Origin of the sequence: Streptomyces sp. NPDC050564, assembly GCF_044457265.1 — a bacterium.
Lineage (GTDB): Bacteria > Actinomycetota > Actinomycetes > Streptomycetales > Streptomycetaceae > Streptomyces.
On the sequence record NZ_JBITGS010000014.1, the window covers coordinates 115,344 to 205,563 of the forward strand.

Below are 90,220 nucleotides of genomic sequence, written 5' to 3' on the forward strand. Positions count from 1 at the left end.
TTACATGACTGCCGCCGCCATGTGAAATCCGTTTGCCGCACCCCTTGTGAGCTGGGAAAACGCGCTCCGGCGCCCCTAAACACCGAAGCCCCGGTCCTGGTGGACCGGGGCTTCGGATCTTGACGCGGAGGCGGAGGGATTTGAACCCTCGATGGGCTTTGAGGCCCAAACCGCATTAGCAGTGCGGCGCCATAGACCGGACTAGGCGACGCCTCCCGCACAGCCGCTCGCGCGAGCGCGAGTGGTGCGTGCAGATGATGACACAGCAGAGCGTGGTGTCACCAATCGCCCCCCACGGTACTAGGCAGACGGGCCGCAGAGCAAAGTCCATTGCCGCATCGCAACCAGGCGGGGCGTGTGGCGTTAGTCAGGTCATGCTGCACCGTCTCGTTCTCACCGCCGCCGCGTCCGCAACGGCCGCGCTGTCCGCCGTACCGACCGCGTCCGCCGCGCCCGCCGACCCCGCATCCGCCGTACCCGCCTCCGCGTCGGCCACCGGGCTCGCCACCACCGCGTACGGCGAATCGGTTCTCCGGAGCCTGACCCGGATGCCCCCGCCGGCCTCCGTCGAGGACTCCGGGGACCGGCTGACCGTGACCATCCACGACGCGGGAGGCGATGCGGACGGGACGTACGAACTGCGGTGTCATCCCGGCGGCGGCAGTCACCCCGATGTGAGCGGGGCCTGCCAGAAGCTGGACCGAAGCACCACCTGGGGCAAGGACCCCTTCGCTCCGGTGCCGCCGGGCACCATGTGCACGATGCTGTACGGCGGTCCGGCCACCGCGCATGTCACGGGGACCTGGGCGGGGCGGCCCGTCGACGCGAAGTTCGACCGCGCGGACGGGTGCGAGATCGCGCGCTGGGACGCGCTGGTGCCGCTGCTGCCGGAAACCCACGTATAGAGGACACCGCGGAGTCACGGCGACCTCATGGTTCCAGGATGGATTCGAGGGGTGAAATGCGCGGTCACAGGTTCTACGTCTCTTCTGCGTCACTTCCGCGTGCGACCTCCCTCTCATCCGGCGTCGCGAGCGCAACCACTGCCCGTAGACTCCCTCGCGTGACACGCTGCGGACCGATTGGCAAGATGGCATCCGCGGTCGGCAAGGTGCGGTAACAGGGAGGAAGCGTCTCGTGAGCAGCAGGCCATCCCGAGGCGCTGCTCGCCTCGCAGCCATACTGGACGCGCTGCCCGATGCGTTGGTGCTGGTCAACGCCAATGGGACCGTCGTCAACGCCAACACCATCGCCCTGGAGGCCTTCGAGGCTCCGGGCACGGCTCTGGTGGGCCGGGGCCTGCTCGATCTGCTGCCGCAGTTCGACTCCCGGCTGATCCCCGGATCCATGCGGCGGCCCGACACCATCGACCAGCGCGGGCGGACCAAGCCGACCAGGATGATCGCACGGCGGACCGACGGCACCGAGTTCCCGGTCGAGGTCACCAGTGCGAATCTGGAGGACGGCCAGCAGGCCTACGACAGCTACGGCCCCACCCCTGACGAGCTGCTCATGCTCGTCGTACGCGATCTCTCGGGCACCGTCGACACCGAGGCCGAACTCGCGCGTTCGCAACGGCAGACCGAGATGATCCTGCGCGCCGCGGCCGAGGGCGTGGTCGGGACGGACACGGACGGGCGGGTCGTCCTCGTCAATCCGGCGGCCGCTCAGATACTCGGTTACCGGGCCAGCGATCTCGGCGGCCAGGATCTGCACGCCCTCATCCTTCACTCGCGCGCGGACGGCGAGCCCTTCGCGTACGAGGAGTCGCCGCTCGCCGACACCCTGCGCTCCGGGCGCAAGCACCGGGTGCGCGGACAGGTGCTGTGGTCGAAGACCGGGGCCAAGGTGCCGGTCGACCTCACGACCGCGCCGGTGCGCGACGGGGACCAGCTCGTCGGCGCCGTCATGACCTTCACCGACCGGCGGCCGTACGACACCCTGGCCGAGGAGAAGGACGCCGAGGCCACCCGGCACGCCGAGGAGCTCGAACGCGTCGCCGACGAGCACGCCGAGGAGCTCAAGACGCTGCGCGAGCGGCACGCGGCCGAGCTGGCCGAGCTGAGCGAGCAGCACGAGGAGGAACTCGCTGCCGGAGACGAGCGGTACGCGGCGCTCGGCGAGCGCGAGAAGGACCGTTACGAGGCACTGACCGCCCGGCACGATCAGCTGCTCGCCGTGCTCGACCAGTCCCTGCGCGGGCCCCTCGACCAGCTGCGCGGCGAACTCTCCAAGCTCGCCGCCGACGACGCCGGACAGCTGTGGCCCGAGGCCAACCAGGTGCTCCACCACCTCGCGGCCGGCTACTCACGGATCACGACGCTCGTCGACAACGTCCTCGGCTATCAGCGGCTCGACTCCGGGGCCGAGGAGATCTCCCGTACGAAGGTGATGCTCGACGCGGTCGTGGCGGCCGGTGTCGACGGGGCCGTCGAGCTGATCGGGCCCGGACGCGTCCAGTTCGCCGTGCACGCGCCGCCGATCGAGGCCGAGGTCGACCCGACGCGGCTCGCGAACGCCCTCGCGCATCTCATCGCGGACGTCGCCGGAGTCGACGCGACCGGCAACGCGCCGGTGTCGGCGGGCGGTTACATGGACAACACCGTCGTGGTGGCGGCGGCTCAGCGCGGTGAGGGCGTCCGCATCGAGGTGCGCGGGCCGTACGCAGGGGGAGACCCGGTGCACGAGCCGATCGTGCGCGGGATCGTGCGCGCGCACGGCGGTGTGCTGCAGACGCACGAGGTGCCGGGGATGAGCGGCAGCGCGTTCGTGCTCGAGGTGCCGATCGGAGGGGGGGCCGGGACGGTTCCCGTTCCCGAGAACACCCCCGGTGCCGAGGTCGCCCTGCCCGAGCAGGCCTCGCATCAGGGCGGTGGCAGGCGGCGGGCCCGGCGGTCCTCCGTGGACGCCTTCCTGGAGAGCGAGGTGGCCGGGGAGTCCGACACCACGGCTGTCGAGACGGGCGGAGGCGCTCCCACGGGGCGACGCCGCCGGCGTGCGGGAGACGGCGAGGTGTCCGTTCCCGCCCAGGCGTCGGGAGTCGAGCGTCCCGGTGACGGCGGGACCTCCGGTTCCGGTGGTACCGCAGGTTCCGGTGGTACCGGGCGGCGGCGGGGACGGCCGAGTCCGGCCGAGGACACGCCCTCCGACGTGAACGGCGGCGTCTCCGAGGGTGCGGTCGTCATGGCGGGCGAGCACGCGGCCGGGACCGCGGCCGCGGGTACGGGGCTCGGCGGGACGGTGCCTCCGCAGGGCGTGCCGGTGCCCTCCGGTCGGCGCGCGCGACGGGACGGCGAACAGCACGCGCTGCCGCCCGCGTTGCCCGCGGCGCCCAGTACGCCCGTCGCATCGGATGCGCCGGATGCCAGCGGCTCCGCCGACGCGGGGCAGCCGACCGGGCGACGCCGGCGTGCGCTGGCCGCCGCGGCCGAGCGTGCCGCCGCGCAGGAGGCGGGCGCCCGCACGGTGTTCGCGCTGCCGCCCGCGGACGCGGACCGCTCACCCGAGTACGCCCAGGCGCAGGGCCAGGGCCAGCAGGCCGACAGCGGTCTCGTCGGGCACGAGCAGGGCGACGACGGCCGTCATGACGCGATGCTGCACGACCCCGCCGACGATCACACTCCGCCGCAGCCGCACCCCGTCTCCACTCCGACGGGACGGCGGCGCGCTCGCCGTGCCCCGGGTACTCCGGGTCAGCCGGACGCGGTGGGGACGCCCGCACAGGGAGTTCCGGCGCAGGCGGTTCCGGCGCCGGGGGTTCCCGGTCAGACCGTGCCCGCACAGGGCGTTCCCGCGCCAGGCGTTCCGGGTGCGGCTGTCGCCGGCCGACCGGTTCTCGCGCAGACGGCTCAGACAGCGCAGGCACCACAGACGACGCAGACCGCGCCGACACCGCAGACCGCTGCCGCCCAGGCCACCCCGGCCGCCGGTACCCCGGCCCAGCCCCAGCCGCCCACCGGTGCCTCGGTACCCGCACCGGTCCCGGCCACGGCTCCGACGCCGCAGCCGTGGCCGAACGCGAACACTGCCGCCAACGCCAACGACACGTCGGGCGCGGGAACTCCGGCTGCCGTGCCCCCCGCGGCCGCGTCCGCACAGCCCGGAGCCCCGGCACAGAGCGCGGCCCCCGCCCCCGCTCAGCCGACCCCCGCCCCGGGCACTCCGCTCCCTCCCGAGCTCCCGGCGCAGCCGCGGGCCGCACAGCCCCTGCCCGCCGAGGCCGCAGCCCCCGTCGACCCCAACTCGACGCAGGGACGCGCGATCAGCGTGCGGACGCTCGGCCAGGGCGTCGCGTTCGCCCACCAGCCCGTACCGAACCAGCCCTCCCCCCAGCGTCAGGCCCCCACGCCTCCGCCGCACCAGACGAATGGCGGCGGCCGTCGCCGCAAGCTCGGTACGCCCCCCGAGCCCACCCCCGCCGAGCGCCCGGAGACGGGCGCCCGTCCGCACCCGCAGGCCGGACAGGCCCCGGCGGCCTCCGGGCCCCGGCTGCCCGGAGCTACTGAGGGCGCCGGACGGTCGTACGCCATAGGAGCACCGGACGAGAACGCCGACGAGGGCCCCGAGCCGCTCGACGGTCCCGGCGGTGCCGTCGAGGTCGCCGACCAACCGCAGCCGCGTCCCCTGGACGACGAGCTGCCCCCGGAGCCGCTGGACAACCCACGGCGGCTGCTCGTCTGGCCCGCGCCGGACGTGACGACCCAGCAGGCGCTGAGCGACCGCGGCTACCGGCCCGTCATCGTGCACTCGCGCGAGGAGGTCGACGCACAGATCGCCGCCTTCCCTGCCGCGCTCTTCGTCGACCCGCTGACCGGGCCCATCACCCGCACGGCGCTCCAGTCGCTGCGTCAGGCCGCCGTCGCCGCCGAGGTGCCCGTCCTCGTGACGGCGGGACTCGGCCAGGCGACGCGCGAGGCGGCGTACGGCGCCGACCCGGCCGTACTCCTCAAGGCCCTGGCGCCGCGGGACTCCGAGCAGCACCCGCCGCGCGTACTGCTCATCGAGGAGCACGCGGAGATCGCGCTGGCGCTGACGGCGACGCTGGAGCGGCGCGGAATGCAGGTCGCGCGGGCGTCGACCGACGAGGACGCCGTCACGCTGGCCTCGCAGATGCGGCCCAACCTGGTCGTGATGGACCTGATGCAGGTACGGCGCCGCCGCGCCGGCATCGTGGACTGGCTGCGCGCGCACGGCCAGTTGAACCGCACGCCGCTGGTCGTCTACACGGCCGCCGTCGACCACGCCGAACTGCCGCGGCTGGCCGCGGGGGAGACGGTGCTGTTCCTCGCCGAGCGCTCGACCAGCGCCGAGGTGCAGGACCGGATCGTCGACCTGTTGGCGCGTATCGGTACCAACTAGTTGGCGCGTAACGGTACGAGCCAGTGAGCATGCATCCGTACGAACCAATGGGCGCGTATCGGTACGAGCCAGCGAGCGCGTATCGGTACGAATCAGTGAGCGTGCATCCGTACGAACCAGTGGGCGCGTATCGGTACGAGCCAGCGAGCGCGTATCGGTACGCGTAAGGCGGCGCGTATCGGTACGCGTAAGGCGGCGCGCATCGGGACCAATCAGCCGTGCGTCACTACCGACCAGCCCTGCGTCACTTGGCGGTGAGCCGCCGTGCCGCCGTCTTGACCGACGCCCGTACCCGCTCCCTGTCCGCGTCCTCGCTGCCGGTCACGATGCGGCGCATCTGCGGTACGACCGTGGACCAGCCCGCGAGCGCGAGCAGCATGAACAGCAGGTCGTTGGCCGGAATCTCGTCGCTGATGACGCCGCGGGCCTGCGCGTCGGCGATGGCGGCGGTCTTGCGGGCGTAGTGCTCCTGGCGCTCGGTCTCGTCGGGGAGTTCGGCCGTGCCGTATTCGATGCCCTCCCAGAAGAAGAGGCGCAGCAGTTCGGGGTGGGCGGCGTGGTAGTCCATCACCCGGTCCATCCAGCCCTCGATGTCGTCGCCGTCGACGGGAAGCGCTATGGCGAGGTCGAGCATCCGCTTCTCGAGGACGCACGCGAACAGCTCCGCCTTGTTGCCGAAGTAGGCGTAGATCAGCTGCTTGTTCGCCTTGGCCTCGGTCGCGATGCGGTCGATACGGGCCCCGGCGATGCCGTACCGGGCGAACTCGGCGACCGCCGCCTCGAAGATCCGGGCCTTGGTGGCCTCGGGGTCCCTGACTCTCACTGCCATGGAGACAGGGTAGCGGAATAAGTAACCAACTATTTGGTTGACAGCACCGAGGGTGCGGGGCAGACTCGCACCTCGCCAACCAACCAGTTGGTTGATCTGGGGTCGGCTGCCGGCCGCCACCCGATCGACGCCGCCGGATCGATGCCATCAGCTCTCGACGCCACCAGCTCTCGACAAGGAGTCCTGCCGCTCATGCCGTCAGCCACGTCAACAGCCGCTCACGAGGTCAAGACACCCCTGCGGCCCCGCGGTGGCGACCGCGGGACGCTCGGCCTCTCGCCCTCCCTCTTCCTCGTCCTCATCGCTCTCTGCACGGCCGTCACGGCCGCCAACATCTACCTCGCGGCCCCGCTGCTCCCCCTCATCGCGCACGACTTCGGCTCGACGCCCTCAGCCGTGGCCTGGATCGCTTCGGTCGCACAGTTCGGATACGCGGCCGGGCTGCTCTTCTTCGCCCCGCTCGGCGACAGCGTCAACCGGCGCCGTCTGGTCGCCGCCCTCTCGCTGGTCACGACGGCGGCACTGACCCTGGGCGCCTTCTCGGGCGGAACCGCGATGCTGGCCGTCGCCGTGTTCGTCGCGGCCGCCGCCACCGTCGTACCGCAACTGCTGGTGCCGCTGGTCGCCGCGCGCGCCCCCGTGGACCGGCGGGCTCGGCACGTCGCCGCCGTCATCGCCGGGCTCTTCACCGGGATCGTCGCGGCCCGTGTCCTCGGCGGGCTGGTCGGCCAGGCCTTCGGCTGGCGGGTCGTCTTCGTGGGTGCGGCGGCGCTGACCGCCGCACTCGGGCTCGCCACCGCCTGGGCTCTCCCCGTGGAATCCCGCCCCCGCACGGGCCCGCTGTTCGCGGGACTGCGGGCCCTGCCGTCCGTCGTACGCACCTCTCCGGACCTGTGGCGCGCCTGCCTGCGGCAGGCCGGGATGTACGGGGCCTGGAGTGCGCTGTGGACCTCGCTGGCGCTGCTGCTCACGGGCGATGGAGGGTACGGGCTGTCCACCGCGGCGGCCGGGCTCTTCGGCCTCTTCGGCCTGGCCGCGAGCGCGGTGGCGCCGCTCGCGGGCGGTTTCGTCGACCGGTTCGGCGCCGCCAAGGTCGTACGGTCCGCGTATCTGCTCGCGGCCGTGTCCGTACCGCTGTTCTGGCTCGGCGGGAGCACGCTGTGGGCGCTGTGCGCCGCCGCGGTCGTGATCCACGCGGCCCTGGTGACCAGCCATGTCGCCAACCAGACCCTGGCATTGACGACGACCTCGACCCCGGCGACCGCCAACACCGCCTACGTGGTGGCGGGTTTCGCGGGCGGCGCTCTCGCCTCGGCAGTGGCGGGGAGTGCCTTCGCACAGTGGGGATGGAGTGGCGTGTGCGCGGTGGCGGGGGTGTGGCTGCTGCTGGGGTGGACCACGACGTCCGTACGGCGGCCATCGGCGTCCGCTCGGCGATGACTTGCGGTGCGCCGATGGACGTCGGTGAACGTCAATGGACGTCGATGGACTCGGTGGACGTCGGGCGCGGAGCCGTGGGGCTCCGCACCCGACGTACCTCTGTGCCGCTGTTGGGTCGGTGACGGCGTCGGCGTCGGCGTCGGCGTCGGCGTCGGTCAGAGCTTCGTCACGTCGAGCTCACCCTCCGCGTACTGCCTGCGGAGCACCTTCTTGTCGAACTTGCCGACGCTCGTCTTCGGAACCGACTCGATGATCGTCCAGCGCTCGGGGAGCTGCCACTTGGCGATCTTGCCCTCGTCGGCGAGGAAGGCGCGCAACGACTCGAAGTCGGCGGTGGAGCCCGCCTTCAGGACGACGGTGGCCAGCGGCCGCTCGCCCCACTTGTCGTCGGGGACGGCGACGACGGCGGCCTCGGTGACGTCCGGGTGGGACATGAGGGCGTTCTCCAGGTCGACGGACGAGATCCACTCGCCGCCCGACTTGATGACGTCCTTGGCCCGGTCGGTGAGGGTCAGGAAGCCGTCGGTGCTGATCGTGCCGACGTCACCGGTCTTGAGCCAGCCGTCCTCGCTGAACTTGTCGGCGGGACGCAGCGGTTCGCCGCCCTGGCCGCCGTAGTAGGCGCCCGCGATCCAGGGGCCGCGGACTTCCAGCTCGCCCGCGGACTCGCCGTCCCAGGGGAGCCGCTCGCCGCCGGGTCCGGTGAGCCGGGCCTCGACGCCGGCCGGGAAGCGGCCCTGCGTCAGCCGGTACCCGAACTCCTCGTCCGTGCCCTCGGCATGGGCCGGCGGCCGGGCGATCGTGCCGAGCGGCGAGGTCTCGGTCATGCCCCAGGCGTGACAGACCCGCATGCCCAGCTCGTCGAAGGCCGCCATCAGCGAGGGCGGGCAGGCCGAGCCGCCGATGGTGACCTGAGTGAGGGAGGAGACGTCACGGGGCTTCGCGTGCAGCTCGGTGAGCAGGCCCTGCCAGATGGTGGGGACGGCGGCGGCGTGCGTCGGGCGCTCGCTCTCGATCATCTCGGCGAGCGGCGCGGGCTGGAGGAAACGGTCCGGCATCAGCATGTTGATGCCCGACATGAAAGTCGCGTGCGGCAGGCCCCAGGCGTTGACGTGGAACTGCGGGACCACCACGAGGGAGGTGTCGCGGTCGGTGAGCCCCATCGACTGGGCCATGTTGACCTGCATGGAGTGCAGGTAGATCGAACGGTGGGAGTACACCACGCCCTTGGGGTCGCCGGTGGTGCCGGAGGTGTAACACATGGCCGCGGCCTGACGCTCGTCGATCTCCGGCCAGTCGTACGTCGTCGGCTTCCCGGCGAGCAGCTCCTCGTACTCGTGCACCCGCACGCCCGCGCCGTCGAGCAGCGAACGGTCACCGGGACCCGAGACCACCACGTGCTCCACCGTGGGCAGATGGGGGAGGAGCGGCGCGAGCAGCGGCAACAACGAGCCGTTGACGATGACCACGCGGTCGGCGGCGTGGTTGACGATGAAGACGAGCTGCTCCGCGGGCAGGCGGAGGTTGAGCGTGTGCAGGACAGCGCCCATGGAGGGGATCGCGAAGTACGCCTCCACATGCTCGGCGTTGTTCCACATCAGCGTCGCGACCCGCTCGTCGCCCGTCACACCGAGGTCGTCGCGCAGGGCATGGACGAGCTGAACGGCGCGCACCCCGGCCTCCCGGAAACTGCGCCGGTGCGGCTCGCCCTCCCCGGTCCAGGTCGTGATCTGCGACGAACCGTGCACGAGCGCCCCGTGCACGAGAATGCGGGTCACAGTCAGCGGTACGTCCTGCATCGTGCTCAGCACGGCGTCCTCCCGGGGCGACATTGCCTGCGCGGTAGTAATGGGCTGCGCTGATTCTGCGCACATACCGCTTGGTATGTCACTAGGGGCCGAGATGATCGATCAGGTCAGAACGCCCTAGGGGCTCCGGCCGGCAGGGGATCCGGGCGGGCGTTCGGCGAGAGCCTGGCGTGAGTTTGCGGTGCGTGGGGCGGGAGGGGTCGTTGTTCACACGTGCGTGGGGCGGGAGGTGGGCGGGAGGCGGTGCGACCTACCTCACAGGGCTCAGCTCAGGGTCCTCACGCAGTTTGCCCAGCGCACGCGAGACGGCCGACTTGACCGTCCCGATCGAGACCCCGAGCACCTCCGCCGTCTGAGCCTCACTCAGGTCCTCGTAATACCGCAGGACGACCATCGCACGCTGCCGGGCCGGCAACTTCATGATCGCCCGCCACATCGCGTCGTGCAGCGCCTGCTGCTCGGCCGGGTCCGAGGAAGGCAGCCCCTCCGGCTCCGGGAGCTCCTCGCACGCGAACTCGTCGACCTTGCGCTTGCGCCACTGCGACGTCCGCGTGTTCAGCAGCGCCCGGCGTACATAGCCGTCCAGCGCCCGGTGGTCCTCGATCCGGTCCCATGCGACATACGTCTTCGTCAGCGCGGTCTGCAGCAGGTCCTCGGCGTCGCTCGGGTTGGCGGTGAGCGACCGGGCGGTACGCAGCAGCACCGGCTGGCGGGCCTTCACATACGACGCGAACGATGAGTACGGCGCGTACGGATGGGTCCGCGTCGCGACGTTCGAAGCGCTGGTGCAGACGGGTGTGGTCATGGCTCCACGCTAGGTTCGCCCCCTACTCTCGCGGATCGGCCGCAGGTCCCGAAGCGATGTCCCCCTCAGGTTGTAGGACGGGGGTTGCCCCCACCTCCTGAGGGTGGATGAGCAGCGCCTGCACCCTGAGGGTTCATCCCTGAGGGACGACTACCGTGGCAGTACCCAGAGGCAGTGGGCAGTACCGAGGCGCAGTGGACGGGACCTGGGGACAGTGGGCGAGACCTCGGGGGCGGTGCAGGGGCCTCGCGGCAGTGCAGGCGCCTTGGGGCACGTGGGCGGGAACCCGGGGGCAGTACACCGAACCTCGGAGCGGTGGGCTGAACCCCTCGCACACTCGGAGTCCCTCACCCATCCGTCCCGAGAATCAACCCCGAGGTAGGAACCCCGGTGCCCGCGGTCACGAGGACGCGGCCGGCCCCCGGTATCTGGTTCACGGACGTGCCCCGGAGCTGTCGTACCGCTTCCGCGATCCCGTTCATCCCGTGCAGGTACGCCTCCCCGAGCTGGCCTCCATGGGTGTTGAGCGGAAGCCGCTCCTCGGCGACGAAGTCCGCGGCCTCCCCGGGTTTGCAGAACCCGAACTCCTCCAGCTGCATCAACACGAACGGTGTGAAGTGGTCGTACAGAATCCCCACGTCGATCTCCGCCGGGGTCAGCCCGGCCGTGCGCCACAGCTGCCGGGCCACCACGCCCATCTCCGGAAGCCCGGTCAGATCGTCCCGGTAGAAGCTGGTCATCTGCTCCTGCGCCCGGCCCGCACCCTGGGCGGCGGCCGTGATCACCGCAGGAGGATGCGGGAGATCGCGGGCCCGCTCCACCGAGGTGACCACCAGTGCCTGGCCGCCGTCCGTCTCCTGACAGCAGTCCAGCAACCGCAGTGGCTCGACGATCCACCGCGAGGCCGCGTGCTCGGCGAGGGTGATCGGTCTGCCGTGGAAGTAGGCCGCAGGGTTCGTCGCCGCGTACTTCCGGTCCGCGACGGCGACATGGCCGAACGCCTCGGGCGTCAGTCCGTACGTGTGCAGATACCGCTGGGCCGCCATGGCCACCCAGGACGCGGGCGTGAGCAGCCCGAACGGCAGTGACCAGCCCAGCGCCGCGCCCTCCGCCGACGGCTCCCGCTGCTGCACGCCCGAACCGAATCTCTTGCCCGACCGCTCGTTGAACGCCCGGTAGCAGACCACCACCTCGGCCACCCCGGTCGCCACCGCGAGTGCCGCCTGCTGGACGGTCGCACAGGCCGCCCCGCCTCCGTAGTGGATCCGTGAGAAGAAGGAGAGCTCCCCCATTCCGGCCGCTTGGGCAACAGTGATCTCCGGGCTGGTGTCCATCGTGAACGTGACCATCCCGTCCACGTCTCCCGGCGACAGCCCGGCGTCGTCCAGCGCGGCCCGCACCGCCTCCACGGCCAGCCGCAGCTCACTGCGCCCCGAGTCCTTGGAGAACTCGGTGGCCCCGATCCCGACGACCGCCGCCCTTCCGCCGAGGCGGTCCCTCGTCCGTACGCTCATCGGGCACCCCCGGGCGGAAGGGTGACCGTGACTGTCCCGGTCACATGCCTGCCGATGCCGTTCGCCCCGACCACTCGCACCGTCGCCGTGTCGCCCGCGACCTCCTCCACCGAGCCGGTCAACACCATGGTGTCGCCCGGGTAGTTGGGCGCGCCGAGGCGTATGGCCATCTTGCGGAGCACCGCGTCCGGACCGAGGCAGTCGGTGATGTACCGCCCGACCAGGCCGTTGGTGGTCAGGATGTTCATGAAGATGTCGGGTGAACCCTTCTGTCGCGCCAGCTCCGCGTCGTGGTGCACGTCCTGATAGTCCCGTGACGCGATCGCCCCGGCCACGATCAGTGTGCGCGTGACCTCGATCTCCAGCGGCGGCAGTGCGTCGCCGACCCTCATGTCTGCACCTCCCCGCTCACGATCAACTCCCCCAATTCCTGGAGCACTTCGCCCCCGCATCCCAGATAGGCGTCCAGCTGTCGCCCCCACAGGAAGTGCCGGTGCACGGGGTGCTCCAGGTCGGCTCCCGTCCCGCCGTGCAGATGCTGGCCCGTGTGCACCACTCGCTGTCCCGCCTCGGACGCCCACCACGCGGAGGTCAGGGCGTGCGTCGCATACGCCAGCCCCTCGTCGCGCCGCCACGCCGCCTCGTATGTCGTCACGCGTATCGCCTCGGTGTCCATGTACGCCTCGGCTGCCCGGAGTTGAACCCCCTGCTTGGCGGCGAGCGGACGTCCGAACTGCTCCCGCGCGTTGGTGTGCTCCACGGCCCGCGCCAGCGACCCCGCACACACCCCGGCCTGCAGCCCCGCGAAGGCGGTACGCGCGAGAGCGAGCACGTCGTCGTACGCATCCACGGAGAGCTCTTCGCGCCCGACTGACGCACCCGCGGAACCCCTCTCCCGACCGGCTGACGTGCTCACGGAAGGCTCCGACGGAGCGGCTGACGTGCCCGCGGGCGCCTGCTCCCGCCCAGCCGACTCGCCCACGGGCGGCTCCTCCCGCCCAGCCGACGCACCCAGCCGCTCGCCCGGCGTCCCGTCGAGCGTCAGCCGTCCCGCCGACCAGGGCGCCGTCAGCTCCACCGGCTCGCACCCCGCCTCGGCGGTCCGCACCAGCCAGAGCCGGCGCTCGTCGTCCGCGACGAGCACATGGGTGGCGTCCCGCAGCCAGGGCACCACGGGGACCACACCGCTCAGCCGCCCCGTCGCTTCCTCCCGCACGGCCCCCGGATCGGAGAGGGCACCGCTCACCACCGCCGTACCGTCCTCGATCGCGGGCAACAGCAACTCCCGCTGCTCCCGCGAGCCATGCGCCGCCACCGTCAGCAGCCCGTACACACAACTCGCCGCGAACGGCACCTGGGCCGTGGTGCGCCCCTGCTCCTCCAGGAGGAGCACCAGGCCGAGGAGTCCTATGTCCGCCACGGCCGCCACGAGCCCGGCCGCGCACAACGCCTTCCACAGCTCGGCATCGCTGCCGGTTCCGGCCGCCGCGAGCCGCTCGTGCGTGGCGAGGTCGCCGAAGATCCGCACGGCCAGGTCACGGGCGGCCTGCTGCTCTTCAGTCGGCGTGAAGTCCATCTCAGCTCCCCCCGCCATCGGTCTCGCCGGCCCGGAAGACCGGCAGCACCAACTCATCGTCGTAGCACTCGAATTGAAGCCGTACGGCCATCCCGATGCGCACCTTGTCGTATGGCACCCCGACCACGTTGCTCACGATCCGCACGCCCTCCGCCAGCTCGATCAGCCCGACCGCGTAGGGAGGGTCGAAGGCCGGGAAGGGAGGGTGGTGCATAACGACGTACGAATAGAGCGACCCCTGGCCGCTCGACTCCACCGTGTCCCACTCCAGGCAGCCGCACGCGCCGCACCCCGGCAGCCAGGGAAACCGCAGGCTCCCGCACCCCTCGCACCGCTGGATGAGCAGCTTGTGCTGCTCGACGCCTTCCCAGAACCCGGCGTTGTCCCGGTTGACGACCGGCCTCGGCCGCGTGGCCCTCGGCTTGCGGCGGGCCGGCGCGTACTTGAGGATCCGGAAGCGGTGCGTCCCGGCCAGTTCACCTCCCGCGCGCACATTCATCCGCGTCGTGACGAAGTGCCCCGTCCCCAGCTTGGTCGTCTTGCGCTCGGAAACCGACTCGATCACCGCGTCGAAGGTGATCTCGTCCCCGGGGCGCAGGGGGCGGACGTACTCCTGCTCGCAGTCGGTGGCGACCACCGAGGTGCACCCGGCGTCGTCGAGCAGCCCCAGCAACTCGTCGTACGCGTCGGAGCGGCCCGCGTGACCGGAGAGACCGCCCATGGTCCATGCCTGGAGCATGGTGGGCGGCGCTATGGCGTTGGGCCCTGCGTACGCCGGATTCGTGTCGCCCATCGCCTCGCACCAGTGCCGGATCATCGGCTCGTTGACCGGGTCCTTGCCCACGCCCCCGACGGCCGCGATCTGCCCCTCGTACCCCTTCAACCGCACCGCCAGTTCGTCCAATTCGTCGCTCACCGCCGCCCCCTCGTCATCCCGAGCCGCATCGTCGCCACGATCTCCCGCTGCACCTCGCTCACCCCGCCCCCGAACGTGTTGATCTGTGCCGCCCTGTTCATCCGCTCCAGCTCGCCGTCCCCGAACACCCCCGGCGAACCGGAACGCACCAGCGCGTCCGCTCCCACAATTTCCTGACACATTCGGTACACCGCGACCGCGGATTCGGTTCCCATGACTTTCACGCCGCTCGCGTCGCCCGGCGCCAGTCGACCGGCGCCCACATCGCCCACCAAACGCCAGTTGAGCAGGCGTGATGCCGCCAACCGGGCGTGCACTTCAGCCAGCCGGAATCGCACCCACGGCTCGTCAATCCGGCGCCGACCCGTCGCCGGATCGGGTGTACGCGCCGCGTCCAGCGCGGCCGCGTAGAAGTCCTCGGCCTGCATCCCGATCGCGGCGAGCGCGACCCGCTCGTGGTTGAGCTGGCTGGTGATGAGCCCCCAGCCGCCGTTCTCCTCGCCGACCAGGTTCGCGGCCGGGACGCGGATCCCGTCGTAATAAGTGGCCGTGGTCGTCAGCCCACCCACCGTCTCGATCGGCGTCCACGAGAAACCGGGCGCGTCCGTGGGCACGAGAAGGATCGAGATGCCCTGGTGCTTGGGCGCGTCCGGGTCTGTGCGGCAGGCGAGCCAGATCCAGTCGGCGTTCTGGGCGTTGGAGGTGAAGATCTTCTGCCCGTCGACGAGCCAGTCGCCGTCACCCCCGCGATCGCCGTCCCGCACGGCGCGTGTCCGCAGGGAGGCGAGGTCCGTCCCCGCGGAGGGCTCCGAGTATCCGATGGCGAAGACGAGTTCCCCGCTCAGGATGCGCGGCAGGAAAAGGTCCTTCTGTTGCCGGCTTCCGTACTTCATGAGTGTCGGCCCGACGGTGTTCAGCGTGACCATGGACACCGGCGCGCCGGCCCGGTACGCCTCGTCGAAGAACACGAACTGCTCGTCCGCGCCGCGCCCCTGGCCTCCGTACGCGACCGGCCAGCCGAGCCCGAGCAGCCCGTCGGCGCCGATGCGGCGCAGCAGGGCACGCTGCCGTCCGTGGTCGTCGGCGGGCGGCGGGCCCTCGGGCATCAGGTCCCGGAAGTACGTACGGAGCTCGGCGCGCAGCCGCTGCTGGCGCTCGGTGGGGGCGAGGTGCACAGCGGCGGCCCTCCCGGACCTCGTACGAACAATGGTTTCTGACTGTCCGTCAGATACCGCCGCCTGTCAAGGTCGTCGGAGGCGCCCCACGTCGCCCGCCCGCAAGCGCGTCCGCCGTCTCGCGTACACGTCTGCGCGGCGGCACCGAAGTGCCGCCGCGCAGACGCGTTACCACCCCACAGAGCACAACCCCGCACAGGGGTTTCCGGGCCGATGTGAGCGCACCGGCCCCCGGCTCACCAGAGCTTGGTGAAGTTGACGACGGTGTTCGACTGGTCGATGGCCGTGAACCAGGAGCCGTTCACCTGAGCCGTGTTGCTCTGGTTCGAGGCACGGGAGCCGACCGCCTGCTGCTGAGTGGTGGAGGAGTTGCCGTAGTTGTCGTTGCCGACCCCGCTGCCGCTGATGGTCGCCACTCCCGCGTTCGATCCGTCGTCCGCGAAGGCGCCGTTGTCCGCCGCCGCGACACCCGTGAAGAGGGCGGCCGCGAGGGGCAGGGCCGCGACGGCGGCGAGAACGCGGGCGGTACGGATGCTTGCCATGTGAATTCCTCCATAACCGGTTGTACGCACCGGCGGTGAACCGGGATGTACGTGAAATACGGCTTGTTCCCAGGCAGTTGGCCGACCGCCTCGGAGTTGTTCACGACGTCGCGAGTCCAGAGTTGCCCACCGAATCCCCGGCGAACCACCCCGGAAGGCATGATTCGCCCTCAAGCGTGATGACATGTCGATAAACCCCCTTCACACCCACTCCGCCCCCACAAATCCCCTGCTCAGCCCCCGGCGGGCGACACAACCCAGGCGCCGCAAGTGCCGAAGCGTTCCGGCACATTTTCGGCCAATCTCACCTACCGCCCACCCCGCGCTCTCGCGTGTCCGGCGAGCCCTTTCTTTTTTCGAACACTTGTACGAACATGGAGCCATGGCCACCATCGACCGGCAGGCCACGACCCTGGCCCTGGCCCACGCCCTGTCCGCAGCCGAGCGCGGACTGGCGGTGATCCCGCTGTCCCGAACGAAGCTCCCGGCCCTGCGCTCCCCCCACCGCGACGACCCCGATCCCTCCCCCTGCCACGGCGAATGCGGCCGCTTCGGGCACGGTGTGTACGACGCCTCGACCGACCCGCGGCGCATCCGCGAACTCTTCGCCGCCGCCCCTTGGGCCACCGGCTACGGCATCGCCTGCGGACTCCATCCGCACCACCTCATCGGCATCGACCTCGACACCAAATCCGGTACGGACTCCTCGGCGGCCCTGCGCGAACTCGCGCTCCGCCACCTCTTCACGATCCCGGCCACGGTCGTGGTCATGACCCCCAGTGGCGGCCGCCACCTCTGGCTGAGCGGACCGCCTGACGTGATCGTCCCCAACTCAGCGAGCCGCCTGGCCCCCGGCATCGACATCCGCGGCGCCGGCGGCTACCTCGTCGGCCCCGGCTCACGCACCGAACACGGCGTGTACGCCACCGCTCCCGGCACCGCGCATCTGGCACCGGCGCCCTGCCCGCGCGAACTGCTGCGCCTGCTCATGCCCCCGCCTCGTGCGCACCACTCCACGCCCGCCACGACCGGCCAACACGGCCAGGGGCTGGTCCAGTTCGTGCTCGCCGCCCACGAGGGCCAGCGCAACACGCGCCTCTTCTGGGCCGCGTGCCGCGCCTACGAGAACGGCATCGGCCCCCAACTGACCGTCCCCCTTGTCGAAGCCGCCGTCCAGACGGGCCTCACCGAACGCGAGGCTCGCTCGACGATCGCGTCGGCGGCGCGGATGACGGCCCCGTCGCCCCGCCACCGCGGCTGACCACCCAACGGCCGAGGCCGGCGCGGCTCAGTGCCACGCCGGCCTCGGCCGGAGCCATGGGTCGGTCGACGAGCCGGCCGACGGGTCGGCCGACGAAGCGGTAGCCGAAGTTGCCTCTACCGACCGGGCCGCCGAGGGTGCCCGGGTGAAAGCTGGTGGCACCGGTGCCGGTGACACCCGACGAGCCGGTCGCCGGCTTCCAGACGCGGCCCTTGCAGTGGTCTTCGCCATTGCCGCCCACGTAGACCTCGGGGCTGCCGTTCCCATCGGCGTCGAGTACGGCGGCCGCGACACCGAAGTGGTCCTCGTTCTCCGACGTGCTGGGTATGCCCATGGGGGGGGGGACAAGAGTTGCACCCCTCCCTAGATGCTCGAACAGGCGCATCATTCTTAGCCGTGGCCGAATACACCTTCTCAATACGGGACTTGGGCACAGCAGCCGGTCCAGATACGGCAGCTCCGCCGCCCTGTCGTGCAGCTTCAGCCACCGGTTACCGACACGGCGTTTCCCACGCGTGCCGCGTCGGGAGTCGTGTCCGGTGGATCACCAGCAGGGAGAAGTGGTCTCGATCGCCTCGGGTGATCAGGACGGTGTCGTCACGACCGGAAAGGAGTCGATGTGCACGACCCGGTCGTCGATGACCAGTCGTGGCGGTAGTTCTTCCCAGGCACTGGAGTCCAGGCCGACACGGTCGACGCGTCCGAGATGCTCGGTCAGCGCGGTGGCCAGGCTGGGCAGCTCGGCGCCGATGTCGCGGGAACGCGGCCACCATGCACCGTCGATAACTCCCTGACAGGCATGTGTGGTCTCCAGCCGCAGGAGGGCTCCAGGTTTCACGGCATGGTGAATTGCGTCCGGCAGAAGCTTCGCTTCGCGGGGTGTCGGCGTCGGACATGGCGTGCTCACACGTCTGCAGGGTTCGGTATGCGCTCGCTGATCGCCTGGGATGACGTCTGGCGGCTGCCGGTTTCACCGTACTCCGTGTGCCCACGTCCAGGCTCACGCGCGCCGCCGATCCAGACCCGGGTTCCCGATGAAATGGCAGGTCACGCACGGGTTCACCGGACCGTGCCCGGAGTACAGTAGAGGTGCCGGGAGTACTTCGCGCACCGGCTCTCACGCCGGTGTCGTTCTCGGCGAGCAACAACGCCGGGACGTCGAAGACAAGCCCCGGGGACAGGTTCGCGCCATGACCGCGACCATCGACCGTATGACTACCAGTGAGCGCGTGACCTCACCACCGGTCCGCCTGTCTCTGACTCCGGCGGGGTCCGCCCCGGGTCTCCTGGACGGCGCCTGGTGGCCTCGCTCTCGCGATCTTTCCCGTGAACTGCCCGCCCTCATCGACGTGCTGGACGCGCGCTGGGGCCGGATTACGCGTGTCACGGTGAACCCGGCCCACTGGCCCGTGATCCCTCACAAGGTGCCCGTGGCGGGGCACACGGTGCACGTGGGCTGGTTCGCCGACGAGCAGGACCCGCACAAGCTGATCCTGCTCTCCTACACCGCGGGCCGCTGGGACCTGCTGGTGATCCCGCCGGAGACCGGTGCGGCTGCCGCCGCCCGACTGATGGCCGCCGCAGCCACCCCCAACGGGCTCGCCACCGCCAGCGCTCTGATGGCGAACGAGGACACCTCCCGCGAGGCGAAGGAGTCGCTGGACCGAGAAGAGGAGTGGGAGACCGAAGGCGGGCATGCCGCAGCGGCGGCCGAGAACCCGAACCCGCCCGGATCTATGAGCTCCGCCCGAGGGAGGTGAGGACGTGGAGATCGCCATCACCTCGCCGTGGACACCACGCACACGGCAGAGCCGACGCGGTCCTGGCTGGCAGCCAGTCAGTCCTCCGTGCAGGACCTCACACAGACGGACGAAATCTGAGGCGAGGACCCTCGTCGGCGCCTGGCACGATTGGGCGGCAGTCATGGCAACACTCCACGAGCGGAAGCACTACCGCGAAGCGATCATGAAGGCCCTGTACGAGGCCACGGAAGGCAATCGTCTCCTCGGCGTCACCGGGGCGAAGCTGCACGACGACCTCCAGGTCCCCGAGCAGGATCTGGCCGCCGCCTGCGCATATCTGGTCGGCGAGGGACTCATCACCGTCGACTGGGCCCAAGGAAACACACCCGCGATGGTCACACTGACACATCAGGGAATCCGGCTCATGGAGGTCGAAGAGGAGGAACGCGGCTGACACGGCGCGGGCCCCATCCGGTCAGGGACCGCATGGCAAAAGGGTCTCCTGGGATTGGTGACGGCTCTGGTTCCAATCCCCCGTCGTTTGAACAACCGGTCTGCGAGCGCAGGATTGAGTCCGTCCTTGTCATGTCTAGTACTGAGATTTATATAGTCAAATAGGCGATGTTGCCATGTTGCATCCCGCCTCGGGAAAGGGAGTGACTGATGATGCTTATGCGAACCGACCCCTTCCGTGAGTTCGACCGACTGACCCAGCAGCTGCTGGGCGCCGCCGCGAGGCCGGCGGCAATGCCTATGGACGCCTTCCGGGAGGGTGACATCTTCGTGGTCGAACTGGACCTGCCCGGTGTGGATCCCGAGACGATCGACCTGGACGTCGAGCGGAACGTGCTGACGGTCAAGGCCGAACGCCGCCCCAGCGCGGGTGAGAACGCCGAAGTACTGATCGCGGAGCGGCCGACCGGCTCCTTCAGCCGCCAGTTCTTCCTCGGGGAGACCCTGGACACCGAACGCATCGACGCCGCCTACGACGCCGGGGTGCTTCGGCTGCGCATCCCGATCGCCGAACAGGCCAAGCCCCGCAAGATCGCCATCACCGGCGGAAACACTCCCAAGCAGATCCGCGGCTGAGCCCCACTCTTCGATACCGAGTTGATAGATCGTCAGAACCTCGTCAGCGTGTTCGGGACCCATGGCCACGATGCGAACGCCGTTTGGGGCAGTCACGCCTGCTCCGCCGGGGCGATCTCGTCGATCAGGCCGCGAATGCGCTTCTCGATCTCGTCACGGATGGGGCGGACGGCGTCGACTCCCTGTCCGGCCGGGTCGGGGAGCTCCCAGTCGAGGTACCGCTTGCCGGGGAAGACGGGGCAGGTGTCGCCGCACCCCATGGTGATGACCACGTCGGACGCCTGGACGGCCTCGACGGTGAGCACCTTGGGTACCTCGGCGGAGATGTCGATGCCCGCCTCCGACAGTGCTTCGACGACAGCGGGGTTGACCGTGTCGGCGGGTGCGGACCCGGCGGAGCGGACCTGTACGCGGTCGCCCGCAAGGTGCGTGAGGAACGCAGCAGCCATCTGTGAGCGTCCGGCGTTGTGGACGCAGACGAACAGGACGGACGGCAGCGCGGCGGGAGTGTTCATGGCTGGTGTCTTTCTCGGCAGGATGGGTCAGGGGAGGGAGGGAGCCGCGAGTTCAGGTTCGCCCTGAAGAGGGACAGCGTCGGTCTGCACGGCTGCCGAGCGCCCGAACACTACGGTCACCAGCCCCAGTCCAAGCGCGGCACCGACTACCTGCGCGGCGATGAACGGGGCGAGCGAGCCCGGCGCGATGCCGGCGAACGTGTCCGTGAAGGCTCGGCCGACGGTAACCGCCGGGTTCGCGAACGAGGTGGAGGACGTGAACCAGTACGCCGCGCCGATGTAGGACGCCACGGCGACTGGGCCGAACTGGGCGCGTCCGGTCCGGGCCAGTCCGGAGATCAGCAGGACAAGCCCGGCGGTCGCGACCACCTCGCCCAACAACAAGTGACCGGCGGAACGGTCATGGGTGGACCACTGCACCAGCGGCTTGCCGAACATGGCATCGGCCACGATCGCCCCGACGACAGCCCCCGCGGTCTGGGCCGGGACATAGGCGGCTACGTCCCGTCCGGTCAGCCCGTCTCTGCTGCGGCGGCCGGTGAGCCAGGCGGCGAGCGTCACGACAGGGTTGAAGTGGGCCCCGGAAACCGGCCCCAGCAGGGCGATGAGCACGCCCAGGCCGAAGACGGTGGCCAGTGAGTTGGCCAGCAGCTGGACACCGACGTCCCTGGTCAACTCGGTTGCCTGAATCCCGGAGCCGACCACCACGGTGACCAGGGCGGCCGACCCCACAGCTTCGGCGACGGCCCGGCGTCCCAGTGAGGTGCTCACGCGGTCACCTCGGCCGTCTGCGACGTCTTCAGGAACGCGGCGAGCCGGTCGAGGGTGGCGGGCAGGACCCAGTAGTAGACCCACGTGCCCCGGCGCTCGCAGTCGATCAGACCGGCCTGCCGCAGCAGCTTGAGGTGATGCGAGATCGTCGGCTGGGACAGGTCGAAGGCCGGGGTCAGGTCGCACACGCAGACCTCCCCCCCTGCCTGCGAGGCGATCATCGACAGCAGGCGCAGTCGTACCGGGTCGCCCAGCGCCTTGAAAAGCCTCGCCAGCTCTACGGCCTGATCCTCATCCAGAGGCGCGGTCACCAGCCCCGGGCAGCATGCAACGGCCTCGTCGCCCTGCCCGAGCACTACAAGTTCTTGCTTCGACATGCGTCTATGTTGACATCCTTCGATCCAAGTCACAAGCTTGCATCGACAGACATCAATGCAAGCCGATGGGAGCCCTGCCATGTCCCGTGCTCAGCTCGCCCTGCGCGTCAGCGACCTGGAAGCGTCGATCACCTTCTACTCGAAGCTCTTCGGCGCCGAACCGGCCAAGCGGCGCGAGGGCTACGCCAACTTCGCCATCACCGAGCCCCCGCTCAAGCTCGTTCTGATCGAGGGCGAGCCCGGACAGGACACCCGCCTGGACCACCTCGGCGTCGAGGTCGAATCCACCGACCAGGTCAGCGAGGCCACCAGCCGTCTCAAGGACGCCGGTCTGGCCACCTTCGAAGAGAACGACACATCCTGCTGCTACGCCCTCCAGGACAAGGTGTGGGTCCATGGGCCGGGCCAGGAGCCGTGGGAGGTCTACGTCGTCAAGGCCGACGCCGACACCCTCGGCAAGAGCGCCGACCCCAGCGCGACGGGTGACGGGTGCTGCACCAGCCAGGCCGCGGAAGAAGCTCCGACAGCAGCGGGCTGCGCCTGCGGCAAGTGATCGAACGATCTTTCAGGCAGCCTGCTGTCTCAACTCGCCATAAGGGCCGTGCCCCAGTCGTGCCCGATCTGACGGGAACCCACGGGGAACAGCGGGAACCATCGGGCAACAGAACGGCCCCCGACCATTTCACCGGTCGGGGGCCGTTCAACTGCGCGGTGGGTGTGGGATTTGAACCCACGGTGACTCGCGCCACGACGGTTTTCAAGACCGTTCCCTTAGGCCGCTCGGGCAACCCACCCCGCGCCGTCCACGATCGTCGACGGCGCGGGGACAAGACTAGCCGGTCAGCTGTCGCCCTCGCGCTGTCCCAGGGTGACGTCCACGGTCTGGGTCTTGCCGTCGCGCGTGTAGGTGAGCTTGACGGTGTCGCCGGGCTGGTGGGTCCAGATCTCGCCGATCAGGGTCGGGCCGCTGTCGATCACGTGGTCGTCGAGCTTGGTGATGACGTCGCCGGGCTTGAGGCCGGCCTTGTCGGCGGGGCCGTTCGGGGTGACCGCGTCCGAACCGCTCGCGCCCTGCTCGGTGATCTTCGCACCGCCGGTGCCCTCTTCGAGGGAGACCGAGGCGCCGATCACCGGGTAGACCGGCTTGCCCGTCTTGATCAGCTGCTGGGCCACGTGCTTGGCCTGGTTGATCGGGATCGCGAAGCCGAGGCCGATGGAGCCGGACTGGCTGGCGCCGCCGAGGCCGCCGCCGCTCGACGACTGAATCGCCGAGTTAATGCCGATGACCGCACCCTGCGCGTCAAGAAGAGGGCCACCCGAGTTGCCCGGGTTGATCGAGGCGTCCGTCTGCAGGGCGCTCATGTACGAGGCCTTGCTGCTGGCGTTGCCGTCGCTGGAGGCCACCGGACGGTTCTTGGCGCTGATGATGCCCGTGGTCACCGTGTTCGAGAGACCGAAGGGCGCGCCGATCGCGATGGTGGAGTCGCCGACGGCCACCTTGTCGGAATCACCGAGGGCGAGCGGCTTCAGGTCCGACGGGGCGTTCTTGAGCTTGATGACCGCGACGTCGTAGCCCTGCGCGTGGCCGACCACCTCGGCGTTGTACTTCTTGCCGTCGGGGAAGGTAGCGGTGAGCTTGCCACCGTCGACCGCGTCCGCCACGACGTGGTTGTTGGTGAGGATGTGGCCCTGAGTGTCGAACACGAAGCCGGTGCCGGTGCCGCCCTCGCCGCTGGTGCTCTCGGCCTCGATGGTGACCGTGCTCGGCAGCGCCTTGGCGGCCACGTTCGCGACCGTCCCCGAGGCGCGCTTCACATCGCCGCTGCTGCTCGGGGCGGAGACCGTCGTCGAGTCGGTGGCGTTGTCGTTGTTCTTGGCCAGTGAGTAGCCGATGCCGCCGCCGACACCGCCCGCGACCAACGCGGCCACCAGGATGGCGGCGACCAGGCCGCCGCGCCCGTTCTTCGGCTTCGGCGCGGGCTGCTGGTAGGAGGAACCCCAGCCGCCGGCCCCCGAGCCGCCGCCGTCCGCGTAAGACGGAACGGCGGGCGGCGGAGGCGGCCAGCCCGCCTCGGCCGCGGAGCCGGGGGCTCCGGTGCCCTGTGCGTGCGGGTCGGCGCCCTGTCCGGCCCCGACGGACGCGTACGCCGGCTGCTCCGCGAGCGCCGGTGCCTGCTCCGGCGCGCCGGGGGCGCTCGGAGGCACCGCCGGGATCGGGGTGGTCGGCGCGCCCCCGTCGGGCGCAACGTTCTGCGCGGAAGCAGCGGGAGTTTCCACCGGCACAGGAGGTGCGGACGGGGCCGGGGGTACTGCAGTGCCCTCGTTCTCGGTGCTCACAGCTCTTCTCCTCGATCCACGGCTGTTGTTCTCGGTCGCACTCGGTCACGCTCACTCACGCTTGTCGACGGCCCGGCGCGATTCAGCTGTGCATGTGCTTTTGTACGCCGTCAGCTTTTCCCACCGGACGTCAGAGCACCATAAGCGGTGCCTGTGGGTCCGGGGCCATCCTTTATAACGGACACGTCTGGCGAAATCGATGCATTCCTGATGTCTCGGACCTCACATCAGCCCCCTGACGGTGGCACCATGACGCGGTGACCCTCGCACGACAGCACCCGATTCAGGTCGTCGCCCACCGAGGTGCCTCCGAAGAGGCCCCCGAGCACACCCTGGCCGCGTACAAGAAGGCGATCGAGGACGGTGCGGACGCCCTCGAGTGCGATGTACGGCTGACCGCGGACGGCCATCTCGTCTGTGTCCACGACCGCCGCGTCAACCGTACGTCCAACGGCCGCGGAGCGGTCTCGGCCCTGGAGCTCGCCGAGCTCGCCGCGCTGGACTTCGGCTCGTGGAAGAACCGCGACGAGTCCCCCGACTGGGAGTACGGCCCCGGGGACCCGCAGGACACCTCCGTCCTCACCCTGGAGCGGCTGCTCGAACTCGTCGCCGACGCGGGGCGCCGCGTCGAGCTGGCCATCGAGACGAAGCACCCGACCCGCTGGGCGGGCCAGGTCGAGGAGCGGCTGCTGATTCTGCTGAAGCGTTTCGGCCTGGACGCCCCCGAGTCCGCCGCCGAGTCGCCCGTACGCGTCATGAGCTTCTCGGCGCGCTCGCTGTCCCGCGTCCGCGCCGCTTCCCCGACCTTGCCCACGGTCTATCTGCTGCAGTTCATCTCGCCCCGACTGCGTGACGGACGGCTGCCGGCGGGTGTCCGGATCGCGGGCCCCTCGATGCGGATCGTGCGCAGTCACCCCGCGTACGTCGAACGGCTGAAACGAGCCGGACACCAGGTACACGTCTGGACCGTGAACGAGCCCGAGGACGTCGATCTCTGCGTTGAGCTGGGCATCGACGCCATCATCACCAACCGCCCGCGCGCGGTGCTGCGCCAGCTGGGCAGCTGACTCCGGCGCACCGCTTCCAGGAAGCCGCCTTCGGAATCCCCGAATCCGTCGTCGAATTCGGGCCACGCCATTACAGGGAGTGCACCGGCGCGTTCGTTCCGTGTTCGATCGTTACGAGTGCGTCAGCAGACGTGGATTGGCCGGTTTCCGGTCCAGTCCAAAGGGGCATTCACACCGTGGCGTGGGGCAAAGGAGGTCTCGGGGGTGGCGTTGGTGGTGGCACAGGAGGTGCCCACGTCGTCGAGCATGGCCGTACCCCATGGCCCTGCGGGCGTGGGGAAAGCAAGACACCGGATGCGTGATCAGCTGCGCTCCGGTGGCGTGGCGGAATCGGTCGTCGACGACGCCGTACTGATCCTTTCCGAACTGCTCAGCAATGCGTGCAGACACGGCAGGCCGCTGGGTGACGCCCTTGCCGGCGACGGCGACGTGCGGGCCGCGTGGCGCATCGACCCGTCCGGAAGACTCACCGTCGAAGTGACGGACGGCGGTGGTCCGACCCGCCCGGTTCCGGCCACGCCCTCGGTCACCGCACACGGCGGCCGCGGGCTGAACATCATCAGGGCGCTCGCCAAGGACTGGGGCGTACGGGACGACGCCCGCGGCGAGGTCACGGTGTGGGTCGTCGTGCAGGAAGACGTGAGTGACACGGCAGCCGCGCGTCGGCGTGACGATTTCGCTACGCGCGTCGCGTCACCGACCGTGTCGGCGATACCCGAGCTGGACTTCGCGGACGCCTTCGACGACCTCGACTGAACCCGACCGCGCCACGCCGAGCGGGCTCGATTCGTCACGACAACAACCTCGGCCGAAGCGTCCGTTCCGGGACGACCCGGTGCGTTGTCCACAGGGTCCCGTCGGCTCTCGCACGAACGGCTAGGCTCGCGCCCGTACGAGACGAGCCGTGATCGGGAGACACCCACGATGGGCAAGAAGCGACCCCAGACGAAGGCCAAGCAGCCGCAGCTGAAGGACGGCGGCGAGATCCCGGTTGTCGGCGCTCGCGAGCCCTGCCCCTGCGGCAGTGGCCGCCGCTACAAGGCCTGTCACGGCCGAGCGGCCGCGCACGCCGTGACCGAGCTGGTGCACCGCCCCTTCGAGGGCCTGTCGGGCGAGGGCGACTGGGTCGCGCTGCGCGAGCTGGTGCCCGCCGCGACCGTCGAGCTGAAGCTCAAGGAGAAGCTCCCCGAGGGCGTCCCCTCGGTCACACTCGCCACCGTCCTGCCGATGGCATGGCCCGCGCTGCGCCGCGACGACGGCTCGGTCCTGCTCGGTCTGCAGAACGACACGGCGTCCGGCGACATCAGCCGCGACCTGGCCGACACCCTCCAGCGCGCACTCACCGCGCAGCCCGGCACTCCGGTGGAGGGCCGCCGCGCCCCGGCCGACGGTCCGCGGCTGCAGGACCTGCTCGACCCCGAAGGCGCGTTCGAGCCAGTTGTGCACGCGGGCTTCGAATTCTGGGTCCCGGACGCGGAGAACGCGACGCCGGAAGTGACCGCCTCTCTGGAGCGGGCCAACGCCGCCGCCATCCCGACCGTGAAGCTCTCCGGGGTCGACGCCGCCTACTGGTGCGAGACCCCCGACAAGAACCACCTCCGCTGGGTCATGCCCCACCCGGAGGAGCAGCTTCTGGACGCGCTGGCCCGGCTGCACGCGGCCGGTCGGTCGAGCCTCGGAGAGGGCACCCGGCTGGTCGGCTCCTTCCGTGCGCACGGGCTCACGGTGCCGGTCTGGGACCTGCCGACGGGCGTCACGGCGGACGACACCGAGAAGCCGGCGGCCGAGTTCGCCGAGCGCCTCGCCACTGCTCTGGCCACGGACGCACCGCTCACCCCGGAGGAGCGGCGCGCGCGCGGCGGTCTCACCAACCGACAGGTGACTCTCAGCTGACACACAGACGGGGGAACTGACCGGCCGGTCAGCCGGTCAGGACCTCACAAACGGGTGACTCCTGTCACAACTCCCCGTTGCGACAGGTAAATCCGTGTCCGAATAGCCGAGATCGAATTTGCGAACCGCCGATCTCTTGTTACCGTTCGAGTAGCCCGGTTGCTGGTGCATCCCCCGTCGCCAGCAACCGGGTCTTTCCATGTGCGCCATCCCTTGCGCCGTCAACGGCCTTGCTACAGGCCCGAGTTGCTCCCCGAGCGCAGCAACAGCGGCCCACGGGCCCCGGCGCCTTTCGCGAACTCCGCGACCGCCGTGTAGGCCCCCGCATCGCCCGTCGTCCGCTCCCTGGGCGTCTCGCACACCCCCGGATCGTCGTCAGCCCCCACCGCGCAGTTGATCTGCACCGTGCGGCCACCGGGTCCCATGACGCTCAGCACGGAGCTCAGCTCGTCGCCGGTCGCGTTGCGGTAGTAGGTGCGTGCCCAGGTGTCCTCACCCTGCGTGAGGACACAGGTCTGCGCCTCGATACCGTCGGGCGAGGACAGTTCGGGTCCGCACCGGACCGCGGTGGCGAGGCCGAGACCGACCAGCAGGGGGGAGCGCGTGGGCTCCGGAGTCTGCGGTCGGTCATCGGCACGCGCGGACCCGCGTACGTCTCCGGGGTCCGCGTCGCCCACGGGGCCGGCGAACGCCACAGCCAGCGGCAGCGCGACGATGAACGCCACGACGCCTGCCAGCGCCACCAGGCGGACTCTTCGGGGGTCTGGGGGCCACCCCACGGAATGACGCAGCATAGGGCGGACGATAACGAGCGGGAGCGGGCGTTCGGTTCGCCGCGCGCCCGACACCCCTACAACTCGGGTGCGCTCACACCCGTACGAGTGAGGGCCTCCACCACGGCGTCCACCACGGCCTCGACATCGGGCACCCAGGGGGCGGCCGAGCCGGGCATCGGGGCGCGCTCCCAGCGAATCTGGCCCTGGCCGGTCTCGGACGGCGGCAGCGCGATGTAGCCGCCCTCGCCGTGGAACCGGAGGGAGCCGGGAACGAAGTCCTTGGCGTAGAGCAGCTCGCCGAGCTGCTCCATGGAGTAGGGCGCGACGAGGATCGACCAGCGCGTGGGGGACGCGACGACGGGGCCGAGGCGCATGCCCTTGCGGTCGAGGGCGTCGAGGGCGCGGGCCGCCGCGAGGGCGGGCAGGCTCACCGCGCAGGGGGCCGTGCCGCCGGTGGCCAGCACGATGGATGCCGACGGTCGGTTGGTCCACCACCAGCGCACCATGCGCTCGTCGGTGGTGGCCGCGAGGAGACCGGGGTCGAAGGGATGGGCGCCGGGCACCGTGCACTCCGGGTCGGGGCATCCGCAGCGGGCGCGCCCCTGCGGGTCCGCCGCCACACCCGGGAGTACGGGCCACCGCCATTCGGTCGCGAAGGTCAGGGCCGCGCCGAGCACCTCAGGCCTCCCATTGTTTCGCCTGGACAGGAGCCTGCGTCGCCTTCCGAGGATCTCGCGCATGAGCGCTCGTTCCTTTCCGTTGCACGCCTGGCAACACCGAGGACCACATCACACCATGTGTCGATCACTTCACTGTGCGTACCTGCTGGCGCATCACACCCCTGCTGGAGGCAAGGGGAACCCCTCTGGGCCGAGCGTTTGGCTGCGTCCGCGTCCATACTGCGTCTATCTAAAGCATGGGCATGGCGTGGGGTGGCGGCGCCTGGCGTTTTACTGTCCCGCGTATTTCTTGCCGCCTCCGCCACGGGAGGATGGGGCACGGTCGTCGGTGGTTAAGACGCCCGGGTCCAGTGCCAGGTTCCGGGCTGATCTCAACCACCCCTGGCCTTCTCCGAGTACGTACCCATCACGACCGCTGTGACGCTCCGTCGAACTAGGCCAGTCGACCTCAATAAGCCGTTGCCCGAGTCAGTTTTAAGCCAACTTTGCTTTCCCGCAAGGGTTACCGACAGTCTCATGGACACCAGGAATCCCAGCAGGACAATGCTGGACATCCCCTCACGAGTGCGTGTACATGTGGAGACACTGCCAGCGGCGCAGAACGACATGGGGGTTTGCGATGCTATTGAGCAATACGCACCGGTCGGAAAGCCGGACGCCATGAACGCCCCTCACCTTCCGAAAGTGGCTGGAATCGATTCAACGGTTCCCTCGCCCGCACACACTGTCACGCCGACGCCTGCCGCCACGGGTGCCTCCTCGGCCACCTCTTCCACCGGCGCCGGAGCCGTTCTCCAAGATCGCCTCGCCGGCTGGGTCTCGGATCTCACCACGCTCCACGAACTCACCGAGCGCCTGGCGCGCACCGCGACACTGAGCGAGGCGCTGCAGGAACTCTTGCGCGCCGGAGCCGCCCTCGTCGGCGCCCGGCGCGGCCTCGTCGTCCTGGAACCGGGCGACGCACTCGGCCCCGACACCACGATCGGCCTCGGCCTCGCCCGGGCGGATCTCGGCCACATCGAGACCGTGCCGCGCAGCTCCATGTCGTACGGAAAGATCCTGGACGGACTGCCGGGCGGCGAGGGCGAGATCGCCCAGCCCGATCTCTTCTCCGAGGACGGCCTCGACCCTCGCCACCGCGAGGTGGCCGCCCGGCTCGGCTACGCCGCGAGCTACGCACTCCCTCTGGCCACCGAGGCGGCGGGCCGACTGGGCGCCGCCGTATGGCTCTACGACGAGCCCGCCGAACCGGTCGAGCGCCAGCGCCATCTCGTCGGCCTCTACGCCCGCTACGCGACCGAGCACTTGGCACGGCTGGTGGAACTGGAGCGCACGCGCGCGTGCATGACGACGATCTCCGAGGAGCTGCTCCCCCCACGGCTTCCCCGGGTTTCCGGCGTCCAGCTCGCCGCACGGCACCGCACGGGGCCGCGCGGCGGCGGCGACTGGTACGACGCGCTGCCGCTGCCCGACGCCGCGCTCGGCCTCGCCGTCGGCTCGGTCACCGGGTGCGGGCCCAGCGCGGTCGCCGCGATGGGCCGGCTGAGGGCGTCCTTGAGGGCGTACGCCGTGATGGAGGGCGAGGACCCCGTCGCCGTCCTGTCCGATCTCGAACTGCTGCTGCGGCTGACCGAGCCCGCCCGCTCCGCGACCGCTCTCTTCGCGTACTGCGAGCCCGCGCTGCGCAAGCTCACGCTGGCCGGGGCCGGACACAGCCCGCCGCTGGTGATCGGCGCGCGGCGCACGGAATTCGTGGAGACCTCGCTGTCGGCCCCGCTGGGGATGCTCGCCTGCTGGGAGGCGCCGAGCGTCGAACTGACCACCGGGCCCGGCGAGACCGTGCTGCTCTACACCGACGGCCTGCTGCACCGCACCGGTGACCCCATGGACCGCGCCTTCGCCCGGCTGCACGCGGCGGCGGCGAGCGTCCCCCGGGCGCTGCGCGAGGACCCCGGCGCGATCGTCGACCACGTTCTTCGCAGTGTGCTGCCGGACGGGCTCGACGAGGCCGACAGCCAGGAGGACGTCGTACTCCTGGCGGCACGATTCGAGTGAGCCGTACGTAACAGGTCTTCCGGCCCTGGGCCCCCTTCAGCACGACCGTACGATGGTGGGGGTCCAGAGTCGTATCTAGGAGGCAGACCGTGTCGGAGGCGCTCACCCCGGAGACCCCGGAAGCCGTACTCGACGACGCCGCTGACGAAGCGGGCGAAGAGGAGCCGATCAAGCAGCGCAAGAACGGCCTGTACCCGGGCGTGTCCGATGAGCTGGCCGAGAACATGAAGTCCGGCTGGGCCGACACGGAGCTGCGCGGCCTGGAGCCGATCGCACAGGCCGAGTACACCGCCGCCCGCCGCGCCGCGCTCTCCGCGCGCTTCCCGGGCGACCGCCTGGTGATCCCCGCGGGCAACCTGAAGACCCGCTCGAACGACACGGAGTACCCCTTCCGCGCCTCGGTCGAGTACGCGTACCTCACCGGCAACCTGACCGAGGACGGCGTCCTGGTCCTGGAGCCGACCACTTCCCCGGATGGGAGGGGCGGCCACAAGGCGACGATCTACCTGCTGCCGCGCTCCGACCGCGAGAACGGCGAGTTCTGGCTGTCCGGCCAGGGCGAGCTGTGGGTCGGCCGCCGCCACTCCCTCGCCGAGGCCGGGCAGCTGTACGGCATCCCCGCCTCGGACGTGCGCGAGCTGGCCGACAAGCTGAAGGAAGCCACCGGTCCGGTTCGTGTCGTGCGCGGCTACGACGCCGGTATCGAGGCGGCCCTCACCGACAAGGTGACCGCCGAGCGCGACGAGGAGCTGCGGGTCTTCCTCTCCGAGGCGCGGCTGGTCAAGGACGAGTTCGAGGCCGGCGAACTGCAGAAGGCCGTCGACTCGACCGTGCACGGCTTCGAGGACGTCGTACGGGTCCTGGACAAGGCCGAGGCCACCAGCGAGCGCTACATCGAGGGCACCTTCTTCCTGCGCGCGCGGGTCGAGGGCAACGACATCGGATACGGCTCGATCTGTGCCGCCGGGCCGCACGCCTGCACCCTGCACTGGGTGCGCAACGACGGCCCGGTCCGCTCCGGCGACCTGCTGCTGCTCGACGCGGGCGTCGAGACGCACACGCTCTACACCGCCGACGTCACGCGCACGCTGCCGATCAACGGCACGTACACGGAGATCCAGAAGAAGATCTACGACGCCGTGTACGAGGCCCAGGAGGCCGGTATCGCGGCCGTGCAGCCGGGCGCCAAGTACCGCGACTTCCACGACGCGGCGCAGCGCGTCCTGGCCGAGAAGCTCGTCGAGTGGGGTCTGGTCGAGGGCCCGGTCGAGCGCGTCCTGGACCTTGGGCTGCAGCGCCGCTGGACCCTGCACGGCACCGGCCACATGCTCGGCATGGACGTCCACGACTGCGCCGCCGCGCGGACCGAGACGTATGTCGAGGGCACGCTGGAGCCGGGCATGTGCCTGACCGTCGAGCCGGGCCTGTACTTCCAGGCGGACGACCTGACGGTTCCGCAGGAGTACCGGGGCATCGGCGTCCGCATCGAGGACGACATCCTGGTCACCGAGAACGGCAACCGGAACCTGTCGGCGGGGCTCCCGCGCCGCTCCGACGAGGTCGAGGCCTGGATGGCATCCCTGAAGGGCTGACATAGTGCCCCGCGAGGGCTGATACAAGACTGCTGGCCGGGTGCCCTTCTGGGTACCCGGCCATTGGTGTGTCCAGGGGGTCCGGTGACCCCAGGGGTTTTGGTGTGCCTAGGGGGCGGCTTTTCGTGGACGACTTCTGGTCCGGCGTCGGCGTGGACCTGCATCTGGAACCGGACGCCACGGCGGGGCGCAGGGCCGGGCTCGAGCGCGCCCTGCGGGACGCCGTGCGCGACGGACGGCTCGCTCCCGGCACCCGACTGCCCGCGACCCGGCGGCTCGCGGCCGAGCTGGGTCTCTCGCGCGGGACGGCGAAGGGGGCGTACGACCAGCTGATCGCCGAGGGGTATTTGACCGCGCGGCAGGGGTCGGGCACCGAGGTCGCCCGATTGCCGACCACCTCCTTGGAGGCGCCGGACGGGCGTGCACGCGCGCGTGCACCGCGTTTCGATCTGCGCCCCGGCAGCCCGGACGTCGGTACGTTCCCGGCGGCGGCCTGGCTGCGATCCCTGCGCCGCGCGATCGCGACGGCACCCTCCCTGGCGTACGACTACGGGGATCCGCGCGGCCGGATCGAACTGCGGACGGCGCTGTCGGGCTACCTGGGGCGGGCACGCGGGGTGATCGCGCCGCCCGAGCGGATCGTCATCACTTCGGGGTACGTACAGGGGCTCGCGCTCCTCACGCGGGTGCTGGACGGCGGGACGGTCGCCATGGAGGACCCGGGGCTGCCGTTCCACCGGGATGTGGTGCGCAAGAGCGGCGGAACCGTGGTGCCGCTGCCGGTCGACGAACGCGGCGCCTGTGCGGGCGAGTTGGCTGCTGTTGGCGCGAACGCGGTCGTCGTCACGCCGGCGCACCAGTACCCGACCGGCGTGACCCTGCACCCCGAGCGGCGGCGGGCACTCACCGACTGGGCACGCGCGCGTGCCGGACTGATCGTCGAGGACGACTACGACGGGGAGTTCCGCTACGACCGGCAGCCGGTCGGCGCTCTGCAGGGGATGGCGCCGGGCCATGTCGTGTACCTGGGGACGGCCTCCAAGACGCTCGGACCGGCGCTGCGCCTCGGCTGGATGGTGCTGCCGCCGCACCTGGTCGACGCGGTCGCCGACATCAAACTGCACAGCGACCATCACACCGAGTCCATCGGCCAGTTGGCGCTCGCCGAGATGATCGACAGCCACGCTTACGACCGCCATGTGCGCGCGTGCCGACTGCGGTACCGGCGGCGCAGGGACCAGCTCCTGGACCGGCTGGGGGCGCGCAGGAGCGTACGGGGGATCGCCGCCGGGCTGCACGCGTTGGTGGAGGTGGCGGACGAGGCGGAGGTACTGGCGCGGGCGCAGGAGGAGGGGCTGACGGTCGGCCGTCTCGGGGACCACTGGCACGCACCCGGTCAGGAGCGGCCGCAGGGGCTGGTCGTGGGGTACGGGACGCCTCGGGAGCGGCTGTATCCCGAGGCATTGGAGGTGTTGGGGCGGGTGCTCGACGGGGTGTGAGCCCAGTCCGAGCCGGAGCTGACGGATGTCATGGGACGACCATGGATTGGGTCATGAAAAGGCGTGAGGAATGGGCCTGTTGAGCGGTCCACCCAGTCCGTAGCGTCGAAGGCATGACGAATCCGGCAGCACGTCCCACGTCGAGCCGCCTCCTTCCGCCGGCCGGCCCGCAGCGCGTCCTCGCCGTCGCTCAACTGGGCAACTCCGTGGGGGACGGCGCCTACTACGTGACGTCCGCTCTGTACTTCACGCATGTCGTGGGACTCGCCCCCGCACGTGTGGGGCTCGGGCTGACCGTCGCATGGGCGGTCGGCTCGCTGGTGGGAGTGCCGCTGGGCCGGCTCGCCGACCGGCGCGGGCCGCGTGGCACGGCGATGCTGCTGGCGCTGGCGACCGCGGCGGCGGTGGCGTCCTTCCTGGTCGTCCGCGGCTTCGTCCCCTTCGTCCTCGCGGCATGCGCGTACGCGTCGGCGCAGTCGGGACTCGCTGCGGCCCGGCAGGCGCTGCTCGCGGGACTGGTGCCGGCCGGGGAGCGGACCGGGCTGCTCGCCCATCTCCAGTCGACGCTCAACGCCGGTCTGGCGGTGGGGGCGGGCCTCGGCGGACTCGCGCTGCACGCCGGCACGCGGGCCGCGTATCTCGGGGTGTTCGCACTGGACGCGGTGAGCTTCCTGTTGTGCGCGGCACTGCTGTTGCGGCTGCCGTCGGTGCCGGCCGCGGCACCCGTGGCGGTGCGCCGGGGACAAGGACTCGGCGTCCTACGCGACCGCCCGTACGTGCTGGTCACATTCCTCAACACCGTGCTGCTGCTACGGATGCCGCTGCTGAGCCTCGGCATCCCGCTGTGGATCACCGAGCGCACCGAGGCGCCCGCCTGGCTGGTCTCCGCGCTGTTCGTACTCAACACGGGTGCGGTGATGGGCTTCCAGGTACGGATGGCCCGCGGTGTCACGGGCCTCGCGACCGCCACACGCGCAATACGCCGCTCCGGGTGGGTCATGCTGGCGTCCTGCGCGGTCTTCGCCCTGTCGTCCGGCGCCTCCCCGCTTCTCGCCGCTGGGATCCTCGTGGTGGGCGCGGTCCTCCAAGTCGTTGCCGAGATGCAGCAGTCCGCGGGCTCCTGGCAACTGGCCTTCGACCTCGCCCCGTCGGACCGCATGGGTGAATACCAGGGCTTCTTCGGCACCGGCATCACCGTGGCCCGCACCGTGGGCCCACTCGTCCTGACGACCCTGCTGGTGAGCTGGGGGACTCCTGGGTGGCTGCTGCTGGGGGGCTTGATGGTGGGGGCTTCGTATGGGACGGGGCCGGCAACGAGGTGGGCTGCCACGAGGCGGGTCGGCGAACGCCCGTACATAGCCGCGGGCGATCGCGCCGCCGCGACACCAACCCACCCGTCCCAGCCGCGGACAATCGTGCCGCTGGGGCGGCACGGGTGGGCGCAGCGGCACCCTGTCGCGCCGGTAAGCGCATCCGCCCCGAGCTCAGCACCGGCGTTGGGTGCCCCTCTCAGGCAGCCCGCACCGCTGAGTTGACCACCACCGGAAACGAGTCCACGAACAGCGCCCCGGCAAGAAGCGCCCCGCTCCCACGCGGACTCCACGCGCGCGCGTGGAGGTCGTCGTCGAAGGCGGACAGCGCCTCGCGACCCGCCTCCGTGAAGGTCCCGCCCGCTTCCAGCACCCCACGGGCACCCGCCTGGACATGGCGGAGCCCAAGGGGCCCGGCGGTGTACAGCAACTCCGTGTCCTGGAGGGTGGACACGACGGTGAGCAGGGCGTCGAGCCGGGCGTACGGTTCGGGCGCACCGGCCGTGCGGGCCGTGGCAAGCGCGTCCAACGCCCGCCGTACGTGGGGGAATCCCGCTCGCGCCTCTCCCCGCGCCCCGGCGGCACCGTACTTCGCCGACACGGACGACCCCCGGGACGGCCGCCGCGGCGCCCGCCGGTCGGCGTGCGCCGCTATCCGCTTGGCGGTCGCGGCGACGTCGTTCCCCCTGGCACGGGGGTTCAGGGCCGCGCCCGCGACCAGGAGCCCGAGAGCCCACAGGGCGCCGCGGTGGCCACCACCCGCCAGGGCCACCGAGTGCTCGGTGGACCGGCCGATCGCCCCCAGCTCCGCACGGAGCTCGGGCGTGGGGTGACCGGTGCGGCGAGCGGCGGCCGCCATGGCCGCGAGGCCGGGCTCCAGCGCCTTGGCCGACCAGCGCAGGGAACAGTGGAGAACACCGTAGACCATGTCGTCGGCGAGCTGGGTGTAGTTGCCGGTGTGCTGGGCGTAGGGCTCCAGCACGAAGATCTCCTCGGCGATGTCGTCGTCGAAGAAGAGCTGGCCGGTGTAGTTGACCGTGCCGCCCTCGTAGGTGCCGTCCTCCTTCTCGCCGCCGGTGTGCACCTTGACGTGGATGTGGCAGGTGCGCGGGGTGTACCAGCCCGGGAAGATCGTCTCGAACTTGACGACCCCGTTGGCGTTGGCGATCTGGTAGCCACGCAGATAGGTCTGGTCGTTGGCGGTGGAGCCGTCCTCGCTCTCGGCGGGCGTGGAGCCCCCGGGATTGGCGGTGGTGTAGTCGGAGTAGTAGCCCCAGGCGTCGCAGTGCCAGATCTCCACGGCGGCGCCGGGGACCGGGTTGCAGGAGTCGGTGGTGTCCTGAACGGTGATGCGCAGCGTCAGGGGAACACCGCTCTTGCCCTCGGTGATGTCCTTCCGCACCAGGGCGCCGTCCAGGTAGTACGGCCCCTCGGTGACGCTGGACATCAGCACGCAGGTGCCGCTGCTCGAGCTCGCCGAGGCGGTGGCCTGTGCGTCGGTCGTGGTCGTTTCGTCGGCGAACGCCGCCTGGTATCCGGCGACCGCGAGGCCTCCGGCGGCGACCGTGCCTCCGGTCACCGCGATGGCGCGGCGCCGGGTGATCGACCTGTCTTTGTGGCTTCCCGTCCTGCTGGGAAAATTAGGAACGTCAGCCCTCAAAGGCATGGGGGTGCACTGTGATCGACCTGTGGACTCTGAGAAAGCTGAAGTAGGCGGGAGACCGCGCGAGTGCCTGCCCTAGAACTCCAAGCCGTTCGACAGCAGTGGCAGATGACCTTCGTACAGCTGCGCGAGGTCCTCCGTGCCTCCGCCCTCGACCCAGTGCCGTGGGGCTCCACCGCTGCTCAGAGCTCTAGGCCGTCAGCAAAGAAGGGTCCTTCTTCCACTTGAGGATCTTGTCGAAGCTGACCACCGCACCGCCCCGCCCCGGCTCGTTGCCGATGTGGACGTGGTCGGCGAGCTCCTGGATCAGACACAGGCCGCGCCCGTGCTCCGCATCGCCGCGCGCCGGACGCAGGGGGGTGCGGGCACGGCCGACCGGGAAACCGGGGCCGGAATCGACGACTTCGATGCGGCACTTCTCGCCGTCGAGGTAGGCGGTCACCCGGTAGGCCTCGGCCGATGCGCCGTGCGCCACGTCCCCGCCGTGCTCGACGGCGTTCGCGCAGGCCTCGGTGAGCGCGACGGAGAGGTCGTAGGAGACGTCCGGGTCGACGCCCGCGCTCTCCATCGTGCCGAGCAGCAGGCGTCTGGCGAGCGGAACGCTCGCAGCTTCGCGCCGCAAATGGAGTGACCACCAGATGCTCATGCTCCAGCCTCCCGGCCGCGGCTCGACATACCGTTACGTATTGCCGCAAGCACCCGTGCGCAATCGCCCACTTGACGTGATACCGCCCATACGGCGGATGCGCGCGCGACAGAAACCGGTGTATGTGCGTTCGGCTCGCCGCATATGGTGATCTTGCGGGTCGAACGTCACCTTGCGGACCTGCCGTCAGGAGTGGGTGGGGCCAGTGCGATGATGAGCCCGCCATGACTGCCCCCCACCAGCGCGCGGCGCGCTCCGGACACGGTCTCCGGACAGTGCGCTCCGGACGCGGTCTCCGGATTCTGCGGGCCGCGGTGTTCGCCGCGGTCTGCGTCGTGCTGGCCGCGGCCGGTCATGGGCTCGCCTCCTGCGCCACGGTCCCGCTGTGGACGCTGGGCGCCGGATTCCTCGCGGTCTTCGCCGTCGCCGCCGCGCTCGCGGGGCGTGAGCGTGCGCTGCCGGGCATCGTGGCCCTCCTGGCGGTCGGACAGACCGTGCTGCACACGCTCTTCGGACTCGGCCGGCTCGGCGGTACGTCGTCCATGGGGTCCATGGCTTCGGGCATGTCGATGTCCGACGCCTCGCTCGTCGAGCGGGCCGCACGCCTGGTGTGCGGCACGACCGCGGCGGCGATCAGCCCCGCGCAGGCCCAGAAGATCCTCGCCGACGCGCGGATCGACACGGCCATGACGCAGTCCATGCACCATCCCGCGGACGCCATGTCGGCCACCGCGGGCGCCTCGATGTCGGTGCTGCCCTCGCTGCCGATGCTGCTCGCACACGTCGTCGCGGCCGTCGCCGCCGGATGGGTGCTGCGCCGCGGGGACATGGCGCTGCTGGGTCTCATGCGGCTGTCCGCGCACGGGGTTGCGGAAGGAGCGCTCGTACGGTCCTTGCGCGCCGCGTTCGCTCTCGTACGCGCCCTGCGCACGGGCCTTCCGGGTGCGCCCGACGTGGCGCGCACCCCGTGCCCAGCGCTCCTCGCGCCCCCGAAGCCGCGTACGACCGCGCTTCAGCACACCGTCATCCGGCGCGGGCCACCCTCCTCCACCGCACTCGTCCTCGCCGCCTGACACGACGAGCCACTCCACCGAGGGGCTGCCGTCGTGCGGCACGCGCGCGTGCCTGCCTTTTTCGGTGCCCCGCTCAGGGAGACGTTCTCGTACGCCCCAGAGGCACCGTTTCGCACGCGCACCCCTCTTTCTCGCTGGACTCATCGCTCAAAGTGGAGTGTTCCCTGCCATGAAGGCTTCTCGTATCGCCGCCGCCGGTGTCGCCGCCGCCTCGACCGTGCTCGTCCTGACCGCCCCCGCCTTCGCGCACGTCAGCGTGCAGCCAGAAGGCACGGCCGCCAAGGGCGACTACGCGGTCATCGACTTCAAGGTCCCGAACGAGCGCGACAACGCCTCGACCACCCAGCTCGAGGTGAACTTCCCGACCGACCACCCGCTGGCCTCGGTGATGCCGCAGCCGATCAACGGCTGGACCGTCAAGGTCACCAAGTCCAAGCTGGACAAGCCGCTGGAGATGCACGGCGAGAAGATCTCCGAGGCCGTCACCAAGGTCACCTGGACCGCCGACGACAAGGGCATCGAGCCCGGCTACTTCCAGAAGTTCCCGCTCTCTGTCGGCGCGCTGCCCGAGGACGCGGACGAACTTGTCTTCAAGGCGATCCAGACCTACTCCAACAAGGAGGTCGTGCGCTGGATCGAGCCGCAGAAGGAGGGCGCCGAGGAGCCCGAGAACCCGGCTCCGGTGCTGACGCTGTCCGACGCCTCCGAGGGCGGCCACTCCCACGGATCGTCGACCGCCGAGGACACCGCCGACGACTCCGAGGCGGCCGCCAAGGACACCACCGAGGCAGCGTCCTCCTCCGACAGCAGTGACACCACCGCACGCGTGCTCGGCGTCGTGGGCATCGTCGTCGGCGTGGCGGGCGTGGCGTTCGGCGTCGTGGCCGGCCGTCGGCGTACCAACGCCTGAGGCCCTACCGCTTTCGGTGCGCACCGGGACGTCGTACGACATCTCCGCGACGAGCGGCGTACGACCTCGCCGTCGGGCGTCGTACGACCCCGGTGCGCACCGGAGTTCTCACATCTGGGACATTTTTCTATGCGCAAGAAGACGTATGCCGCGGCCGCCCTGTTCGCCGCCGCCGCTCTGACCCTCTCCGCCTGCGGCAGCGGCGACGACGGCAACAAGCCGATCGCCGACGTGTCCGCCGAGGCCGACTCCGGCAAGGCCGCGACGATCCTCGACAAGCCGTTCGAGAAGCCGGACCTCGTGCTCACCGACACGAGCGGCAAGAAGTACGACCTGCGCGCGCAGACCAAGGGCCGGCCGACGCTGATCTACTTCGGCTACACCCACTGCCCCGACGTCTGCCCGCTGACGATGAACAACCTCGCCGTGGCCAAGAAGCAGCTGCCCAAGGCCCAGCAGGACAAGCTCCGCGTCGTGTTCGTCACCACCGACCCGAACCGTGACACGCCCTCCGCGCTCGGCAAGTGGCTCAAGGGCATCGACTCCGACTTCGTCGGCCTGACCGGCGACTTCGCGACGATCCAGGCCGGTGCCCGCACCCTGGGCATCTCGATCGAGCCGACGTCGAAGGACAAGAACGGCAAGCTCGTCTCCGTACACGGCACCCAGGTCATCGCGTTCTCGCCGAAGACCGACGGGGGCTACGTGCTGTACGGCGAGGACGCCACCGTCGACGACTACACCAAGGACCTCCCCAAGATCATCAAGGGGGAGAACCCGTGAGGCGTCCCGGCCGTCCTTCGCGGTCTCTCGCCGGATGCGCGGTGGTCATAGCCGCGGCGGTGACGCTGGCGGGCTGCGGCTCGGACGACAAGGGCGCCTCGGCCGAGCCCGAACTGAAGGTCACCGGCGCCTATATGCCCGCCCCGAGCATGGACTCCATGGCGGCCGGCTTCTTCACCGTCACCAACTCCGGTGGCGCCGACACCCTGACCTCGGTCACCAGCGACCTCTCGGACGACGTCACGCTGCACTCCACCAAGGGCGGCGCGATGGAGGAGGAGAAGTCCTTCGCGATACCCGCGGAGGGCAGGCTCGACTTCGCGAGCGGCGGCAACCATCTCATGTTCGAAAAGCTCACCCACAAGCCGAAGCAGGGCGAGAAGGTGTCCGTGGAGCTGCACTTCGCCAAGTCCGGCACGGTGAAGATCTCCATGCCGGTGGAGTCCGCGACGTACACCCCGAAGACCGGGCACTGAGGGAGGGATCACCTTGACGCAGACCATCGCCTCCCGCTTCCGGAACCTCCAGAGTCTCAGGAACTTCCGGACACTCTTGCTGCTGTTCCTCGCCGTCTCCGGCGCGCTCCTGGCCGGCGCGGCGCCCGCCTCCGCGCACGCCGCGCTGACCGGCAGCGACCCGAAGCAGGGGTCGGTGGTCGACAAGGCACCCACCCAGGTCTCGCTCACCTTCTCGGAGAAGGTCGCGATGAACGACGGCTCGCTGCGCGTGCTCGACCCCAAGGGCAAGCGGGTCGACACCGGCGGGGCGACCAACCTGAGCGGCACCACGTACGGCGTGAAGCTGCACTCGGGGCTGCCCGACGGCACGTTCACCGTCACTTACCAGGTGGTGTCGGCGGACAGCCACCCCGTCTCGGGCGCCTTCACCTTCTCCATCGGCGCGCCCTCGCAGACTTCCGTCTCGCTGTCCGGCCAAGCGGCGGGCGGCGGAGTCGTCGGCGTGCTCTACGGGACCGCCCGCTATGTCTCGTATGCGGGATTCATCCTCCTAGTCGGCGGTGCGGCCTTCGTGCTGGCCTGCTGGCAGCGCGGCGCCGGGGTCCGGCCGGTGCAGCGCCTCGTGGTCGCCGGATGGCTCGCTCTGACCGGCGCCACGCTCGCGCTGCTGCTCCTGCGCGGTGCGTACGTCGGTTCGGGCAAGGTCGGCGACATCTTCGACCTGACCCTGCTCGGGCAGGTGCTGCAGACCAAGGCGGGCGCGGCGCTGGTGTCGCGGCTGCTGCTGCTCGCCGCGGCGGCGCTGTTCATCGCGGTGCTCTTCGGGGCGTATGTGAAGCGGGACGAGGCCGATGCGTCCGGCGGGCCCGGCGGGTCTCAGGAGTCCGACGAGGACGCCGCCGAGGCCGCTGCCGCCGAGAAGGAGGCCGCCGCCGAGAAGAAGGACCTCACGTTCGGGCTCGCGATCGGCGGTGCCGTCGTCGCGGCGGGCCTTGCCGCGACCTGGGCGATGGCCGAGCACGCCTCGACCGGCCTGCAGCCGGGCATCGCGATGCCCGTCGACGTCCTGCACCTGCTGGCCGTCGCGATCTGGCTGGGCGGTCTTTCGGCGTTGCTGACGGCCCTGTTCAGGGCGCCGGCGCAAGCGCAGATCGACGCGGCGGCCGTACGCCGCTTCTCGCGCCTGGCCTTCGGCAGCGTCCTCGCGCTGGTAGCGACCGGGATCTACCAGTCCTGGCGCCAGCTCGGCTCCTGGTCGGCGTTCACCGACACGGCGTACGGGCAGCTGCTGCTCGTCAAGATTTGCCTGGTGGCGGTCCTGGTCGGCATCGCGTCGATCTCGCGCCGCTGGACCGCGCAGTTGTCGGAGGTCGCCGCTCCGGAGTCCGTGGTGGCGACCGTGGTCGCGCGGCGCGAGAAGGCGCGGGCGACCGTTCCCGCGGACTCCCGGCGCGCCGCCCAACTCGCCCGGCAGCGGGCCGCCGTGGCCACCACCCGCGAGAAGCGCATCCGCGACGCCGACCCGCACCGCGCGGGGCTGCGCCGCTCGGTGCTGGCCGAGGCGGGCGTCGCCATCGTCCTGCTGGCGGTCACGACGATGCTGACGACGACCGAGCCGGGGCGTACGGAGGAGTCCGCCCAGCAGGCCACCGCGACCGCCTCCCAGCGGTCCGGACCGTTGTCCCTGAAGATGCCGTTCGACACCGGCGGTGAGGACGGCAAGGGCACCGTCGAGCTCACCCTCGACCCGGCCCGGGTCGGCGGCAACGAGATGCACGTCTTCGTGGAGCGGCCGAACGGCAAGGCCTTCGACGTCCCCGAGGTGAAGGTCGCCTTCACTCTCGCCGCGAAGCAGATCGGCCCGCTGCCCATCACCCCCGACCGCATCGCCACCGGTCACTGGTCGGCGAGCGGGGTGCAGATCCCCATGGCGGGCGACTGGAAGATCGCGGTGACCGTGCGCACTTCCGACATCGACCAGACGACCGTGAACAAGAACGCGCAGATCGGCTGAACCTCGCAATGGCTGACCACACCACTCCGGAGGCGTCCTCTTCGGAAGCGTCTTCTCCGAAGGCGTCTTCCCCCAAGGTGTCCTCTCGGGAGACCCTTTCTTCGGGGACGTCCCCTCGCAAGGCGTCCCCTCGGGAGACCTCTCGCAAGGTGACCTCTCCCGGGGAGGTCGTTTCGGAAAACACCTCCCCCAGGGACGACGTTTCCCAAGGCACCTCCCCCAAGGGCGTGTTTTCGCGTCGCCGGCTGCTCGGCACCGCGGGTGCCACCGGTCTCGCCCTGGGCGCGGCCGGAGGCGCCGCGGGATACTCGGCGGCGCCCTCCGCCGAGAAGGCCACACCGCTGACCTCGCTCGGCGCGGACGCGGTGATGTTTCACGGGAAACATCAGCCCGGCATCACCACCGCCCTCCAGGCCCGCGGCCATCTCGTTGCCTTCGATCTGGCGGCGGGCGCGGGCCGCAGGGAGGCCGCCGCGCTGCTGCGCCGCTGGTCGGCAACGGCCCAGCGGCTGATGGCGGGCGAGGCCGCCACGCACGACGACACGGACGTCGCCCGCGACGCGGGCCCGTCGTCCCTGACGCTGACCTTCGGCTTCGGGCACAGCTTCTTCGCGCGTACGGGTCTGGAGAAGCAGCGCCCGGTCGCCCTGGACCCGCTGCCCGACTTCTCCTCCGACCACCTCGACAAGGCGCGAAGCAATGGCGACCTGTGGGTGCAGATCGGCGCGAACGACGCCCTGGTCGCCTTCCACGCCCTGCGCGCGATCCAGAAGGACACGGGCAGCGCGGCCCACGTGCGCTGGCAGATGAACGGCTTCAATCGCTCGCCCGGCGCCACGGCACAACCGATGACGGCCCGCAACCTGATGGGCCAGATCGACGGCACCCGCAATCCGAAGCCGACCGACTCCGACTTCGACAAGCGGATCTTCGTACCCACATCGGGTTCGGCCGACCCGGCATGGATGGCAAACGGCTCGTACGCCGTCGTACGCCGCATCCGCATGCTCCTCGACGACTGGGAGAAGCTCTCGGTCAAGGCCCAGGAGGAGGTCATCGGACGGAAGAAGTCCACCGGGGCACCGCTGTCCGGCGGCACCGAGACGACTGCGATGAACCTGGACAAGACCGACGCCGACGGCAACCTGGTCGTCCCCATCAACGCGCACGCCCGAATCACCCGGCCCGACCAGAACGGCGGCGCCGCGATGCTGCGCCGCCCGTTCTCCTTCCACGACGGCATCGACACGGCCGGGGTGCCCGACGCGGGCCTGCTCTTCGTCTGCTGGCAGGCCGATCCCGTGCGCGGCTTCGTCCCCGTCCAGCGCAAGCTCGACCGCGGCGACGCGCTCTCCACGTTCATCCGCCACGAGTCGAGCGGACTGTTCGCGGTGCCGGGCGGGGCGGCGGAGGGGGAGTACGTGGGGCAGCGGCTGCTGGAGGGCTGACGGTCGCCCCGGGGCCGGGGCTGCCGAGGGGCACCCTGTGGTGCGCGGTTCCGGGTCGGCCGGGGGCACCCTCTGGTGCCGCGGTTCCCGGTCGGCCGAGGGTCGCCTTTCGGGGCCGCGGTCTCCACAGGCGTGAGCCGGGTTGTGCGAGGCCCATTAGGGTGAGGTCATGCCAGCCAGCTATGCGTATCTCGGTCCCGAAGGCACCTTCACCGAAGTCGCCCTGCGCACGCTTCCGGAGGCCGCGACCCGGGAGCTCGTCCCGATGGTGTCGGTTCCCGCAGCGCTGGACGCCGTCCGCAACGGCGAGGTCGAGGCCGCGTTCGTACCGATCGAGAACTCGGTGGAGGGCGGCATCACCACGACCCTCGACGAGCTGGTCGCGGGCTCGCCGCTGATGATCTACCGCGAGGTGCTGCTGTCGATCACCTTCGCACTACTGGTCAGGCCCGGCACGAAGCTGTCGGAGATCAAGACGGTGACCGCGCACCCCGCCGCACAGCCGCAGGTGCGCAACTGGCTGAAGAACAATCTGCCGGACGCGCTCTGGGAGTCCGCCGCCTCCAACGCGGACGGCGCACGACTGGTCCAGGAGGGCCGGTACGACGCCGCCTTCGCGGGCGAGTTCGCAGCGGCCAAGTACGGTCTGCAGCCGCTGGAGACAGGGATCCACGACGCGGAGAACGCGCAGACGCGCTTCGTACTGGTGGGCCGGCCTGCCCGGCCCGCGGCGCCGACCGGCGCGGACAAGACGTCCGTGGTCATCTGGCAGCGCGACGACCACCCCGGTGCCCTTCTGGAACTGCTCCAGGAGTTCGCGGTGCGCGGCGTCAACCTGATGCTGCTGCAGTCCCGGCCGACCGGCGAGGGCATCGGCAACTACTGCTTCGCCATTGACGCCGAAGGCCACATCTCGGACCGCCGCGTGGGCGAGGCGCTCATGGGGCTCAAGCGGGTCTGCCCGCAGGTGCGCTTCCTCGGCTCGTACCCCCGTGCCGAGGTCGACCCCAAGGACGTACGCGCGCCCCGGGCCGGCACCTCGGACAGCGAGTTCTCGGCCGCGTCCGACTGGCTGGCGCGCTGCCAGGACGGGCGGTTCTGAGCAGTCGGCTTCGCTGAGTGGCTCGGTCGGATCCGAGCGGGCGGCTCGTCCAAGTGGCTCAGTCGGCGCTGGGCACGTGGGCTGGTCCGAGTGGCTCAGTCGGCGCTGAGCACGTCGCTGATCCGAGTGGCTCGATGGGCTCCGTGCAGGACGGCCTGTCCGAGTGGCACGGCCGGCTCCCAGCAGGTCTCACGTCAGTGACGCGGCCGATTTCCACCAGTCCTACCTGCTGATTTTTCGTCATCCACAGGTGTTATCCACAGGCATGCTTCTCGACCTGGGGACAAGTCGACAACGAAGCACTACATCGTCGACAAATCGCCCTACAGGCCCCAACTTCGTCCACAGAGCCGCACGTCACCCCTCGTCCACTCTTTTCCCTTGATCAATCCTTTGGAGCGAAGCATTTCCACTCGAACGTGGGTGTAGGGATGGTTTGAACCGGGAATTCCCCGCCCCACATGCGGCTTTCGGAACGATCACTTCCGCAATCCACAGATCTTCCACACAGCCTGTGGATAACTTCGCCGGTGCGGGAATCCCTGTGGACAACCCCCTGCCAAGTCCCGCTCCCCACAAGGAGATCCAGTCAACCGGTAGACTCCCCTCTGCCCCGTTTCAGGGAGTAGCACCCTTTTTATTGACACCTCTCGACCGTCCGTCGAGACCTCATTGGTGATCAAGGGGTTCAATCCGGCATTCCACTCATAACGCAACAGAAGCGACGGACCGGAATATCGAGTCGTTGGCCGGAACCGCGCACCGGTAGCCTTGAGGGGTGATTGACCTTCGCCTGCTCCGTGAGGACCCCGACCGTGTTCGCGCCTCCCAGCGCGCCCGTGGAGAGGACGTCGCCCTCGTCGACTCCCTCCTCTCCGCCGACGAGCGGCGCAGGTCGTCCGGCGTCCGCTTCGACGAGCTGCGTTCCGAGCAGAAGGCGCTCGGCAAGCTGATCCCCAAGGCTTCCCCGGACGAGCGCGCCGAGCTGCTGAAGAAGGCAGAGCAGCTCAAGGCCGACGTCAAGGCGGCCGACGCCGAACAGCACGAGGCGGACGAGGAGGCGAAGCGGCTCCTCCTCCAGCTCGGCAATCTGGTGCACCCCGACGTCCCGGTCGGCGGTGAGGAGGACTTCGTCGTCCTCGAGACGCACGGCACGATCCGCGACTTCGGTGCCGAGGGCTTCGAGCCCAAGGACCACCTGGAGCTCGGTGAGGCGCTCGGCGCCATCGACGTCGAGCGCGGCGCCAAGGTGTCCGGCTCCCGCTTCTACTACCTGACAGGTGTCGGTGCGCTCCTGGAGCTCGCCCTCGTCAACGCCGCGATCGCGCAGGCCACAGAGGCCGGCTTCATCCCGATGCTGACGCCGGCGCTGGTCCGCCCGCGCGCCATGGAGGGCACCGGTTTCCTCGGCCAGGCCGCGGAGAACGTGTACCACCTGGAGAAGGACGACTACTACCTGGTCGGCACCTCCGAGGTTCCCCTCGCGGCGTACCACATGGACGAGATCCTCGACGCCGAGCAGCTCCCGCTGCGTTACGCCGGCTTCTCCCCGTGCTTCCGCCGCGAGGCCGGCACGTACGGCAAGGACACCCGCGGCATTTTCCGCGTGCACCAGTTCGACAAGGTCGAGATGTTCTCGTACGTCGCTCCCGAGGACGCGGAGAACGAGCACAAGCGGCTTCTGGAGTGGGAGAAGCAGTGGCTGACCGGCCTCGAGCTGCCCTTCCAGGTCATCGACGTGGCCTCGGGCGACCTCGGCTCCTCCGCGACCCGCAAGTACGACTGCGAGGCGTGGATCCCGACCCAGGGCAAGTACCGCGAGCTGACCTCGGCCTCGAACTGCGACGGTTTCCAGGCCCGCCGGCTGTCCGTGCGCATGCGCGACGGCAAGAAGGTCCAGCCGCTCGCGACGCTGAACGGCACGCTGTGCGCCGTACCGCGCACGATCGTGGCGATCCTGGAGAATCACCAGCTGGCGGACGGCTCCGTGCGGGTGCCGGAGGTGCTGCGTCCGTACCTGGGCGGTCGTGAGGTCCTGGAGCCGATCTCCAAGTGACCGGCACCACCGGGTCGATCGGGGCAACCGCCTCGTTCCCCTACAAGCTCGTCGCGACCGATCTCGACGGAACGCTGCTGCGCTCCGACGAGACGGTCTCGGAACGTACCCGTGAGGCGCTCGCCGCGGTCACCGCGGCGGGCGCGGCACACATCGTCGTGACCGGGCGCGCGGTGCCCTGGGCCCGGCACATCCTCGACGACCTCGGCTATCAGGGCCTCGCGGTGTGCGGTCAGGGCGCGCAGGTGTACGACGCGGGGGAGCACCGGCTGCTCACCTCGGTGACCCTGGACCGGCAGCTGGCCGGTCTGGCGCTCGCCAAGATCGAGGCGGAGGTCGGCCCGCTGCTGCTGGCGGCGAGCCGCGACGGGCTCGACGGCGAGGTGCTGGTGGGACCCGGCTACCGGGTGCAGGAGGGCCCGTTGCCGGTCGTCCCGATCAGGGACGCCTCGGACCTCTGGTCGGCGCCTCTGAACAAGGTGTACGTCCAGCATCCGACGCTCTCCGACGACGAGCTGGCCTCAGTGGCCACGGAGGTCGCGGGCGGACTCGTCGGCGTCACAATGGCCGGCGCGGGGATAGTGGAACTCCTCCCCCTCGGCCTCTCCAAGGCGACGGGACTGTCCCTGGCGGCCCGCCGGCTCGGTGTGAAGGCCGCGGACACCATCGCCTTCGGCGACATGCCGAACGACATCCCGATGTTCGCCTGGGCCGCCCACGCCGTGGCCATGTCCAACGCCCACGACGAGCTCAAGGCGGTCGCGGACGAGGTGACTTCCTCGAACGAGGAGGACGGCATCGCGGTGGTGCTGGAGCGCTTGCTGGGCGGGCGTTGAATTACTGACCTCCGGGGTCAGCACGCCGGTCGTGCGTTCTTGAGGAGGATGCGCGGATCGAACGCGCGCGGGGTTTCACCCCCGACCACGACTTGCCTCTGATCGAACACAGCGCAAGCCGGTGCCTTACCTCTCGGCCAATCCTCCGGGTGGGCGGCCCGCGCGAGATGCGCGCTCGAAGCGGCCGCCCCGGGCAGCCCCCCGTGCGGGCGGGTTCGACGGAGGGGTAACTACTCCGGAACCCGCTGCGGGCTGCCCTGTCGGGAGCTCGACGTACTGCTACTGATGGGCATCGTCGCGCTCCTCTCCCGGAATGTGGCGCCGGCTCGATGCGGCGGCGTGGACAGAACTACTGTGCCCGTACGCCGACTTGGGCGCCACTGATTAAAGGCCGCCCCCGCAGGGGTTCACCGGCGGCGCCACCTGCGCCGACGTCCCTTGCTGAAGAACCACCCCGCGGGCGGGTCGTCGGACCGCCACGGCTGCGGATCGGGTCCGCCCTCGCGCCAGCGGGCGGCGAGCATACGTGCACGGGCCGACGGCTCGGTCGTCTCCGCGGAGCGTATGAAGCTCTCGTCCAGTACGAGGTCGTCCCAGACGTCACCGACGTCCCCGGACTGCTCGCGACCGTCACCTCGTGGTTCCTCGGATGCCATCCCCGTTCCTCCTGGCCGTGCGTCCCCGTTTGCCCAGTGTGCCCCGACACACGTGAAGCCGCTGTCAAGAAAGAGGGGCTCCACGCGCGCGTGCGCGGCGACCACCGGCACGCACGCGTGGAGCCCCCGCTCACTCCTCGCCCGCCAGTGTCAGCGACCGCAGCCGCTGCCCGGCGTACCAGGTGGCGAGCACGGTGACCGCGGCCAGCAGCACCGTCGCGGTAGGCAGGCTCACGTCCGAGGTGACGAGGTCGCCACCGGTGACCTTGTGGCCCACCGCGAGCGCCCACTGCTGGACGCTGAGGGTGCGCGCACCGGACACCAGCGACCCGAAGAGGGCCTCCCAGACCAGCGCGTAGACGAGCCCGAAGACCACGGCGTGCCGGGTCACGGTCCCCAGGAGCAGGAACAGCGCGGCGTACGCGATCGAGGCGACCAGGGAGGCCACGGTGTAGGCGACGGCGATCTGCTGGCCGTTGCCGTTCAGGATCATGCCCGCGATGAACGTCGGCACCGCCGAGAACGCCATGGTGACGGCGACCGCGACGATCAGCTTGGTGAAGATGATCGTCGGCCGCTTCAGGGGCTTGGCCAGCAGATACACCACCGAGCCGTCGTCGATCTCGGGCCCGATCGCGCCTGTGCCGGCGATGACGCCGATGATCGGGACCATCGTGGCGAGCGCGAACCCGCCGAGCACGTCCGAGGCCACCTGGTCGTCGGCTCCGGAGAAGCTGCGTACGGCCGCGGCGATGACGATGAGCAGGACGGGCAGGGCGCCGAGGATGAGGGCCCGGCGGCGGCCGAGCAGGCCCCGATAGGTGAGCCGGGCGACTGTGGGGTCGTACATCTTGGGCCTCCTACGCCGCGACGAGATACGAGAAGACGGACTCGAGGGACTCGTCGGACGGCGAGACCGTGAGCAGCCGGATGCCGTGCTCGCGCGCGACGCGCGGCAGCAGGGCGGTGAAGCGTCCGAAGTCGACCGCCTGGATGCGCAACGCGCCCTCCGCCAGGTCCACTTCGATGCCGGACGTCGACGGGTCGGCGATCAGCGCGGCGGCCAGCGCCCGGTCGTCGCTGGAGCGGACGAGGTAGCGGTGCGGGCGGTCCGTCATCAGGCGGCGGATGCGCCGGAAGTCGCCGCTCGCCGCGTGCCGTCCGGCGACGATCACCTCGATGTGTGCGGCGAGTTGCTCGACCTCTTCGAGGATGTGGGACGAGAACAGCACCGTGCGCCCCTCGTCGCCCATCCGCCGCAGCAGATCCATGAGCTGCATGCGCTGGCGCGGGTCCATGCCGTTGAAGGGCTCGTCGAGCAGCAGCAGGGAGGGGTCGTGGACGAGCGCGGACGCCATCTTCACGCGTTGCCGCATGCCCTTGGAGTACGTCGAGATCTTGCGGTCCTGCGCGTACTCCATCTCGACCGTGGCGAGCGCCTTCTGGGCCGCCTTCTTGCCGAGGCCGTGCAACTCTGCGTTGGCGACGACGAATTCGCGGCCCGTGAGGAAGTCGTACATCGCTTCCCGCTCGGGGACGATGCCGATGTGCCGGTAGATCTGTTCGTTGCGCCAGACCTGCCGGCCGTCGAGGGTGACGGTGCCCGTGGAGGGGGCGAGGAAGCCGCCCATCATGTTGATCAGGGTGGACTTTCCGGCGCCGTTCGGGCCCAGCAGGCCGGTGACTCCGGGGCCGATCGTCATCGTGATGTCGTTGACCGCCACCACGTTGCCGAACCAGCGCGAGACGTGGTCGATGTTGAGCGTGGTCACAGCCCGACCTTTCGGTAGCGGCGCATCAGCAGGCCGTAGCAGCCCGCGATGAGACCCAGGACGACGATGAGGTAGACGACACCCTGCCCGGACGAGGGGCCTTCCCCTCCGGGGAAGGCGGAGGTGGCGCCGAGGAAGGCCGTCTGCACTCCGTCGATGAGCGTGATCGGCGAGAAGAGGCCGAGCCACGGGACGGCTCCCGTGCTGGACTGCTCGAACGCGATGGCCTGGACGGTGGAGACCGCCCCGTAGGAGATGGTCAGGGCGGCGATGACGGCCGCGATGCCGAAGCCGCGGCGCGGCGTGACCGCCGAGATGACCAGGCCGATGCCCGCGAAGAGAAGCGACAGCAGCGCCACGGAGACGAGCCCCTGTCCGAATCCCTTCGTCTGGTCGGCGAAGTCGAGCTTGGCCAGTAGCGCCCCTACGTAGAGCACGATCAGCGGCGCGGCGGTGAGGATGAACAGCGCCGAGGCCAGCGCCGCGTACTTGGCGCGTACGTAGTCGACGGTCTCGATGGGGCGCGAGAAGTACAGCGGGACGGTCTTGAAGCGCAGGTCGCGCGAGACGGACTGGGGTCCCTGGGAGGCGACGTACAGGCCGATGACGGCCTGCATGATGATCGCGTAGCGCGTGTAGTCGACAGGCAGGTCCTTCGCCTTGGTGGCGACCGCGACGGCCACCATGATCAACGCGGGGACGCACATCACTACGAAGAGCAGCATCGGCAGCACCTTGGACTTGACCGAGCGGCCGAGTCCGTAGGCGCCGCGCAGGGACTGCGAGTACAGCGAGCGGCGTGCGTAGGCGCGGCCCAGGCGCGGGCCGTCGTAGTTGCGGTAGCCGATGTTGTGGATACGGGTCTGCTCACCGGGCTGGGTGAGGGAGTGCTCAACCGCCATGACCGACCGCCTCCTTCCGCTGGTCGTCGCCCGTCATCTGTTCGTCTCGCGCCCGCTGTTCGTCGCTGTCCTTGAAGACCTCCGCGATGTGGTGCCTGCGCTGTTCCATCCGGACCAGGCCGAGGCCGAGGTCGGCGACGACGTCGCGGACGAGGTCGTACGTCTCCTCACCCTCGGCGGTGAGCAGCAGGATGTGTCCGGCACCGGGCAGGCCGCTGCCGTCGTGGGTCTCGATCCCGCGCGCGTGGAGCACGTCGCGCACCGCGCCGGTGCCGTCGGGGTGCTCGTCGGTGTCGGTGACCTCGATGGCGAGGGTCGTCGTGGTCTGGGTGAAGTCCGTGGTGGAGCTGGAGCGCAGCAGCTTGCCGCCGTCGATGACGACGACGTGGTCGCAGGTGCGCTCGAGTTCGCCCAGGAGGTGCGAGGTGACCAGGACCGAGATGCCGAAGTCGGTGTGGATGCGGCGGATCAGGCCGAGCATCTCGTCGCGGCCGACCGGGTCGAGGCCGTTGGTCGGCTCGTCCAGGAAGACGAGCTGGGGGTCGTGGACGAGGGCCTGCGCGAGCTTCACGCGTTGCTTCATGCCCGTCGAGTAGCCGCCGATGGGGCGGTAGCGCTCCTCGTACAGGCCGACATGGCGCAGCGTGTCGGCGGTGCGCTCGCGGGCCGCGGCCGGTGGGAGCCCGGACATGCGCGCCATGTGGACGACGAACTCGGTGGCCGAGACGTCGGGCGGCAGGCAGTCGTGCTCCGGCATGTACCCGACGCGCTCGCGGATGGCGCCGCCTTCGGTGGCGACGTCGAGGCCGAGCACTTGTGCGCGGCCCTCGGTGGCGGGGGACAGACCCAGCAGGATCTTGATCAGTGTGGACTTGCCGGCTCCGTTGGCTCCGACGAGTCCGGTTACACCGGGCCCGACGTCCACGGAGAGCCGGTCAAGAGCGGTCACCCTGGGGAACCGCTTGCTCAGGCTTTCGGTCGCGATCACAGTCACGCTTCGACGGTAGTGGCGCACGCCACAGCGGTCGTCAGCCCACGGAGCTGGATCGGCATCAGACTCCAGTCGTACGGGCCCGTAGGGGTCCCCCTGAGGTCGAACAACCGGCGGTCTGTTATCCACACCGGCTCGGTCGTCCACAGGCGTCATGCGGGTCTATTGACGCAGCCTCTAACAACTGTCACATTCACCAGTGTCAAGTTACGGGCACGTACCGCAGTCAGCGTGGACACAGGGTGGGGCGGTGGCATGACGACGGCAGTGACAGGTGAACTCTCCGCCGAACTGCGGGGGTTCAGGGAGGTGCAGCGCCTCGCGTACGAGTGCGCGGAGGCCGTGGCCGCGCAGCTGAAGCCCGGTGTGACCGAGCGCGACGCGGCACGCATGCAGCGCGAGTGGCTGCGCGAGCGCGGGGTGCGGGACTGGTTCCATCTGCCCTTCGCCTGGTTCGGGGACCGCACGGCGTTCGTGAATTTCCGGATTCCGCTGCAGTTCTTCCCCACCAACCGCCGCCTGGAGCCGGGGATGCCGTTCATCCTCGACATGGCCCCGGTCCACAAGGGCTTTACGGCGGACATCGGTTACTCGGGCTCGCTCGGGCTCAACCCTGTGCAGGACAAGCTGCTCGCCGACCTGGAGGCGCACCGCGAGCTGATCCTGCGCGAGGTGCGCGAGCGGCGGCCGTTGCGCGAGATTTACCGGGACGTGGACCGCCTCATGGTCCGCCAGGGCTATGCGAACCGGCACCGGGCGTACCCCTTCGGTGTGATCGCCCACAAGGTGGACCGCGTGAAGGAACGCCCCTGGTCGCCGCATCTGTTCGGGTTCGGCACCCAGTCCCTGAAGGGGCTGGCGAGCGACGCGATCCACGGGCACCGCGACGGATGGTCGCCGCTGTGGTCGCCCTACAGGTTCTCCGACCATCCGCCCCAGCCAGGGCTGTGGGCCGTAGAACCGCACCTCGGCTTCCGGGGTACGGGCGCGAAGTTCGAGGAGATCCTGGTCGTCACCGACTCCAAGGACCCTGAAGCGAGCGCGTTCTGGCTGGACGACGATCTGCCGCACGTGCGGCGCTGGGCGGAGGACAAGTGAGTCTCGAGGGCGCGCGCGAGCGCTGGGTGCGGACGGGCGGAGTCGAGCTGTGCGTCGCCGAGTTGGGCGACGAAACGCAGCCCACGGTGGTTCTCGTGCACGGCTATCCGGACTCCAAGGAGGTGTGGTCCGAGGTCGCGACGCGTCTCGCCGACCGCTGCGGATTCCACGTGGTGCTGTACGACGTACGGGGACACGGCAGGTCGACGGCGCCACAGCCGCTGCGCGGCGGCTTCACGCTGGAGAAGCTGACCGACGACTTCCTGGCGGTCGTGGACGCGGTGAGCCCCGACAAGCCGGTGCACCTGGTGGGGCACGACTGGGGTTCGGTGCAGTCGTGGGAGTTCGTCACCGTCCAGCGCACCGAGGGCCGGATCGCGTCCTTCACGTCGATGTCCGGACCGTCCCTGGACCACTTCGGGCACTGGATCAAGCACCGCATGAAGCGGCCGACGCCGCGCAAGGTCGGCCAGCTCCTCGGCCAGGGCGCCAAGTCCTGGTACGTGTACCTGCTGCACACGCCCGTCCTGCCCGAGCTGGCCTGGCGCGGCCCCCTCGGCAAGCAGTGGCCGAAGATCCTCCAACGGGTCGAGAAAGTGCCCTCGGGCGACTACCCGACCCCGTCCCTGCCGACCGACGCGGCGCACGGCGCCTGGCTCTACCGCGACAACGTACGGGCCCGGCTGAACCGACCGCGCGAGGACGCGTACGCGCACGCGCCCGTGCAACTCATCACGCCCATGGGGGACGCGTTTCTCTCCGAGCGGCTCTACGACGAGCTGGAGCAGTGGGCCCCGCAGCTGGTGCGCCGTACGCTCCCTGCCAAGCACTGGATTCCACGTACGCGCCCGGATCAACTGGCTGCCTGGATCACGGATTTCGTCCATGCCAACGAGGACGGAGTGCCCGTGCAGGACACCGTGGCCACCGGCAGGTACGCGGATCGCTTCGGCGGCCAGCTCGTGCTGGTCACCGGCGCGGGCAGTGGCATCGGACGGGCCACCGCCTTCGCGTTCGCCGAGGCGGGCGCGCGCGTGATCGCCGTCGACCGGGACACCGAGAGCGCGGCCCGCACGGCGGAGATGTCCCGGCTGATCGGCTCCCCCGAAGCCTGGGCCGAGACGGTCGACGTCTCCGACGAGCAGGCCATGGAGAAGTTCGCCGAGAAGGTCGCCACCGAGTACGGCGTGGTGGACGTGCTGGTGAACAACGCCGGGATCGGCCTGTCGGGATCCTTCTTCGACACGACCACCGAGGACTGGAAGAAGGTCCTCGACGTCAATCTGTGGGGCGTGATCCACGGCTGCCGGCTCTTCGGGAAGCAGATGGCCGAGCGCGGCCAGGGCGGCCACATCGTCAACACCGCGTCGGCAGCGGCGTACCAGCCCTCGAAGGCGCTGCCCGCCTACAGCACCTCCAAAGCGGCCGTCCTGATGCTCAGCGAGTGCCTGCGCGCGGAGCTGGCGGGGCAGGGCATCGGCGTTTCGGCGATCTGCCCCGGCTTCGTCAACACGAACATCACCTCGACCGCGCGCTTCGCCGGGGTCGACGCCCTTGAGGAGAAGCGGCGCCAGAAGAAGTCTGCGCGGCTGTACGGGCTGCGCAACTACCCGCCGGAGAAGGTGGCCGACGCGATCCTGCGCGCGGTGGTCCGCAACCAGGCGGTCGTGCCGGTCACCCCGGAGGCACGCGGCGCCCACCTCATGTCGCGCTTCACGCCGAAGGCGCTGCGCGCGATCGCGCGATGGGAGCCACCGCTGTGAGCGAGATGCCAAGCAACTCGATGGGCGACTCCGCCGGCGACGGCCACCACGCGATCACCCCGAGGCGGGTGTCCTTCGACTGGGAGGAGACCCCTCTCCACTGGATACCGGACGAGCCCACCGCCACCCACGTCATCAACGTGCTCCATCTGCTGCTGCCCGCGGGGGAGCGGTGGTTCGTGAAGGTCTTCAAGGAGGCGCTGCCACTCGTCGGCGACCCCGAACTCCTCAAGGACGTCAAGGGTTTCATGGGCCAGGAGGCGACGCACAGCGTGCAGCACGCGTACGTCCTCGACCACCTCGCGGCGCAGCACCTCGACACCGCGGACTTCACGAAGTACGTCGACTTCCTCTTCGAGAGGCTGCTGGGCGCGGAGCCGCCTTGGGGGGCGCCGATACCGGCCCCGGAGTGGCTGCGCTTCCGGCTGTCGGTGATCGCGGCGATCGAGCAGTTCACGGCGGTGCTCGGCGACTGGGTGCTGGCGGCGGAGGGGCTGGACCTCGCCGACGCCGACGAGGTCATGCTCGACCTGCTGCGCTGGCACGGCGCTGAGGAGGTCGAGCACCGCGCGGTCGCCTTCGACATGTACCAGCACTGCGGCGGTGAGGGCCTGCCCCGCTACGCGCGCCGGATCGCGGGCATGGCGGTCACCGCGCCCATGATGCTGTACCTGTGGGCGTGGGGCGCCGCCTATCTCCTGCGTCACGATCCGCGGCTCGCCGGCCGCGTGCGCTATTCGCTCGCCGCCCACAACAGGGCTGTACGCGAGGGGCTGTTGCCCACCTGGAAAGAACTCGGCGCGGCCATACCCCGCTATCTGCGGCGGTCGTACCATCCGTCGCAGGAGGGCTCACTGCGCAGGGCCGTGGAGTATCTGGCGCAGTCGCCGGCGGCGCGGTCGGCAGCGGGGGCGATCGGTCGGGCGGCGATCGCGTAGCGATGTCGCCCGACGCTGTGGGAGGGCAGGAAGCGTGAGCGACGAGTCGGTCGGGGTCACCTACCGGATCGAGGACCTGGCACACCACAGCGGTGCCACGGTCCGGACGATCCGCGCCTATCAGGACCGCGGGCTGCTCCCCCGCCCAGAGCGGCGCGGCCGCGCCAATGTGTACGCGGACGCCCATCTGGCCCGGCTGCGGCAGATCGCCGATCTCCTCGACCGCGGCTACACGCTGGCCTCCATCAAGGAGCTCCTGGAGGCCTGGGACGCGGGTCGGGGCCTCGGCGGGATCCTGGGCCTGGTCGCGGAGGTCGACGGGCCGTGGACCGACGAGGAGGCGGTCCGGATCTCGCGGGCCGAGCTCGACGAGCGGTTCGGCGGCAGCCCGGACGCCGCCGCGGTGGCCGACGCCGTGGAGCTCGGCGTGCTGGAGACGATTCCCGGGGACGAGGACTCCTTCCTCGTCCCGAGCCCTCAAGAGCTGGCCGTGGCAGTCGAGTTGCACGCGGCGGGAGTTCCGTTGTCCGCGATCTCCGGCCATCTGCGGGAGTTGAGGGGTCAGGTGGAGCACATCGCCTCCCGTTTCCTGGAGTTCACGAACGAGCACGTCTTCGCGCGTTATCTGGGGGAGCGCCCGCCGACCGACGCGGACGCGACCGAGGCGGCCTCGCTCGTACGACGTCTGCGACCGCTCGCACAGCAGACGGTGGACGCCGAACTGGCCCGCGCCATGCGACTGTTCGCCACCCGGTACCTGCATCAACACCTTGGCGCGGGGCAGGCGGTGGAACGCCGCAACGAGACGCACTCGGTGGAGATTCCAGTGGACACAATGCGGGCTGTAGAGGGGCTGGTTGGCGTGGAACACGTGGCCGCCTTCGTCGCGGCCGCCGCTGAACGGGAGGTGCAGGCCCGCACCTTGGACCGTCTCGCATCAAACCAAAGCAATAGAAGTAAAGTTGATGAAACGGCTTAAAACGCCCGCTAGTTGTCCACAGAATCGTCAATTCCCCTGTGGATAACAGGACTTGGCTGTGGATCAAACCTCCGAATCAAAATCAAATGCGTGATCCGTCTCTCGCCAGGCACGCTGGAGAGATGAACGAACGGATGGATGAAAGACGCACCGTGAAGGTGTCGAAGTACCTCTCGAAGCATCTGCGGCACCAGCCCGAGCGGATCGGGCTCACGCTGGGCGAGGGCGGGTGGGTCGAGATCGAGACGCTGATGGCCGCGGCGGCCGCGCACGGCTTCCGGTTCACGCGCGAGGAGCTCGACCACGTGGTGGCCCACAACGACAAGCGGCGCTTCGCGATCGAGGGGACCCGGATCCGCGCCAGCCAGGGCCACTCCGTCGAGGTCGACCTCGGACTGCCCCCGGCGACCCCGCCCGCGTACCTCTATCACGGGACCGTGGCCCGCAATCTGGACGCGATCCGCGCCGAGGGCCTGCGCCCCATGAACCGGCACGACGTGCACCTCTCGCCGGACCGGGAGACCGCGACCCGCGTCGGCGGCCGCCGCGGCCGGCCGGTCGTGCTGTCCGTGGACGCCGCCGCCATGCACCGCGACGGCCATGTCTTCCGGGTCAGCGCGAACGGCGTCTGGCTCACCCAGGCCGTACCCCCGCAGTACCTGCGGTTTCCCTCGGGACACTGACCAGGCAAGCAAATACAGGTGATCACCGGCAGGCAGTGCGGGTGATCACAGGCAGGCAGTGCGGGTGATCACAGGCAGGCAGTGCGGGTGATCATGAGGTGGCCGCGACCACTCCGCGATTCCCCTTACGCTCGATGCATGAGTCTGCGTCTGAGCACCGTGATCCTGCCGTACGCCCGCTGGCACGAGGGCGGGCGTTCCGCCTGGCAGCGCGCGGAGCAGCTCGGCTTCCACACCGCGTTCACGTACGACCATCTGTCGTGGCGGACCTTCCGTGACGGCCCGTGGTTCGGGGCCGTCCCGACGCTGACCGCAGCCGCCGCCGTCACCGAGCGTCTCCGCCTGGGCACGCTCGTGACCTCGCCGAACTTCCGGCACCCGGTGACCCTCGCCAAGGAACTGATCTCCCTCGACGACATCTCGAACGGCCGGATCACCCTGGGCATCGGCGCGGGCGGCACCGGCTTCGACGCCACGGCGCTCGGCCAGGACCCGTGGACCCCGCGCGAGCGCGCCAACCGCTTCGGCGAGTTCGTTCCGCTGCTCGACCGGCTCCTCACCGAGGACTCCGTTTCGTACGGCGGTGACTACTACTCGGCTCACGAGGCACGGAACATCCCGGGCTGTGTCCAGCGCCCGCGGCTGCCGTTCGCGGTGGCCGCCACCGGTCCGCGCGGACTGAAGCTCGCCGCCCGGTACGGGCAGGCGTGGGTGACGACCGGCGACCCGAAACTGTACGAAACGGGCACCCCCGACCAGTCGATTCAGGCCATTCGCCACCAGGCCGACAAGCTGGCCGACGCATGCGCCGCGATCGGCCGGGAAGCGAACGAGCTCGACAAGATCCTGCTCACCGGCTTCACCCCGGACCGCGGCCGTCCGCTGGAATCCCTGGACGCGTTCGTCGATTTCGCGGGCAGGCACGCGGAGCTGGGCTTCACCGACATCGTGATCCACTGGCCGATCCCCGACTCGGACTTCGCGGCCGACGTGAAGGTCTTCGAGCGGATCGCGATGGAGGCCCCGGCACAGCTGCCTTGAGGTCCGGCCCGGCTGTCCCGAGAGTCTGGGCCGGCCGGCACGGGAGCCCGGCCCGGCTGTCCCGAGAGCCCGGCCCGGCCGTCACGGGAGTCTGACCCTGCCGGCCCGAGGGTCCGGCTCAGCTGTCTGCGGTTCGACGGGGCGTAACGGTGCTGGTGAGGACGGTAACCACTCAAGTGTGCGGACCACCGCACGGTCGTGCCCGCATATGCAGGAGAATGGGCGCGTGACCTCAGCGACTCGACAGCCCGAGACCCCGGCCTCCACCGTTCCGCCCCGGCTGATCGCCACGGATCTCGACGGCACCCTGTTGCGCGACGACAAGTCGGTGTCCGAGCGCACGATCGCCGCCCTTGCCGCCGCCGAGGAGGCGGGGATCGAAGTCTTCTTCGTCACCGGCCGTCCGGCTCGCTGGATGGACGTCGTCAGCGACCACGTCCACGGACACGGCCTGGCGATCTGCGGCAACGGCGCCGCCGTGGTCGACCTGCATGGCGGCCCCGGCGCCCACCGCTTCGTGAAGATCCGTGAGTTGGCGCCCGACATCGCGCTCGACGTCATCCAGCTGCTGCGCTCGGCGGCGCCCGGCACCGTCTGCGCCGTCGAGCGGACGTACGGCCTCCATCTCGAACCGGGATACCCCTCGCTGCACATGGAGCCCCCGGAGACCGTCGCGCCCGCCGAGAAGCTCCTCGCCGAGGATGCCCTGGACGCCGATCAGCCGGTGCTCAAAGTGCTCGCGTACCACCCCGAGATGGACCCGGACGGCTTCCTCACCGTCGCCCGCCTGGCCATCGGCGACCGGGCCAACGTCACCCGCTCCAGCCCCAGCGCGCTGCTTGAGATCAGCGGCCCCGGCGTCTCCAAGGCCAGCACCCTCGCACTGTGCTGCGCCGAGCGCGGCATCTCCCACGAGGAGGTCGTCGCCTTCGGTGACATGCCGAACGACGTCGAGATGCTGACGTGGGCGGGCCAGTCGTACGCGATGGGCAACGCCCACCCGGAGGTGATCGCGGCGGCCTCCGGGCGCACGGTCGCCAACAACGACGACGGAGTGGCGGTCGTGATCGAGCGGATCCTTGCCGAGAGGTTGTAGGAGCAGGAGCGCGCCTCTTATGGGGCGGCCGCTTATGGGACGGCCGCTTATGGGACGGCCGCGCCCACCGACCGCTGGACGTCCACCCCGTGCTCCGCGAGCCATGGCACCGGGTCGACGGCCGACCCCTGCTGCGGCGTGACCCGCACCTCGAAGTGCAGATGCGGACCGGTCGAGTTGCCGCTCGTGCCGGACTGCCCGATGCACTGTCCGGTGGACACCCGCTCTCCCTGGTCCACAGTGACGGCGGTGAGGTGCGCGTACCGCGTGTAGTCGCCGCCGGGGTGCTCGACCACGATCTCGATGCCGAACGCGCCGCCGCAGGACACATTCACCACCCGGCCCGCCCCGACCGCGCGGACCGGCGTGCCGATGGGCACCGCGAAGTCCTGCCCGGTGTGCCGACTGGCCCAGCGCTCGCCGGTGCTGCCGAAGCCCGCGGAGAGCACGTACGTCCGCACTGGCGCGACCCACGCGCGCTTGGACACCGTCTTCGGCTGGTTCCGGCGGACGGCGCCACGGCAGGAGCCCGCCGCCACCGAGGCGTCCGCCCGGCTCTGGAGCGTCGACCGTGCCTCTTCGAGCTTCGTCTGGATGGTCCGCTTCATCTCGGCGAGTTCACCGTTCCGCTGCTGGACCGCCTGCCACTCGGACCGAGCCTTCGCCTCGTCTGCGGTGAGCCGGGCTTCCGCGCGACGGCTCTTGGTCACGGCATTGCTGACGGCGAGATCCGCCCGCCAGACGGCGCGCTGCCGGCGCATCAGATCATCGGGGCCACCCGCGACCAGAATCTGCGCGGTGTAGGGGAGGTCGCCGCCCTGCCGGTATTGTTCGCGCGCGATCCGGCCCAGGTCCTCGTGCCGCGCCGCGACCTCCCGCCGCTCACGCGCGAGGAGCCGCTCGGCCCGTCGCGCCTTGGTCCGCTGTGCCGCGGCCTCCCGCCGTCCCGCCTCGTACCGCCGCGTCACCACGGAGACGTCCTCGTACAGCCGCATCACCCGGGCGCTGATGCCGGGATCCTCGCCGTCGCCGTCGGCCGCCGTGGGCCGGGCCGCGAGGACCGCGAGCGCGCACAGCAGCGCCGACACGAGCAGCGGACGGCAGCGGGATGAGCGCATGGCAGCGATCGTGCCCCGCGCCGTCGGGCGCGGTCTTGTCCACGTCGCGCGCCTGGGGACCGGTCGCCACGAATGGCTCAGTCGGCTGGGCCGAACAGGTGCCTGGTCCCGGTGAGACTCAGGGGAGCGCCTGCCACACCACCGTCGTGCCGCTCCCCTCGTCGCCGATCCCCGGCCCGTACCAGCTGTCGCCGCCCAGCGACTCGGCACGCAGCTTGAGGTTGCGCAGACCGCTGCGTCGGCCGCCGTGGGGGATGCCGATGCCGTCGTCGGCGACCGTGAGCCGGACGGCCGGCCGACCGTCCGGCAGTTGGACGGTCGTGTCGACGACGACATCGATGCGGGAGGCCCCCGAGTGCCGGAAGGCATTGGAGAGGGCCTCGCGCAGGGCGGCGATGAGGTTCTTGCCGGTGAGTTCTCCGACCACCGTGTCGACAGGCCCGATGAAGCGATGGCCCGGCTTGAAGCCGAGGGGTACCGCAGCCATGTTGATCTCGCGCAGCACGCGGGTACGCAGCCCGGACGGCACTTCGGCGGGGCCCTGGCGGAGGGCGAAGATGGCGGTGCGGATCTCCTGGATGGTGACGTCGAGTTCGTCGACCGCCTTGCCGACGCCCTCCTGAACCTCGGGCACGACCGACCGCCGCTGCGCGCTCTCCAGCAGCATCCCCGTCGCGAACAGCCGCTGGATGACGAGGTCGTGCAGGTCACGGGCGATCCGGTCGCGGTCCTCGTACACCGCGAGCCGCTCCCGGTCCCGCTGGGCCTCGGCCATCATCAGCGCGAGCGCGGCCTGGGAGGCGAACTGCGCGGCCAGGGTGCGCTCGGTCTTCGTGAACGAACGCTCTCCTTGGGTGCGTGGCAGGACGAGGGCCCCGAGCAGTCGGCCGTCGCTCTGCAGCGGCAGCATCATGACCGGCCCGTAGTCGCGCGCGAGATCGGGGAGCACGCGCGCGTCGGTGGTCGCGTCCTCGACGAACACCGCCTCTCCGTCGAGGAGTTCGGCGACGAACTCGCTCTCCGGCGGGAGGACGAAGCCGAGCGCCTTCGACCGGCGTTCCGAGGCGACGGCGACGATCTCCAGGCCGCCCTCCTTCGCGGGAAGCAGCACGATCCCGGCCGCCGAGCCGGAGAGCCGACGGGCCTGTTCGGCGACGACCTGGAGGGCCTCCTCGGCGTCGCTGCCCGACAACAGCGCCGTCGTGACGGCCACCGATCCGTCGATCCAGCGCTCGCGCTGGTGGGCGGCCTCGTACAGGCGGGCGTTGCCGATGGCGATGCCCGCCTCCGCGGCCAGCACCCGGACCATATTGAGGTCGTCGTCGTCGAACGGGCCGCCGCCGCGCTTCTCGCTCAGGTACAGATTCCCGAAGATCTCCCCATGCACCCGGATCGGAACCCCGAGAAAGCTCCGCATCGGCGGATGGTGCTCGGGAAACCCGCAGGAGCGCGGATCGTCGGCCACGTTCGCGAGCCGCACCGGCTCCGGATCGTGGATGAGCGCCCCGAGCAATCCCGTGTGCCCGTCGGGCAGCCGCCCGATGAGCCGGGCGGCTGCCTCGTCGATCCCGTAGTAGACCAGGTCCGCGATGCCCTCTTCGTCTTCTGCCACGACCCCGATGGCCGCGTACCGCGCGTCCGCCAGCTCGGCCGCCGTCTCGCAGATCCGGTCCAGCGTGGAGTGCAACTCCAGCCCCGACCCGACCGACCGCACCGCCTCCAGCAGCTGCGGCATCCGCGCGGTCACCTCGGTGGACAGCCCCTGCAGGTCCAGGGTCGCCCGAGTCGCCGTGTCCCGACTGCCGCCCGGGTCGGGCGAGGAGCGAGCTACTGACATGGCTTGAGCGTAGTTAGTCCTATTTGCAAGGGAAAGTCGACCTATGCGGCCTGGACCAGCAGATCCCCCGCCGCCTCCCGCTCCACCATCTCCCGCAGCGGACCCGCCACAGCCGCCAGCTCCGTGTACCGGCCTCGCTGGACCACACGCCCTTCCGCGAGCACGATCACCTCGTCCACCGCCTCGAGCCCTGCCAGCCGGTGCGTGATCAGCAGCGTCGTACGACCCTCGGTCGCGGCCAGCAGATCCGCGGTGAGCGCGTCGGCCGTCGGCAGGTCGAGGTGTTCCGCGGGCTCGTCGAGGACGAGCACGGGGAAGTCGGCGAGCAGTGCCCGGGCCAGTGCGAGCCGCTGGCGCTGGCCACCGGACAGCCGGGCCCCGTGCTCCCCGATCAGTGTGTCGAGTCCGTCGGGCAGCCCGTCCGCCCAGTCGAGGAGCCGGGCCCGCGCGAGCACGTCGCGCAGTTCGGCCTCGGTCGCCTCCTTCCGGGCCAGCAGCAGGTTCTCGCGGACCGTGCTGTCGAAGAGGTGGGCGTCCTGAGCGCAGAGGCCGACCAGGCGGCGTACGGCGTCTCCGTCCATCGCGTACGCGTCCACACCGCCCAGCGTGTACGTCCCGGTACCCGCGTCCAGGAATCGCAGCAGCACCTGCGTGAGCGTGGTCTTGCCGGCCCCCGAGGCGCCGACGACGGCGATCCTGCGGCCCTGCTCAAGAGTCAGGTCGAGCCCTGCGAGCGCGTCCCGGTCCTGTCCGGTGTGGCGGGCCCGGAGTCCTTGCACGCACAGCGGGAACGCCGACGCGGGTGCCGGCTGTGGACGCTCCGGTTCGCGTACGGGATCGGGGGCGTCCAGCACCTCGTACACCCGCTCCGCGCTCTTGCGGACCCGCTGCCGGTACTGGACGGCCAGCGGCAGCCCCATGACGGCCTCGAACGCGGCCAGCGGGGTGAGGACCACGACGGCCATCGCCACGCCGCCCAGCCGTCCCGCAGCGACCGCCTGGGCGCCCACGAGGGCGGTGCCCGCGACGGTCAGCCCGGACGCGAGAGCCGTGAGTCCGTCGCCGAGCGCGGTCGCGGTGGCGGCCCGGGAGGCGATCCGGGTGAGCACCGTGTCGGCCTGTCGTGTCTCGGCAGTTCGGGTGGGCAGCGCACCCGCGACGGTCAACTCGGCCGTTCCCGTGAGCAGGTCGGTCACGCGGGTAGCCAGAACACCGCGCGCGGGAGCCAGCCGCCGCTCGGCACGGCGCGCCACGGCGCCGGTGACGAGCGGGACACCAACACCGGCCGCCAGCAGTCCGACAGCGAGTGCGGCACCGGCCTCGGGCAGCAGCCAGGCGGTGAAGCCGACGGACGCGGCGGACACCACAACCGCGGCACCCGCGGGCAGCAGCCACCGCAGCCAGTAGTCCTGCATCGCGTCCACGTCGGCGACGAGCCGTGACAGCAGATCGCCGCGCCGGGTCGTCCGCAGCCCCGCGGGGGCGAGGCGCTCAAGGCGCCGGTACACGGCGACCCGGGTGTCGGCCAGCATCCGCAGCACCGCGTCATGCGACACGAGCCGCTCCGCGTACCGGAACACGGCCCGGCCGATGCCGAAGGCCCGCGTGGCCGTGACAGCCACCATCAGGTACAGCACGGGCGGCTGCTGGGACGCCCTCGAGATGAGCCACCCGGAGGTGGCCATCAGCCCGACGGCACTGCCGAGCGCGAGACTGCCGAGGAGCAGAGCGAGCACGAGCGGTCCGCGCCGGGGAGCGGCCATGGCCCGGACTCGGGTGAGCACACCACCACGCTGATGCGGCGCCGCAGAAGGTTCTTCCCCCTCGTTCGGGGGCACGCTTTCCGGCTCGACCGGCCGGAACGGCTGGCCGGGGCCGGATTCCGCAGGGCCGGACGCCTCGACCGGTGCCCCGGGATCCAGTCGCACCACCCGGTCCGCCACTCCCAGCAACGCCGGCCGGTGCACCACCAGCAGCACCGTTCGCCCCACGGCGAGCCGCCGCACCGCCTCCACGACCTCCGCCTCCGTCGCTCCGTCCAACGAGGCCGTCGGCTCGTCGAGGAGCAGCACGGGCCGGTCCGCCAGGAACGCCCGGGCAAGAGCAAGGCGTTGGCGCTGGCCGGCCGACAGGCCGGCGCCGTCCTCGCCGAGGACCGTGTCGACCCCGTCGGGCAGTGCGTCCACGAAGCCGGCCGCACCCGCGTCGACGAGCGCCCGCCGCAGCGCCGCGTCGTCCGCGTCGGGCTGCGCCAGCCGTACGTTCTCGGCGATGGACCCGGCGTAGAGATGGGGCCGCTGCGGCACCCAGGCCACCTGTGAGCGCCACTCCGCCAGGTCGGCCTCGGCGAGATCGACTCCCCCGACCCGCACCCGACCCACGGCGGGTTCCACGAACCCCAGCAGAACGTTCAGCAGCGTCGACTTGCCCACGCCGCTCGGCCCGACCAGAGCCACCGTCTGACCAGGCACGACCGCGAAGGAGACGTCCGCGACGGCGTCGCTGGAGCGCCCGGGGTACCGCACGCTGACCCCCTCGAAGCCGATCTCCCCCACCGGCGTACGCAGCGAGCCGGAGGCCGGTACCGGGGCCTCCAGCACCGAGAAGATCTCCTCGGCCGCCGCGAGCCCCTCGGCGGCGGCGTGGTACTGCGCCCCCACCTGCCGCAGCGGCAGATACGCCTCGGGCGCGAGGACGAGGATGACGAGCCCCACGTACAGATCCATCTCGCCGTGCACGAGCCGCATCCCGATGGTCACGGCAACCAGCGCGACCGAGATGGTGGCGAGCAGCTCCAGCGCGAAGGACGACAGGAAGGCGATCCGCAGCGTCCGCATGGTCGCCTGCCGGTACTCGCCGGTGATCTTCCGGATCGACTCGGCCTGCGCCTTGGCCCGGCCGAACACCTTGAGCGTGGGAAGTCCCGCGACGACATCCAAGAAGTGCCCCGAGAGGCGGGACAGCAGCCGCCACTGGCGGTCCATCTGGGCCCGCGTGGCCCAGCCGATCAGAATCATGAAGAGCGGGATCAACGGCAGCGTGCCGACGATGATCGCCGCCGACACCCAGTCCTCGGTGACAATCCGGGCGAGGACGGCCACCGGCACCACCACCGCAAGCCCCAACTGCGGCAGATAGCGGGAGAAGTAGTCGTCGAGCGCGTCGACTCCCCGTGTGGCGAGCGACACCAGCGATCCCGTCCGCTGCCCGCTCAGCCACCCGGGGCCGAGCAGCGCGGCCCGCTCCAGCAGCCGCCCGCGCAATTCCGACTTGACCGCTGCGCTCGCCCGGTGTGCGGCCAGCTCGGTGAGCCAGGAGATGATCGCCCGCCCGACCGCGACCACCGTCAACAGCATCAACGGCGTACGGAGCTCACCGGCCGAGAGGCCGTGCTGGAAGGCGCCGACGACTACTTCGGCAATGAGCATCGCCTGAGCAATGACCAGGGCCGCCCCAGCAGCCCCCAGCCCAACGACGGCCGCGAGAAAGAGGCGAGTGGCGCGGGCGTACCGAAGCAGACGCGGATCGATCGGTTTCACGTGAAACACACCCTTGAGTCATCCGGCATGTTTCACGTGAAACGACCGTTTCACGTGAAACATGCCCCTGCGATTCAGCGGACCTCCGTGCGCAGCGCGCCCTTCAGCCCTGCGGACTCAGTGCGCCACATCCGGGGCGATGTGATGCGTGCCGATCCGCTTGCGGAACACCCAGTACGTCCACGACTGGTAAAGCAGGACGATCGGCGTGGCGATCCCCGCGCACCAGGTCATGATCTTCAGGGTGTACGGGCTCGACGACGCGTTGGTGACCGTGAGGCTCCAGTCGTCGTTGAGCGAGGACGGCATGACGTTCGGGAAGAGCGTCAGGAAGAGCATCGCGACGGCGGCCACGATGGTGAGCCCCGACAGGGCGAACGCCCAGCCCTCACGGCCACCGTTGACCGCCACGAGCGCCGCGAGCAGCGCGACCACGGCGACGACCAGCACGACCAACGACTTGCCGTCGCCGTTCTCGACCTGGGTCCAGAGCAGGAAGACCAGCGCCAACACAGCTGTCGCCAGCCCGAGTCGCAGCGCCAGCTTGCGCGCCCGCTCCCGAATGTCCCCGACCGTCTTGAGCCCGACGAACACCGTCCCATGGAAGGTGAACAGCGTCAGCGTGACCAGACCGCCGAGGAGCGCGTACGGGTTGAGCAGGTCCCAGAAATTGCCCACGTACTCGAAGTTCTGGTCGATCTTCACTCCGCGCACGATGTTGCCGAAGGCCACACCCCACAGGAACGCCGGGATCAGCGAGGTCCAGAAGATCGATGTCTCCCAGTTGCGCTGCCAGTTCTCCTCGGGCCGCTTCGCCCGGTACTCGAAGGCGACACCGCGCACGATCAGGCAGACCAGGATGATCAGCAGTGGCAGATAGAAGCCGGAGAAGAGCGTGGCGTACCACTCGGGGAAGGCGGCGAAGGTCGCGCCGCCCGCCGTGAGCAGCCACACCTCGTTGCCGTCCCAGACGGGACCGATCGTGTTGATCAGCACCCGCTTCTCCATGCGGTCCCGGGCCAGCAGCTTGGTGAGGATGCCGACGCCGAAGTCGAAACCCTCCAGGAAGAAGTAGCCGGTCCAGAGGACCGCGATGAGCACGAACCAGACGTCGTGAAGTTCCATGACTCAGCAGCTCCCTGGGCCTAGTAGGAGAAGGCCATCGGCTTGTCGGCGTCATGGGAGTCGCCGCCAATCCTGGTGGGCGGGTTGAGGTCGGCCTCGGTGAGCTCGGGGGGTCCGGCCTTGACGTACTTGAGGAGCAGCTTCACCTCGATGACGGCGAGGATCGCGTAGAGCGACGTGAAGACGATCATCGACGTGAGGACCTCACCCTGCGAGACGCCGGGGGAGACCGCATGCCGGGTCTGCAGCACGCCGTAGACGACCCACGGCTGACGGCCCATCTCGGTGAAGATCCAGCCCCAGGAGTTGGCGATCAGCGGGAAGCCCAGGGTCAGGATGGCGATGCGCCAGTACCACTTGGTGAGCGTCGGGCCGAGGGCCTTGTTCTTGAAGAGGACCAGATGCGGCACCTCGTCGTCACCGACCCTCAGGTGCTGCGGCAGCATGAACTTCTTACGAGTCAGCCAGAGTCCGACCAGGCCGATCGCGAAGGACGCCATGCCGAAGCCGATCATCCAGCGGAACGCCCAGAAGGTGACGGGGATGATGGGGCGATAGTCACCGGGACCGTACTTCTCCTGCTCGGCCTTGTTGGTGTCGTTGATGCCAGGGACGTACGAGCTGAAGTCGTCGTCGGCGAGGAACGACAGTATCCCCGGGACGGACAGCTCGACGGTGTTGTGTCCCTTGCTCACGTCGCCGTACGCGAAGACCGAGAACGGCGCGGAGTTCTGGCCGTCCCACAGCGCCTCGGCGGCGGCCATCTTCATGGGCTGCTGCTTGAACATGACCTTGCCGAGGGTGTCGCCGCTGATCGCGGTCAGTAGTCCCGCGATGACGACGGTGATCAGGCCGAGCCGCAGCGAGGTCTTCATCACGGAGATGTGCTTCTTGCGGACCAGATGGAAGGCGGCGATGCCGACCATGAAGGCGCCGCCGGTCAGGAAGGACGCCGTGAGCGTGTGGAACGCCTGGGCGAGCGCGGTGTTCTGGGTCAGCACGTGCCAGAAGTCGGTGAGTTCCACACGCCCCTTCACCTTGTTGATCCGGTAGCCGACGGGGTGCTGCATCCACGAGTTGGCCGCGAGGATGAAGTACGCCGACAGGATCGTGCCGATCGAGACCATCCAGATGCAGGCCAGGTGGATCTTCTTGGGCAGCTTGTCCCAGCCGAAGATCCACAGACCGATGAAGGTGGACTCGAAGAAGAAGGCGATCAGGGCCTCGAAGGCGAGCGGGGCACCGAAGATGTCACCGACGAATCGCGAGTAGTCGGACCAGTTCATGCCGAACTGGAACTCCTGCACGATGCCGGTGACCACGCCCATCGCGATGTTGATCAGGAAGAGCTTGCCCCAGAACTTGGTGGCCCTGAGGTACTTCTCCTTCTCCGTGCGTACCCAGGCCGTCTGCAGGCCGGCGGTGAGCCCGGCGAGCGAGATCGTCAGGGGGACGAAGAGGAAGTGGTAGACGGTGGTGATGCCGAACTGCCATCGCGCCAGAGTCTCCGGCGCCAAAGCCAATTCCACGTCGTCAGTCTCCTTACGTCGCCGTGGTACAGCGGCAGTCTGCCCCCTTTGTCACGTACATCACGGGAGCAACCGGGACACGTTTGTGAACGCGTTCACATTCACAAGCAATTATGACGCATGGCCGTTCGACGGGTGACGGGCGGGGGTGCCTAAGTGTGGCGAGACGGGTCACACGTGCGGCCGCCGTCGAGAACGACCTGGCCGGACCCCTTGGCAAGGTCTTCAACATATTGTTGAATCCGCGGCATGCAGATACGGATCTCCTGGCCCGCGGGGCACCTCACCGCGGCCCTCGACGACAGCCCGACCGTCCGGGCCCTCGCCAAGGCACTGCCACTGGCCTCCACCGCCCGCACGTGGGGCGAGGAGGTCTACTTCGACACAGGCGTCCCGGTCGCCCCCGAGGCGGACGCCCAGCAAGTCGTCGAGCCCGGTACGGTGGCCTTCTGGACCGACGGAGACGCCCTCGCGCTCCCCTACGGGCCCACACCGATCTCGCGGGGCGACGAATGCCGCCTCGCGAGCCCGTGCAACGTCCTCGGCCACCTCGACAACGACCCGCGCACGCTCGCCACCGTGCGCGACGGCGACCCCGTACGCGTAGAACTCGTGGGCGACTAGAGCTCCTTGCGGAACGCTTCCGTCGCCTTCAGGAAGATGTCGTTCGCCTCGGTCTCGCCGATCGTCACTCGGACGCCCTCGCCGGCGAAGGGGCGTACGACGACACCGGCCTGCTCGCAGTGGGCGGCGAAGTCGAGCGTGCGCTCCCCCAGTCGCAGCCACACGAAGTTGGCCTGCGTCTCGGGTACCGTCCAGCCCTGACCGTGCAGTGCCTCGACCACGCGCTGGCGCTCGCAGACCAGCGAGCCGACCCGGCCGAGCAGCTCGTCCTCGGCGCGCAGGCTCGCCACCGCGGCGTCCTGGGCCAGCTGGCTCACGCCGAAGGGGACCGCCGTCTTGCGCAGCGCAGCGGCGACCGGCTCATGGGCGATCGCGAAGCCGACCCGGAGGCCCGCGAGCCCGTATGCCTTGGAGAAGGTGCGCAGCACGCAGACGTTGGGCCGGTCGCGGTAGATCGCCACGCCGTCCGGCACCTCGACGTCGCGGATGAACTCGCGGTACGCCTCGTCCAGCACGACCAGCACATCGCTGGGTACCCGGTCGAGGAACCGCTCGAGCTCGGCCCGGCGCACCACGGTGCCGGTCGGATTGTTGGGGTTGCAGACGAAGATCAGCCGGGTCCGGTCGGTGATCGCGTCCGCCATCGCATCCAGGTCGTGCACCTCGCCCGGCGTCAGCGGCACCTTCACCGAGGTCGCGCCGCTGATCTGCGTAATGATCGGGTACGCCTCGAAGGACCGCCAGGCGTAGATGACCTCGTCTCCGGGCCCGCTCGTGGCCTGCAGCAGCTGCTGGGCGACCCCGACCGAGCCGGTGCCGGTCGCCAGGTGCGAGAGGGGGACGCCGAAGCGGTCCGACAGCTCGCTCATCAGCCCGGTGCACGCCATGTCCGGGTAGCGGTTGAAGGATCCGGTCGCGGCGGTCACGCTCTCGATCACACCGGGCAGCGGCGGATACGGGTTCTCGTTGGAGGACAACTTGTACGCCACCGGACCGGCGGCCGCGGCGGGCTTGCCGGGCTTGTAGGTGGGGATACCCTCCAGCTCGGCACGCAGCTTGGGGTTCGTCTCGCTCACCGCAGTCCTCCTCGTGACCACCACCGGCTCATGACCACCACCGGCTACCAATGCTTCTCACCTTATGAGGATTCGGCGCCGCTGCGAATGGCCTGTGGACAACCGAACGGCAACCGGGCCACTGCCGGCCGCGCCCCTGCGATCACTCCCGCGCGGCGTGGCGGCGATCCTCGTACGCCCCGGTGATCATCCTCGTACCGCCCGCCGGGCATCCACATACGAAGGCGTACGAACTGGGGGGCGCGCCATCCGGCCGCGCACGCGCCGGTGGCTCACGCCGTGGCGCGCATCCCTCGTGAAGGTGAGTTGAGACCTCTTCGAAACATGGCCCCCTTGGCAGGCCCATGCGCGCCGACAAGTCACGTACTACCGTAGAATCCTTCAACTACCTTTATTTCCAAGGAAGTTGACTGCCTTCGACCATGCAGAAACGTGCCTGTCAACGAGTGCATATGCGTCCGCACTACCCCACCGCATGAGCCCTACTATCGGCTCGCCATGACAGCAGCAGGGAAGCACCAGGTGAGCCGGGCGGAGACCTCCCGCCGAGGCGGTCGACCGGGCCGGGCGGGTATCAGAGACGTGGCTGCGGCCGCAGGGGTCTCCATTACGACCGTGTCCGATGCCCTCAACGGTAAGGGCCGGCTCCCGGACGCCACCCGACGCCACGTCCGCGAGGTCGCCGACCGGCTGGGCTATCGCCCGTCGGCCGCGGCCCGAACCCTCCGTACCGGCAAGTCGGGCCTCATCGGCCTGACCGTGACGACGTACGGGGATGAACCTTTCACCTTCACGGAGTTCGCGTACTTCGCGGAGATGGCCAGAGCCGCCACCTCGGCCGCGCTCGCCCGGGGCTACGCCCTGGTCATCCTCCCCGCGACCTCGCGCCACGACGTGTGGTCGAACGTCGCTCTGGACGGAACCGTGGTCATCGACCCGTCCGACCAGGACCCGGTCGTCAGCGAGCTGGTCCGGCAGGGATTACCGGTCGTCTCCGACGGCCGCCCGGCCGGCTCGCTCCCCGTCACCGCCTGGGTGGACAACGACCACGAGGCCGCGGTCCTGGGAATCCTCGACCACCTGGCCGAGGCCGGCGCCCGCCGGATCGGCCTCCTCACCGGAACCACCACCGACACGTACACCCACCTCTCCACCACCGCATACCTGCGCTGGTGCGAGCGCGTGGGTCAGGATCCGGTGTACGAGGCCTATCCTGCGCACGATCCGTGCGCGGGAGCCGTCGCGGCCGACCGGCTCCTCGCCCGACCCGACCGCCCTGACGCCGTCTACGGTCTCTTCGACCCGAACGGCACCGACCTGCTCGCCGCGGCCCGGCGCTACGGCCTGCGGGTACCGGACGACCTGCTGCTGGTTTGCTGCAGCGAGTCCACCGTCTACGCCAACACCGAGCCGCCTATCACGACGCTCTCCCTCAAGCCGCGCCGGATCGGCACGGCGGTGGTCCAGCTCCTCATCGACGCCATCGAGGGGGTCGAATCGGACCAACCGGTCCAGCAGGTGATACCGACGGAGCTGATCGTGCGGACGTCCTCCGAACGCCGTCCGCCCCGTACGACAGTCAGTCCGCCCCGATCACCCGAGGAGGGTTGACGCCCTGCGCAGAAAGGGCGGGGAAAGCCCCGCCCAATTCGGGCGAAAACAGCGGTGAACTGGGCTCCTCCTCCGATTCACCACCCCTGGGTCATCACATGGCGCGATCCGCATTCCTATGATGGGCGGACGACACCGCGGGCCGCTGCGACCAGGCAGTCCGATCCGGTGCAGATGCGGCGCGATGGTGGTGGAGGGGTCGATGACTCAGGGGGCCGGTCAGGGACCCGAGGCGGTGCGGACGGCGACGTTGCGCGACTTCCGGGTGCCCGCGTATGTCCACGAGACCGGTCCGTACGCGCAGAGCACGCCCCACGGTGGGGGCACCAGACCCGCCGAGGAGTCCCCTGCCTATCCGGCGGACCCCTCGGAGGCGTACACCCCCACCCGGCGCGATCTGCCCGTCATCAACCGGGGTGACACGCTTGAGGTCGCTGTTGACCCCGCCGCCGTGGCCGCCCCGCAGCCGACCGACGGACCCGGTCCGCTGTACGTCGTCGGTGACGTGCACGGCTATCTCGACCAGTTGGTCGCCGCGCTCCAGGAGCAGGGCCTCATCGACGCCGCGGGCAACTGGTCCGCCGGGACCGCGCGCCTGTGGTTCCTCGGCGACTTCACCGATCGCGGTCCGGACGGCATCGGCGTGATCGACCTCGTGATGCGGCTGTCCGCCGAAGCGGCCGCGGCCGGCGGCTACTGCAAGGCGCTCATGGGCAACCACGAGCTGCTCCTGCTCGGCGCCAAGCGGTTCGGCGACACCCCCGTCAACTCCGGGGCGGGCACCGCCACCTTCCAGGCGGCCTGGCTGCTCAACGGCGGCCAGAAGACCGACATGGACCGCCTCCAGGACCACCACTTGCAGTGGATGGCCCGCCTCGATGCCATGGAGCAGGTCGACGGGCACCTCCTGGTGCACTCCGACACCACTGCCTACCTCGACTACGGCGACTCCATCGAAGCGGTCAACGACACCGTCCGCGAGACACTCACCCGCAACGACGCGGACGAGTGCTGGGACCTCTTCCGCAAGTTCACCAAGCGCTTCGCCTTCCGCGACGACGGGGGCGCCGACGCCGTCCGCGAACTGCTGGGAGCGTACGGCGGCACCCGCATCGTCCATGGTCACAGCCCCATTCCGTACCTCCTGGGTGAGGTCGGCTCGGAGGACGACGAAGACGGCGCCGGCCCGGTGGTCGAGGGACCGCATCTGTACGCCGACGGGCTCGCCATCGCGATGGACGGCGGCGTGACCATGGCCGGAAAGCTACTGGTCCAGCAATTGCCTCTGGATACCTGAGCGTTCACCGGGCAGGCGTCCCCGCAGGAGGACTGCGCTGGCCAGGGGGCAATTTCTGGAAACCCCCTGTCACGGCGTGCCGTCACCGCTCTACCATCGGCTTATCCGTAGCAGGCTCCCCTCCGTTTCTGCCCGACGGCTCGTCAGCGTGCGAGCCACCAGCCCTACGGAGCATCGGGGGATGCACATGAACAGCGTTCCGCAGCACCTGCTGAGCGAGGACCGCCAGGATTACGAGCGGATCCTCGATGAGGCGCTGCGCTCCGCACCACACCGTCCGGAACTCGCCGCTGTCGGCCAGCGGCTCAACCCCGAACAACTGCGCACCATGGCGCTGAACGCCACCGCACTCATCACGGCGGCCGCAGTGACCGAATACCAGCATTACGTGAAGGTCCGCGAGGAACTGCGTCAGCCGGCGCCGTCCACCCGGGTCGTGAGCGAGGAAGCCGGCTCCGCGGAGCCGGGCGCGATCGGGCTCGCCGCCACCGTGGGGGAGGTGTCCGAGACCGCCGGTGCCGGCGTCATCGCCGTCGTCGCGGTGCTCGCCCCCGTCCTCGCCGGGACAGCGGCGGCGATATTCCTGCTCGTGGGGTACCTCCTGAAGATGCTCGACCCCGAGCAGGCGTTCGCCAAGACCCTTCTCACCACCGGATGGGTCTTCGGCGCGGTCACGGCGGCCGCGATTCTCGTCGCCGCGGTCGGACTGCTGCTGACAGCACTGCGCAACAGCTCGTCCTCGCTCCAGGCCGGAGCACGCGGCGAGCTGGACGAACAGGTGGCCCGGGCCAGGGAAGCCTGGCACGAGGCCCTGCTGGAGCGCGGCATCCTGCCCTTCCTCCGGGAGGCCCTCACCGACCCGGGCTCGGCGGCACTGGGTCGTCCGGCACCGACGCCCAGCCGCATCCCGCAACTCGGCTACAACCGGCCGGGGTTCAGCAGTCCCGAGGGTGGACCCGCGGCCGGCCCGCGCCCGAGCTTCTCCAGCCCGGACTTCACGAGCCCGGACTTCGGAGGACCGGAGCACCAGCCGGAGTGACGCCCGGGCCGACCGGGTGGCTCATGTCCGAGGGTGAGGGCCGGGATGCGGGGAGGAACCGGGGCCCGCGCTGATGAGGCGCGGGCCCGAACCGGTGAGTGACGTACGCCCGCACGCTCCCTGGCCGGGCGCGTCCGAACGCCCCCTGGCCGGGCGCCGTCAGCCGATGCCCGGCCCGGCAGGACCCGGTCGGACGCCGCGCGACCCGGAAGGCTTCGGTCAGATGATGCCGAGCTGCCGGGCCGCTGTCATCCAGGCCGGAAACTCGGACAGCAGCCGGTCGTACAGCTCCGGGTCCGGGACGCTGCTGATGTCGTCGACCGCGAAGAATCCGACGTTGTCGACGCGTCGGCCCGGCAGTGTGTCGAACCGCTCCAGCACTCCGTAGTTGGACCGGCCCAGGCCCACGAACTGCCAGAAGATCGGCTCCTCGACCGCTTCCCGCAGCTCCTTCTCGATCTCCTTGTTGCGATAGACACCTCCGTCGGAGAAGAACAGCACCAGGGTGGGATCGGCGGCCGGATGCTCACGCACATACGTCCGGACCTCGGCGATCACCTTCTGCTCCTCGTTCTGGATCCCGACCGCGCGCATGTCCACCTGCCCCTGCCTCAGCCCCTTCCGCGGCTTCTTGCTCCGTCGGAACAGGCTCAGCTCACCGACCCGGACGTGGAGCTCCAGCCACTCGGGCAGTTCCCCCAGACCGAGATCCGGCAGCCGGGCCGCATGGGACCCGAACGTCCACGCCTGCATCACTCCGTCGTCGTCCAGCTGCGCGGCCACCGCGGCCATCCGCTCCACCACGTCGGCCACGACGCCCTTCGAGTACAGGAAGGACATCGACCCGGAGGCATCGAGCACCAGCACGACACGCGCCATGACCCCCTCCGCCCCCCGCTTGCGCAGACTGACCGCCACCTGCTCCTTGCGCAGGGAGAGCCGCTTGCGCATGTCCACAGGCAACTGCTCCTCGCCCTTGGTGAGGCGGGGGACGGGTCCTGGGGGCGCCGACGGAACCTGCGGGGCGGGCGGGACCACAGGCGGCACGACGGGCGGTCCCGCGGACGGCACCACCGGTGGGCCCGCGGCAGTCACCGCGGGCGGCACCGCCGACGCAGCACCCGTCCCGGACCCGGAGCCGGCGGCAGGCGCAGAGGCCCCGGCCTCGTCGTCCACACTGATCCCGAAGTCGGTGGCCAGGCCCGCGAGACCGGACGCGTAGCCCTGTCCGACCGCGCGGAACTTCCACTGGCCGCCCCGCAGATACAGCTCACCACCGATGAACGCCGTCTCCGTCGTGGCCTCCATCTCGAAGCGCGCGAGCTCCTGCCGCGTCCCGGCGTCGAGCAACGTCAGCGTCAGTCCGGACAGCTGACCGAAGGTGCCGCCGTCGGCCGAGGCGCACAGGACGACCCGCTCGATGCCCGGCTCCAGGGCGCGCAGATCAACTCCGACCGTGTCCGTCGTGGCTCCGCCGTCCCGCCGCTTCCCGAGGTGCCGTACGGCCCCGGAGGCATGCTGCGGCTGGTTGTAGAAGACGAAGTCCCCGTCGTCCCGCACCCGTCCACCCGCACCGAGCAGCAGCGCCGAGGCATCGGCGTCCGGCGCACCGGGCCCCCCGGCCCAGCCGAGCACGACCTGAACAGCCCCGGCGGCCACGGGAAGGTTGGCGCCCTTGCTCATGGATGTCGCTGTCATGCGCCCAGTCTGCCGACAGAACCCGGTCCCGGAGCCGTCCGATGCACATGCGCGAGCCTCGGACGGCTCCGAACACCACGCACTCGTGCGCGCCTCAGTCCGCCAACGGCAGATAAACCCGGTTGCCCGCTGCCGCGAACTCCTTGGACTTCTGCGCCATGCCCTCCTCGATCTCCACCTGCGAACCGCCGTGCTCGCGGCGGATGTCCTGCGAGATCTTCATCGAGCAGAACTTCGGCCCGCACATGGAGCAGAAGTGGGCCGTCTTGGCGGGCTCGGCCGGCAGTGTCTCGTCGTGGAACTCCCGTGCCGTGTCCGGGTCGAGGGCCAGATTGAACTGGTCCTCCCACCGGAACTCGAAGCGGGCGTCGGACAGCGCGTCATCCCATTCCTGCGCACCGGGGTGCCCCTTGGCGAGGTCGGCTGCGTGGGCGGCGATCTTGTAGGTGATGACGCCGGTCTTGACGTCGTCACGGTTGGGCAGGCCCAAGTGCTCCTTGGGCGTGACATAGCAGAGCATGGCCGTGCCCCACCAGGCGATCATCGCGGCACCGATGCCGGAGGTGATGTGGTCGTACGCCGGCGCGACGTCCGTCGTCAGCGGGCCCAGCGTATAGAACGGAGCTTCATCACAGATCTCCTGCTGAAGGTCGATGTTCTCCTTGATCTTGTGCATCGGGACATGCCCCGGCCCTTCGATCATGGTCTGTACGTTGAAACGCTTGGCGATCGTGTTGAGTTCCCCGAGCGTCCTCAACTCCGCGAACTGCGCAGCGTCGTTGGCGTCCGCGATGGAGCCGGGCCGCAGGCCGTCGCCGAGTGAGTACGTGACGTCGTACGCCGCGAGGATCTCGCAGAGCTCCTCGAAGTTCTCGTACAGGAACGACTCCTTGTGGTGCGCCAGGCACCAGGCCGCCATGATCGAGCCGCCGCGCGAGACAATGCCTGTCTTGCGGTTCGCGGTGAGCGGCACATACGGCAGGCGCACGCCCGCGTGGACCGTCATGTAGTCCACGCCCTGCTCAGCCTGCTCGATGACCGTGTCCTTGTAGATCTCCCAGGTCAGCTCCTCGGCGCGGCCGTCGACCTTCTCCAGCGCCTGGTAGAGCGGCACCGTGCCGATGGGGACGGGGGAGTTGCGCAGCACCCACTCGCGGGTGGTGTGGATGTTGCGGCCGGTGGACAGGTCCATGACCGTGTCGGCGCCCCAGCGGGTCGCCCAGGTCATCTTCTCGACCTCCTCCTCGATGGAGGACGTCACGGCCGAGTTGCCGATGTTGGCGTTGACCTTCACCAGGAACCGCTTACCGATGATCATCGGCTCGATCTCCGGGTGGTTGACGTTCGCGGGCAGCACCGCGCGCCCCGCGGCGATCTCCTCGCGTACGACCTCGGGGTCGACGTTCTCGCGGACCGCTACGAACTCCATCTCGGGCGTGATCTCACCGCGGCGGGCGTACGCGAGTTGCGTCACCGCCTGTCCGGGGCGGCCCCTGCGCGGCTGGCGCGGCCGGCCCGGGAAGACCGCGTCGAGGTTGCGCAACCCCCCACGCGGCGACGTGTGCTTGACCCCGTCGTCCTCGGGGCGGACCGGACGGCCCGCGTACTCCTCGGTGTCGCCGCGGGCGATGATCCAGTTCTCGCGCAGCGGCGTCAGACCCCTGCGTACGTCGGTGTCGACGGTCGGATCGGTGTACGGGCCGGAGGTGTCGTACAGCGTGACGGACTGCCCGTTGGTGAGGTGCACCTGGCGGACCGGCACTCGTAGATCAGGGCGTGAGCCGCCGAGATACGCCTTGTGCCAGCCGATGGACTTCCCGGCCTCGCCGTTCTCGGCCGGGGCGGATGCCCCACCGTTCTCGGCCGGAGCAAGCGCCCCATCCGTCTGGCTGGAGGCAGGCGTGCGTACGTCCTTGTTGGTCATGAGACCTACTCCCTACGCCGGCATTACCCGGTAACAGGTTCGGCGGTCGACGCAGCGGCTTCCGTCCGTCGATGTTTCATGTGAAACATCGCCAAGACGAAGGTCAGCGCCCTCTCAGCCCGGTGCTCCGAGCTCCCGCGTGTGCAAAGGTGCCTCCACGCTAGCGTCATATCTGGCGCGCTGAACAGAGGGCCCCCTTCGTTCTTGCGATGATCGGGCGGTGACCACAATGCAGCAGCCTCCGTTCCCACCGTCCGATCCGCCTCGCGGGTCCGGCTCCGGTGGCGGCCATGGACACGGTTCCGGCGACGGCCGCGGACATGGACCGGGCGGTGGCGGCCATGGGCCGGGCCCCGGCGACAGCCATGGTCCTGGCGGCGCGCACGGCCACTCGCACAGTCACAGCCACGGCCCTGCAACGCCCGTCTCCAAGCACCTGCGCAAGGTCATCGCCGCGGTACTGATCCCCTTCGCGACGGCGGTCCTCGTGGGACTCGTGGTGCTCTGGCCCGGCGGCGCCCCGTCGCACGAGCGCACTGGCGTCGGCTTCGACCGGCAGACCCAGCAGGCGACGGTCGCCAAGGTCGACAAGGTGGACTGCAAGTCCGTGAACGCCTCGGGGGAGACCCCGACCGGTGACACGTCCACGGCCGAGGGCTCCTCCGCGCAACAGCAAGCGACGGGTGACTGCAAGAAGGCGACGATTCGGATCGACACCGGCAAGGACAAGGGCCGTACGTTCACCGAGATCGTCCAGCCGGACCAGTCGCGGCAGTTGCACCAGGGCGAGAAGGTCGTGGTCGCGTACGAGCCCTCCGCGCCCAAGGACTTGCAATACTCGGTCACCGACGTGAACCGGAAGTTCCCCCTGGCGCTGCTCGCGGGGATCTTCGCGCTGGTCGTCGTGGTGGTGGGCCGGATGCGCGGCGTCATGGCGCTCATCGCGCTGGCCATCAGCTTCCTGATCCTGAATTTCTTCATCCTGCCGGCGATCCTGCATGGCTCGGACCCGCTGATCGTGGCGGTCGTCGGGGCCAGCGCCATCATGCTGATCGCGCTCTACATGTGCCACGGCCTCTCGGCCCGCACGTCGGTGGCCGTCATCGGCACACTGCTCTCGCTGGTGCTGATCGGCGTGCTCGGCTCCGTCTTCATCGGCTGGGCGGCGCTGACCGGAAACACCGACGACAACACCGGCCTGATCCATGGCTTGTATCCGTCCATCGACATGAGTGGTCTGCTGCTCGCGGGCGTCATCATTGGTTCGCTCGGTGTGCTCGACGATGTGACGGTGACGCAGACGTCCGCGGTCTGGGAGCTGCACGAGGCGAATCCGACGATGGGCTGGCGTGGCCTGTACCGCGCGGGCATCCGCATCGGCCGCGACCACATCGCATCCGTCGTCAACACCCTTGTCCTGGCGTACGCGGGCGCCGCGCTGCCACTGCTGCTGCTCTTCTCGATCGCGCAGAGCAGCGTGGGCGCGGTCGCCAACAGCGAGCTGGTCGCCGAGGAGATCGTGCGCACCCTGATCGGCTCGATCGGCCTGGTCGCCTCGGTGCCGGTGACCACGGCGCTGGCCGCACTGGTGGTCTCCGCGGACCGCACGGACACCAAGGCCGGACCCGTGGAGCCCGCGGGAGCCAGGACGCCGGTACGCAGTGGGAAGGGCCGTCGCCGCAAGCGCTGAGAGCATCCGGCGCCGCGCCCCTTGTGAGGAAGCGTTACTCCACTGGGAGGGTGGCGGTACGTCAGCCCGCGCTCTGCTCCTCCGCCAGAATGCGGTCCAGCGCCTCGTCGAGGTGCGTGTCGAAGTCGGCCAGGGAACGCTCCTGCCCCAGCGGCACCAGTTTGTCCGTGCGGTCGAGGAATGCCACGAGCGGTGCCGCGCCGGACCGGAACAGCGCGTGGTCGCCGCCCACCTGAAGCCGGATCAGCACCTCGCCGAACGCCTCCGGGTCTGCGGGCGCGATGTGCACATCGCCGTCACCGCATGGCCGGCCCACGCCGTCGACCAGCAACTCCCGCCCGAACGCCCAGGTCACAGGAGCGTCTCCGGGCAAATGGAAGGTCAGCCGCACGGCGTACGGATCACAGGTCTCGTATCGGAGTTCCACAGGAATACGGAAGGACAACTCCTCCGACACGAGGAAGTTCATCATGACCTCTGCCTGTACCGACTCGCGCATCGCCTACCCCGTCGTTTGCCGTCGACTGGCCAGGAATCGTCCCCCTGACACTGCTGGAATCTTGCTCAACGTGCACGAGAGATCACAAGGAGTGAGTTTTCAGATACTGATAGAGATCGCGAGTGTCCCTAGCAACTTGCCGATTTCGCTCTGCAATTGGCGTGCGGCGGGCAGCAGTCGCTCGGCCTGATGAGAAGGCAGAGAAATGGCCATCGTCCCCGCAGTTGAGCCTGCCGTGATGGGGATCGCGGCGCAGACGGTGCCCAGCGCGTACTCCTGGCGCTCGATGACGGGCTCCATCCGTCCCGTCCGATCCAGGCGTCGCAGCAGGCTGTCATTGTCACGCACCGTGTACGGAGTGATCGACTGCACCGGGTACCGGTCGAGGTGGTCCCGGCGGGCCTTCTCGTCCAACTGGGACAGCAGGCACTGGCCGATCGCGTGCGCGTGCCCGGTCTCCCGGAAGTCGGCCCACTCCTCGACCGCGGGGTTGCCCGGGGTGTCGGCGACGCACATGACCTCGATCTCGCCGTCGCGGTAGATCGCGTAGTACACGGGAACGCCGATCGAATCGCGCCAGTGCGCGAGCGCGTCGCTCACCGTGCTGCGACGTTTCTGCTGTGCTCCGCTGCTGCTCAGCTGCTCGGCGGCCTCGCCTAGGAAGAACAGCCCCTTGTCGCGGCGCAGATAGCCCTCATGGACCAGGGTGCGCAGCAGGTGGTACGCCGTCGGCAGCGCGAGCCCGGCCTCCCGGGCGAGCTGCTTGGCGGGGGCGCCGTGATCGCGCGCAGCGACGGCCTCCAGCAGTCGCATCGCGCGCTGCACGGAGCCGATCAGGGTTGTGGCGTGCGGCTCCAGGGGCGCGGCCTGCGCATGAGAGGTGCGCGGGGCGCATGTCTCTCCGGGCGTGGTGCGCGGCTGGGTGGGCGGGACACATGATCCCGCCGGCACGCCCGATCGCTGGACGGGTGGAGTGGGGGAATCTGCGGGTGCGGTGTCAACCGTGGCCAAGGGGCACTCCCTAAGGCGCGAGGGGGACCGCCCGTGCGGGGGAACACGGGAGGGGGCTGTGCGCTGCCCGCGGGGGGTCGACCCCGCGTCGAATTCCGGACTTTAATCGCCTGCCACCGCTCACAGACGGCCTCGCCGGAAACTTCCCTCGCCCGAGGGAACCTCAGGTTCCCGTTACCGGTCGCTCACCCTCTCGCGTCTCACCCGTCACTGAGCGAAGCCCCATCAGTCACCGAGCGAAGCCTCACCAGTCGCTGCGCGACGACGAGCTCGACATGAACTTCCGCACGATGTAGATCAGTCCGCCGACCAGCGCGACGAAGACCAGGGCCTTGAAGAGCAGGCTGATGACCACGCTGAGCACGCTGACTATCACCGTGCCGAACACAACCAGGGCGATGACCGGCACCGCGACCCACTTCACCCACCACGGCATACCGTTGAAGATCTCTCGCATCGCCCTCGTCCTTACCTCTCCGCCCGTTGCCCCAAGTCCGGAGCGCTGCTTACGGGTTCTCAGATGTCCTGCGTTGATGTCCTGCACTCGATGCTAGGGCCGAGAGGGGGCCGGGCGGGGGCCTCGCACCCCTTGTCCTCCCCTGACCGTTCCCCTAGGGAACCCTGAGGCGGAGGTCAGCTCTCCGGCGGAGAGAACACCACCAGAACCCTCAGGTCCTCGGTGATGTGGTGGAACTTGTGGGCGACCCCGGCGGGTACGTAGACGACGCTGCCACGCGCCACCTGGGTGGTCTCCAGACCGACGGTGATCGATGCGCGACCGCTCACCACGAAGTAGACCTCGTCCTGCTGGTGCGGCTTCTGCGGGTCGAGGCCGCCCGCGTCGAGTGCGTACAGGCCCACCGACATGTTCCGCTCGCGCAAAAACTGCAGGTAGGCGCCATCGTTGGCGGCGCGTTCCGCCTCCAGTTCGTCCAGCCGGAATGCCTTCATCGCCCTCGTCCGCTCTCGTACGCCGCAGGCTGTATCCCCAGCCTGGTCCGCCAGTCGATCTCTTCTGCCACGATCAGACACATGAAGAATTTCGTAGTCAAGACGCTCGCCAACGCAGGGGCCCTGGCCGTCGCCGTGTGGCTGCTCGACAAGATCACCCTGACGGGCGACAGCACCGGCAAGAAGGTCGGCACGTTGCTGATCGTGGCGCTGGTCTTCGGCCTGGTGAATTTCCTGGTCAAGCCGGTCGTGAAGGTGCTGACCTTCCCGCTGTTCATTCTCACGCTCGGCCTGATCACCCTGGTGGTCAATGCCCTGATGCTGCTGCTCACCTCGTGGCTGGCCGACAAGCTCGACCTGAGCTTCCACGTCGAGGGCTTCTGGACCGCGGTCCTCGGCGGCCTGATCATCTCCATCGTGTCCTGGGCGCTCAACGTCGTGCTGCCCGACGGCAAGGACTGAGTACACGATGCCCTATCGAGTCTGCTTCGTCTGCACAGGCAACATCTGCCGCTCCCCCATGGCCGAGTCCGTCTTCCGGGCCCATATAGAAGAGGCCGGGCTCGACGGCCTGGTCGAGGTCGACAGCGCGGGCACGGGCGGCTGGCACGAGGGCGACGGCGCCGACTCCCGCACCGTCGCCGTACTGGAGGCGGGCGGCTACGAGAGCGACCACGCGGCCCGGCAGTTCCAGGTCTCGTGGTTCTCCCGCCTCGACCTCGTCATCGCCCTCGACTCCGGTCATCTGAAAACACTGCGCCGCCTCGCACCTACTCCGGAGGACGCGGCCAAAATCCGGCTCCTGCGGTCGTACGACCCCGCTGCGGGCGACGACCTGGACGTCCCTGATCCGTATTACGGACGTATGGACGGCTTCGAGGAGTGTCTTGAGATGGTGGAAGCGGCGAGCCCAGGACTGGTCGCCGCGATACAGGAGCAAGTGGAGGGACGGGCGGCATGACGTCAGAGGATTTCGTCACGGGGACAGGTGACGGCACGCGCGCGGTGCGGGCCGGACTGCCCGAACCCGTCAAGTACGAGCCGACGCTCCCGGGCCCGGTCTTCGCCGCGCACTTCCATCTGCCGGGCGAGCCCACCGGCCCGTACACCTACGGCCGTGACGAGAACCCGACGTGGACGCTCCTGGAGCGTGCCATCGGCGAGCTGGAGGCCCCCGGACAGGAGGGCGTCGAGACGCTCGCCTTCCCTTCGGGCATGGCCGCGATCTCGGCGGTCCTCTTCTCCCAGCTGCGCGCCGGCGACATCGTGGTCCTGCCCGACGACGGCTATCAGGTGCTGCCGCTGGTGCGCGAGCAGCTGACCGCCTACGGCATCGAGGTGCGCACCGCCCCGACCGGCGGCGACGCCCAGCTGGAGGTTCTCGACGGGGCGAAGCTGCTGTGGATCGAGACCCCGTCGAACCCGGGCCTCGACGTGTGCGACGTAAGGCGGCTCGTCGCGGCGGCACACGCCCAGGGCACCCTCGTCGCAGTCGACAACACCCTCGCGACCCCGCTCGGCCAGCGCCCGCTGGAGCTGGGCGCCGACTTCTCCGTGGCCAGCGGCACCAAGATGCTCACCGGGCACGGCGACATCCTTCTGGGATACGTCACTGCGCTCGATACCGCTCTGATGGCCCCCGTGCGGCGCTGGCGGAAGATCGTCGGCGCGATCCCCGGCCCCATGGAGGCCTGGCTGGCGCACCGCTCGCTGGCCACGCTGCAGCTGCGCGCCGACCGGCAGACCGCCAACGCCCTGGCGATCGCCGAGGCGTTGCGTGAGCGGCCCGAGGTCGCCGGACTGCGCTATCCGGGACTGAGCGACGACCCCTCGCACAAGATCGCTTCGCAGCAGATGCGGCGCTTCGGGTGTGTGGTGTCCTTCACCCTGCCCACGCGCGCGCGTGCCGACCGTTTTCTCGACGCGCTGCTTCTGGTGGACGACGCGACGAGCTTCGGTGGCGTGCGGTCCACGGCCGAGCGGCGCGGCCGGTGGGGCGGGGACGCGGTGCCGGAAGGCTTCATCCGTTTCTCGGCCGGCGCCGAGGATCCCGAGGACCTGGTGGCGGACGTGCTGCGGGCACTCGACGAATCCGCGGAGTGAATGTCTACTGAGCGACCGGTGAGTACGCGACGGCGCGTGTCGGCGACGCCGGTTTGGTACCCCGCTACGTACAACGGACGGTCCGAGCCTCCCCCCTCGTGGCTCGGACCGTCCCGGTTCCGCGCGCGAAGAACCGTGCAAACAAGGCTAGTTGACTCTCTGTCAGTGTCCAATCACGGTAGCGACAGAGACCTATCGACTTATTTATAGTTGAGGCTCGCGCGGGGGTGCTGGGAGGGGAGGGGCACCATGGACTTGGCCTTGCTGCGCACTTTTGTGACTGTGCACCGGGCCGGTTCCTTCACGCGCGCCGCCGCGTTGCTCGGACTCTCGCAGCCAGCCGTCACGTCACAGATCCGCACGCTGGAGCGGCAGTTGGGACGGCCCCTGTTTCTGCGCCAGGCTCGCGGGGTGACTCCGACCACCATCGGCGACGAGCTTGCCCACAAGGCGGCTCCGCATCTGGACGCCCTGGTGGAGATCGCCGAGGCCGGGCTCGACGAGGACTCGTCCTTACGCACCCTGCACCTCGCAGGACCACCGGAGTTCACCGCCGAGCGGGCCCTGCCCGCGCTGACGGAGCTGACAGGCGACGACGGCCAGGGCTTCGCGCTGCGCGCCTCCTTCGGGAACGCCGAGGAGACGCTGGAGGGGCTGGCTGCCGGACATCATGATCTGGCCATTACGACGGCCCGCCCACGAGGTGCGCTGCTCACCGCGACTCCGCTCTGCGACGAAGAGCACGTCCTGGTCGCCGCTCCGCGCTGGGCCGCCTGTGTCGGCCCGGGCAAGCTGCGCCGCAAGGGTGCGCACGCACTGGAGAACCTCCCCGTGGTCGAGGTACACGAGTCGCTGCCGCTCGTCGCCCGCTACTGGGCCTCTGTCTTCGACTGCCGCCCGGCAGCCTCGGGCACCGTCGTCGTCCCCGATCTGCGCGCGGTCCTCGCCTGCGCCGCCGCGGGCGCCGGACTCGCCGTGCTGCCCCGGTATCTGTGTGCCGACGCCCTGGAGTGCGGCGACGTCGTGGCGCTCCTCGACCCGGCGATACCTCCTCTGCGTACGTACTTCCTGGTGGTCCGCACCGGAACACTGGCGATGCCGCATATCGCGCGGGCGCACGAGTGGCTGCTGAGGGCGGCCGCCGACTGGAGCTGAGGTCGGCCCGGGCGTCGGCTGGGGCCAAGACCGGGAGGGCTCGCCCAGTATGGAAGCCCATTTCTGAAGCTCTTGGGGCTGTGCGATGTTTCACGTGGAACCAGCCGGGCCACATTTCTCCCATGACCGTCCGACCCGTGGTCAAGCGCACCGCCCGCGCCATCCTGCTCGATGGCGACGATCTGGTCTTGATCAAGCGCACCAAGCCCGGCGTCGATCCCTACTGGCTCACACCGGGTGGCGGGGTCGAACCGGAAGACACGACTGTTGTCGACGCACTCCACCGTGAAGTGCACGAGGAGCTCGGCGCAAAGATCACCGATGTGGTGCCCTGCTTCGTCGACACCGTCGAGCACATCGGCGACGACGGCGGCGCGACCGGCGTGAAGGTGCAGCACTTCTTCGTCTGCCGCCTTGAGTCCATGGACCCGGCCCTGCGTCACGGTCCCGAGGTGGACCAACCGTGCGGCGAGTACGAGATCGTCCGTGTGCCGTTCACGCGGGTCGGGATCGCCTCCGTCCACCTCGTACCGCTGTCACTGCGGCACTACCTCGACGGGAACATCGAGGGCGTACGGGCGATGCACGCGCCCGACCTGGGCTGACTCGCGCTGCTGCGGCTTGTCCGGGCGAGCCTGGGGCCCAGGTCAGTCCCCGGCAGCGACGAGTTCCTCCACCGAGTCGTGGCGTATGCGGTCCGACGGGATGCCGATGTCCCTCAGCGCGTCGACACCGCTGCGAATCATCCCCGGCGGTCCCGAGAGATACGCGTCGTACTCATTCCACGGCCCGTACTCGCGCACGACGTCCGGCAGCTGGAGATGGGCCTGCTGGTCGACGACAGGGCGCACCGCGAGCCAGGGGTGGCTCTGCTGGAGCCGCAGCATCGTGTCGATGTCGTACAGGTCGTGACCGGTGCGGGCACCGTAGAAGACCTCGACCGGGCGGCGCTCCCCGTGCTCGGCGACATCCTCGACCAGGGCCTTGATCGGCGCTATCCCGGTGCCGCCGCCCAGACAGAGCAGTCCACTGTCTGTGGTGTGGTCGACGGTCATCGAGCCGGCCGGGGGTCCGAGCCGGACGATGTCGCCGGGCCGGGCGCGGTGCACCAGCGCGTTGGACACCCAGCCCGCCGGAACCGCCTTCACGTGGAACGACAGCAGCCCGTCGGAGCGGGGCGCCGAGGCGAACGAGTAGTGACGCCAGATCCGTGGCCACCACGGCGTCTCCAGGCTCGTGTACTGCCCGGCGAGGAAGGGGTACGGCTGGTCGGGACGGACGGTGATGACCGCGACGTCCGGGGTCCTGAGATCGTGTGAGACCACCTCCGCGTACCACCAGGCCGGGGCGCGCAGTTCGTCGGCGGCCGCCGCGTCGATCATGACCTGAGAGATGGTCGTGTACGCCCGCACCCAGGCCGCCTCCATCTCGGTGTCCCAGATCGCCGAGGCGTACCGGCTGAGCGAGCCGATGAGGCACTCACCGACGGCCGGGTAGTGCTCGGGCCGCGTGCCGTACTTGCGGTGTCCACGGCCGAGGTTCTGCAGATACGCGACGAGAACCTCGGTGTTGTCGATGTGCTCGGCGGCGGTCAGCAGCGCCTTGAGCAGCCGGTCCCGCTGGGTGTCCATCGCGGCGGGGAACAGTGAGCGCAGTTCGGGGTGGCGCACGAAGAGCAGCGCGTAGAAGTAGGAGGTGACCTTGTCGGCGACGGCGCCGACCTCGGCCATCGTCCGGCGGATCAGCATGGCGTCGGGGGACGCCTTTGGACCGGGGGGTGTCTCGGGAGTGGGCCGTTGGTCGGGCACCCGCGGCAGTGGGCCGGGATCGGGCTGCAGAGAGCCGTACGGGGGCCGCTCGGGACCGGCCTGTGCCTGTACGACGTCGTGGGCGGGCTCTGGCTCCGGATGTCGCGCCTCGGGCTGTGGTGCCTGGCGGAGGCGCTCCTGCGCCGGCACGGGCTCGTGGGTCCGTATCCCCGTCGGCGCCGCCTCGGGGTGTCGCATCCCTGGCGATGGCGCGTCGTGGGATGTCGGCGCATCATGCGGGGCGGGTGGCGCTTCCACGGCCGGTGATATTCGCTCCTGCGTCGACGATCCCTGCTCCGGCGCTCCGTGCCCCGTGGCGGGCCGTCCGACCGGACGCATCGCGGCCAGCCGACGGCCGTCGGCCGCCCCCTGGTCGCCGGCGGAAGGCGCCGGTTCCTTGCGCGGCGTGAACCAGCCGCCCCCGCCGTTGCCGCCGGGAGTACCGTTGTCGGCCGACGTGGTGGTCGGAGCGTCCATGGTGTGCCTCGCCTCGAACATCTTTCGGTCGGTCTGCGCACTTCCGCGGTCGGAAAGTGCCTGCTTTCCCCCGCAGACGGCGTGCTTGCTTTCCCCGTTCAGTCCCCGTCGGCCAATGCGGCCACATTGAACCCGGATTCCCGCTCCGTACGGACAAGTAAGGCGAGAATGTGACATTGGCCGCAGTAGCCTCACCGCAGCATCCCACCTCGAGCCAACACCCGACCGCGTAACGGAAAATGCGGGTCTTCGATCTCTCCGTCCCGTTAGGCTGCATTGGCCTGCGTTCGCGCCCCCACGGGACATGCGCACATGTCGGCGGACGCGAACCGGACTCGACCATACCGGCAGCGGCTGCATACACAAGTCCCCCCTCGCATCACCACGAATTGACGGGGGTCGATCCATCAATTGCCTCAATTACCGGGCGCGATGGACCAATTCATAAGCATCCCACAGATCCCGCCCTACGTAGCCGTGGGTGGCGAGACCCTGCAGATGCCGATCCGCATTGATCGCGACGGATACCGGCACGGCACCGAACAGGTCCTTGTCCGACAATGAGTCGCCAGTCGGCCCGGCTCACCTCGAACTCTTCACAGAGCCGGTCCGTGATCCGCACCTTGGCTGCACTGCTGAGAATCCCCGCCGGATCGACCGCCTCCGTGAAGGGCACGGCGGGAAACCGCGAGCCATGCGCCGCGTGCGCTCCCCACGCTCTCAGCCGTTCCACGAAGAAGGAGGGTGACAGCGAGATGACAGCGCAGTAGTCGCCGTTCCCCCGGATCTCCGCCCAGACGTCCTCTATGCCGGACATCCAGGGCGCCCCTTCGAGAGCGGCCGTCACATGGGCCTCGGTCAGTTCCGCCCACAGGGCATGCACCCGTGTGGCGTACTCTGGCGGGCCTATGCGCCCCGCGGAGATCGCCTGATCGAGCACTACGGTCTCGGCTTCCAGCCCAAGCTGCCGCGAGATCTCCACCGGCGCGGTGCTCCCGTACAGCAACGTCCCGTCGAGGTCGAAGAGATGAAGTCGTGCCATGTCCGCCGAGGCCAGCGGCGCCGGCTGTCCCTCCATCGGTGAGCCCAGCGGTAATCCGCGCCGTTTCACGTGAAACATGTGTCCGCGCTCTGTGCGGTTGTGTACGACATGGCCAAAAGCGCGTACGCGTGCCCGCAAACCGGTGGACGTCAGGGGCGCGTGTCAGACAGCCTGACATGCGTGTCGACACCTTCCCCCGCCGCTCTGCCTATTCGCCGTCTGACGCCTCGCGATCTCACCGCCTGCGCCGACTTGTCCGAGAACCGGGGCTGGCCCCGTGAGGAACACAAGTGGAGTCTGCTCCTCGCGGCGGGAACCGGTTACGGCATCGATGACCCCGACGGCGGTCTCGTCACCGCCTGCGTCGTGACCGAGTATGGACCGCGCGAACGCCCTGATCTGGGAGCCATCGGCATGGTTCTCGTCGCCGAGCGGTATGCCCGCCAGGGCATCGGCCGACGGCTGATGCGCCATGTGGTCGCGGAGATGGGGACCACCCCCCTGACTCTGCACGCCACTCCGAGCGGCCGCCCGCTCTATGAGGAACTGGGCTTCAAGGTCACCGGCCGGGCCGAAATGGTCCGAGGGCACTTTGTCCCCGGCGGTGTGGAGTCCGAGGTCTTCACCCGCCCGGCCACCGCGGAAGACCTCACCGCCGTGCTCCGGCTCGACGAGGAGATCTTCGGGGTCGACCGCACCCATATGATCACGCGACTGCCCGCCTTCTCCGACCAACTGCGCGTCGCCGAGGAGAACGGCCGGATCATCGGATACGCGTCCGCCTGGCCCAACATGGACAACCATGTCGTGGGTCCGCTGATCGCCCGTGACACGGAGACCGCGAAGGCACTCATCGCCTCGCTGGCCGCCCACACCGACCGCCCGCTGCGCACCGACATCGACGTGCGGCACGAAGAGCTGCTCTCCTGGCTCAAGGACCACGGCCTCGTGTCCATAGCCTTCAACTCGGTCATGACGTATGGAATCTCGGAGCTGCCTGGAGACTGGGCACGACGGTTCGCCCCGCTGACGGTGGCGGCGGGCTGAGACGGCTGTAGCTGGACGTCGACGCCTGTGACGCCTCTAGCCCTCTGAACGCCGTAGACGTCCGGTAAGCGCCTGTAGAGAAGCGGGGGGGGGGGGGGGGGGGGGGGGGGGGGGGGGGGGGGGGGGGGGGGGGGGGGGGGGGGGCGGCGGGGGGGGGGGGGGGGGGGGGGGGGGGGCGCGGGGCG

The 90,220-nt window shown here is 69.9% G+C and carries 78 protein-coding genes, 3 tRNA genes, 3 pseudogenes and 1 riboswitch; of the genes and pseudogenes, 42 read left to right on the forward strand and 42 right to left on the reverse strand.

Translation table 11 applies throughout. The annotated features are described in order from the left end of the window. Nucleotides 1-125 precede the first annotated feature (125 nt). Nucleotides 126-216: transfer RNA gene (locus ACIBK0_RS23040), tRNA-Ser, on the reverse strand. 158 nt (nucleotides 217-374) lie between these two features. Here ACIBK0_RS23040 and ACIBK0_RS23045 point away from each other — a divergent pair. Both ACIBK0_RS23045 and ACIBK0_RS23050 read left to right on the forward strand, forming a co-directional pair. Continuing rightward, nucleotides 375-905, forward strand: a complete 531-nt coding sequence (locus tag ACIBK0_RS23045) for an SSI family serine proteinase inhibitor (RefSeq protein WP_399082883.1) — start codon at nucleotides 375-377, stop codon at nucleotides 903-905. A 232-nt stretch (nucleotides 906-1,137) separates the two neighbouring features. Beyond that, complete coding sequence (locus ACIBK0_RS23050; RefSeq protein ID WP_399082886.1) at nucleotides 1,138-5,358, forward strand: PAS domain-containing protein; 4,221 nt, start codon at nucleotides 1,138-1,140, stop codon at nucleotides 5,356-5,358. Nucleotides 5,359-5,602: 244 nt separating this feature from the next. On the opposite strand, the gene ACIBK0_RS23055 is transcribed toward ACIBK0_RS23050, so the two are convergent. Then, nucleotides 5,603-6,187 carry a TetR family transcriptional regulator gene (locus ACIBK0_RS23055; protein ID WP_399082889.1) on the reverse strand — a complete coding sequence of 195 codons (585 nt, stop codon included), beginning with the start codon at nucleotides 6,185-6,187 and terminating at the stop codon, nucleotides 5,603-5,605. A 192-nt stretch (nucleotides 6,188-6,379) separates the two neighbouring features. Here ACIBK0_RS23055 and ACIBK0_RS23060 point away from each other — a divergent pair, with 192 nt between their 5' ends. Then, nucleotides 6,380-7,627: an MFS transporter gene (locus tag ACIBK0_RS23060; protein ID WP_399082892.1), complete on the forward strand. Its 1,248-nt coding sequence runs from the start codon at nucleotides 6,380-6,382 to the stop codon at nucleotides 7,625-7,627. Between the two features lie 155 nt (nucleotides 7,628-7,782). On the opposite strand, the gene ACIBK0_RS23065 is transcribed toward ACIBK0_RS23060, so the two are convergent. The 8 genes from ACIBK0_RS23065 to ACIBK0_RS23100 all read right to left on the reverse strand — a co-directional run bounded on the left by ACIBK0_RS23065 (nucleotide 7,783) and on the right by ACIBK0_RS23100 (nucleotide 15,963). Further along, nucleotides 7,783-9,459, reverse strand: coding sequence for a long-chain fatty acid--CoA ligase (locus tag ACIBK0_RS23065; RefSeq protein ID WP_399082895.1), 1,677 nt, complete (start codon nucleotides 9,457-9,459; stop codon nucleotides 7,783-7,785). A gap of 226 nt (nucleotides 9,460-9,685) precedes the next feature. Then, nucleotides 9,686-10,240 (reverse strand): SigE family RNA polymerase sigma factor, encoded by a 555-nt coding sequence (locus ACIBK0_RS23070; RefSeq protein WP_399082898.1) that lies wholly within the window; start codon nucleotides 10,238-10,240, stop codon nucleotides 9,686-9,688. Between the two features lie 347 nt (nucleotides 10,241-10,587). After that, nucleotides 10,588-11,754, reverse strand: coding sequence for a lipid-transfer protein (locus ACIBK0_RS23075; RefSeq protein ID WP_399082902.1), 1,167 nt, complete (start codon nucleotides 11,752-11,754; stop codon nucleotides 10,588-10,590). Then, nucleotides 11,751-12,146 carry a MaoC family dehydratase gene (locus tag ACIBK0_RS23080; RefSeq protein ID WP_399082905.1) on the reverse strand — a complete coding sequence of 132 codons (396 nt, stop codon included), beginning with the start codon at nucleotides 12,144-12,146 and terminating at the stop codon, nucleotides 11,751-11,753. The genes ACIBK0_RS23075 and ACIBK0_RS23080 overlap by 4 nt, the downstream gene beginning before the upstream one ends. Beyond that, nucleotides 12,143-13,330 carry an acyl-CoA dehydrogenase family protein gene (locus ACIBK0_RS23085; RefSeq protein ID WP_399082908.1) on the reverse strand — a complete coding sequence of 396 codons (1,188 nt, stop codon included), beginning with the start codon at nucleotides 13,328-13,330 and terminating at the stop codon, nucleotides 12,143-12,145. Before ACIBK0_RS23085 ends, ACIBK0_RS23080 begins: the two co-directional genes overlap by 4 nt. Before the next feature lies 1 nt (nucleotide 13,331). Next, a complete protein-coding gene (locus tag ACIBK0_RS23090) occupies nucleotides 13,332-14,246 on the reverse strand; it encodes a bifunctional MaoC family dehydratase N-terminal/OB-fold nucleic acid binding domain-containing protein (protein ID WP_399082911.1) in 915 nt (304 codons plus the stop codon). Beyond that, nucleotides 14,243-15,421, reverse strand: a complete 1,179-nt coding sequence (locus tag ACIBK0_RS23095) for an acyl-CoA dehydrogenase family protein (protein WP_399082914.1) — start codon at nucleotides 15,419-15,421, stop codon at nucleotides 14,243-14,245. The genes ACIBK0_RS23090 and ACIBK0_RS23095 overlap by 4 nt, the downstream gene beginning before the upstream one ends. A gap of 236 nt (nucleotides 15,422-15,657) precedes the next feature. Then, the gene (locus ACIBK0_RS23100) at nucleotides 15,658-15,963 is read right to left on the reverse strand and encodes a hypothetical protein (RefSeq protein WP_399082917.1); all 306 of its coding nucleotides are present in this window, start codon (nucleotides 15,961-15,963) and stop codon (nucleotides 15,658-15,660) included. Nucleotides 15,964-16,345: 382 nt separating this feature from the next. Between ACIBK0_RS23100 and ACIBK0_RS23105 the strand changes: the two genes are divergently transcribed. Continuing rightward, nucleotides 16,346-17,224: a bifunctional DNA primase/polymerase gene (locus ACIBK0_RS23105; protein ID WP_399082920.1), complete on the forward strand. Its 879-nt coding sequence runs from the start codon at nucleotides 16,346-16,348 to the stop codon at nucleotides 17,222-17,224. Here the strand turns inward: ACIBK0_RS23105 and ACIBK0_RS23110 are convergent. Both ACIBK0_RS23110 and ACIBK0_RS23115 read right to left on the reverse strand, forming a co-directional pair. After that, nucleotides 17,148-17,558: a hypothetical protein gene (locus ACIBK0_RS23110; RefSeq protein WP_399082923.1), complete on the reverse strand. Its 411-nt coding sequence runs from the start codon at nucleotides 17,556-17,558 to the stop codon at nucleotides 17,148-17,150. The two genes, ACIBK0_RS23105 and ACIBK0_RS23110, sit on opposite strands and share 77 nt — an antisense overlap. Before the next feature lie 249 nt (nucleotides 17,559-17,807). Further along, on the reverse strand, nucleotides 17,808-18,062 hold the full coding sequence (locus tag ACIBK0_RS23115; RefSeq protein ID WP_399082926.1) for a DUF5994 family protein: 255 nt from the start codon (nucleotides 18,060-18,062) through the stop codon (nucleotides 17,808-17,810). A 352-nt stretch (nucleotides 18,063-18,414) separates the two neighbouring features. Here ACIBK0_RS23115 and ACIBK0_RS23120 point away from each other — a divergent pair, with 352 nt between their 5' ends. The 3 genes from ACIBK0_RS23120 to ACIBK0_RS23130 all read left to right on the forward strand — a co-directional run bounded on the left by ACIBK0_RS23120 (nucleotide 18,415) and on the right by ACIBK0_RS23130 (nucleotide 20,055). Continuing rightward, complete coding sequence (locus ACIBK0_RS23120) at nucleotides 18,415-18,984, forward strand: DUF5994 family protein (protein ID WP_399082929.1); 570 nt, start codon at nucleotides 18,415-18,417, stop codon at nucleotides 18,982-18,984. A gap of 163 nt (nucleotides 18,985-19,147) precedes the next feature. Beyond that, nucleotides 19,148-19,420 (forward strand): hypothetical protein, encoded by a 273-nt coding sequence (locus tag ACIBK0_RS23125; RefSeq protein WP_399082932.1) that lies wholly within the window; start codon nucleotides 19,148-19,150, stop codon nucleotides 19,418-19,420. A gap of 209 nt (nucleotides 19,421-19,629) precedes the next feature. Further along, nucleotides 19,630-20,055 carry an Hsp20/alpha crystallin family protein gene (locus ACIBK0_RS23130; RefSeq protein ID WP_399082935.1) on the forward strand — a complete coding sequence of 142 codons (426 nt, stop codon included), beginning with the start codon at nucleotides 19,630-19,632 and terminating at the stop codon, nucleotides 20,053-20,055. Nucleotides 20,056-20,147: 92 nt separating this feature from the next. Here ACIBK0_RS23130 and ACIBK0_RS23135 read toward each other — a convergent pair whose 3' ends face one another. From ACIBK0_RS23135 to ACIBK0_RS23145, 3 genes are read right to left on the reverse strand one after another with little or no spacing between them, the layout of a single operon-like run. Further along, on the reverse strand, nucleotides 20,148-20,570 hold the full coding sequence (locus ACIBK0_RS23135; protein ID WP_399082938.1) for an arsenate reductase ArsC: 423 nt from the start codon (nucleotides 20,568-20,570) through the stop codon (nucleotides 20,148-20,150). Between the two features lie 27 nt (nucleotides 20,571-20,597). Further along, nucleotides 20,598-21,341 carry an aquaporin gene (locus ACIBK0_RS23140; protein WP_399082941.1) on the reverse strand — a complete coding sequence of 248 codons (744 nt, stop codon included), beginning with the start codon at nucleotides 21,339-21,341 and terminating at the stop codon, nucleotides 20,598-20,600. Beyond that, nucleotides 21,338-21,718, reverse strand: a complete 381-nt coding sequence (locus ACIBK0_RS23145) for an ArsR/SmtB family transcription factor (protein WP_399082944.1) — start codon at nucleotides 21,716-21,718, stop codon at nucleotides 21,338-21,340. Before ACIBK0_RS23145 ends, ACIBK0_RS23140 begins: the two co-directional genes overlap by 4 nt. 79 nt (nucleotides 21,719-21,797) lie before the next feature. Here ACIBK0_RS23145 and ACIBK0_RS23150 point away from each other — a divergent pair, with 79 nt between their 5' ends. Continuing rightward, nucleotides 21,798-22,271, forward strand: a complete 474-nt coding sequence (locus tag ACIBK0_RS23150) for an ArsI/CadI family heavy metal resistance metalloenzyme (protein ID WP_399082947.1) — start codon at nucleotides 21,798-21,800, stop codon at nucleotides 22,269-22,271. A 156-nt stretch (nucleotides 22,272-22,427) separates the two neighbouring features. Here the strand turns inward: ACIBK0_RS23150 and ACIBK0_RS23155 are convergent. Together ACIBK0_RS23155 and ACIBK0_RS23160 are read right to left on the reverse strand one after the other, a co-directional pair. Then, nucleotides 22,428-22,512: transfer RNA gene (locus ACIBK0_RS23155), tRNA-Ser, on the reverse strand. Nucleotides 22,513-22,558: 46 nt separating this feature from the next. Next, nucleotides 22,559-24,055, reverse strand: coding sequence for a S1C family serine protease (locus ACIBK0_RS23160; protein ID WP_399082950.1), 1,497 nt, complete (start codon nucleotides 24,053-24,055; stop codon nucleotides 22,559-22,561). 257 nt (nucleotides 24,056-24,312) lie between these two features. Between ACIBK0_RS23160 and ACIBK0_RS23165 the strand changes: the two genes are divergently transcribed. From ACIBK0_RS23165 to ACIBK0_RS23175, 3 genes are all read left to right on the forward strand, one after another. Further along, nucleotides 24,313-25,122, forward strand: a complete 810-nt coding sequence (locus ACIBK0_RS23165; protein ID WP_399082953.1) for a glycerophosphodiester phosphodiesterase — start codon at nucleotides 24,313-24,315, stop codon at nucleotides 25,120-25,122. A 117-nt stretch (nucleotides 25,123-25,239) separates the two neighbouring features. After that, on the forward strand, nucleotides 25,240-25,878 hold the full coding sequence (locus ACIBK0_RS23170; RefSeq protein WP_399082956.1) for an ATP-binding protein: 639 nt from the start codon (nucleotides 25,240-25,242) through the stop codon (nucleotides 25,876-25,878). Nucleotides 25,879-26,046: 168 nt separating this feature from the next. Next, nucleotides 26,047-27,015 (forward strand): DUF5926 family protein, encoded by a 969-nt coding sequence (locus ACIBK0_RS23175; RefSeq protein ID WP_399082959.1) that lies wholly within the window; start codon nucleotides 26,047-26,049, stop codon nucleotides 27,013-27,015. A 233-nt stretch (nucleotides 27,016-27,248) separates the two neighbouring features. Here the strand turns inward: ACIBK0_RS23175 and ACIBK0_RS23180 are convergent, their stop codons facing one another. Then, nucleotides 27,249-27,809 carry a hypothetical protein gene (locus tag ACIBK0_RS23180; protein ID WP_399082962.1) on the reverse strand — a complete coding sequence of 187 codons (561 nt, stop codon included), beginning with the start codon at nucleotides 27,807-27,809 and terminating at the stop codon, nucleotides 27,249-27,251. A 56-nt stretch (nucleotides 27,810-27,865) separates the two neighbouring features. Beyond that, complete coding sequence (locus ACIBK0_RS23185) at nucleotides 27,866-28,531, reverse strand: bifunctional DNA primase/polymerase (RefSeq protein WP_399082965.1); 666 nt, start codon at nucleotides 28,529-28,531, stop codon at nucleotides 27,866-27,868. A gap of 483 nt (nucleotides 28,532-29,014) precedes the next feature. On the opposite strand from ACIBK0_RS23185, the gene ACIBK0_RS23190 reads away from it, so the two are divergent. The 4 genes from ACIBK0_RS23190 (at nucleotide 29,015) to ACIBK0_RS23205 (ending at nucleotide 35,152) form a co-directional block, all read left to right on the forward strand. Continuing rightward, the gene (locus ACIBK0_RS23190) at nucleotides 29,015-30,526 is read left to right on the forward strand and encodes a PP2C family protein-serine/threonine phosphatase (protein WP_399083267.1); all 1,512 of its coding nucleotides are present in this window, start codon (nucleotides 29,015-29,017) and stop codon (nucleotides 30,524-30,526) included. A gap of 89 nt (nucleotides 30,527-30,615) precedes the next feature. Further along, nucleotides 30,616-32,118: an aminopeptidase P family protein gene (locus ACIBK0_RS23195; protein WP_399082968.1), complete on the forward strand. Its 1,503-nt coding sequence runs from the start codon at nucleotides 30,616-30,618 to the stop codon at nucleotides 32,116-32,118. 125 nt (nucleotides 32,119-32,243) lie between these two features. Next, nucleotides 32,244-33,617 (forward strand): PLP-dependent aminotransferase family protein, encoded by a 1,374-nt coding sequence (locus ACIBK0_RS23200; protein ID WP_399082971.1) that lies wholly within the window; start codon nucleotides 32,244-32,246, stop codon nucleotides 33,615-33,617. A gap of 113 nt (nucleotides 33,618-33,730) precedes the next feature. Next, the gene (locus tag ACIBK0_RS23205; protein WP_399082974.1) at nucleotides 33,731-35,152 is read left to right on the forward strand and encodes an MFS transporter; all 1,422 of its coding nucleotides are present in this window, start codon (nucleotides 33,731-33,733) and stop codon (nucleotides 35,150-35,152) included. Here ACIBK0_RS23205 and ACIBK0_RS23210 read toward each other — a convergent pair. The 3 genes and pseudogenes from ACIBK0_RS23210 to ACIBK0_RS23220 all read right to left on the reverse strand — a co-directional run. Continuing rightward, a pseudogene (locus ACIBK0_RS23210) lies at nucleotides 35,127-35,837 on the reverse strand (triphosphoribosyl-dephospho-CoA synthase); the annotation flags it as partial. The gene ACIBK0_RS23205 and the pseudogene ACIBK0_RS23210 overlap by 26 nt on opposite strands. A gap of 9 nt (nucleotides 35,838-35,846) precedes the next feature. After that, nucleotides 35,847-36,593, reverse strand: a pseudogene (locus ACIBK0_RS23215) (intradiol ring-cleavage dioxygenase); the annotation flags it as partial. 187 nt (nucleotides 36,594-36,780) lie between these two features. Continuing rightward, nucleotides 36,781-37,236 (reverse strand): ATP-binding protein, encoded by a 456-nt coding sequence (locus tag ACIBK0_RS23220; RefSeq protein WP_399082977.1) that lies wholly within the window; start codon nucleotides 37,234-37,236, stop codon nucleotides 36,781-36,783. Between the two features lie 224 nt (nucleotides 37,237-37,460). Here ACIBK0_RS23220 and ACIBK0_RS23225 point away from each other — a divergent pair, with 224 nt between their 5' ends. The 9 genes from ACIBK0_RS23225 to ACIBK0_RS23265 all read left to right on the forward strand — a co-directional run bounded on the left by ACIBK0_RS23225 (nucleotide 37,461) and on the right by ACIBK0_RS23265 (nucleotide 47,916). Next, nucleotides 37,461-38,309, forward strand: coding sequence for a hypothetical protein (locus ACIBK0_RS23225; RefSeq protein WP_399082980.1), 849 nt, complete (start codon nucleotides 37,461-37,463; stop codon nucleotides 38,307-38,309). Between the two features lie 169 nt (nucleotides 38,310-38,478). Further along, on the forward strand, nucleotides 38,479-39,219 hold the full coding sequence (locus ACIBK0_RS23230) for a YcnI family protein (protein WP_399082983.1): 741 nt from the start codon (nucleotides 38,479-38,481) through the stop codon (nucleotides 39,217-39,219). A gap of 129 nt (nucleotides 39,220-39,348) precedes the next feature. Next, on the forward strand, nucleotides 39,349-40,002 hold the full coding sequence (locus ACIBK0_RS23235) for an SCO family protein (protein ID WP_399082986.1): 654 nt from the start codon (nucleotides 39,349-39,351) through the stop codon (nucleotides 40,000-40,002). Between the two features lie 41 nt (nucleotides 40,003-40,043). After that, the gene (locus ACIBK0_RS23240) at nucleotides 40,044-40,478 is read left to right on the forward strand and encodes a copper chaperone PCu(A)C (RefSeq protein ID WP_399082989.1); all 435 of its coding nucleotides are present in this window, start codon (nucleotides 40,044-40,046) and stop codon (nucleotides 40,476-40,478) included. Between the two features lie 13 nt (nucleotides 40,479-40,491). Next, nucleotides 40,492-42,474, forward strand: coding sequence for a copper resistance CopC/CopD family protein (locus ACIBK0_RS23245; RefSeq protein ID WP_399082992.1), 1,983 nt, complete (start codon nucleotides 40,492-40,494; stop codon nucleotides 42,472-42,474). Nucleotides 42,475-42,482: 8 nt separating this feature from the next. Beyond that, on the forward strand, nucleotides 42,483-43,922 hold the full coding sequence (gene efeB / locus ACIBK0_RS23250) for an iron uptake transporter deferrochelatase/peroxidase subunit (protein WP_399082995.1): 1,440 nt from the start codon (nucleotides 42,483-42,485) through the stop codon (nucleotides 43,920-43,922). 169 nt (nucleotides 43,923-44,091) lie between these two features. Then, entirely contained in the window at nucleotides 44,092-45,024 is a 933-nt protein-coding gene (gene pheA, locus ACIBK0_RS23255) for a prephenate dehydratase (protein ID WP_399082998.1), read from the forward strand. 778 nt (nucleotides 45,025-45,802) lie between these two features. Continuing rightward, nucleotides 45,803-47,080, forward strand: coding sequence for a serine--tRNA ligase (serS, locus tag ACIBK0_RS23260; protein WP_399083001.1), 1,278 nt, complete (start codon nucleotides 45,803-45,805; stop codon nucleotides 47,078-47,080). Continuing rightward, entirely contained in the window at nucleotides 47,077-47,916 is an 840-nt protein-coding gene (locus tag ACIBK0_RS23265) for an HAD family hydrolase (RefSeq protein ID WP_399083004.1), read from the forward strand. The genes serS and ACIBK0_RS23265 overlap by 4 nt, the downstream gene beginning before the upstream one ends. Nucleotides 47,917-47,958: 42 nt before the next feature. On the opposite strand, the gene ACIBK0_RS23270 is transcribed toward ACIBK0_RS23265, so the two are convergent. From ACIBK0_RS23270 to ACIBK0_RS23295, 6 genes are all read right to left on the reverse strand, one after another. Beyond that, nucleotides 47,959-48,063, reverse strand: a tRNA-OTHER gene (locus ACIBK0_RS23270). Between the two features lie 260 nt (nucleotides 48,064-48,323). After that, nucleotides 48,324-48,572, reverse strand: coding sequence for a hypothetical protein (locus tag ACIBK0_RS23275; RefSeq protein ID WP_399083007.1), 249 nt, complete (start codon nucleotides 48,570-48,572; stop codon nucleotides 48,324-48,326). 130 nt (nucleotides 48,573-48,702) lie between these two features. Continuing rightward, nucleotides 48,703-49,422 (reverse strand): ABC transporter permease, encoded by a 720-nt coding sequence (locus tag ACIBK0_RS23280; protein ID WP_399083010.1) that lies wholly within the window; start codon nucleotides 49,420-49,422, stop codon nucleotides 48,703-48,705. 10 nt (nucleotides 49,423-49,432) lie between these two features. Then, nucleotides 49,433-50,344 carry an ABC transporter ATP-binding protein gene (locus ACIBK0_RS23285; protein WP_399083013.1) on the reverse strand — a complete coding sequence of 304 codons (912 nt, stop codon included), beginning with the start codon at nucleotides 50,342-50,344 and terminating at the stop codon, nucleotides 49,433-49,435. Beyond that, nucleotides 50,341-51,246 (reverse strand): ABC transporter permease subunit, encoded by a 906-nt coding sequence (locus ACIBK0_RS23290; protein WP_399083016.1) that lies wholly within the window; start codon nucleotides 51,244-51,246, stop codon nucleotides 50,341-50,343. The genes ACIBK0_RS23285 and ACIBK0_RS23290 overlap by 4 nt, the downstream gene beginning before the upstream one ends. Beyond that, complete coding sequence (locus tag ACIBK0_RS23295) at nucleotides 51,236-52,234, reverse strand: ABC transporter ATP-binding protein (RefSeq protein WP_399083270.1); 999 nt, start codon at nucleotides 52,232-52,234, stop codon at nucleotides 51,236-51,238. Before ACIBK0_RS23295 ends, ACIBK0_RS23290 begins: the two co-directional genes overlap by 11 nt. A 258-nt stretch (nucleotides 52,235-52,492) precedes the next feature. Here ACIBK0_RS23295 and ACIBK0_RS23300 point away from each other — a divergent pair, with 258 nt between their 5' ends. The 7 genes from ACIBK0_RS23300 to ACIBK0_RS23330 all read left to right on the forward strand — a co-directional run bounded on the left by ACIBK0_RS23300 (nucleotide 52,493) and on the right by ACIBK0_RS23330 (nucleotide 59,835). Next, entirely contained in the window at nucleotides 52,493-53,335 is an 843-nt protein-coding gene (locus tag ACIBK0_RS23300; RefSeq protein WP_399083019.1) for a M24 family metallopeptidase, read from the forward strand. Continuing rightward, on the forward strand, nucleotides 53,332-55,098 hold the full coding sequence (locus tag ACIBK0_RS23305) for an SDR family oxidoreductase (protein WP_399083022.1): 1,767 nt from the start codon (nucleotides 53,332-53,334) through the stop codon (nucleotides 55,096-55,098). Before ACIBK0_RS23300 ends, ACIBK0_RS23305 begins: the two co-directional genes overlap by 4 nt. Nucleotides 55,099-55,103: 5 nt before the next feature. Next, nucleotides 55,104-56,036 (forward strand): metal-dependent hydrolase, encoded by a 933-nt coding sequence (locus ACIBK0_RS23310; protein ID WP_399083273.1) that lies wholly within the window; start codon nucleotides 55,104-55,106, stop codon nucleotides 56,034-56,036. Nucleotides 56,037-56,070: 34 nt separating this feature from the next. After that, a complete protein-coding gene (locus tag ACIBK0_RS23315) occupies nucleotides 56,071-57,015 on the forward strand; it encodes a MerR family transcriptional regulator (protein ID WP_399083025.1) in 945 nt (314 codons plus the stop codon). Nucleotides 57,016-57,149: 134 nt separating this feature from the next. Beyond that, nucleotides 57,150-57,698 carry an RNA 2'-phosphotransferase gene (locus tag ACIBK0_RS23320; protein ID WP_399083028.1) on the forward strand — a complete coding sequence of 183 codons (549 nt, stop codon included), beginning with the start codon at nucleotides 57,150-57,152 and terminating at the stop codon, nucleotides 57,696-57,698. 138 nt (nucleotides 57,699-57,836) lie between these two features. Beyond that, on the forward strand, nucleotides 57,837-58,739 hold the full coding sequence (locus ACIBK0_RS23325; RefSeq protein ID WP_399083031.1) for an LLM class flavin-dependent oxidoreductase: 903 nt from the start codon (nucleotides 57,837-57,839) through the stop codon (nucleotides 58,737-58,739). Between the two features lie 208 nt (nucleotides 58,740-58,947). Beyond that, entirely contained in the window at nucleotides 58,948-59,835 is an 888-nt protein-coding gene (locus ACIBK0_RS23330) for a Cof-type HAD-IIB family hydrolase (RefSeq protein ID WP_399083034.1), read from the forward strand. A 47-nt stretch (nucleotides 59,836-59,882) separates the two neighbouring features. Here ACIBK0_RS23330 and ACIBK0_RS23335 read toward each other — a convergent pair whose 3' ends face one another. The 5 genes from ACIBK0_RS23335 to ACIBK0_RS23355 form a co-directional block, all read right to left on the reverse strand. Next, nucleotides 59,883-60,953, reverse strand: a complete 1,071-nt coding sequence (locus ACIBK0_RS23335; protein ID WP_399083037.1) for a peptidoglycan DD-metalloendopeptidase family protein — start codon at nucleotides 60,951-60,953, stop codon at nucleotides 59,883-59,885. 118 nt (nucleotides 60,954-61,071) lie between these two features. Continuing rightward, nucleotides 61,072-62,790, reverse strand: coding sequence for a GAF domain-containing protein (locus ACIBK0_RS23340; protein ID WP_399083040.1), 1,719 nt, complete (start codon nucleotides 62,788-62,790; stop codon nucleotides 61,072-61,074). A gap of 41 nt (nucleotides 62,791-62,831) precedes the next feature. Further along, nucleotides 62,832-66,329, reverse strand: coding sequence for a thiol reductant ABC exporter subunit CydD (cydD, locus tag ACIBK0_RS23345; RefSeq protein ID WP_399083043.1), 3,498 nt, complete (start codon nucleotides 66,327-66,329; stop codon nucleotides 62,832-62,834). A 117-nt stretch (nucleotides 66,330-66,446) separates the two neighbouring features. Further along, on the reverse strand, nucleotides 66,447-67,454 hold the full coding sequence (cydB, locus tag ACIBK0_RS23350) for a cytochrome d ubiquinol oxidase subunit II (RefSeq protein WP_399083046.1): 1,008 nt from the start codon (nucleotides 67,452-67,454) through the stop codon (nucleotides 66,447-66,449). 20 nt (nucleotides 67,455-67,474) lie between these two features. After that, nucleotides 67,475-68,983: a cytochrome ubiquinol oxidase subunit I gene (locus ACIBK0_RS23355; RefSeq protein WP_399083049.1), complete on the reverse strand. Its 1,509-nt coding sequence runs from the start codon at nucleotides 68,981-68,983 to the stop codon at nucleotides 67,475-67,477. Nucleotides 68,984-69,232: 249 nt separating this feature from the next. On the opposite strand from ACIBK0_RS23355, the gene ACIBK0_RS23360 reads away from it, so the two are divergent. Next, nucleotides 69,233-69,607, forward strand: coding sequence for a cyclophilin-like fold protein (locus ACIBK0_RS23360; protein ID WP_399083052.1), 375 nt, complete (start codon nucleotides 69,233-69,235; stop codon nucleotides 69,605-69,607). Here ACIBK0_RS23360 and hisC read toward each other — a convergent pair. Continuing rightward, the gene (gene hisC / locus ACIBK0_RS23365; RefSeq protein ID WP_399083055.1) at nucleotides 69,604-70,683 is read right to left on the reverse strand and encodes a histidinol-phosphate transaminase; all 1,080 of its coding nucleotides are present in this window, start codon (nucleotides 70,681-70,683) and stop codon (nucleotides 69,604-69,606) included. The two genes, ACIBK0_RS23360 and hisC, sit on opposite strands and share 4 nt — an antisense overlap. Nucleotides 70,684-71,181: 498 nt before the next feature. On the opposite strand from hisC, the gene ACIBK0_RS23370 reads away from it, so the two are divergent. The 3 genes from ACIBK0_RS23370 to ACIBK0_RS23380 all read left to right on the forward strand — a co-directional run bounded on the left by ACIBK0_RS23370 (nucleotide 71,182) and on the right by ACIBK0_RS23380 (nucleotide 74,630). Then, nucleotides 71,182-72,294: a LacI family DNA-binding transcriptional regulator gene (locus ACIBK0_RS23370; protein WP_399083058.1), complete on the forward strand. Its 1,113-nt coding sequence runs from the start codon at nucleotides 71,182-71,184 to the stop codon at nucleotides 72,292-72,294. A gap of 202 nt (nucleotides 72,295-72,496) precedes the next feature. Beyond that, a complete protein-coding gene (locus ACIBK0_RS23375) occupies nucleotides 72,497-73,591 on the forward strand; it encodes a metallophosphoesterase (protein WP_399083062.1) in 1,095 nt (364 codons plus the stop codon). A gap of 181 nt (nucleotides 73,592-73,772) precedes the next feature. Beyond that, the gene (locus tag ACIBK0_RS23380; protein WP_399083065.1) at nucleotides 73,773-74,630 is read left to right on the forward strand and encodes a hypothetical protein; all 858 of its coding nucleotides are present in this window, start codon (nucleotides 73,773-73,775) and stop codon (nucleotides 74,628-74,630) included. Nucleotides 74,631-74,849: 219 nt separating this feature from the next. Here the strand turns inward: ACIBK0_RS23380 and ACIBK0_RS23385 are convergent, their stop codons facing one another. Next, nucleotides 74,850-76,328 carry a VWA domain-containing protein gene (locus ACIBK0_RS23385; protein WP_399083068.1) on the reverse strand — a complete coding sequence of 493 codons (1,479 nt, stop codon included), beginning with the start codon at nucleotides 76,326-76,328 and terminating at the stop codon, nucleotides 74,850-74,852. Nucleotides 76,329-76,422: 94 nt separating this feature from the next. Next, nucleotides 76,423-78,252, reverse strand: coding sequence for a phosphomethylpyrimidine synthase ThiC (gene thiC, locus ACIBK0_RS23390; RefSeq protein ID WP_399083071.1), 1,830 nt, complete (start codon nucleotides 78,250-78,252; stop codon nucleotides 76,423-76,425). Then, nucleotides 78,245-78,401, reverse strand: a riboswitch (TPP riboswitch). Its footprint overlaps the gene before it by 8 nt. 71 nt (nucleotides 78,402-78,472) lie before the next feature. On the opposite strand from thiC, the gene ACIBK0_RS23395 reads away from it, so the two are divergent. Then, nucleotides 78,473-79,942, forward strand: a complete 1,470-nt coding sequence (locus tag ACIBK0_RS23395; RefSeq protein WP_399083074.1) for a YibE/F family protein — start codon at nucleotides 78,473-78,475, stop codon at nucleotides 79,940-79,942. Between the two features lie 61 nt (nucleotides 79,943-80,003). On the opposite strand, the gene ACIBK0_RS23400 is transcribed toward ACIBK0_RS23395, so the two are convergent. The 4 genes from ACIBK0_RS23400 to ACIBK0_RS23415 all read right to left on the reverse strand — a co-directional run bounded on the left by ACIBK0_RS23400 (nucleotide 80,004) and on the right by ACIBK0_RS23415 (nucleotide 82,403). Beyond that, nucleotides 80,004-80,441: an SsgA family sporulation/cell division regulator gene (locus ACIBK0_RS23400; RefSeq protein ID WP_399083077.1), complete on the reverse strand. Its 438-nt coding sequence runs from the start codon at nucleotides 80,439-80,441 to the stop codon at nucleotides 80,004-80,006. Between the two features lie 99 nt (nucleotides 80,442-80,540). Beyond that, nucleotides 80,541-81,452 carry an IclR family transcriptional regulator gene (locus ACIBK0_RS23405; protein WP_399083080.1) on the reverse strand — a complete coding sequence of 304 codons (912 nt, stop codon included), beginning with the start codon at nucleotides 81,450-81,452 and terminating at the stop codon, nucleotides 80,541-80,543. 244 nt (nucleotides 81,453-81,696) lie between these two features. Then, complete coding sequence (locus ACIBK0_RS23410) at nucleotides 81,697-81,909, reverse strand: DUF5326 family protein (RefSeq protein ID WP_189187169.1); 213 nt, start codon at nucleotides 81,907-81,909, stop codon at nucleotides 81,697-81,699. A gap of 176 nt (nucleotides 81,910-82,085) precedes the next feature. Beyond that, nucleotides 82,086-82,403, reverse strand: a complete 318-nt coding sequence (locus ACIBK0_RS23415; RefSeq protein ID WP_399083083.1) for a cupin domain-containing protein — start codon at nucleotides 82,401-82,403, stop codon at nucleotides 82,086-82,088. Between the two features lie 81 nt (nucleotides 82,404-82,484). Here ACIBK0_RS23415 and ACIBK0_RS23420 point away from each other — a divergent pair, with 81 nt between their 5' ends. The 5 genes from ACIBK0_RS23420 to ACIBK0_RS23440 all read left to right on the forward strand — a co-directional run bounded on the left by ACIBK0_RS23420 (nucleotide 82,485) and on the right by ACIBK0_RS23440 (nucleotide 86,266). After that, nucleotides 82,485-82,865, forward strand: a complete 381-nt coding sequence (locus tag ACIBK0_RS23420) for a phage holin family protein (protein WP_399083087.1) — start codon at nucleotides 82,485-82,487, stop codon at nucleotides 82,863-82,865. Nucleotides 82,866-82,872: 7 nt separating this feature from the next. Next, nucleotides 82,873-83,364 (forward strand): low molecular weight protein-tyrosine-phosphatase, encoded by a 492-nt coding sequence (locus ACIBK0_RS23425; protein WP_399083090.1) that lies wholly within the window; start codon nucleotides 82,873-82,875, stop codon nucleotides 83,362-83,364. Further along, entirely contained in the window at nucleotides 83,361-84,506 is a 1,146-nt protein-coding gene (locus ACIBK0_RS23430; protein WP_399083093.1) for a cystathionine gamma-lyase, read from the forward strand. Before ACIBK0_RS23425 ends, ACIBK0_RS23430 begins: the two co-directional genes overlap by 4 nt. A gap of 249 nt (nucleotides 84,507-84,755) precedes the next feature. Further along, the gene (locus tag ACIBK0_RS23435) at nucleotides 84,756-85,661 is read left to right on the forward strand and encodes a LysR family transcriptional regulator (protein WP_399083096.1); all 906 of its coding nucleotides are present in this window, start codon (nucleotides 84,756-84,758) and stop codon (nucleotides 85,659-85,661) included. A 122-nt stretch (nucleotides 85,662-85,783) separates the two neighbouring features. Then, entirely contained in the window at nucleotides 85,784-86,266 is a 483-nt protein-coding gene (locus ACIBK0_RS23440; protein WP_399083099.1) for an NUDIX domain-containing protein, read from the forward strand. A 42-nt stretch (nucleotides 86,267-86,308) separates the two neighbouring features. On the opposite strand, the gene ACIBK0_RS23445 is transcribed toward ACIBK0_RS23440, so the two are convergent. Next, nucleotides 86,309-87,946, reverse strand: a complete 1,638-nt coding sequence (locus ACIBK0_RS23445) for a globin domain-containing protein (RefSeq protein WP_399083102.1) — start codon at nucleotides 87,944-87,946, stop codon at nucleotides 86,309-86,311. 420 nt (nucleotides 87,947-88,366) lie between these two features. Next, nucleotides 88,367-88,988, reverse strand: a pseudogene (locus ACIBK0_RS23450) (HAD family hydrolase). A gap of 180 nt (nucleotides 88,989-89,168) precedes the next feature. On the opposite strand from ACIBK0_RS23450, the gene ACIBK0_RS23455 reads away from it, so the two are divergent. Then, nucleotides 89,169-90,035, forward strand: a complete 867-nt coding sequence (locus ACIBK0_RS23455; RefSeq protein ID WP_399083105.1) for a GNAT family N-acetyltransferase — start codon at nucleotides 89,169-89,171, stop codon at nucleotides 90,033-90,035. The last annotated feature ends 185 nt before the right edge of the window (nucleotides 90,036-90,220 follow it).

Bases quoted from the DNA above. Each gene is read 5' to 3' on its own strand.
- ACIBK0_RS23055 (WP_399082889.1), bottom strand. From the start codon at position 6,187: ATGGCAGTGAGAGTCAGGGACCCCGAGGCCACCAAGGCCCGGATCTTC.
- ACIBK0_RS23130 (WP_399082935.1), top strand. From the start codon at position 19,630: ATGATGCTTATGCGAACCGACCCCTTCCGTGAGTTCGACCGACTGACC.
- ACIBK0_RS23425 (WP_399083090.1), top strand. From the start codon at position 82,873: ATGCCCTATCGAGTCTGCTTCGTCTGCACAGGCAACATCTGCCGCTCC.
- ACIBK0_RS23340 (WP_399083040.1), bottom strand. From the start codon at position 62,790: ATGTCAGTAGCTCGCTCCTCGCCCGACCCGGGCGGCAGTCGGGACACG.
- ACIBK0_RS23400 (WP_399083077.1), bottom strand. From the start codon at position 80,441: ATGCGCGAGTCGGTACAGGCAGAGGTCATGATGAACTTCCTCGTGTCG.
- ACIBK0_RS23420 (WP_399083087.1), top strand. From the start codon at position 82,485: ATGAAGAATTTCGTAGTCAAGACGCTCGCCAACGCAGGGGCCCTGGCC.
- ACIBK0_RS23435 (WP_399083096.1), top strand. From the start codon at position 84,756: ATGGACTTGGCCTTGCTGCGCACTTTTGTGACTGTGCACCGGGCCGGT.
- ACIBK0_RS23135 (WP_399082938.1), bottom strand. From the start codon at position 20,570: ATGAACACTCCCGCCGCGCTGCCGTCCGTCCTGTTCGTCTGCGTCCAC.
- ACIBK0_RS23045 (WP_399082883.1), top strand. From the start codon at position 375: ATGCTGCACCGTCTCGTTCTCACCGCCGCCGCGTCCGCAACGGCCGCG.
- ACIBK0_RS23060 (WP_399082892.1), top strand. From the start codon at position 6,380: ATGCCGTCAGCCACGTCAACAGCCGCTCACGAGGTCAAGACACCCCTG.
- ACIBK0_RS23300 (WP_399083019.1), top strand. From the start codon at position 52,493: ATGACGACGGCAGTGACAGGTGAACTCTCCGCCGAACTGCGGGGGTTC.
- ACIBK0_RS23325 (WP_399083031.1), top strand. From the start codon at position 57,837: ATGAGTCTGCGTCTGAGCACCGTGATCCTGCCGTACGCCCGCTGGCAC.
- ACIBK0_RS23375 (WP_399083062.1), top strand. From the start codon at position 72,497: ATGACTCAGGGGGCCGGTCAGGGACCCGAGGCGGTGCGGACGGCGACG.
- ACIBK0_RS23145 (WP_399082944.1), bottom strand. From the start codon at position 21,718: ATGTCGAAGCAAGAACTTGTAGTGCTCGGGCAGGGCGACGAGGCCGTT.
- ACIBK0_RS23085 (WP_399082908.1), bottom strand. From the start codon at position 13,330: ATGGACTTCACGCCGACTGAAGAGCAGCAGGCCGCCCGTGACCTGGCC.
- ACIBK0_RS23370 (WP_399083058.1), top strand. From the start codon at position 71,182: ATGACAGCAGCAGGGAAGCACCAGGTGAGCCGGGCGGAGACCTCCCGC.
- ACIBK0_RS23110 (WP_399082923.1), bottom strand. From the start codon at position 17,558: ATGGGCATACCCAGCACGTCGGAGAACGAGGACCACTTCGGTGTCGCG.
- ACIBK0_RS23410 (WP_189187169.1), bottom strand. From the start codon at position 81,909: ATGCGAGAGATCTTCAACGGTATGCCGTGGTGGGTGAAGTGGGTCGCG.
- ACIBK0_RS23190 (WP_399083267.1), top strand. From the start codon at position 29,015: ATGCTGGACATCCCCTCACGAGTGCGTGTACATGTGGAGACACTGCCA.
- ACIBK0_RS23225 (WP_399082980.1), top strand. From the start codon at position 37,461: ATGACTGCCCCCCACCAGCGCGCGGCGCGCTCCGGACACGGTCTCCGG.
- ACIBK0_RS23335 (WP_399083037.1), bottom strand. From the start codon at position 60,953: ATGCGCTCATCCCGCTGCCGTCCGCTGCTCGTGTCGGCGCTGCTGTGC.
- ACIBK0_RS23220 (WP_399082977.1), bottom strand. From the start codon at position 37,236: ATGAGCATCTGGTGGTCACTCCATTTGCGGCGCGAAGCTGCGAGCGTT.
- ACIBK0_RS23360 (WP_399083052.1), top strand. From the start codon at position 69,233: ATGCAGATACGGATCTCCTGGCCCGCGGGGCACCTCACCGCGGCCCTC.
- ACIBK0_RS23275 (WP_399083007.1), bottom strand. From the start codon at position 48,572: ATGGCATCCGAGGAACCACGAGGTGACGGTCGCGAGCAGTCCGGGGAC.
- ACIBK0_RS23205 (WP_399082974.1), top strand. From the start codon at position 33,731: ATGACGAATCCGGCAGCACGTCCCACGTCGAGCCGCCTCCTTCCGCCG.
- ACIBK0_RS23380 (WP_399083065.1), top strand. From the start codon at position 73,773: ATGCACATGAACAGCGTTCCGCAGCACCTGCTGAGCGAGGACCGCCAG.
- ACIBK0_RS23330 (WP_399083034.1), top strand. From the start codon at position 58,948: ATGCAGGAGAATGGGCGCGTGACCTCAGCGACTCGACAGCCCGAGACC.
- thiC (WP_399083071.1), bottom strand. From the start codon at position 78,252: ATGACCAACAAGGACGTACGCACGCCTGCCTCCAGCCAGACGGATGGG.
- ACIBK0_RS23070 (WP_399082898.1), bottom strand. From the start codon at position 10,240: ATGACCACACCCGTCTGCACCAGCGCTTCGAACGTCGCGACGCGGACC.
- ACIBK0_RS23100 (WP_399082917.1), bottom strand. From the start codon at position 15,963: ATGGCAAGCATCCGTACCGCCCGCGTTCTCGCCGCCGTCGCGGCCCTG.
- ACIBK0_RS23150 (WP_399082947.1), top strand. From the start codon at position 21,798: ATGTCCCGTGCTCAGCTCGCCCTGCGCGTCAGCGACCTGGAAGCGTCG.
- ACIBK0_RS23080 (WP_399082905.1), bottom strand. From the start codon at position 12,146: ATGAGGGTCGGCGACGCACTGCCGCCGCTGGAGATCGAGGTCACGCGC.
- ACIBK0_RS23430 (WP_399083093.1), top strand. From the start codon at position 83,361: ATGACGTCAGAGGATTTCGTCACGGGGACAGGTGACGGCACGCGCGCG.
- efeB (WP_399082995.1), top strand. From the start codon at position 42,483: ATGGCTGACCACACCACTCCGGAGGCGTCCTCTTCGGAAGCGTCTTCT.
- ACIBK0_RS23415 (WP_399083083.1), bottom strand. From the start codon at position 82,403: ATGAAGGCATTCCGGCTGGACGAACTGGAGGCGGAACGCGCCGCCAAC.
- ACIBK0_RS23065 (WP_399082895.1), bottom strand. From the start codon at position 9,459: ATGTCGCCCCGGGAGGACGCCGTGCTGAGCACGATGCAGGACGTACCG.
- ACIBK0_RS23180 (WP_399082962.1), bottom strand. From the start codon at position 27,809: ATGCTGCGTCATTCCGTGGGGTGGCCCCCAGACCCCCGAAGAGTCCGC.
- ACIBK0_RS23120 (WP_399082929.1), top strand. From the start codon at position 18,415: ATGACCGCGACCATCGACCGTATGACTACCAGTGAGCGCGTGACCTCA.
- pheA (WP_399082998.1), top strand. From the start codon at position 44,092: ATGCCAGCCAGCTATGCGTATCTCGGTCCCGAAGGCACCTTCACCGAA.
- ACIBK0_RS23185 (WP_399082965.1), bottom strand. From the start codon at position 28,531: ATGCGCGAGATCCTCGGAAGGCGACGCAGGCTCCTGTCCAGGCGAAAC.
- ACIBK0_RS23280 (WP_399083010.1), bottom strand. From the start codon at position 49,422: ATGTACGACCCCACAGTCGCCCGGCTCACCTATCGGGGCCTGCTCGGC.
- ACIBK0_RS23290 (WP_399083016.1), bottom strand. From the start codon at position 51,246: ATGGCGGTTGAGCACTCCCTCACCCAGCCCGGTGAGCAGACCCGTATC.
- ACIBK0_RS23440 (WP_399083099.1), top strand. From the start codon at position 85,784: ATGACCGTCCGACCCGTGGTCAAGCGCACCGCCCGCGCCATCCTGCTC.
- ACIBK0_RS23385 (WP_399083068.1), bottom strand. From the start codon at position 76,328: ATGACAGCGACATCCATGAGCAAGGGCGCCAACCTTCCCGTGGCCGCC.
- ACIBK0_RS23445 (WP_399083102.1), bottom strand. From the start codon at position 87,946: ATGGACGCTCCGACCACCACGTCGGCCGACAACGGTACTCCCGGCGGC.
- ACIBK0_RS23075 (WP_399082902.1), bottom strand. From the start codon at position 11,754: ATGAGCGTACGGACGAGGGACCGCCTCGGCGGAAGGGCGGCGGTCGTC.
- ACIBK0_RS23230 (WP_399082983.1), top strand. From the start codon at position 38,479: ATGAAGGCTTCTCGTATCGCCGCCGCCGGTGTCGCCGCCGCCTCGACC.
- ACIBK0_RS23105 (WP_399082920.1), top strand. From the start codon at position 16,346: ATGGCCACCATCGACCGGCAGGCCACGACCCTGGCCCTGGCCCACGCC.
- ACIBK0_RS23320 (WP_399083028.1), top strand. From the start codon at position 57,150: ATGGATGAAAGACGCACCGTGAAGGTGTCGAAGTACCTCTCGAAGCAT.
- ACIBK0_RS23175 (WP_399082959.1), top strand. From the start codon at position 26,047: ATGGGCAAGAAGCGACCCCAGACGAAGGCCAAGCAGCCGCAGCTGAAG.
- ACIBK0_RS23310 (WP_399083273.1), top strand. From the start codon at position 55,104: ATGCCAAGCAACTCGATGGGCGACTCCGCCGGCGACGGCCACCACGCG.
- cydB (WP_399083046.1), bottom strand. From the start codon at position 67,454: ATGGAACTTCACGACGTCTGGTTCGTGCTCATCGCGGTCCTCTGGACC.
- ACIBK0_RS23125 (WP_399082932.1), top strand. From the start codon at position 19,148: ATGGCAACACTCCACGAGCGGAAGCACTACCGCGAAGCGATCATGAAG.
- ACIBK0_RS23235 (WP_399082986.1), top strand. From the start codon at position 39,349: ATGCGCAAGAAGACGTATGCCGCGGCCGCCCTGTTCGCCGCCGCCGCT.